At 72.7% G+C, this 97,480-nt stretch carries 81 protein-coding genes and 1 riboswitch; of the genes, 47 read left to right on the top strand and 34 right to left on the bottom strand.

Features of this window, described 5'->3' with window-relative positions; translation table 11 throughout:
* Positions 1 to 470, bottom strand: a 470-nt coding sequence (locus tag ACLQ2R_RS27775; protein ID WP_425963640.1) for an endo-1,4-beta-xylanase, incomplete at its 3' end; no start/stop codon positions are given.
* A gap of 868 nt (positions 471 to 1,338) precedes the next feature.
* Here ACLQ2R_RS27775 and ACLQ2R_RS27770 point away from each other — a divergent pair.
* From ACLQ2R_RS27770 to ACLQ2R_RS27725, 10 genes are all read left to right on the top strand, one after another.
* Positions 1,339 to 2,478 (top strand): lectin, encoded by a 1,140-nt coding sequence (locus ACLQ2R_RS27770; protein WP_425963638.1) that lies wholly within the window; start codon positions 1,339 to 1,341, stop codon positions 2,476 to 2,478.
* A 173-nt stretch (positions 2,479 to 2,651) separates the two neighbouring features.
* Positions 2,652 to 5,603 carry a PQQ-dependent sugar dehydrogenase gene (locus ACLQ2R_RS27765; protein WP_425963637.1) on the top strand — a complete coding sequence of 984 codons (2,952 nt, stop codon included), beginning with the start codon at positions 2,652 to 2,654 and terminating at the stop codon, positions 5,601 to 5,603.
* A 130-nt stretch (positions 5,604 to 5,733) separates the two neighbouring features.
* A complete protein-coding gene (locus ACLQ2R_RS27760) occupies positions 5,734 to 7,572 on the top strand; it encodes a ThuA domain-containing protein (protein ID WP_425963635.1) in 1,839 nt (612 codons plus the stop codon).
* 634 nt (positions 7,573 to 8,206) lie between these two features.
* Positions 8,207 to 9,631: a sugar ABC transporter ATP-binding protein gene (locus tag ACLQ2R_RS27755; protein ID WP_425963649.1), complete on the top strand. Its 1,425-nt coding sequence runs from the start codon at positions 8,207 to 8,209 to the stop codon at positions 9,629 to 9,631.
* Positions 9,628 to 10,629, top strand: coding sequence for an ABC transporter permease (locus tag ACLQ2R_RS27750; protein ID WP_425963633.1), 1,002 nt, complete (start codon positions 9,628 to 9,630; stop codon positions 10,627 to 10,629). Before ACLQ2R_RS27755 ends, ACLQ2R_RS27750 begins: the two co-directional genes overlap by 4 nt.
* Complete coding sequence (locus ACLQ2R_RS27745; RefSeq protein ID WP_425963631.1) at positions 10,626 to 11,558, top strand: ABC transporter permease; 933 nt, start codon at positions 10,626 to 10,628, stop codon at positions 11,556 to 11,558. The genes ACLQ2R_RS27750 and ACLQ2R_RS27745 overlap by 4 nt, the downstream gene beginning before the upstream one ends.
* A 10-nt stretch (positions 11,559 to 11,568) precedes the next feature.
* Positions 11,569 to 12,789, top strand: coding sequence for a substrate-binding domain-containing protein (locus ACLQ2R_RS27740; RefSeq protein ID WP_425963630.1), 1,221 nt, complete (start codon positions 11,569 to 11,571; stop codon positions 12,787 to 12,789).
* On the top strand, positions 12,786 to 13,619 hold the full coding sequence (locus tag ACLQ2R_RS27735; RefSeq protein WP_425963629.1) for a sugar phosphate isomerase/epimerase family protein: 834 nt from the start codon (positions 12,786 to 12,788) through the stop codon (positions 13,617 to 13,619). The genes ACLQ2R_RS27740 and ACLQ2R_RS27735 overlap by 4 nt, the downstream gene beginning before the upstream one ends.
* Before the next feature lie 28 nt (positions 13,620 to 13,647).
* Positions 13,648 to 17,169, top strand: a complete 3,522-nt coding sequence (locus ACLQ2R_RS27730) for a ThuA domain-containing protein (protein WP_425963627.1) — start codon at positions 13,648 to 13,650, stop codon at positions 17,167 to 17,169.
* A gap of 367 nt (positions 17,170 to 17,536) precedes the next feature.
* Positions 17,537 to 18,718: a TerC family protein gene (locus ACLQ2R_RS27725; protein ID WP_425963626.1), complete on the top strand. Its 1,182-nt coding sequence runs from the start codon at positions 17,537 to 17,539 to the stop codon at positions 18,716 to 18,718.
* A gap of 9 nt (positions 18,719 to 18,727) precedes the next feature.
* On the opposite strand, the gene ACLQ2R_RS27720 is transcribed toward ACLQ2R_RS27725, so the two are convergent.
* The 9 genes from ACLQ2R_RS27720 to ACLQ2R_RS27680 all read right to left on the bottom strand — a co-directional run bounded on the left by ACLQ2R_RS27720 (position 18,728) and on the right by ACLQ2R_RS27680 (position 27,857).
* Positions 18,728 to 19,243, bottom strand: coding sequence for an SRPBCC family protein (locus ACLQ2R_RS27720; RefSeq protein WP_425963625.1), 516 nt, complete (start codon positions 19,241 to 19,243; stop codon positions 18,728 to 18,730).
* 154 nt (positions 19,244 to 19,397) lie between these two features.
* Positions 19,398 to 20,666 (bottom strand): mannosyltransferase family protein, encoded by a 1,269-nt coding sequence (locus ACLQ2R_RS27715; protein ID WP_425963623.1) that lies wholly within the window; start codon positions 20,664 to 20,666, stop codon positions 19,398 to 19,400.
* A gap of 143 nt (positions 20,667 to 20,809) precedes the next feature.
* Positions 20,810 to 22,042, bottom strand: coding sequence for an MFS transporter (locus tag ACLQ2R_RS27710; protein ID WP_425963621.1), 1,233 nt, complete (start codon positions 22,040 to 22,042; stop codon positions 20,810 to 20,812).
* Positions 22,039 to 22,434 carry a DUF2237 family protein gene (locus ACLQ2R_RS27705; protein ID WP_425963620.1) on the bottom strand — a complete coding sequence of 132 codons (396 nt, stop codon included), beginning with the start codon at positions 22,432 to 22,434 and terminating at the stop codon, positions 22,039 to 22,041. Before ACLQ2R_RS27705 ends, ACLQ2R_RS27710 begins: the two co-directional genes overlap by 4 nt.
* A complete protein-coding gene (locus ACLQ2R_RS27700; protein ID WP_425963619.1) occupies positions 22,431 to 24,023 on the bottom strand; it encodes an amidase family protein in 1,593 nt (530 codons plus the stop codon). The genes ACLQ2R_RS27705 and ACLQ2R_RS27700 overlap by 4 nt, the downstream gene beginning before the upstream one ends.
* Complete coding sequence (locus ACLQ2R_RS27695) at positions 24,020 to 25,303, bottom strand: DUF1116 domain-containing protein (protein WP_425963618.1); 1,284 nt, start codon at positions 25,301 to 25,303, stop codon at positions 24,020 to 24,022. Before ACLQ2R_RS27695 ends, ACLQ2R_RS27700 begins: the two co-directional genes overlap by 4 nt.
* A gap of 186 nt (positions 25,304 to 25,489) precedes the next feature.
* Entirely contained in the window at positions 25,490 to 26,185 is a 696-nt protein-coding gene (locus ACLQ2R_RS27690) for a GntR family transcriptional regulator (RefSeq protein WP_425963617.1), read from the bottom strand.
* Complete coding sequence (locus ACLQ2R_RS27685) at positions 26,182 to 27,129, bottom strand: polysaccharide deacetylase family protein (RefSeq protein ID WP_425963616.1); 948 nt, start codon at positions 27,127 to 27,129, stop codon at positions 26,182 to 26,184. Before ACLQ2R_RS27685 ends, ACLQ2R_RS27690 begins: the two co-directional genes overlap by 4 nt.
* A gap of 8 nt (positions 27,130 to 27,137) precedes the next feature.
* Entirely contained in the window at positions 27,138 to 27,857 is a 720-nt protein-coding gene (locus ACLQ2R_RS27680; RefSeq protein WP_425963615.1) for a maleate cis-trans isomerase family protein, read from the bottom strand.
* Between the two features lie 316 nt (positions 27,858 to 28,173).
* Here ACLQ2R_RS27680 and ACLQ2R_RS27675 point away from each other — a divergent pair, with 316 nt between their 5' ends.
* The 6 genes from ACLQ2R_RS27675 to ACLQ2R_RS27650 all read left to right on the top strand — a co-directional run bounded on the left by ACLQ2R_RS27675 (position 28,174) and on the right by ACLQ2R_RS27650 (position 33,742).
* On the top strand, positions 28,174 to 29,655 hold the full coding sequence (locus ACLQ2R_RS27675) for a nucleobase:cation symporter-2 family protein (RefSeq protein WP_425963614.1): 1,482 nt from the start codon (positions 28,174 to 28,176) through the stop codon (positions 29,653 to 29,655).
* Positions 29,656 to 29,716: 61 nt separating this feature from the next.
* Positions 29,717 to 30,934 (top strand): aromatic ring-hydroxylating oxygenase subunit alpha, encoded by a 1,218-nt coding sequence (locus tag ACLQ2R_RS27670; protein WP_425963613.1) that lies wholly within the window; start codon positions 29,717 to 29,719, stop codon positions 30,932 to 30,934.
* A 32-nt stretch (positions 30,935 to 30,966) separates the two neighbouring features.
* Positions 30,967 to 31,161 (top strand): ferredoxin, encoded by a 195-nt coding sequence (locus ACLQ2R_RS27665; protein WP_425963612.1) that lies wholly within the window; start codon positions 30,967 to 30,969, stop codon positions 31,159 to 31,161.
* Positions 31,162 to 31,167: 6 nt separating this feature from the next.
* Positions 31,168 to 32,415, top strand: coding sequence for an NAD(P)/FAD-dependent oxidoreductase (locus ACLQ2R_RS27660; RefSeq protein WP_425963610.1), 1,248 nt, complete (start codon positions 31,168 to 31,170; stop codon positions 32,413 to 32,415).
* Positions 32,412 to 32,945 (top strand): hypothetical protein, encoded by a 534-nt coding sequence (locus ACLQ2R_RS27655; RefSeq protein ID WP_425963609.1) that lies wholly within the window; start codon positions 32,412 to 32,414, stop codon positions 32,943 to 32,945. The genes ACLQ2R_RS27660 and ACLQ2R_RS27655 overlap by 4 nt, the downstream gene beginning before the upstream one ends.
* A 38-nt stretch (positions 32,946 to 32,983) precedes the next feature.
* The gene (locus tag ACLQ2R_RS27650) at positions 32,984 to 33,742 is read left to right on the top strand and encodes an enoyl-CoA hydratase-related protein (RefSeq protein ID WP_425963608.1); all 759 of its coding nucleotides are present in this window, start codon (positions 32,984 to 32,986) and stop codon (positions 33,740 to 33,742) included.
* Between the two features lie 28 nt (positions 33,743 to 33,770).
* Here the strand turns inward: ACLQ2R_RS27650 and ACLQ2R_RS27645 are convergent, their stop codons facing one another.
* On the bottom strand, positions 33,771 to 34,745 hold the full coding sequence (locus ACLQ2R_RS27645) for a helix-turn-helix domain-containing protein (protein ID WP_425963606.1): 975 nt from the start codon (positions 34,743 to 34,745) through the stop codon (positions 33,771 to 33,773).
* Positions 34,746 to 34,933: 188 nt separating this feature from the next.
* Here ACLQ2R_RS27645 and ACLQ2R_RS27640 point away from each other — a divergent pair, with 188 nt between their 5' ends.
* Both ACLQ2R_RS27640 and ACLQ2R_RS27635 read left to right on the top strand, forming a co-directional pair.
* Complete coding sequence (locus ACLQ2R_RS27640; protein ID WP_425963605.1) at positions 34,934 to 36,121, top strand: MFS transporter; 1,188 nt, start codon at positions 34,934 to 34,936, stop codon at positions 36,119 to 36,121.
* A 201-nt stretch (positions 36,122 to 36,322) separates the two neighbouring features.
* Positions 36,323 to 37,180 carry an SAM-dependent methyltransferase gene (locus tag ACLQ2R_RS27635; protein ID WP_425963603.1) on the top strand — a complete coding sequence of 286 codons (858 nt, stop codon included), beginning with the start codon at positions 36,323 to 36,325 and terminating at the stop codon, positions 37,178 to 37,180.
* A 153-nt stretch (positions 37,181 to 37,333) separates the two neighbouring features.
* Here ACLQ2R_RS27635 and ACLQ2R_RS27630 read toward each other — a convergent pair whose 3' ends face one another.
* Entirely contained in the window at positions 37,334 to 38,170 is an 837-nt protein-coding gene (locus ACLQ2R_RS27630; RefSeq protein ID WP_425963601.1) for an MBL fold metallo-hydrolase, read from the bottom strand.
* Between the two features lie 142 nt (positions 38,171 to 38,312).
* Here ACLQ2R_RS27630 and ACLQ2R_RS27625 point away from each other — a divergent pair, with 142 nt between their 5' ends.
* Positions 38,313 to 39,143: a PhzF family phenazine biosynthesis protein gene (locus ACLQ2R_RS27625; RefSeq protein ID WP_425963599.1), complete on the top strand. Its 831-nt coding sequence runs from the start codon at positions 38,313 to 38,315 to the stop codon at positions 39,141 to 39,143.
* A 100-nt stretch (positions 39,144 to 39,243) separates the two neighbouring features.
* On the opposite strand, the gene ACLQ2R_RS27620 is transcribed toward ACLQ2R_RS27625, so the two are convergent.
* The 3 genes from ACLQ2R_RS27620 to ACLQ2R_RS27610 all read right to left on the bottom strand — a co-directional run bounded on the left by ACLQ2R_RS27620 (position 39,244) and on the right by ACLQ2R_RS27610 (position 41,906).
* Entirely contained in the window at positions 39,244 to 39,726 is a 483-nt protein-coding gene (locus ACLQ2R_RS27620) for a metallophosphoesterase family protein (RefSeq protein WP_425963598.1), read from the bottom strand.
* Entirely contained in the window at positions 39,723 to 40,235 is a 513-nt protein-coding gene (locus ACLQ2R_RS27615) for an NUDIX domain-containing protein (protein WP_425963596.1), read from the bottom strand. The genes ACLQ2R_RS27620 and ACLQ2R_RS27615 overlap by 4 nt, the downstream gene beginning before the upstream one ends.
* A gap of 240 nt (positions 40,236 to 40,475) precedes the next feature.
* Positions 40,476 to 41,906, bottom strand: coding sequence for a serine hydrolase domain-containing protein (locus tag ACLQ2R_RS27610; RefSeq protein ID WP_425963595.1), 1,431 nt, complete (start codon positions 41,904 to 41,906; stop codon positions 40,476 to 40,478).
* 156 nt (positions 41,907 to 42,062) lie between these two features.
* Here ACLQ2R_RS27610 and ACLQ2R_RS27605 point away from each other — a divergent pair, with 156 nt between their 5' ends.
* Positions 42,063 to 42,548 carry a carbohydrate ABC transporter permease gene (locus ACLQ2R_RS27605; RefSeq protein ID WP_425963594.1) on the top strand — a complete coding sequence of 162 codons (486 nt, stop codon included), beginning with the start codon at positions 42,063 to 42,065 and terminating at the stop codon, positions 42,546 to 42,548.
* Positions 42,549 to 42,704: 156 nt separating this feature from the next.
* On the opposite strand, the gene ACLQ2R_RS27600 is transcribed toward ACLQ2R_RS27605, so the two are convergent.
* The gene (locus ACLQ2R_RS27600; RefSeq protein ID WP_425963593.1) at positions 42,705 to 43,718 is read right to left on the bottom strand and encodes a zinc-dependent alcohol dehydrogenase; all 1,014 of its coding nucleotides are present in this window, start codon (positions 43,716 to 43,718) and stop codon (positions 42,705 to 42,707) included.
* 172 nt (positions 43,719 to 43,890) lie between these two features.
* A complete protein-coding gene (locus ACLQ2R_RS27595) occupies positions 43,891 to 44,871 on the bottom strand; it encodes an ArsR family transcriptional regulator (RefSeq protein WP_425963592.1) in 981 nt (326 codons plus the stop codon).
* A gap of 59 nt (positions 44,872 to 44,930) precedes the next feature.
* On the opposite strand from ACLQ2R_RS27595, the gene ACLQ2R_RS27590 reads away from it, so the two are divergent.
* The 4 genes from ACLQ2R_RS27590 (at position 44,931) to rhaI (ending at position 48,717) form a co-directional block, all read left to right on the top strand.
* Positions 44,931 to 46,133: an MFS transporter gene (locus tag ACLQ2R_RS27590; protein ID WP_425963591.1), complete on the top strand. Its 1,203-nt coding sequence runs from the start codon at positions 44,931 to 44,933 to the stop codon at positions 46,131 to 46,133.
* 349 nt (positions 46,134 to 46,482) lie between these two features.
* Positions 46,483 to 47,106, top strand: a complete 624-nt coding sequence (locus ACLQ2R_RS27585) for a substrate-binding domain-containing protein (protein WP_425963590.1) — start codon at positions 46,483 to 46,485, stop codon at positions 47,104 to 47,106.
* A gap of 132 nt (positions 47,107 to 47,238) precedes the next feature.
* Complete coding sequence (locus ACLQ2R_RS27580) at positions 47,239 to 47,556, top strand: L-rhamnose mutarotase (RefSeq protein WP_425963648.1); 318 nt, start codon at positions 47,239 to 47,241, stop codon at positions 47,554 to 47,556.
* Positions 47,557 to 47,571: 15 nt separating this feature from the next.
* Entirely contained in the window at positions 47,572 to 48,717 is a 1,146-nt protein-coding gene (gene rhaI / locus ACLQ2R_RS27575; protein WP_425963589.1) for an L-rhamnose isomerase, read from the top strand.
* A gap of 52 nt (positions 48,718 to 48,769) precedes the next feature.
* Here rhaI and ACLQ2R_RS27570 read toward each other — a convergent pair whose 3' ends face one another.
* Entirely contained in the window at positions 48,770 to 49,438 is a 669-nt protein-coding gene (locus ACLQ2R_RS27570) for a TetR/AcrR family transcriptional regulator (RefSeq protein ID WP_425963588.1), read from the bottom strand.
* 109 nt (positions 49,439 to 49,547) lie between these two features.
* Entirely contained in the window at positions 49,548 to 50,114 is a 567-nt protein-coding gene (locus ACLQ2R_RS27565; protein WP_386236799.1) for a VOC family protein, read from the bottom strand.
* 184 nt (positions 50,115 to 50,298) lie between these two features.
* Between ACLQ2R_RS27565 and ACLQ2R_RS27560 the strand changes: the two genes are divergently transcribed.
* The 10 genes from ACLQ2R_RS27560 (at position 50,299) to ACLQ2R_RS27515 (ending at position 61,975) form a co-directional block, all read left to right on the top strand.
* Positions 50,299 to 50,658: a PRC-barrel domain containing protein gene (locus ACLQ2R_RS27560; protein WP_362809268.1), complete on the top strand. Its 360-nt coding sequence runs from the start codon at positions 50,299 to 50,301 to the stop codon at positions 50,656 to 50,658.
* Positions 50,659 to 50,988: 330 nt separating this feature from the next.
* Positions 50,989 to 52,209 carry a Tm-1-like ATP-binding domain-containing protein gene (locus tag ACLQ2R_RS27555; RefSeq protein ID WP_425963586.1) on the top strand — a complete coding sequence of 407 codons (1,221 nt, stop codon included), beginning with the start codon at positions 50,989 to 50,991 and terminating at the stop codon, positions 52,207 to 52,209.
* A 5-nt stretch (positions 52,210 to 52,214) separates the two neighbouring features.
* Positions 52,215 to 53,051, top strand: coding sequence for a phosphoenolpyruvate hydrolase family protein (locus tag ACLQ2R_RS27550; RefSeq protein WP_425963647.1), 837 nt, complete (start codon positions 52,215 to 52,217; stop codon positions 53,049 to 53,051).
* 163 nt (positions 53,052 to 53,214) lie between these two features.
* Positions 53,215 to 54,543 carry an aminotransferase class I/II-fold pyridoxal phosphate-dependent enzyme gene (locus ACLQ2R_RS27545; protein ID WP_425963585.1) on the top strand — a complete coding sequence of 443 codons (1,329 nt, stop codon included), beginning with the start codon at positions 53,215 to 53,217 and terminating at the stop codon, positions 54,541 to 54,543.
* Between the two features lie 108 nt (positions 54,544 to 54,651).
* Complete coding sequence (locus tag ACLQ2R_RS27540) at positions 54,652 to 55,848, top strand: cytochrome P450 (RefSeq protein WP_425963584.1); 1,197 nt, start codon at positions 54,652 to 54,654, stop codon at positions 55,846 to 55,848.
* Positions 55,849 to 55,862: 14 nt separating this feature from the next.
* On the top strand, positions 55,863 to 56,069 hold the full coding sequence (locus ACLQ2R_RS27535; RefSeq protein ID WP_425963583.1) for a ferredoxin: 207 nt from the start codon (positions 55,863 to 55,865) through the stop codon (positions 56,067 to 56,069).
* Between the two features lie 27 nt (positions 56,070 to 56,096).
* The gene (locus ACLQ2R_RS27530) at positions 56,097 to 56,786 is read left to right on the top strand and encodes a TetR/AcrR family transcriptional regulator (RefSeq protein WP_425963582.1); all 690 of its coding nucleotides are present in this window, start codon (positions 56,097 to 56,099) and stop codon (positions 56,784 to 56,786) included.
* Positions 56,787 to 57,234: 448 nt separating this feature from the next.
* Entirely contained in the window at positions 57,235 to 60,021 is a 2,787-nt protein-coding gene (locus tag ACLQ2R_RS27525) for an AAA family ATPase (RefSeq protein ID WP_425963581.1), read from the top strand.
* A 257-nt stretch (positions 60,022 to 60,278) separates the two neighbouring features.
* Complete coding sequence (locus ACLQ2R_RS27520; RefSeq protein WP_386236780.1) at positions 60,279 to 60,416, top strand: hypothetical protein; 138 nt, start codon at positions 60,279 to 60,281, stop codon at positions 60,414 to 60,416.
* A 149-nt stretch (positions 60,417 to 60,565) separates the two neighbouring features.
* Positions 60,566 to 61,975, top strand: a complete 1,410-nt coding sequence (locus ACLQ2R_RS27515; protein WP_425963580.1) for a hypothetical protein — start codon at positions 60,566 to 60,568, stop codon at positions 61,973 to 61,975.
* Positions 61,976 to 62,022: 47 nt separating this feature from the next.
* On the opposite strand, the gene ACLQ2R_RS27510 is transcribed toward ACLQ2R_RS27515, so the two are convergent.
* The 3 genes from ACLQ2R_RS27510 to ACLQ2R_RS27500 all read right to left on the bottom strand — a co-directional run bounded on the left by ACLQ2R_RS27510 (position 62,023) and on the right by ACLQ2R_RS27500 (position 64,862).
* On the bottom strand, positions 62,023 to 62,835 hold the full coding sequence (locus ACLQ2R_RS27510) for a neutral zinc metallopeptidase (protein ID WP_425963578.1): 813 nt from the start codon (positions 62,833 to 62,835) through the stop codon (positions 62,023 to 62,025).
* Between the two features lie 360 nt (positions 62,836 to 63,195).
* Positions 63,196 to 63,843, bottom strand: coding sequence for a class I SAM-dependent methyltransferase (locus tag ACLQ2R_RS27505; protein WP_425963577.1), 648 nt, complete (start codon positions 63,841 to 63,843; stop codon positions 63,196 to 63,198).
* A 77-nt stretch (positions 63,844 to 63,920) separates the two neighbouring features.
* Positions 63,921 to 64,862, bottom strand: a complete 942-nt coding sequence (locus tag ACLQ2R_RS27500; RefSeq protein ID WP_425963575.1) for an SDR family oxidoreductase — start codon at positions 64,860 to 64,862, stop codon at positions 63,921 to 63,923.
* A 130-nt stretch (positions 64,863 to 64,992) separates the two neighbouring features.
* On the opposite strand from ACLQ2R_RS27500, the gene ACLQ2R_RS27495 reads away from it, so the two are divergent.
* The gene (locus tag ACLQ2R_RS27495; protein WP_425963573.1) at positions 64,993 to 65,589 is read left to right on the top strand and encodes a TetR family transcriptional regulator; all 597 of its coding nucleotides are present in this window, start codon (positions 64,993 to 64,995) and stop codon (positions 65,587 to 65,589) included.
* A gap of 24 nt (positions 65,590 to 65,613) precedes the next feature.
* Here ACLQ2R_RS27495 and ACLQ2R_RS27490 read toward each other — a convergent pair whose 3' ends face one another.
* The 3 genes from ACLQ2R_RS27490 to ACLQ2R_RS27480 form a co-directional block, all read right to left on the bottom strand.
* Positions 65,614 to 66,636, bottom strand: a complete 1,023-nt coding sequence (locus ACLQ2R_RS27490) for a LacI family DNA-binding transcriptional regulator (protein WP_425963572.1) — start codon at positions 66,634 to 66,636, stop codon at positions 65,614 to 65,616.
* Between the two features lie 174 nt (positions 66,637 to 66,810).
* Entirely contained in the window at positions 66,811 to 67,560 is a 750-nt protein-coding gene (locus ACLQ2R_RS27485; RefSeq protein ID WP_425963570.1) for a DUF4097 family beta strand repeat-containing protein, read from the bottom strand.
* Between the two features lie 63 nt (positions 67,561 to 67,623).
* Positions 67,624 to 68,751: a YihY/virulence factor BrkB family protein gene (locus tag ACLQ2R_RS27480; protein ID WP_425963569.1), complete on the bottom strand. Its 1,128-nt coding sequence runs from the start codon at positions 68,749 to 68,751 to the stop codon at positions 67,624 to 67,626.
* Between the two features lie 102 nt (positions 68,752 to 68,853).
* On the opposite strand from ACLQ2R_RS27480, the gene ACLQ2R_RS27475 reads away from it, so the two are divergent.
* Positions 68,854 to 69,405, top strand: a complete 552-nt coding sequence (locus ACLQ2R_RS27475; RefSeq protein ID WP_425963567.1) for a ferritin-like domain-containing protein — start codon at positions 68,854 to 68,856, stop codon at positions 69,403 to 69,405.
* An 87-nt stretch (positions 69,406 to 69,492) separates the two neighbouring features.
* On the opposite strand, the gene ACLQ2R_RS27470 is transcribed toward ACLQ2R_RS27475, so the two are convergent.
* Positions 69,493 to 70,620 (bottom strand): cellulose binding domain-containing protein, encoded by a 1,128-nt coding sequence (locus ACLQ2R_RS27470; protein ID WP_425963565.1) that lies wholly within the window; start codon positions 70,618 to 70,620, stop codon positions 69,493 to 69,495.
* A 193-nt stretch (positions 70,621 to 70,813) separates the two neighbouring features.
* Here ACLQ2R_RS27470 and ACLQ2R_RS27465 point away from each other — a divergent pair, with 193 nt between their 5' ends.
* Complete coding sequence (locus tag ACLQ2R_RS27465) at positions 70,814 to 72,139, top strand: serine hydrolase domain-containing protein (protein ID WP_425963563.1); 1,326 nt, start codon at positions 70,814 to 70,816, stop codon at positions 72,137 to 72,139.
* Positions 72,140 to 72,203: 64 nt separating this feature from the next.
* Here the strand turns inward: ACLQ2R_RS27465 and menC are convergent, their stop codons facing one another.
* From menC to ACLQ2R_RS27450, 3 genes are read right to left on the bottom strand one after another with little or no spacing between them, the layout of a single operon-like run.
* Positions 72,204 to 73,304, bottom strand: a complete 1,101-nt coding sequence (gene menC, locus ACLQ2R_RS27460) for an o-succinylbenzoate synthase (RefSeq protein ID WP_425963562.1) — start codon at positions 73,302 to 73,304, stop codon at positions 72,204 to 72,206.
* Positions 73,301 to 74,266, bottom strand: coding sequence for a GNAT family N-acetyltransferase (locus ACLQ2R_RS27455; protein ID WP_425963561.1), 966 nt, complete (start codon positions 74,264 to 74,266; stop codon positions 73,301 to 73,303). The genes menC and ACLQ2R_RS27455 overlap by 4 nt, the downstream gene beginning before the upstream one ends.
* A complete protein-coding gene (locus tag ACLQ2R_RS27450) occupies positions 74,263 to 75,705 on the bottom strand; it encodes a M20 family metallopeptidase (protein ID WP_425963560.1) in 1,443 nt (480 codons plus the stop codon). The genes ACLQ2R_RS27455 and ACLQ2R_RS27450 overlap by 4 nt, the downstream gene beginning before the upstream one ends.
* Before the next feature lie 227 nt (positions 75,706 to 75,932).
* On the opposite strand from ACLQ2R_RS27450, the gene ACLQ2R_RS27445 reads away from it, so the two are divergent.
* The 7 genes from ACLQ2R_RS27445 (at position 75,933) to murQ (ending at position 84,406) form a co-directional block, all read left to right on the top strand.
* Positions 75,933 to 77,771, top strand: a complete 1,839-nt coding sequence (locus tag ACLQ2R_RS27445; RefSeq protein ID WP_425963559.1) for an ABC transporter substrate-binding protein — start codon at positions 75,933 to 75,935, stop codon at positions 77,769 to 77,771.
* 6 nt (positions 77,772 to 77,777) lie between these two features.
* A complete protein-coding gene (locus ACLQ2R_RS27440; protein WP_425963558.1) occupies positions 77,778 to 78,788 on the top strand; it encodes an ABC transporter permease in 1,011 nt (336 codons plus the stop codon).
* Positions 78,785 to 79,753: an ABC transporter permease gene (locus ACLQ2R_RS27435; protein ID WP_425963557.1), complete on the top strand. Its 969-nt coding sequence runs from the start codon at positions 78,785 to 78,787 to the stop codon at positions 79,751 to 79,753. Before ACLQ2R_RS27440 ends, ACLQ2R_RS27435 begins: the two co-directional genes overlap by 4 nt.
* A 3-nt stretch (positions 79,754 to 79,756) precedes the next feature.
* Positions 79,757 to 81,055, top strand: a complete 1,299-nt coding sequence (locus ACLQ2R_RS27430; RefSeq protein ID WP_425963555.1) for an ABC transporter ATP-binding protein — start codon at positions 79,757 to 79,759, stop codon at positions 81,053 to 81,055.
* The gene (locus tag ACLQ2R_RS27425; protein WP_425963554.1) at positions 81,052 to 82,062 is read left to right on the top strand and encodes an ABC transporter ATP-binding protein; all 1,011 of its coding nucleotides are present in this window, start codon (positions 81,052 to 81,054) and stop codon (positions 82,060 to 82,062) included. The genes ACLQ2R_RS27430 and ACLQ2R_RS27425 overlap by 4 nt, the downstream gene beginning before the upstream one ends.
* Positions 82,059 to 83,198: a GNAT family N-acetyltransferase gene (locus tag ACLQ2R_RS27420; RefSeq protein ID WP_425963553.1), complete on the top strand. Its 1,140-nt coding sequence runs from the start codon at positions 82,059 to 82,061 to the stop codon at positions 83,196 to 83,198. Before ACLQ2R_RS27425 ends, ACLQ2R_RS27420 begins: the two co-directional genes overlap by 4 nt.
* 314 nt (positions 83,199 to 83,512) lie before the next feature.
* Positions 83,513 to 84,406 carry an N-acetylmuramic acid 6-phosphate etherase gene (gene murQ, locus ACLQ2R_RS27415; RefSeq protein ID WP_425963645.1) on the top strand — a complete coding sequence of 298 codons (894 nt, stop codon included), beginning with the start codon at positions 83,513 to 83,515 and terminating at the stop codon, positions 84,404 to 84,406.
* A 135-nt stretch (positions 84,407 to 84,541) separates the two neighbouring features.
* On the opposite strand, the gene metH is transcribed toward murQ, so the two are convergent.
* From metH to ACLQ2R_RS27390, 5 genes are all read right to left on the bottom strand, one after another.
* A complete protein-coding gene (metH, locus tag ACLQ2R_RS27410) occupies positions 84,542 to 88,237 on the bottom strand; it encodes a methionine synthase (RefSeq protein WP_425963552.1) in 3,696 nt (1,231 codons plus the stop codon).
* A gap of 16 nt (positions 88,238 to 88,253) precedes the next feature.
* Positions 88,254 to 88,329: riboswitch (S-adenosyl-L-homocysteine riboswitch) on the bottom strand.
* A gap of 136 nt (positions 88,330 to 88,465) precedes the next feature.
* On the bottom strand, positions 88,466 to 90,100 hold the full coding sequence (locus ACLQ2R_RS27405) for an ABC-F family ATP-binding cassette domain-containing protein (protein ID WP_425963551.1): 1,635 nt from the start codon (positions 90,098 to 90,100) through the stop codon (positions 88,466 to 88,468).
* Positions 90,101 to 90,576: 476 nt separating this feature from the next.
* Positions 90,577 to 91,476, bottom strand: coding sequence for a MurR/RpiR family transcriptional regulator (locus tag ACLQ2R_RS27400; protein ID WP_425963550.1), 900 nt, complete (start codon positions 91,474 to 91,476; stop codon positions 90,577 to 90,579).
* A gap of 26 nt (positions 91,477 to 91,502) precedes the next feature.
* Positions 91,503 to 93,362: a glycoside hydrolase family 3 protein gene (locus tag ACLQ2R_RS27395; protein WP_425963549.1), complete on the bottom strand. Its 1,860-nt coding sequence runs from the start codon at positions 93,360 to 93,362 to the stop codon at positions 91,503 to 91,505.
* 188 nt (positions 93,363 to 93,550) lie between these two features.
* A complete protein-coding gene (locus ACLQ2R_RS27390) occupies positions 93,551 to 94,609 on the bottom strand; it encodes a LacI family DNA-binding transcriptional regulator (RefSeq protein WP_425963547.1) in 1,059 nt (352 codons plus the stop codon).
* A gap of 540 nt (positions 94,610 to 95,149) precedes the next feature.
* On the opposite strand from ACLQ2R_RS27390, the gene ACLQ2R_RS27385 reads away from it, so the two are divergent.
* From ACLQ2R_RS27385 to ACLQ2R_RS27375, 3 genes are all read left to right on the top strand, one after another.
* Positions 95,150 to 95,713, top strand: a complete 564-nt coding sequence (locus ACLQ2R_RS27385; protein ID WP_425963546.1) for an NADPH-dependent FMN reductase — start codon at positions 95,150 to 95,152, stop codon at positions 95,711 to 95,713.
* A 159-nt stretch (positions 95,714 to 95,872) separates the two neighbouring features.
* The gene (locus ACLQ2R_RS27380; protein ID WP_425963544.1) at positions 95,873 to 96,439 is read left to right on the top strand and encodes a hypothetical protein; all 567 of its coding nucleotides are present in this window, start codon (positions 95,873 to 95,875) and stop codon (positions 96,437 to 96,439) included.
* Positions 96,440 to 96,450: 11 nt separating this feature from the next.
* Positions 96,451 to 97,326, top strand: a complete 876-nt coding sequence (locus tag ACLQ2R_RS27375; protein WP_425963543.1) for a diacylglycerol/lipid kinase family protein — start codon at positions 96,451 to 96,453, stop codon at positions 97,324 to 97,326.
* The last annotated feature ends 154 nt before the right edge of the window (positions 97,327 to 97,480 follow it).

Here is a 97,480-nt window from a genome sequence, read left to right as displayed (position 1 = left end):
ATGGCCTGGCGCAGCGGGGCGCCCTCCATCGGGCGCATCCAGTTCGGCTGCTGGTTGTGCCAGGCCAGGGTGTGGCCGCGGACCCGTTTGCCGTTCTGCACGGCCCAGTTGTAGACCCGGTCGCCGCCGCTGAAGTTGAACTGGTTCTGGTTCGGCTCGGTGGCGTCGATCTTCATCTCGTTCTCGGCCGTGATCATGTCGAACTCACGGGCGGCGATCGCGCTGTATGCCGGGTCGCCGAGCCTGCCCGACGAGATCGCGGTGCCGAAGTAGCGTCCGCTCTGCTGGGCCGCCGCACCGAGCGTGCTCGCCGCGGCGGCGGACGCGGAGGAAGCGGTGGCGGAGACCGTGCCGGTCACCGCCGTGAGCGTACCGAGCACGAGGGTGCCGAGCGCGCCGGCGATCAGGGCCCGGCGAAGACCGCCGGGGGGTCGCCTGCTACCAGGCGGGGGTACGGCTTTCGAGCCCATGACTGAGCCTCCATAACTGCATCACGGAAACGCGGAAGCGGATGATCGCGAGGGGAGATCCGCGGTGTCGACGCCGCGTTCCGTCATCGAGGAACACGCACCACCGGGGCGTCGTGGCAGACGGCCCCTGCCCGCTCACCACCGAACCTGGCATGGGGCCGTCTCGGGGACTCAGTCTGGAAACTATTGCAAAATGTGTCAAGCTCATCTGAAAAGCTTCTGGGCGACTGCGTGCCACTCATGTCGTGGACGATGTCGTGGACGCGTGCCGACCTCCCCGGGGCCGGGGAAGCCGTGCGGTTCCGCCGTCCTCGCCGAGAGGCCCGATGTGAAATTTTCATCGCACCGGCATGTCCGAGCAGGTGGGCCGGTCCCTGAGCACCAGATGAGCGGTGCCCGCCTGTCCCTCCTTCATGTACGGAATGTTTCGTACTCTTGACAGCTTCTCCTCACCTCGTGTTTGCTCCGCTCCACCACCACAATCGTTCGACGAAGAAGGAGTCACGATCGGCAAGCGAGATGTTAGCGCTCACATCTCGCGGCACCCCCCAGAAGACATGCTTGGCGACCACGAATCCCGGACGGCACCACCTCCGCGGATTCCCGCGCCTCTCACGGCCGCCGATCTCTTGACAGGAGAGTCACCCGCACGGCGAAAGCTCGGATCAGCCTGACACGTCAGGCCTCGCGGCCATCAGGTGACCGGGGACACCTGTGACGCGCTCGAGCCACCGCGCCCGACCGCCAAGCCCGACCGCCACGACCGCCGGCACCCGACATCCGCCGGCGAGTGATCCGAATACAGACCGTCAGCGCTACGCGAGCTGTCCGGCGGTAACCGCCCTCAGCCGCCGGAAAGAGGTTGAGCATGCGTGGGTGGAAACGGTGGCTCGGCACGGTGCTCCTTACCGTGACCATGGTCGCCCTGGGCGCGGTGACGCAGACGAGCGTCGCCGGCGCGGAGTCCAACGGCGGGGTGCGAGTCATGCCACTGGGCGACTCGATCACCGAGGGCACCCAGGTGCCGGGCGGATACCGCATCGGCCTGTGGCAGCGCCTGGCCGCCGGGCGGTACACGGTGGACTTCGTCGGGTCCCAGTTCAACGGGCCGGGCAACCTGGGCGACCACGACCACCAGGGGCACCCCGGCTGGCGCATCGACCAGATCGACGCGAACATCACCGGCTGGGCGCGGACCCAGAACCCGCGCACGGTGCTGCTGCACATCGGCACCAACGACATCCTGCAGAACTACAACGTGGCCGGCGCGCCTCAGCGGCTGTCCACCCTGATCGACCGCATCACGTCGACCGTGCCGGACGCGGACGTGTTCGTCGCCACCATCATCCCGCTGGCCAACGCCGGCCAGGAGAACGCCGCCCGCGCCTTCAACGCGGCCATCCCCGGCATCGTGCAGGGCAAGGTCAACAGCGGCAGGCGCGTCCACCTGGTCGACATGCACTCCAAGCTGACCACCTCCGACCTGATCGACGGCATCCACCCCACCGCCGGCGGCTACGACAAGATGGCCGCCGCCTGGTACGCGGCACTCCAGTCGGTCTCCGGCAGCATCGGCCAGCCCGGCACCGGCCCGACGCCGACGCCGACCCCGACGCCCTCGACCGCGAGCACGATCCGCGGTGTGGCCTCGGGCAGGTGCCTGGACGTCGCCAACGTCTCGCAGGCCAACGGCGCGGCGGTGCAGATCTGGGACTGCAACGGCCAGAACAACCAGCGGTGGACGCCGACCGGCGCCGGTGAGCTCCGGGTGTACGGCAACAAGTGCCTGGACGTGGCCAACATGAGCACCGCCGACGGCGCACTGGTGAACATCTGGGACTGCAACGGTCAGAACAACCAGAAATGGCGTCTCAACAGCGACGGCAGCATCACCGCCGTCGGCGCGAACAAGTGCCTGGACGCACCCAACTACTCCACCGCCAACGGCGTCAAGCTCCAGATATGGGCCTGCAACGGCGCCTCCAACCAGCGCTGGACCCGCGTCTGACGCGGGTGAGGAACACGGGGCGGTCTCGGGCGCCGGCAGGCGGGGGCAGACCTCGTAGCCGGATCCGCGCGGCCGACCGCCGTCGTACAGCTTCTCGGACGGGCGACGCCCTTCTCCCGTGAGGGCGTCGCCCGTCCGGGGAGTGACCACCCCCTACACCCGAAGGAACCACAGTGCAACCATTCTCGCCCGCCGGGGCGCTCAGACCGGTCCTGACCGGTGTCGCCGCCGCGGCGGTGGCCGCGGCGATCACCCTTGTCTCCCCGGTCGCCTCCAGCCTCGCGGCCACCCCCGCCACGCACGCGTCGTCATCCGGTGCAGGCGGGGCGGTTGCGCCGAACAAGGCGCTCGCGCTGAACATCCCGGCCTCGGACTACCAGCAGGTGCCGCTCGCGTCGGGCGGCAACGAACTGGGTGAGGCGATGTCGCTGGCCGTGCTGCCGAACCGGTCGGTCCTGCACACGGCCCGCGACGGCACGCTGCGCGTCACCGACGTCAACGGCAGCACGAAGGTGGCCGCCAGGCTCAACGTCTACACCCACGACGAGGAGGGCCTCCAGGGGGTGGCGGTCGATCCGGGCTTCGCCACGAACCGGCACGTCTGGCTGTACTACTCACCCCGGCTGAGCACGCCGACCGGCGACGCCCCGGCCACCGGCACCCAGGCGCAGTTCGACCAGTGGAAGGGCGAGTTCTACCTGTCGCGCTTCACCCTGAAGTCGGACGAGACGCTCGACACGTCCAGCGAGAAGGTGGTCCTGCGGGTCGCCAACGACCGCGGGCAGTGCTGTCACGCCGGCGGCGACCTCGACTTCGACGCCTCCGGCAACCTGTACCTGACCACCGGTGACGACACCAACCCCTTCGAGTCGGCCGGCTACTCCCCGCTGGACGAGCGGACCAACCGCAACCCGCAGTACGACGCCCAGCGCTCGGCCGGCAACACCAACGACCTGCGCGGCAAGCTCCTGCGGATCAAGCCGCAGGCCGACGGCACGTACACGATCCCCAGCGGCAACCTGTTCGCGCCGGGCACGGCGAAGACGCGGCCGGAGATCTACGCGATGGGTCTGCGCAACCCGTTCCGGATGACCGTGGACAAGGCGACCGGCGTCGTCTACCTCGGCGACTACGGGCCGGACGCGGGGTCGACCAACTCCAGCCGGGGACCCAGCGGGCAGGTGGAGTTCAACCGCATCACCGCCGCGGGCAACTACGGCTGGCCGTACTGCACGGGGAGCAACACCTCCACCGAGACCTACAACGAGTGGAACTTCTCCTCCAACAGCACCGGCTCGAAGTACAACTGCGGGGGAGGCCCGACCAACAACTCCTTCCGCAACACCGGCCTGACCACGCTGCCCCCCGCCAAGCCGGCGTGGATCAAGTACGCCGGTGACTCCGGCTCGCCGCCGGAGTTCGGCAGCGGCTCGGAGTCGCCGATGGGCGGCCCGGTCTACCGCTACGACGCCAACCTGAACTCCTCCGTCAAGTTCCCCCAGGCGCTCGACGGGCGCTTCTTCGCCGGCGAGTACGGCCGCCGCTGGATCAAGGCCATCGAGGTGAGGAGCGACGGCGGCTACGGGGAGATCTCCGCGTTCCCCTGGTCGGGCACGCAGGTGATGGACCTGGGCTTCGGCCCCGACGGGGCGCTGTACGTGCTCGACTACGGCACCGGCAGCAACAACCAGGCGCTCTACCGGATCGAGTACATCGGCAAGGCCAACCGCAACCCGATCGCCAAGGCCTCGGCCGACAAGACCTCGGGACCGGCCCCGCTGACGGTGAACTTCTCCTCGGCCGGCAGTTCCGACCCCGAGAGCGGCGCGCTGACGTACTCGTGGAACTTCGGCGACGGCACCACCTCCACCGCCGCCAACCCGAGCAAGACCTACAGCGCCAACGGCGCGTACACCGCCACGCTCACCGTCCGTGACCCGCAGGGGCTGACCGGAAGCGCGAGCGTGAGCGTGTCCGTCGGCAACACCGCCCCGAGCGTCACGCTCACCACCCCCGGCGACGGCCAGCTGTTCTCCTTCGGCGACACGGTGCCGTTCCAGGTCACCGTCAGCGACCCCGAGGACGGCACGATCGACTGCTCGAAGGTGACGGTCACCTACTCGCTCGGTCATGACAGCCACGCCCACCAGATCACCTCCAAGACCGGCTGCAGCGGCTCCATCGCGGTGCCGGTCGACGGCGAGCACGACGCCGCGGCGAACATCTACGGCGTCTTCGTGGCCTCCTACACCGACGGCGGCGGCCTGACCTCCACCAGCGGCCGGACGCTGCAGCCGCGGCACCGCCAGGGCGAGCACTTCGGCGCCCAGCAGGGCGTGCAGACGGCCGACCACACCACCGCCGAGGGCGGCAAGACCGTGGGCTTCGTCGACGACGGCGACTGGGTCTCCTTCCAGCCGTACAACCTGGGCAACGCCACGAGCGTCACCGCGCGGGTGTCCTCGGCGGGCGTGGGAGGCCGGATCGAGGTCCGGGCGGGTTCCGCCACGGGCACCCTGCTGGGGACGGTCAACGTCACGAGCACCGGTAGCTGGGAGACCTTCGCCGACGTCTCGGCGAACCTCTCCGGCGCGCCGTCCGGCGTCACGACGCTGTACCTCGTCTTCCGCGGCGCGACCGGCCAGGGCTACCTGTTCGACCTGGACGCCTTCACCTTCGGCACCGGCGCGACGCCGACGCCGACGCCGACCCCGACGCCGACCCCGACGCCTTCGGGGACCACGAGCGCGTTGCGGGGTGTGGGCTCGAACCGGTGCCTGGACGTCTCGGGCGCCTCGCAGGCCAACGGCGCCGCGGTGACCATCTGGGACTGCAACAGCGGCGCCAACCAGAAGTGGACCTCCAACTCCGCGCAGGAGCTGCGGGTCTACGGCAACAAGTGCCTGGACGTGACCGGCTCCGGAACCGCCGACGGCACCGCGGTGCAGATCTGGGACTGCAACGGCCAGAACAACCAGAAGTGGCGCCTGAACGCCGACGGCACGATCACCGCCGTCGGCGCGAACAAGTGCCTGGACGTGTCCGGCTTCGGCACGGCCAACGGCACCAAGGTGCACATCTGGACCTGCGCCGGCGGCACCAACCAGAGGTGGAACCGCGTCTGAGGTCTCCCCAGGACGCCGGCCCCATCAGGCGACCTCGACCGCACGACGAGTACTCAATCGATGTGGCGCCCGGCACGGCCCGGCTCATCGCCGGAAGGACCGCGCCGGGCGCCACGATGGAAGGACATCCATGCTTCGACACCTGACCCCCGCGGCGCTCGGGCGCATCGCGGGCGGCGGCGGGAGGGCCTCCGTGCCCCGACGCCTGTCGGTGGCCGCGGTGGCGCTCGCCGCCGCCGCCGCCACGACCATGATCCCCGCCGTCTCCGCCCAGGCCGCCGTTCCCGCCCAGGCCGCGGTCTCCGCCCAGGCCGCCGCCTTCAAGGTGCTGGTCTTCTCCAAGACGGCCGGGTTCCGGCACGACGCGATCCCCGTCGGGATCCAGACCATCCGCAACCTGGGCGCCGCGAACGACTTCACCGTGGACGCCACCGAGGACGCCGCCGCCTTCACCGCGTCCAACCTCGCCCAGTACCGGGCGGTGGTGTTCCTCAGCACCACCGGTGACGTGCTGAACGACTCCCAGCAGAGCGCCTTCCAGTCGTACGTGGACGGCGGGGGCGGCTACGTGGGGGTGCACGCGGCCTCCGACACCGAGTACAACTGGCCCTACTACGGGCAGCTGGTGGGCGCCTGGTTCAGCAGCCACCCGGCGATCCAGCAGGCCACGGTGCGCAACGAGGACCGGGCGCACGCCGCGACCTCCCATCTGGCGCCGACCTGGTCGCGGACGGACGAGTGGTACAGCTTCCGGAGCAACCCCCGCCCGAACGTGCGGGTCCTGCAGAGCCTGGACGAGAGCACCTACAGCGGCGGCGGCATGGGTGACCACCCGATCACCTGGTGCCGTCCCCAGGCCTCGGGCCGCTCGTTCTACACCGGCCTGGGGCACACCCAGGAGTCGTACGCGGACACGAACTTCCGCACCCTGCTGCTGGGCGGGATCCGGTACGCGGCCAAGGTCACCAACGCCGACTGCCGTCCGGAGACCGGGTACACACCGTTGTACAACGGGTCGACGACGGGCTGGTCGCAGGCCGGGCCCGGGTCGTTCACGAACAGCTCGGGCACGCTGACCTCCCAGGGCGGCATGGGCATGTTCTGGTACAACGCCAAGGAGTTCGGGTCGTACTCGCTCAAGCTCGACTGGAGGGTGAACGGCGACTCCAACTCGGGGGTGATCGTCGGGTTCCCGGCCACCACCGACCCGAACACCGCGCTCAACACCGGGCACGAGGTGCAGATCGACGCGACCGACAGCGCGGACAAGACGACCGGGGCGGTCTACGGGTTCAAGGCGGCGGACATCGCCGCACGGGACGCGGCGCTGAACCCGCCGGGTCAGTGGAACACCTACGAGCTGCTGGTGGAGGGTGAGCGGCTGCAGGTGTTCCTGAACGGTTCGAAGATCAACGACTTCACCAACACCGACCCGGCGCGCTCGCTGCAGCAGGGCCACATCGCGGTCCAGAACCACGGGTCCCCCGACGTGGCGGCGTTCCGCAACATCCGCATCAAGGAGCTGGGCGGCGTGACCCCGACGCCCACCCCGACGCCGACCCCGACCCCGACGCCCTCGGGCAACACGAGCGCGTTGCGGGGTGTGGGCTCGAACCGGTGCCTGGACGTCTCGGGCGCCTCGCAGGCCAACGGCGCCGCGGTGACCATCTGGGACTGCAACGGCCAGAACAACCAGAAGTGGACCTCCAACTCCGCGCAGGAGCTGCGGGTCTACGGCAACAAGTGCCTGGACGTGAGCGGCTCCGGAACCGCCAACGGCGCGGCGGTGCAGATCTGGGACTGCAACGGCCAGAACAACCAGAAGTGGCGCCTGAACGCCGACGGCACGATCACCGCCGTCGGCGCGAACAAGTGCCTGGACGTGTCCGGCTTCGGGACGGCCAACGGCAGCAAGGTGCACATCTGGACCTGCGCCGGCGGCACCAACCAGAGGTGGAACCGCGTCTGAGGTCTCCCCAGGGCGACGGTCGCACGTTCACGTCGTCCGCGTGACACGGTGTCCGGCGCGGGCCTGATCGCCCGCGCCGGACCCGGCCGTGCGGACCCGCCGGGTCGAGCGTGCCGGAAAAGTTTCATACTCATTCTGGTCGTGGGTTTCGGGGTCGCGATGCCCCGCCCACCCGCGTGGGCCGGTTCGCCGGTGCCCCGTATTTCCTGAACAGCGGTGATTCACGGGTCGCCGGTCTCGCGGTGGAACGCTCGCCGTCCCCTCTGCGTCATGTCGTCAAATGGCCGAAATAAGAACACTTGACACCGGTGTTAAGTAGGCTTATTTTCCTACGGAATCGGTTTGATGATCGCCATATGGCCGGTCCCGGTGTTCCTCACGTCACACGCCGCTCACCGGGGAGACGCGCGGTTCGGTCCTCGCGAGCCGGACGCCCGGCCGGCGGCCCGGGTGCCCGTCACGGTGAACGGCCGGTGAGGCGCGCCGGCTCAGCATGACCCCCTCATCGCCGCCAGGAGGCCCCCGTGCACGACTTCCCCCGCCGAACGGCGACGAGACCGGCCTCGGCCGGTCCCGCCGGCGCGACACCGCCCGGCGCGGCCGTCCCGTCCGACGGGCCGGCCCCGTGCTGAGAATGACCGGCATCGGCAAGAGCTTCCTGGGCGTGCGGGTCCTCGGCGGCGTCGACCTGGAGACGGCCGCCGGCGAGGTCCACGCCGTGGTGGGGGAGAACGGCGCCGGCAAGTCGACGCTCATGAAGATCCTCGCCGGCGTGCACGCCCCGGACGAGGGGACGATCGAGATCGACGGCCGCAACGTGGCGTTCGGGCACCCGGTCGAGGCGCAGCGGGCCGGGGTGGCGATCATCTACCAGGAGCTCACCCTGCTGCCGGAACGGACGGTGGCCGAGAACGTCTTCCTCGGCCGCGAGCCCGTCCGGCGCGGCCTGGTCGACCGGGGCGCGATGGAGTCGGCGACGGCCGAACTGCTGACCTCACTGGGCGAGGAGTCGTTCGGGCCGCGCGATCTCGTCCGGCGGCTCTCGGTCGCGCAGCAGCAGGTCGTCGAGATCGTGAAGGCGCTGTCGCTGAACGCCCGGATCGTGGTCATGGACGAACCCACCGCCGCCCTGGCCGACCACGAGGTGGAACTGCTCTACGCGCTGGTGCGGCGCCTGGCCGGGCGCGGCATCGCGGTCCTGTACATCTCCCACCGGCTTCGCGAGATCTTCGAGCTCGCCGACCGGATCACCGTGCTCAAGGACGGCGCCCGGGTCACCACGGCACGGGCCGCCGACCTGGACATCGCGACCGTGGTCCGCCTGATGGTCGGCCGGGAGCTCGCGTCCTACTACCCGCCCCGGGCGGCCGACCCGCCCGGGCAGGTCATGCTGAGCGTGCGCGGCGGCGCCAACACCGCCCTGCGCGACGTCGACCTCGACCTGCGGGCGGGGGAGATCACGGGGGTGGCCGGGCTGCAGGGCTCGGGCCGCAGCGAGCTGGTCAAGGCGCTGTTCGGCGCCGAGCCCTTCACCCGCGGTGAGATGACCCCCTGCCGTCCCCGGTCGGTGCGCGAGGCCATCAACGCGGGGATCGGCCTGGTCACCGAGGACCGGAAGGCGGAGGGACTGCTGCCGCGCCAGCGGGTGCGCGACAACGTCCTGCTTGTCGCCCGCGCCGTCCGGGGACGCCGCTCCGGGACCGAGCGGCTGCTGGAGCGCGTACGGCTCGATCCCTCGCACCTGACCCGGGAGGTGCGGCTGCTGTCCGGCGGCAACCAGCAGAAGGTCGTGCTGGCCAGGTGGATGACGGTCGCGCCGCGCGTCCTGCTGCTCGACGAACCCACCCGCGGCGTCGACGTCGGCGCCAAGGCCGCCATCCACGAGCTGATCCGCGAACTCGCCCGTGACGGCACGGCCATCCTCATGATCTCCTCCGAGCTGCCCGAGCTCATCGGCATGAGCGACCGCATCGTGGTGCTGCGGGAGGGCCGCGTCGCCGGGGAACTGCCCGCCGGCTCCAGCGAGGAGGCCGTGATGGCCGTGGCGGCCGCCTCATGACCCGGCAACTGGAACTGCGGCGCGTCGCGGCCCCGGGTTCGCTCCTGCGGCGGATGTCGGCCGACCGCCCCGCCCGCCCCGTCTACGTCGCGCTGGTCCTGCTCGTCGGGCTGGGCTGGCTGCTGTTCGCCCTGGACGGCGGATCGTTCCTCGGCCTGGAGAACGTCGTCGGCATCCAGCAGCGCTCGGCCGCGCTCGGCATCGTCGCGGTCGGGCAGACCCTGGTGATCCTGGCCGGGAGCCTGGACCTCTCGGTGGCGTACCTGATCAGCCTGACCTCGCTGGTCGCGGCCGAGGTCATGGCGGGCGCCGGCGCGAACGTGCCGGCCGCGATCGCCGCGGTGCTGGCGGTCAGCGCGCTGGCCGGGCTGGCCAACGGCCTGATCGTCACCCGGCTCCGGGTGCACGCCTTCATCGCCACGCTCGGGGTCGCGCTGATCCTCAAGGGCGTGCTGGACCATCGCTACGACGGGCCGGCCGGCAGCGTGCCGGAGTCCTTCCGGCATCTGGGCTACGACCGCATCGGACCGGTGCCGGTGTCGGCGCTGCTGTGGGCCGCGGTGGCGGTCTGCGCGTGGCTGCTGCTCAGCCGCACCCGGCTGGGATACCGGATCCACGCGGTGGGCGGGGACGCCGAGGTCGCGCGGTTGTCGGGGATCCGCACCGGACGGGTCGTGATCGCCGCCCACGTGCTCTGCTCGCTCTGCGCCGGGATCGCCGGGCTGCTGCTGGCCTCCCGGCTCGGGGCCGGCGCGCCGACGGTCGGCACCGACGGCGGCTACGACCTGGAGTCGATCGCCGCGGTGGTCCTCGGCGGGACCGCCCTCGCCGGCGGCCGCGGCGGGGTCGCCGGGACCGTGGGCGGCGTCCTGCTCCTGGCCGTCCTCGACAGCCTCTTCAACCAGCTGGAGATCGACTCCTTCGCCAAGGACGTCGTGCGCGGCGTGGTCCTGATCGCCGCCCTGGCGATCTACGCCCGAAGGAGGCGGACCGCATGAGGCGCGCCCTGCCCATCCTCGTGGTGCTGGCCGGCCTGCTGGTGGCGATCGCGGCCGTCAACCCCCTCTTCCTGGAGCCGCCCACCTTCCTGGCCTTCGTCAAACGGGCCGCGCCGCTGGTGATCCTCGCGGCCGGGCAGTACTTCGTCATCGTGTCCGGCGAGTTCGACCTGTCGGTCGGCTCGCTCGTCACCGCCGAGGTGGTGATCGCCGCCCGGCTCATCGACGGCTCGCCGGAGGCCACCTGGCCCGTGCTGGCCCTGCTGATCGTCATCGGGCCGCTCGTCGGGCTGGTCAACGGGGTCGTCACCACCCTGCTGCGCGTCCCGTCCTTCATCACCACGCTCGGCATGCTGCTGATCCTGGCGGGCGCGGTCTTCCTGTGGACCGGCGGCGCGCCCCGCGGAGCCCTGTCCGAGCAGTTCCGCGAGCTGGGACGGGGGAGCGCGGGACCGGTGCCCTGGTCGGTCCTGATCCTCCTCGCGCTCGCGGGCCTCGCCGTCGCCGTCATGCGCTCCGGGTTCGGCCACACGCTCGTCGCGACCGGTGACAACGACCGGGCCGCGGCCCTGTCCGGGGTCCGCGTCGCCCGGACGCGCACCGTGGCGTTCATGATCTCCGGGCTGTCGGCGGCGGTCGCCGCCGTCCTGCTCGGCGGCTTCGCCGGCGTCTCCGCCCAGGTCGGCCAAGGCCTGGAGTTCCAGGCCATCACCGCGGTCGTGCTCGGCGGAGTGGCCCTCGGGGGCGGCCGCGGTTCCGTGGTCGCCGCGATGGCCGGCGCCCTCACCCTGGAGGCCCTGTTCACCCTTCTCAACCTGCACGGCGTCTCGGGGGCCCTGGAGCCCGCCGTGCAGGGCGTGATCATCATAGGCGCGGTGGCGCTCGGAGCCGTCAGGCTCCCGCGCAGGACGACCGCGTCAGCCACCTGAAAGGACCACAATGCGCACACCCTCGCGGCGACTCCTCGCCGTCGCCGCGCTCATCGCGCTGACGCTTCCGGCGGCCGCGTGCACCAGCGACACGCCGGTGCCCGCCGTCACCGCCGCCACGTCCTCCTCCTCCTCCGGCGCCGCCGCGCCGGACAAGGGCACCGGGGCGCAGTCGAAGTTCTTCGTCCAGGCCGACCACGACGCCCAGATGGCGATGCGCAAGGCGCAGCCGACCGGCCCGGCGGACAAGCCCTGGGAGCAGAGCATCGCCCCCGAGCTCGCCGACACCGCCGCGTACAAGAAGGCGGGCCCGTACCACCTGTGCTTCTCCAACGCCGCGGTCAACAACCCCTGGCGGCAGGTGGGCTGGAAGACCATGCAGGCCGAGGTCGCGCTGCACAAGGAGATCGAGCGCTTCACCGCCCTGGACGCCGAGGGCAAGGACGACAAGCAGATCTCCGACATCGCCGAGTTGCAGGGCAAGGGGTGCGACGCGCTGATCGTCTCGCCCAACACCACGGCCACGCTGACCCCCGCGGTGTCCGGGGCCTGCCCCACGGTGCCGGTCATCGTGTTCGACCGCGGGGTCCAGACCGACTGCCCGGTCACCTTCATCAAGCCGATCGGCGGGTACGCCTTCGGCGCCGAGGCGGCCGAGTTCCTCGTCGGCAAGGTGCCCTCCGGCGGGAAGATCCTGGCGCTGCGCATCCTGCCCGGCGTGGACGTGCTGGAGACCCGGTGGTCGGCCGCGAAGGTCGCCTTCGACAAGAGCGACCTGCAGGTCGTCGGCGTCGAGTTCACCGACGGCGACGCCGCCAAGACCAAGAGCATCGTCAGCGACTACATCCAGCGCCACGGCAAGATCGACGGTGTCTGGATGGACGCGGGCGCCACCGCCGTCGCGGCCGTCGAGGCCTTCGAGGACGCCGGCCAGCCCGTGCCGCCGATCAACGGCGAGGACCAGCAGGACTTCCTGAAGAAGTGGAGCGACGCCAAGCTCACCGCGATCGCCCCGACCTACCCGACCTACCAGTGGCGCACCCCCGTGATCGCGGCGCTCAAGATCCTCAAGGGCGAGCAGGTGCCGAAGGTGTGGAACCTCCCCCAGCCGACGATCACCCAGGAGGACCTCGCCTCCCGTCTCAAGCCCGGCATGCCGCCGCTGCACTACGCCCTGTGCGGGTGCGAGGACCTGCCCGGCTACCCGGAGAAGTGGGGCGGCACGTCGTGATCGGCGTCAACACCTGGGTCTGGGTCTCGCCGCTCACCGACGAGGCGCTGGCCGCCCTCGCGCCGCGGATCGCGCGATGGGGGTTCGACGTCGTCGAGCTGCCGGTCGAGCACCCGGGCGACTGGGACCCGGGCAAGGCCGCGGCCCTGCTGGGTGAGCTGGGACTGCGGGCGTCGGTCGTGCTCACGATGCCGCCCGGACGTGAGCTCGTCGCCGCCTCGCCGGAGACGATCCGGGACACCCAGGACTACCTGCGCCACTGCGTGGACGTCGCGGTGACCGTCGGCGCGCCCGCGGTCTGCGGGCCCGCCTACGCCTCCGTCGGCAGGACGTGGCCGATGAGCCCGCAGGAGCGGCGCGCGCTGTACGCCGAACTGCGGGAGAACCTGAGACCGGTCCTCGACCACGCGGCCGGACGCGGCGTCCGGATCGGCGTCGAACCGCTCAACCGGTACGAGACCAGCCTCATCAACACCGTCGAGCAGGCGCTGGAGGCCCTCCCCGAGGACTGCGGGATCGCCCTGGACACCTACCACATGAACATCGAGGAGAAGGACCCCCTCCGGGCCGTCCGGCTCGCGGGCGCGAGGATCGCGCACGTGCAGGCGTGCGGAACCGATCGCGGCGCCCCCGGCGGCGACCGCTTCGACTGGCCCGGCTTCGTGACCGTCCTGCGCGGCGTGGGCTACGGCGGCCCGCTGGTGATCGAGTCCTTCACCGCCGGCAACGCCGTCATCGCCACCGCCGCGTCCATCTGGCGTCCCCTGGCCCCCAGCCAGGACGCCCTCGCCACAGAAGGGCTGGCCTTCCTGCGCACTCTCACCGCCTGACCGCACCCCCTCTTCCAGGAGACCCCCCATGCGAAGATCACACCTGCTCCCGGCCCTGGCCTCGGCCCTGCTGGGACTGTTCCTGTTCGTGGTGCCACCGGTGGCGAACGCCGCCGCGCCCCAGTTCAAGGTCCTGCTGTTCTCCGAGACCGCCAGCGGCGCCTACCGGCACGACGCCATCCCGGCCGGCATCGCGATGTTCCAGCAACTGGCGGCCGACAACAACTTCCAGGTCGACCTCAGCGAGAACTCGTCCGTCTTCACGTCGGCGACGTTCAACACCTACGACGCGGTCGTCATGTTCCAGACCAGCGGCATGATCTGGGACAACGACGCCCAGCGTCAGGCGTTCCAGTCCTACGTGCGCAGCGGGCGCGGCGTCGTGGCGATCCACAACGCCACCGACATGAACATCGAGGCGCAGTTCCCCTGGTGGGACCAGGTCGTGATGGCCGGGGCGCACATGACCGCGCACTCGGCGACCGTGCAGGGCACCGCCAAGGTGGCCGACAAGGTGCACCCCTCCACCGTGGGACTGCCCGACCGGTGGACGCGCACCGAGGAGTGGTACAACTTCGACAAGAACATGCGCGGCTCGGTGCACGTGCTCGTCACGGCCGACGAGACCACCTACGACGCCGGGCCGAACAAGATGGGTGCCGACCACCCGATCTCCTGGTGCCACAACCCCGAGGGCGGCCGGGTGTGGGCCACCGCCATGGGCCACCAGGCGTCCTCCTACTCCGAGGCCTCCTTCAAGCAGCACCTGCTGGGCGGGGTGAAGTGGGCGGCGGGCGCGGCGCCGGGCGACTGCGGCGGCACGGTCGCGGCCCGGTTCCAGAAGGTCACCCTCGACGGCGCGCCCGACCAGCCGATGGAGCTGGACGTGGCCGCCGACGGCAGGGTCTTCTACATCTCCCGCTCGGGCAAGGTCAACCTGATCCCCGCCGGCGGCGGCGGCACGCGCGTCATCGGAACCCTGCCGGTGTACGACGGCGGTGAGGACGGCGGCGTCGGCCTGGCCCTGGACCCGAACTTCGCGGCCAACGGCTGGATCTACCTCAACTACTCGCCCTCGGGCGGCGGCGAGGTGAACCGCGTGTCGCGCTTCACCTTCAACGGCACCAGCCTCGACATGTCCAGCGAGAAGAAGCTCATCGAGGTTCCGGCCTACCGGAACGTGGACGAGCCCGGCCACACCGGTGGCTACCTGGCCTTCGGCCCGAACGGCAACCTGTACATCGGCCCCGGTGACGACACCAACCCCAACGGGTCCAGCGGTTACGCGCCGATCGACGAGCGTCAGGGCCGGGAGCACTTCGACGCCCAGCGGTCCTCGGCCAACACCAACGACCTGCGCGGCAAGATCCTGCGCATCCACCCCGAGGCCGACGGGACCTACACCGTTCCCTCCGGCAACCTGTTCGCGCCGGGTACCGCCAAGACGCGGCCGGAGATCTACGCGATGGGCTTCCGCAACCCGTTCCGGTTCTCGGTCGACAAGAACACCGGCTGGATCTCGGTGGGCGACTACGGCCCGGACGCGGGCAGCGCCAACGCCAACCGGGGCCCCGAGGGCACGGTCGAGTGGAACCTGATCAAGCAGCCCGGCAACTACGGCTGGCCGTACTGCGTCGGCAACAACATCCCGTTCAACGACTTCAACTTCGCCACCAACACCTCGGGGGCGAAGTTCAACTGCTCGGCGCCGGTCAACAACTCGCCCAACAACACCGGCCTGACCACCCTGCCCCCGGCCCAGCCCGCGAACGTCTGGTACAACTACCACGTCTCGGCCCAGTTCCCCGAGATCAAGTGCTGCGGCGGCGCCGCAGCGATGGGCGGCCCGTTCTACCGCTACAACGCGGCCAGCACCTCCGACCGCAAGTTCCCCCAGTACTTCGACGGCACGCCGTTCTTCTACGACTGGAGCCGCAACTTCGTCAACGAGTTTCGCCTGGACGCCTCCGGCGGCCTCCTGAAGATCAACCCCTTCGTGGCGCAGATCACGCCGCGCGCGCCGATCGACATGAAGTTCGGCCCGGACGGCGCCCTCTACATGGCCGACTGGGGCAACGGCTTCGGCCACGCCAACACCGACGACTCCATCTACCGGATCGACTACGTGGTCGGCAACCGCGCCCCCGTGGCCAAGATCATCGCCAACCCCGACTCGGGCGCGGCACCGCTCACGGTGGCGTTCTCCTCCGCCGGCTCGGCCGACCCCGACGGTGAGGCGATCACCTACGCCTGGGACTTCGGCGACGGCGGGACCTCCACCGCGGCCAACCCGTCCCACACCTACACCGCCAACGGCACCTACACCGCCAGGCTGACGGTCCGGGACTCGAGCGGGAAGACGGCGAGCGTCACGGCGACCGTCGTCGTCGGCAACACCCGTCCCCAGGTCGTCTTCTCCGCCCCGCCCGACGGCGGGTTCATCGCCTTCGGCGACCGGGTCGCCTACACGGTGAACGTCACCGACCCCGAGGACGGCACCGTCGACTGCACCAAGGTCAACGTGATCACCGCGCTGGGCCACGACCAGCACGCCCACGACACCGGTCAGTACACCGGGTGTTCCGGGACGGTCACGACCACCGCCTCCGGCCACGACGAGGCGTCCAACGTCTACTACGTGCTGGCCGCCGACTACACCGACTCGACGGGCCTGAAGGGCAACGCGGGGATCACCCTGAACCCCAAGCACAAGCAGGCCGAGCACTTCTCCGGCTCCTCCGGGGTCCGGGCCGTCGACGAGGCGGGAGCCGAGGGCGGCAGGCGCATCGGCGACGTCTCCAACAACGACTGGGTCTCCTTCACGCCGGTCAACCTGTCCGGGATCGACTCGGTGTCGTTCCGGGTCTCGGCGCCGTCCAGCACGGGAGGGTCCATCGAGCTGCGCGCGGGCTCGCCGACCGGGACGCTCGTCGCCTCCGCCGCCGTGACGGCGACCGGGGGATGGAACACCTACGCGTCCCTGCCCGCGGCGCGGGTCACCGACCCCGGTGGCACGCGCGTCCTCTACGTGGTGTTCAAGGCGCCGACGGCCAACGCGTTCGACGTCGACTCCATCACCTTCAACGGCAGGGGCGTCGCGCAGGGAGGCGGTGACCCGACGCCCACGCCCACCCCGACGCCCACCCCGACGCCCACCCCGACGCCTTCGGGGAACGCGCTGAAGGGAGTGGCCTCGGGCCGGTGCCTGGACGTCAACGGCGCCTCCCAGACCAACGGCGCCGCCGTGAACATCTGGGACTGCAACGGCCGGGTCAACCAGCAGTGGACCTCCACCTCCGCGCAGGAGCTGCGGGTCTACGGCAACAAGTGCCTGGACGTGACCGGCGCCGGCACGGCCGACGGCACCGCCGTGGTCATCTGGGACTGCAACGGCGGCAACAACCAGAAGTGGCGCCTGAACACCGACGGCAGCGTCACCGCCGTCGGCGCGAACAAGTGCCTGGACGTCACCAGCGCCGGTACCGCCAACGGCACCAGGGTGAACATCTGGACCTGCAACGGCGGCAACAACCAGAAGTGGACCCGGTGATGACCGTGATGTGACGCGCCCCCGGAGCCGGTCCGCCTACCGGCGACCGGCTCCGGGGGACGTTCCCGCCGACGGGAACGGCCGGCGCGACGAGCGCCGGTCGTAGGGAGACATCGGAAGACATCGGAAGACATCGGAAGACACAGAAAGACGCCGGGACGGTCGCCGCCTTCTTTGCCATATGGCGACGCTCGTCCCGGCGTCGTCGTGTGACCAGGGGGGATGACATCCTGCGGACCGGCCGGAAGCGGTTCGGGCCGAGCGGCCGTGCCGCCGGTCGGCCGGCCGGCCCCGGGCACGGGTGCGCGGCGGATCCGCCGTCGCGGCGTGCGCCGCCCCGACCGTCGCCTGGAACCGGAGTCCGCCGATGGAGGTATCCGCCGTCGTCTGGTGGTTCACGATCGCCGGCATCGCCGGCCTGCTGCTGTTCGACTTCGTCTTCCACGTGCGCAAGGCGCACGTGCCCACCCTGGCCGAGGCCGCCCGCTGGTCGGCCGCCTACGTCGGTGTCGCGCTCCTCTTCGGCGTCGGCGCGTGGGTCTTCGGCGGGACCGCGATGGGCGTCGAGTACTTCGCCGGGTACGTGACGGAGAAGGCGCTGTCGGTCGACAACCTGTTCGTGTTCCTCATCATCATGGCCAGCTTCAAGGTGCCGCGCGCCGACCAGCAGAAGGTCCTGCTCTTCGGCATCGTCTTCTCCCTGATCGCCCGGGCCGGCTTCATCTTCCTGGGGGCCGCGCTGATCAACTCGTTCGCCTGGGTGTTCTACCTGTTCGGCCTCATCCTGCTGATCACCGCGGGCAACCTGCTCAGGCCGGAGGGGGAGGACGGCCACTCCGCCGACAACGTCGTGATCCGCCTGGCCAGGAAGGTCTTCCACACCTCCGACACCTACGACGGCGACAGGTTGTTCACCGTCCAGGACGGCAGGCGCGTCATGACGCCCATGCTGCTCGTCATGGTCGCCATCGGCGGCACCGACATCCTGTTCGCGCTGGACTCCATCCCGGCCATCTTCGGGCTGACCGAGAACGTGTACGTGGTGTTCACGGCCACGGCGTTCTCGCTGCTCGGCCTGCGCCAGCTCTACTTCCTCATCGACGGGCTGCTGGACCGCCTCATCTACCTCAGCTACGGTCTCGCCGTGATCCTGGGCTTCATCGGCGTGAAGCTCATGCTGCACGCGCTCCACGAGAACAACGTGCCCTTCGTCAACGACGGCAGGCCGGTCCCGGTGGTGGAGATCGGCACGGGCCTGTCGCTGAGCGTGATCATCGGGGTCCTCGTCGTCACCGTGCTCGTCTCGCTGTTCAGCCCCAGGGGACGGGCGCAGAACGCCGTCTCGGCGGCGCGGCGCCACGCCACGGAGTACCTGGAGGTCGAGAACGACCCCGCGCGCCGCGAGGAGATCTTCGCCGCGCTGGTCCACGAGATCGAGGTGATCAAGAAGCTTCCCGAGAAGTACCGGGCGAGGATCCGCGAGGAGGACAGGCTGATGACGCTCCTCACCAGGGCGCGGGAGGCGCACGACGCCTCCCCGCCCCCCTGACCGGCCGGTTCACCCCGCCCGCGGGTGCGCCGCCGGCCGCCGGGCCAGTTCCGCCGCCAGGGCGTTCAGGTAGCGCTCGTGGCCCGCGCGGAGTCTGTCGACGCCGAAGAGCAGGGAGACGAACGGGCCCGCGAGGCTCTCCCGCATCGTCACCCTGGTGCGGCCGCCGGGAAGCGCCTGGAGCACCTGCTGGTCGACGGCCTTGTACCCGAAGACCACGCCGCTCCAGGTGAGCTCGCGTCCGGGGGCGACGACGGCGAACCTCGACGTGATCCTCACCGAGCCGAGCCGCCAGCGGAAGGCGGCGCCGGGTGTCACCTCGCCGAGTTCCAGCACCTCGTACCCGGGTGCCCACGACGGCCAGTTCCCGAGGTCGGACATCACCTCCCAGACCTGGGCGGGGGTCGCGTCGACGACGACGCCGGACTCGGAGGTGACGGGGGCCTCGGTGTCGATCCGGCCGCAGGCGGCGTAGTCGGCGTGCAGGGTCGCGAGGGAGGGGCCGCGGTAGAGCAGCTTGCGCATGATCACTCCTAAGATTCGAGAGCAATGCTCTCTATTCTGAGCAGTGATGTCAAGAGCAGTGCTCTCTGTTCGGCTTTACGCTCTCCTTCCGGTTGCCGCGACCCGGGGACGAGGCCGGGATCGGCCGGCCGGCGCGCACGCCTCGCGGGCGGTGTCAGCCGATCCACGCGCCGGTGGTGAAGTTCCCGGTGTTGATCGCCATGACCGGGATCATGACGGCCATGCTCGCCAGCCACACCCAGGGCCTTCGCACCCCCGCGACGCCGATGGCGATCCACAGGGGGAACCAGGTCAGCGACCCCCGGCCGACCGACATGTAGAACGACGACAGGGTGAGGAAGGACAGCACCTGGGGGGTGATGTACGCGAGCTCCGGCCACTTGCGCCGTACCGCGAGGCAGCCGGCCAGCACCAGCAGCACCGCGGCCGAGATGATCTCCTCGTGGTAGGACGTGGTGAGCGTGGCGACGTCGTCGGACATGTTCCAGGTGTTGGCGAGCGCCTCCCACGGCCAGACGGCGTGCCGGCCCCAGAACCGGTCCTGCACCGAGTTGTAGGCCAGCCAGTCGCCGGTGCGGGCCCACTGGTAGACGCTGTACATCACGAGCGGCACACCGGGGAGCGCGAGCCAGGGCAGCAGGCGCCACCCACCCGGGCTTTTGCGGCCGTTCTCCGCCACCAGGAACATGACGAGCAGCCCGAAGGCCAGGAACAGGCCGGAGATGCGCACCGTGGCGGCTCCGGTGGCGCACAGCGCGGCGTCCTCCCAGCGGCCGTTCCTGGCGAGCAGCCACGCCGAGACGGCCAGGGCGAGGAACAGCGCCTCCGAGTAGCCGGAGTACAGGAACACGGCGAACGGGCTGAGGAACAGCGCCGCCACCGTGTACCGGCCGCTGCCCGCCGCGTACGTCTCGGAGAGCCGCGACAGCGCCACCGCGAGCACCGCGCTGGCCACCAGCGAGATGATCATCGTGGCCAGCCGGCCGTCCTCGACGACCGGCCGCATCACCTTGATCAGTATCGCCATGCCGGGGAAGAACGCCGGCAGCTTCTCGGCGTCCTGCATGCCCGGGGGGCCGTCGTAGCCGAACTGGGCGATGGCGATGAAGTTCTCGGCGTCCCAGCGGGTGAACCGGTTGAGGAAGGGGTCGGTGGTCCGGCCGGGACCGGCCAGGTAGGCGTAGATCAGCACACCGACGTGCGACAGCGCCCAGAGGAGCAGGGCCAGCCGGTCGCCGGGGTCGGTCAGGAACCTGGGCACCCACCGCCGCCCGGCCACCTCGCCGGTCGTCTCACCGGTCGTCTCGCCGGAAGTCTCGGCGGTCGTCTCGCTGGAAGTCTCGCTGGGACGTAAGGCGGGTTCCGCGTCGGCCGGTTCCGGCTCCGTGGTCTCCACCGGTCCGGCGGTTGCGTGATCAGTCACGCGAGAATCCTTATATAGCCGCAAAATCCGGGCAACCGATTGCCCACGGCGTGATCTTTTCGTGCTGTCCCGTTCCCGCCCGTCTCCTGCGAAGACCACCTCCGCCCGGTGGCGGGACGCCCCGCCCCGCCGTGAAACTTCCACTAACCGGGACGCAGCGCTGCCAGGTTGCGCCGGCCGAGGGTACTCGCCGTGGCGCCGGCGCCGGCCGCGGCGAGCGCGATCAGGAAGGCGGCGAGCGGGCCGTGGCGTTCGGCGAGGAGGCCCGCCAGCAGCGCGCCGACGGCGTAGCCGACGACGACGGAGGAGGTGAGCATGGTCATGACCCACGAGATCCTCTCCACCGGGACCGTCATCTCCCCCTGGGTGTAGGCGGTGACGAGGATCGGCGCGATGGTGACACCGGGCAGCACGATCAGCAGGCCCAGCGGCCAGAGACCGCCGACGTTCAGCCCGCCGACGATCGCCAGGGGCAGGGTGAGGACCGCCAGCAGGACGAAGCCCGTCTGGAGCCGGCGGGCCAGGGTGAAGGACGCGGGCAGCATCGGGACGAGCACGCCGGCCAGGGCGCTGCTCAGCCCGAGGATCGCGTAGATCAGTCCGGCCGCCCCCTCGGCGCCGGCGTCGACCGCGCGCCAGGTGATGCCGGCCTGCACCGCGCCGAAGTAGCAGCCGAGGCCGGTCAGCCCGGCGGCGAGCAGGAACACGGGGCGGCGCAGCACCGGGGCCGCGGTGCCCGCGTCCCGGCGCTCGCCCCCGGTGGCCGCGGCGGCCGTGGGATGCAGGGCGAACGCCACGCACACCGTGGCGGTGAGCGCGGCCGCCACGAGCACCGCCGTGGAGGGCGAGGTCGCCGCCGCGATGACGCCGACCAGCGCGGGCCCGAGGACGAACGCGAACTCGTCGCCCGTTCCCTCGAAGCTCATCGCCGTGGGGAAGCGGTTCGCCGGCAACCGTCCCCGGTGGGCCAGCGCGGTCCAGCGGGCCCGGGACAGCGGGCCGACCTGCGGCACCGAGAAGCCCGCGACCACCGACGACACCAGCACCGCCCACGTGGGCAGGCCCCGCACGACGCACACCACCAGCAGGACGAGGGCCGCGGTGTGCAGCAGCGCCGCGACCAGCCCGGCCGGCCGGTGCCCGTACCGGTCCGCCGTCCGCCCGACGAGCGGCCCGCCGGTCGCCTGCCCCACGGCGAAGGCGGAGGCCGTGGCGCCGCCGAGCGCGAGGGAGCCCGTGGCCCCGCTGACCAGCAGCAGCGACCCCAGCTGCCCCATGGTCGCGGGGATACGGCCGACCAGGGTGACCACCAGGAACCAGGATCCGGTGGTGGCGGGCAGGGCCGTGTAGGCGCGCAGCGCGTTCCACCGGCTCACGGCGAGGTGTCCCGGCGGTCGTCCGGGGCCGTGCCGTACTCCAGCAGCGCCGCACGCGGGATCACCTCCAGCGCCCGGACGTTGGTCGCCGCGAGGTTCACCGGGCAGGCGCAACCGGCCAGGTACGCCTCGTACCACTTCGACGCGATGACGCACCAGTGGTCGCCCGGCTTCAGCCCGGGGAAGGCGAGCTCGGGCAGGGGAGTCGCGATGTCGTTGCCGACCGTGGTCTGGAAGGCGATGAAGCGTTCGTCGACGATCGCGCAGACGGTGTGCCCCTTCGGGTTGTCGGGGCCGGTGTGGCAGTAACCGTCGCGGCGGTATCCGGTGATCGGGTCGAAGCCGCAGGACTCCAGGGGCTCGCCGAAGAAGTTCAGTGCCTGCTCGGTCATCGTCCGCTCCTCGCGGTGGGAAGGTCCGCGTCCGGGTCGTGACGCGGAGGAAGGTCCGCGCCCGGGGCGTGACGCGGGGGTGGGGGGCAGCGGAAGACGCGCTCCTCGAACTCGGCCGCGACGCGGACCAGTCGCGCGTCCGTGCCGGGCCGCCCGACGAGGAGCATGCCGACCGGCAGTCCGTCCACGAACCCGCACGGGACACTGAGCGCCGGGTGCCCGGTGAGGTTGAACACGCAGTTGTTGTCGTGCATCTCGAAGGCGAGGTCGGTGCCGATCGCCGCCTCGCGCGGATCGGCCGGGAGCGGGTGGGGCGGCATCGGGACGCTGGGCAGGACGAGCAGGTCCACCTCGCGCAGCGCGCGGTCGACCTGCTCGCGCAGCCGCACCCGCAGCTGCTGCGCGTACGCCATGACCTTGCCGTGGGTGGCGTCGCGCAGCAGCGTGGCGCCGACGAGCGCCAGCACCCCTCCGACCGGGATGTCCTCGGGACGGCGGGCGATCGCCTCGCCGAAGATCTCCCCGAAGTTCGGGTGGTAGGGCCCGAAGTGGTTGTTGCCCTGGAGACGGGTCTCGAAGACGGTGGTGAGGCCACCCTCGATCGAGATGGGCAGGTGGATGTCCCTGCCGTGCCGGTGCAGCGGCACCGACACCTCCGACACGGTCAGCCCCAGCCGTTCCAGCGCCCGGGCGGACTCGCGGACCCGCTCGTCGAGACGCGGGTCGGAGCGGCCGGGCCAGCCGAATCCCTCGGTGAGGATTCCGGCGCGCAGCCCGGTGATCTCGCGGGCGTACCGATCGCCGTGTGACCCCTGCTCCTCGCCCGGGGGCGGTGGCGCGGCCGCCTCCAGGAAGGCGAGCAGGTCGGCGGCGCTCCGGGTGAGCACGCCGATGTGGTCCAGCGTGCGCTCGGTCGGCATCGCGCCGTCGTACTCGACGATCCCGTACGTCGGTTTGAGGCCGAAGACGCCGCACCAGGCGGCGGGGTTGCGGATCGATCCGCCGTGGTCGGTGCCGATGCCGTAGTCGGCCTGCCCGGTCGCCACCAGGACCGCGGCGCCGCTGGAGGAGCCGCCGGCCGAGCGGCGCGGGTCCCAGGGGTTGCCGACGGGGCCGTGCGCGCTGGTGAAGCTCGACCCGGAGTAGCACAGGTCCTCGCAGACCGACGTGCCGACGACGACCCCTCCGGCGTCCCGCACCCGGCCGACGACCGCCGCGTCGGACCCGGGGACGAAGCCGGCCATGAGGCGGCCGCCCAGGGTCATCGGCACCCCGCGGACCGCGATCGACTCCTTGACGGTCACCGTCCGCCCGGCGAGCGGCCCGTCGCCCGGCCGCCCGGGGTCGTCGATCCGGTAGAGCCAGGCGCCGTACGGATCGTCCGGGCCGCGCGGGACCCGGGTGACCGCGACGGGCGGCGGCTCGGGGAGACGGCCCTCGGCGGCCAGTTCCCGCACGCGGCCGTAGGTGTCGCGCATCCGGTCGATCGCGGGGCCGAGCCGGTCCACCAGGCCGGGGTCGAGACCCCATCGGCCGGCGACGGCGGCGAGGTCGGCGGGGGTGAAGGCGGGAACGCCCGGATCGCTCACGCCCGGTACCCCGTCTCGTCCCGCGCGCCGGCCCGTTCCGGGGCGGTCCGCTCCAGTGCCCGGCTCGCCGCGGCGAACGGCTCCACCGGGATCGGGGTGATCCCCGCGCCGACCCGGCCACGTCCCGGCTCCCGGTGCGCGAAGCCGTTGTTGATGACGGGCTCCGTGCCGGTGGCGCGCACCCTGTGCACGTCGATGCCGAGCGGTGTTCCCCGGAAGTCCTCGGCCGGGATGAGGAAACGCCCGCTGGTCCCGGCGCACACCTCCCGCATGCTCCGGGTGATCTCCTGGGCCCTGGCCGTGTCGCCGCCGACGAAGGACATGATCGCCGGTGCCGCGGTCATCGCGAAGGCGCCGAAGCCGGCGGTCTCGGCGATCATCGAGTCGCCCATGGTCGGGGTGACGTCGTCGAGGGTCGCCCCCTCCAGCAGGACCGGGTCGCCGATCGGGGCGGGGACGGTGAACCAGCGGTCGCCGAGCCCGCTGACGCGGATGCCGAACTCCCGTCCGTTGCTCGCCATGGCCGTCACGATCGGGCTGCCGGGGATCCCGCCGGCGGCCAGCGTGACCGCCTTGGCGGCGGAGATCGCGAAGGGCAGCGCGAAGTGCCCGTTGCCGGCGATGAACGCGACCACCTTCGCGACGTCCTCGCGGTCGACGGGGGAGCGCAGCAGGCCCGGGGTGAGCGTCACCAGCAGGGCCGCGCCGGTCGCGACCAGCCGGTTGTGGCAGTCGTCGCCGCGCCGTAGTCCCTCGGACACCAGGGCGAGCAGGTCGAGGGGGTCGGAGTGCCGCAGGGCCGCGTCGAGGGCCGGGGCGAGCACGTCGCCGAGCCACCGCAGCCGGGTCACGGTCGCCTCGTCGTAGGACCCGTAGCGCATGGCCCCGCCGACGCCCTCGTTCAGGGGGGAGAACGTCCTGATGCCGTCCGTGGTCCCGGCCACCACGACGGGGGTGTTCGGTGTGATGATCCCGGCCATCGCCCCGACGGCGTTCGCGTCGTGACAGGGGGCGATGTCCACCTCGCCGCGGTCGACGATCGCCTCGGCCTCGGCGATCGACCCGGCCTCCCGTTCCAGCAGCAGGCCGGCGATGATCGCGCCCCGCATGGGCCCGGGCACGTCGGCGAGTTCGATCGGCGGCCCGGCGTGCAGGAACCGCCGCGGCCCGACCTGGTCGGTGGCGTCGCGTGCCCGGCAGACGTGACGTAGCAGGACGTCGGTGCCGTTCAGGGCGTCGAGGGTCGCCCGCGTCGGATCGGACCGCGTGGGATCGGGCATGGCGCTGCTCCTGGTCGGTGGGAGGCGAAAGTCAACGGGAGACGAAAGTCGGTGGGAGGCGAAAGCCGGTGGGAAGGCGAAAAGGCATCACGTCGTCGCGGGGCGACGCGTGGGGTGGGGCGCGACGGGGACGCGCGGTACGTGGCGGGGCTCGGGTGGCGCTCGCCGGAGCGCCGCGGGGGCTTTCTAGGCCGGCGGAGCCTGGTGCTGCCGCTCGGCCAGGAGCGTCCGGACGATCTCGCGGTTCAGCCGGGCGTGCCTGCGCGCGTGCTCGGCGGCGAGGTCGGCCGAGCCCGAGGCGATCGCCTCGAACCACGCGGAGTGCTCCTCGAACAGGTCGTGCGGGTCGCCGGTCTGCCGCAGCAGCCAGTGCAGGCGTCCCTGCAGGGGCTCCAGCACGGTCTGGAGCAGGCTGTTGTGCGACAGTTTCAGGATCTCGTCGTGAAACGCCTCGTTGGCCGTGCCGAGCGCGACGCGGTCCCCGGTGTCGAGCGCCTTGCGGCCGCGCGCGAGTATGCCCCGCACGCGCCGCAGCTCGGCCTTGGTGGCCTGGGTCGCGGCCTGCCGGCTGGCCAGGACCTCCAGTGCCTCGCGCACGTCGAACAGCTCCTCGACGTCCTGCGCCGACAGCTCCACGACGACCGCGCCGCGGCGGGGGACGGTCCTGACGAACCCCTCGCTCTCCAGCGACCGGATCGCCTCGCGCACCGGCAGGCGGGAGACCCCGAGCTGGGCCGCGATCTCGGTCTCGACGAGCCGCGTGCCGGCCGGGTACACGTCGTCGATGATGCGCTGGCGCAGCTCGTCGCGGACGCGGTCCCTGAGCGGCTTGTAGCCGGCGTCGATGTCGAACGAGCCCGACGCGTCCGACTGCCTGCTCACAGGGCCGTCCCTCCGGTCTTCCGTCTCGGTCCCGGGCCGTCGCCGACCGGTGCCGGCCGCTCGGTGCCCCCGAAAGGATAGCGCCGCCGGAAGTCGTCGGCCGCCGCGTCGAAGGTGGTGAACTCGACCCCGGGCAGGTCGAGCCAGCTCTCGAGGAGCCGTTCCAGCATCAGCAGCACCTGGGGCCGCCCGGACACGTCGGGGTGCAGCGTCACGGGGAACACCCCGTAGTCGAACTCGCGGTAGACCCAGTCGAACTGGTCGCGCCACAGCTGCTCGACGTCGCGGGGGCTGACGAAGCCGTGGCTGTTGGGGGACTTCTTGACGAACATCATCGGCGGCAGGTCGTCGACGTACCAGTTGCCGCAGAACTCCACGAGGTCCACCTCGGTGCCGTGCTGGAGGGGCTTCATCCAGTCCTCCGCCCGGCGGTTGTAGTCGATCTTCGTCCATTCGTCGCCCACCCGGGCGTAGAAGGGGTGGAAGTCGTTGTAGTTCTGCGAGTGACCGTAGGAGAAGCCGTACTCCTTCAACAGGGCCGGGGTCTCGCGGCTCATCTCCCACCAGGGGGCGACGTAGCCGCGCGGGGGGCGTCCCCACAGGCGCCGGATCAGCTCGACGCACCGGCCGAGCACGTCCCGTTCCTGTTCGGGGGACATGTCGATGGGGTTCTCGTGGGAGTAGCCGTGCGCCCCGATCTCGTGCCCCGCCTCGGCGACGGCCGCCATCTCGGAGGGGAAGGTCTCGATGGAGTGGCCCGGGATGAACCAGGTGGTCCGCAGGTCGTACCGCTCGAAGAGCTGGAGCAGGCGCGGGGTGCCGACCTCGCCGGCGAACACCCCGCGCTGGATGTCGTTCGGCGAGTCCTCGCCGCCGTAGGAGCCGAGCCAGCCGGCGACGGCGTCGACGTCGACCCCGATGAGGATCTTGATTTCCTTGGCCATGGCGTTTCTCATCTCTGTCTGGAGGCCGCGGGCGGGCCGGCGAGCAGCCGGCCGTACCCGGTGATCGGTGTCGTGTCCCCGGCCAGTCCGAGGGTCTGCCACAGCGTCGCCGCGACGCTGTCGACCACCAGGACGCCGGTCCGCCTCTCCCAGGCCGCGGCGAGGTGGACGGCGCGCAGGTTGGTGCACACCACCGCGACGGCGTCGCAGCCCGCGGCGGCGAGTTCGCCGAAGGCCGCGTCCAGTTCCGCGTCCGTGGTCAGTGCGAAGTCGTAGTTGGTGGTACGGCCGAAGTGGCGGGCCGCGCGCACGGGGAAGCCGTGGCCGGCGTAGTTCGCCGCGACGGCGTCGCCGACGTCCCGCGTGTACGGCGTGAGCAGGCCCACGCGCCGGGCCCCGAAGGCCCGCAGCGCCTCCAGGACGGCCAGCGTCGAGGTCGTCGCGGGGGTGTCCGTGACCTGCTCCATGGCACGGCACAGGCGTTCGTCCCGGCCGGGACCGAGCCACGAGCCCGAGGTGCCGTTCCAGGCGAGGACGTCGACGCGGGCGTCGGCGAGGAGGCGTGAGGCGTCGACGAAGGAGTCCTGGCCGAACTGGCCGGTGTCGGCGGGATCGAGGCTGATGCTCGTCACCCGCAGCCGCGTGAAGTGGACCGAGACGTCGCGCCGCGAGGCCAGCAGTTCTCCGGTCACCGGCTCCACGACGGTGTTGGAAGACGGAGTGATCATGCCTATCCGCCGGGCGGTCGGCTGCACTGTGCCTCCGGTCAAAGGATCAAATCGGGGATACGGTATACAGGATCCTAAGAAGACATCCGCAGGAAAACAAGTCGTTGACAGTGATATGGGTCGCCCTTAATCTCCATATACCGCACTACCGGATCCCACTGAACCGGCTCTTCGACGAGTGACCTCGATCGTCGGAGCAGCAACGATTCCTGCTCACGCAGGTATTGCACACGCCTGCCCATAACTCCGGATCTTGGCCATCTCGACGCCGCCGGAGGGACCAGGGCTCGTTCCACTCAGTGCCCAGGAGACCGCCGTGTCACCTACCGTCCGCGCACCCCGGCCACCGGCTTCGAATCGCCACCCGGTCGACGAAGTCCTGCCCGTCCCCCAACTGTTCTTCTTCGGCCTGCAACACATGTTGATCATGTACGCGGGCTGCGTGGCCGTTCCGCTCGTGCTCGGCGCGGTGCTGAAACTCGACACGCACACCATCGCGTTGATCGTCAACGCCGACCTGCTGGTGGCCGGAATCGCGACCGTCATCCAGAGCGTCGGCCTGACCCGCTTCTTCGGCATCCGGATGCCGGTGGTCGCGGGCGCCTCCTTCACCTTCCTCACCCCGATGATCCTGATCGGCTCCGAGTACGGCCTGCCGACCATGTACGGCTCGATGATCGTGGCCGGCGTCTTCGGGATCCTGATCGCCCGGCCGTTCTCCATGGTGCTGAGGTTCTTCCCGAGCCTGGTCACCGGCTGTGTGATCACCATCATCGGACTCTCACTGATCAAGGTCAGCGCCGATCTGATCATCGGCTCCGACCCGGCCGCGGCGGACTACGCGAGCGTGCGGAACATCCTGCTGGCCTTCGCCGTCGTGGTGATCATCGTGCTGGTGAACCGCCTGTTCAAGGGGTTCGCCCGCAACGTCGCGGTGCTCTTCGGCCTCGTCATCGGGGCGGTGATCGCCTGGTTCATGGGCCTCGGCGACTTCTCGTCCGTGGCCGGAGCCGGGTGGTTCGGCCTCTCCCCGCCGCTGCTCTTCGGCGCGCCGGAATTCCGGCTCGTCCCGATCATCGCGATGTGCGTGGCCATGCTCGTGGTCTTCAGCGAGATGACCGCGTGCGTTCTCGCCATCGGCGACGCCGTCGGCAAGAAGGTCACCGACAAGGACATGGCCCGGGGCCTGGCCACCGACGGACTCTCCGCCGTGCTCGCCGGGTTCATGAACTCCGTGCCGGACTCCACGTTCGGGCAGAACGTCGGGCTGATCAGCCTGACCAAGGTCAAGAGCCGTTACGTCATCACGGTCACCGGCATCCTGCTGGTGATCATGGGAGCCATTCCCAAGATCGGCGAGATCGTCGCCAGCCTGCCCGGGCCCGTGATCGGCGGCGCCGGCCTGGTGATGTTCGCGATGACCGCGGCGGTGGGCATCCAGATGCTGCAGAAGGTCGACTTCGAGGACAACCAGAACCTGCTCATCGTCGCCGTCGCCCTCGGCGTCGGCATGCTGCCGGTCGTGGTGCCCGCCGTCTACCAGAACTTCCAGCGGGACGCGCAGTTCATCCTCGGCAGCGCGATCACGGCCACCGTGCTGGTGGCGCTGCTGCTCAACCTGCTCTTCAACCACCTCATGGTCCGCAAGGACACACCGGTCCCCGACACCCCCGGTGCCACCGACACCCCCGGTGCCACCGGCACCGCCGGCGTCGCCGGCACGGTGGCCGAGATCCCGGCGACCACCGACGCCCCGGAAAGCCCCGACGCCCCGGAGAGCACCAAGAACACGGTGTGACCCCCGCCCCCCGGGCGTCGTCCCACACGTACAGCAAGAAGCCCTAAGGAGCACCGTCATCATGGGTCAGGCGCCCGTCTCAACGCACCTTCGGCAGATCCTCAAGGTCATCGAAGATGGCTCCCACGACATGGCCACCGGATGGAACCTTCCCCGCGAGTGCTATGTCGATCCGGAGTTCTACGCCTTCGAGCAGGAGGCCATCTTCATGCGGCAGTGGCTGTGCCTCGGCCGCGTCGACGAGATCCCGAAGCCCGGCGACTTCGTGCGGGTCGACATGGGCGACGAACCCCTGATGATGGTCCGCGGAAGGGACATGGAGATCCGGGTGCTCAGCCCGATCTGCGCGCACCGGGCCCACCTGGTGTGCGAGGGGTCGGGCAACACCGGCAAGCTCTTCCGCTGTCCCTTCCACGCCTGGACCTACGGGCTGGACGGCAACCTCATCGCGGCGCCGTCCATGAACGACACCGTCGGCCTCAAGAACCTGAAGGGAGAGGCCTACCTGCCCTCGCACCGGGTCGAGATCTGGAACGGCTTCGTCTTCACCAATCTCGACCCGGACGCGAAACCGCTCGCGCCCACCCTCACCAAGCTGACCGCCGAGCTGGAGAACTACCACGTCGACGAGATGGTGAGCATGCCCGTGGCCGAGCTGCGCGGCAACAACTGGAACTGGAAGTCCCAGCTGGAGAACGGCATCGAGCCCTACCACAGCGCCTACCTCCACGGCATGCTGCACGACTTCGCGCACGTCAGGCTGACCAGCTTCGTCGACATCGGCCCCGACGAGGGCGCGATCTACCACCCGACCGGCTTCTACCACCCCGACGCCGGCTTCAACCCGACCACCAAGGCCCTGCTCCCGGTGATCCCCACCCTCACCGACAAGGAACGCAACCAGGTCCTCTTCGCCTCGATCCCGCCGAACCTGGGCTTCGGGGCGGTGCCGGAGGGACTGTTCTACTACCTCGTCCTGCCGGACGGGCCCGAGCACATGAACCTGCGCATCGGCCACCTGTACCCGGAGGAGTCCACCAGGCACCCCCGCTTCGAGCAGCTCTACAAGATCGCCCAGGACGGCCTGGTCCTCTTCCACCTGCAGGACGCCAGCTCGGACGCCTCCCTGCAGAAGGGCATGCGCTCCCGCTTCCGCCGTCCCGGCCGCTACTCCTACCAGGAGGAGTCGCTCCTGCAGTTCAACCAGTGGCTGCTCAAGCGCTACCAGGACTACGTGGACCTGGCCGACGGCGCCCTCGAACCCTCGGCCGCCCTCTGAACGGCGAGACCACCCCTGTGTGAGGACACGACATGAAACTCACCGTCGACCGCACCCTGTGCGACGGCAACGGCGTGTGCATGGGCATCGCCCCCGAGGTCTTCGACATCGACGACGACCTGACGCTGCACATCGCGGACGAGATCCCCGACGACCCGGCCGTCCGCGTCCGGGTCCGGCAGTCGGTCACCTCCTGCCCGGTCCTCGCCCTGACCCTGGAGGAGTGAGCGACCGTGGCAGGCGACACCTCGAAGACCATCGTGGTGGCCGGCGGCTCTCTCGCCGGCCACACCGTGGTCACCGAACTCAACCGGCGCGGCTTCACCGGCGACGTCGTCTGGGTACGCGGCCCCGAGGGCACGGCGCCGTACTCCAGGCCCGCGCTGTCCAAGGAACTCATCCAGGGCAAGGTCACCCCCGACGGGATCCGCCTGCCGGACCCGGGGGAGTACGGCCTGCGGCTGCGGATCATGGACCGCGCGGTGTGCGCGCGGCTCGACCCGGACGCGGACCGGGTGCTGGTCACCCGCGGGACCGGGGCGGGGGAGGAGCCGTCCGACGGCGAATGGATCCCCTTCGACGCCCTGTTCGTCTGCACCGGGATGCGCGCCCGCGTACCGAGGGGGTTCGCCGGGCTGCCGGGGGTCCACTGCCTGCGGACCCTCGCCGACGCCGAGCGGATCAGGGAGCGCCTGGCCGGGCGGCCACGCACGGTGGTCGTCGGCGCGGGCCTGATCGGCAGTGAGATGGCCGCGTCGCTGCGGTCCTGCGGGCTGCCGGTGGAACTGGTCGCGCAGGGGCGGCTGCCGATGGAGCCCGTGTTCGACGCCGAGCTGGGACGCTTCTGCCTGGATCGGCACCACGCCCACGGCGTCACGACCCGGCTGATGACGACCGTCACCGGCCTGTCGGCGGCGGGGCCGGACGGCCCGGTCGTCCTGACCTTCGACGACGGCGGGGAGACCACGGCCGATCTGGTCGTCCTCGGGCTCGGCGCGACGACCGCCTGCGACTGGCTGGAGGGCGGCGGGCTCGACCTCTCCGACGGCCTCGGCTGTGACGAGGCCCTGCGCACCGCGCGGCCGAACATCTTCGCGGCCGGGGACGTCGCCAACTGGAGGCACCCCCTGTTCGGGCGGCGGATGCGGGTCGAGCACTGGAGCAACGCCTCGGCCCAGGCCAGGCACGCCGTCGAGAGCTGGCAGGCCGTGCGGGAGGGCCGGGAACCTCCGGCGTTCGCGGACGTGCCGTACTTCTGGTCCGACCAGTACGGGCTCAAGTACCAGATGGCCGGCCACACGCGCGGCCACGACGAGGTCCGGGTCGAGACGGCCGGGGCGGCCGGGTACCCGTTCGTGACCTACTTTCGGGAGGGCCGGCTCGTCGCCGCGGCCGGGGTCAACGCACCGCGCGCGGTGATGCGGATGAAGGCGCGTATCCAGTCCGAGGGAATGACGATCCAGGGAGCGTACGCACCATGAACGGCGACTCCGCCGGAGACGGCACGACGCACGCGCACGACGGAGGACGGGCCGGGGACAGCGCGCTGTCCGGGGTGATCCGGGACCACATGTGGTCGCTGCTGAGCGACCGCTACCGCACCAACCGCCGCACCTCGCACCCGCCGACCGAGGACGAGTACCTCCACGACCGGTCCTTCTGGCCCGCGTTCACCTTCGAAGGGGTGACCCGCGCGACGGAGGAGGGCAGGGAGCGGCTCCTGGTGACCTTCCACGACACCGACGTCCCCGGCACCACGCTGGGCTTCCGGATCGACCTGGAGACGGCCATGGCCGAGTGGGCCCGGCGGGTCGGCGGGCGGGTCCCGCGCGAGCACCCGGAGATGTTCGCGGCGGAACTGATCTGGTTCATGATCTGCTTCATCGGCGTCACCGACTTCGACGACGCGACCGGCACGCCCGGGTCGCCGCACTGGATCAACGACGGCTCCGAGATCTTCGGGAAGCTCAGGAACAACCCGAACATGGACACCTTCGAGTCCCACCACTGACATCCCCCGTCCGTGACCGGACCGGCAGAAAGGCCCCCATGGCAGTCGTCGAGATCGAGAAGCCCCGCGACGGTGTCGCGATCATCCGGCTCAACCGGCCGGAGGTGCGCAACGCGCTCAACACCGAGGTGCGCGAGCTGCTCGCCGCCGCCGTCGACACCCTCAACGAGGACGACGACATCGGCGCGATCGTCCTGACCGGCGGCGACACCGTCTTCGCCGTCGGCGCCGACCTGAACGAACAGGCCGGCCGCGACGTGGTGGGCGCGATCCGCGCCTACACCCACCAGGCGTTCTGGTACAGCGGCAAACCCGTGATCGCCGCCGTGAACGGGGACGCCTTCGGGGGTGGCAACGAGTTCATCCTGCAGTGCGACTTCGTCATCGCGGCGGAGAACGCGCGCTTCGCGCAGACCGAGATCACCATCGGCCTGGTCCCCGGCGGCGGCGCGACCCAGCGCCTCCCCCGCGTCATCGGACGGCAGAACGCGATGTACGCCCTGCTCACCGGAGCCCCCCTGAGCGCGGCCGACGCGCACCGGCTCGGCTACGTCTCCGAGGTGGTGGAGGGAAACGCCGTCGACCGTGCCGTGGAACTGGCCGCGCTGATCGCCTCCCGCCCGCGCCTGGCCGTGCGGCAGATCAAGGAGGTCGTACGCCTGGGCCTGGACGCCTCCTTCGAGGCAGGCATCGCCCTGGAACGCCGGGGCTACCAGCTGATGTTCGGCACCCGGGACCTGCGCGAGGGTTTCGCCTCGGTCCAGGAAGGACGCCGGCCCACCTTCACCGGGGACTGACTCCGCGAGCCGGCCGTACGGGCGTCCGTCAGGGGGCCGCGGGCCGGTGGGGCGGGGTGGCGAGCTCCTCGCCCAGGGGGCTGCGCCGGTACAGGACGTGCCGTCCGTCGCGGGCCCGGGTGACCAGACCGGTGGCGTACAGCACGCGCAGGTGCTGGGAGACGGCGCTGGGGGTCACCCCCAGGCGGCGGGCGAGTTCCACCGTCGGCAGTGGTTCCGCCAGAAGGCCGAGCAGCGCCGCGCGGGGCGCGCCGAGCAACGAGGTCAGGGCCGTCGCGTCCGGGGCCGGTGCCGGGCTCCACAGGGTGGCCACCGCGCGGCCGGGGTAGGTCAGCAGGGGCGGCTCCTCGGGGCTGACCGGCGGCGCGGGCTTGTGGGCGAACACCGAGGGCATCAGCAGCAGTCCCCGCCCGGACGCGGCCACCCGGTGCCGGCCGATCATCTTGTCGATGTGCAGCACCCCCTCGTGCCAGCGCAGGTTCGGGTGCATGTCGGCGAACAGCAGGCGGGCGCCGCCCACGGCCAGTTGCCGCGCCCGGTAGGTCATGTCGGCCTCCAGCAGCAGCCGCATGCGCGGCCACACCGGTTCGACGGCCAGCTCCCAGTAGCGTCGCAGCAGGTCACAGGTGTCGTCGCGGAACCTGGCGGCGGAGGCGTCGCCGGCGGGGATCGGCCCCTCGATCAGCGCACCCTCCAGATCCCGGCGGACGATCCGCGGGGGTGTGCCCCGTACCAGCGACATCGCCTCCCGCAGGGAGGTGGCGAAGGCCGTCGGCCGGGGCGTCAGGAAGTCCGGGAGGGCGAGTCTCCTTCCCACCAGGGCGGCCAGCGGGCCGGCGTCACGCGGGTCGAGGCGGGCCAGGACGGAGGCGCGCCAGGGCAGGTGCAGCGCGTGCAGGCCGGGATCGCGCAGCACCCGCAGGCTGTACACCGTCTCGTGCAGGGGGGAGAGGGCGAACCGCGTGTCCGCGAGGTCCTCGACGCCGAGCTCGAAACTGATCATTAAGCCCTACGCTACATCGATTGGCGGCCGGGCTCCATGGGCGTGGACTGCTCCGTATGGAACACGACTCCCGAACGGCGCACGGCGATCGTCACACGAGCGGCGTCAGGTCACGAGGTCTCGCGCGGATCGCCTTCCCCTCTCGCGGCCGGGTCCCTCCTGCCGCCGGCGGGCAGGGAGGCGGAACCGTGCCGGTGATCTTCCTGCTGGCCCTCACCTGCGGGGTGGCGGTCGGCAACGTCTACTTCCCCCAGGCGGTCGTCCCCTCCCTGGCCGCCGGTCTGGACGTCACCGCCCAGGCCGCGGCGCCGGTGGTGACCGCGACGCAGTTCGGGTACGCCGCGGGCATCTTCCTGCTGGTGCCGCTCGGCGACCGGCTCCCGTACCGCCGGTTGATCGTCACCCTGCTGGTCCTGACCGGGGCGGGCCTCCTGGCCGCGGGTGCGGCGCCCACGCTGGGGGCGCTTCTGGTGGCGAGCGTGCCGGTCGGTCTCACGACCGTCGTCGCGCCGATCATCGGCCCGATGGCGGCCGGGCTGGTGGGCGCGGACCGGCGCGGGAGGGTGGCGGGCACGCTGCTGAGCGGATCGATCGGCGGCATGCTGCTTTCGCGCGCGCTCGGCGGGGTCCTGGGGGAGTGGCTGGGGTGGCGCGCGCCGTACCTGGTGTCCGCGGGCCTGGTCCTGGGCGTCGCGTTCCTGCTGGCACGGGTACTGCCGGAGACGGTGGCGCCGTCGGCGCAGCGGTATCCGGCGCTGGTGACCGAGTCGCTGCGCCTGCTGCGCGCCGAGCCGGAGCTGCGCCGCTCCTGCCTGTACCAGAGCGCGGTCTTCGCCGCGTTCTCGGCGGTCTGGACGGCGGTCGCGCTGCTGCTGAGCGGTCCGGTGTACGGCCTGGGCGCGTCGGCGGTCGGGGCGCTCGCCCTGGTCAACGCGGGCACGATGGTGTGCACGCCGATCGCCGGACGCCAGGTGGACCGCCGGGGACCCGACGCCGTCAACCTCGTCTGCCTCGCGGGGGCGGTCGTCTCGGCGCTCGTGCTGGTGGCCGGTGGCCTCGGCGGGGCGGCGGGCCTGGCCGGGCTCGTGCTGGGGACCCTGCTGCTGGACGTCGCCATGCAGTCCGGGATGGTGGCCAACCAGGTCCGCGTCTACGGCCTGCGTCCCGAGGCGCGCGGCAGGCTCAACACCGCGTACATGACGTGCTCCTACGCCGGGGGCGCCGCGGGGTCGTGGCTGGGGGCGGGTGCCTACGGGCGCGCCGGCTGGCCGGGGGTGTGCGCGCTGGCGGCCCTGCTCGCGGGCCTGGCCCTGGCCCGGCACCTGAGGTTCCTGCGCGGGCCGGAACCGGCGCTCCCGCGGAAGGCGGACGCCTGAACGGGCGGCGCGGGACCCGCGACAGGTATGGGGAAAACCGCCCTGTTGAGCGATTTGCGGTTTTAGAATGATAACCGCATCTTGACTTAAGTGCTTATGCGCAAAATAAGTACTACACATCCGCTCTTAGCGGGATTCATGGTTATTATTTGCCCAGTTCCCCGCGATCAAGCGGGACCCGACCGGAACGAGGGTGGCGAGGTGTCCGAGCGCGGCGAGGACGGGAACGAGACGATGCGGGACAGAGGCCGGCTTCCCGCGGGGATCGACACGACGAAGCCCAGCATCGCGAGGGTCTACGACTGGTTCCTGGGCGGGAAGGACAACTTCGCCGTCGACCGGCAGGTCGCCGAGGCGGCCCTGAAGGTCTCCCCGGGCGCCCAGGAGGCCGGGCGGCAGAACCGGGCCTTCCTGCAGCGGGTCGTGCACCACATGGCGGCCGAGGCGGGGGTCAGGCAGTTCATCGACATCGGGTCGGGCCTGCCCAGCCAGGGCAACGTGCACCAGGTGGCGCAGGAGATCGACCCGGCGGCCAAGGTGGTCTACGTCGACAACGACCCCATGGTGCTGGTCCACGGGCGGGCGCTGCTCGCCCCCGGCGACACCACGACGGTCATCCAGGCGGACGCGCGCGACCCGCGGTCGATCCTGGAGGACGAGCGGGTCAAGGACTTCATCGACTTCGACGAGCCCGTGGGGCTGCTGATGCTGAGCATCCTGCACCACCTGCACGACGACGAGGATCCCGCCGGAGTGGCGGCCACGCTGCGCGCCCCGCTGACGTCCGGCAGCTTCGTGGCCGTCTCGCACTTCTGTAACCCCGGTGACGCGCACCCGGTGGCGTCCCAGCAGGCCACGACGGCCGAGAAGCTCTTCAACGACAACCTCGGCACCGGCCGCTGGCGCACCATGGACGAGATCACGGGGTACTTCGGCGACTTCGAGCCGGTCGAACCGGGTCTCGTCCCGCTCCCGGAGTGGCGTGCCGAGCCGAGCATCTCCGTCAAGAACGCCCTCCTCTACCACACCTACTACGGCGGGCTGGCCCGCAAGCCCTAAGGTCAGTACACCTAGGGTGCGCCGTCGAGGTGTCGTCGTCACGTCGGTGGACGTGACCGGCGCCGCCGGCGCGACCGCGGCCCGGCGGGGCCCGGCGGTCCCGCCGTGGCGGGACCACCGGCCTCGCGGGCGAACACCCGCGCGCGCCGATCGCTAGACGGGCGTCCCGTCGCGCTCGTCCCTGCGGGCGAGGCGCCGGGCCTGCCCGTCGTGCACGTCGCTCACCCACTCCCAGCCGGGCCTGGCCGACGGGCCGATCCTCGGGTCGTCGGGAACACGGCCCTCACGCAGGGCGAGCACGTACGCCCGATCCCGCCCGATCCTGGCGCGTGCCTCATCGGCCCCGCCGACCGACCCGTGGCCGGGGACGACGACGTCGACGTCGTCCGCCACGCCCTCCAGCAGCCGCAGCGCCGCGAGGTAGTCCTCGATCGGGTCGGCGGTGCCGTCCAGGTCGAGCATCGGGACCAGGACGTCGGAGAGCATGTCGCCGGCGACGAGAACCCCGCGTTCCTCGATGAACAGCGCCGCGTGGCCCGGTGCGTGCGCCTGGTGCTCGATGACCCGGACCCGGGGGCCGTCCCACGGGATCCGCGCCGTCCCGGCGGGCAGGGCGGTGACGAGGCCGAACAGGTCGAGCGAGACCTGCCCGGCGATCTCCGTCTCGAGCAGGTGGTCGGCGATGTCGGCCTTCGCGTCCGGGGCGGACAGCTGCTCCTGGGCGGCGGACGCGCAGCGGGCCGTGCCGTAACGAGGAGCCGTGCCGAACCGGGCGTGCCAGAGCAGGTGATCCCAGTCCGGATGCGTCGAGAAGCCCGCCACGACGGTCCGGCCCGCATCGGACAGGTCGTCCGCGAGGCAGTCCAGCTCCTGGTCCCGCACCCCGGGATCGACGAGCAGCACGCCGTCCCGGCCGTCCACGACGACGGCGTTGCTCTGGCAGAACTCGCTCTCGTGGACCAGCACACCCTCCGCGACCTGTCTCAGCACGGGTGACTCCTTCCGCTTGTGGTTTGCAACCGCTTGCCGAGACCGTAGTGTCTAGTGGTGGTAAATTGCAAGCACTATGGGCGCGGCGCTCGAACCCCGGCCGGGGTGCGGGCGGCGTGGAGGAGTCGGCATACTTGATCTCATGCGACGCCGCTTCCAGCAGGTCGATGTCTTCACCGCCACCCCCTACCGGGGCAACCCCGTCGCCGTCGTGCTCGACGCGGAGGGCCTGAGCGCCGAGGAGATGCTCCGGTTCGCGCGCTGGACGAACCTGTCGGAGACCACCTTCGTCCTGCCGCCGGACGCGCCCGGCGCGGACTACCGGGTACGGATCTTCACCCCGGCCCAGGAGCTGCCCTTCGCCGGGCACCCGACGCTGGGCACCTGCCACGCCTGGCTGTCGTCGGGCGGGACGCCCGCAAGGTCCGACGTGATCGTCCAGGAGTGCGGGCTCGGCCTGGTCCCGATCCGCCCGACCGCGGACGGCCCCGCCTTCGCCGCGCCGCCGCTGCTGCGTTCCGGGCCGGTCGAGGAGGAGGTGGTCGAGCGCGTCGCGCGCTCGCTCGGCATCGGCCGCGCCGCCGTCCTGGACGCCGAGTGGGCCGACAACGGGCCCGGCTGGGTGGCCGTCCTGCTGGCGAGCGCGGAGGAGGTGCTCGCGCTGCGGCCCGGGGTCGTCGACCTCGACGTGGGGGTGGTGGGCCCCTACCCGCCCGGATCCCCCGAGGCGTTCGAGGTGCGGGCGTTCTTCCCCAAGGACGGCGCCACGGCCGAGGACCCGGTGACCGGCAGCCTGAACGCCTCGCTCGCGCAGTGGCTGCTGCGCACCGGCCGGGCCGAGGCGCCGTACGTGGCGAGCCAGGGGACCGTGCTCGGGCGCGCCGGGCGCGCCCACGTCTCCCGCGACCCCGACGGGACGATCTGGGTGGCCGGCGGCACGGTCACCTGCGTCACGGGCGAGGTCGAGCTCTAGTTCCCCGGCCCCGGAGCCCCCGGGGACGCCGGGCCTCCGGGGTCCCCGGCCTCGGAGGCCGGACCTCGGAGGCCGGGGCGTCGTGGGGGCGCCGGAAGGCTCAGGTGACCGGGACGATCCTCGCCTCGACCAGGCGGCCGTCCTCGACGCGCAGCGTGCCCAGGGTGCCGTGCGGCTGACGGCGGCGGTCGGTGGGCGACCCGGGATTGAAGATCCGCACACCCTCCCCGGCCTGGTCCATGGGAATGTGGGAGTGCCCGAACACCACCAGATCGGCCGAGGGGAACCGGCGGCGCATCCGGGCGAGCCGCCCCTGCGCCGTCCCGCTGTCGTGGATCATCGCCACCCGCAGGCCCCCGAGGTCCAGCTCCAGGGTCTTCGGGGCCACCACGTCCGGCCCGTCGTTGTTGCCCTTGACCACGTGGACCGGGGCGTAGGCGGCGAGCTCGTCGATCACCCCGGCGACGCAGACGTCCCCCGCGTGCAGGATCACGTCCGCGCCCCGCAGGTGTCCGGCCACGGCGGGCGGGCACGATTTCCACCGCCGGGGCGCGTGGGTGTCGGAGAGCACGACCACGTTCATGCGCCCATGCTCCCACCGGCCCGTTCCCGGTCGAAGTACGTCTCCACGACGCGCGTGTGCAGCGGGAACGCCAGCTGCCGGGGCCCGTCGACCACCAGCCACTCCGAGGTCTCCGACGTGGCCACGACCGCGGGGAGGGAGGCCGCGTCGGTGCGCGGGCCCTGGGCGAAGACCAGCACGGTGCCGTCGGGGGCGCTGAGCACGTCGAGGAGCCGCACCTCCTCCACGTCGACGTCGATCCCGGTCTCCTCGCGCAGCTCCCGCACGGCCGCCTGCTGCCAGGACTCGCCCAGGTCGACGAAGCCGCCGGGCAGGGCCAGCCCGCCCCGGTGCGGTTCGATGGCGCGCCGGATCACCAGCAGGCCGTCGTCCACCGGCAGAACCATCACCGCCACCGGCAGCGGGTTGATGTAGGAGGTGTTGCCGCAACCGGAGCAGGTACGCGGCCACGCCTGACCGGCGGCGAACGCGGCGCCGCAGAAGGAACAGTGGGAGTTCTTGGTCGTCATCCCGGTGACACTAGACCAGGATCGCGGGCCGGTCGCGGCCGTCGCGTACCGGACGGGTGACACCGCGGCGAAACGGGCGTTCCCGGACGGCGACGGGTGGCGACGGGGGGACGTCCTGACCGCGACGGCGATGAGCGGCGACGGGCGGCGACGGCCTGACCGCGACGGCGGTCATCCGCGGGCCCCGCCCCCGGACCGGCACCCGCCCCCGGACCGGCACCCGCGCCCGGACGGCCCCGCCTACGCGACGTCGGGCCGTGTCATCAGCGGCGAGCGCAGATGCAGCACCAGGTCGGGGCCGGTCAGCGGCACGGTGTTCCACGTCGCTACCGCCGTCCCGGCGCCGGCGTCGACCACCAGCCGGACCCGGTGTGCGGTGGTGATGACGTAGAGGTCGGCGACGAACGTGTCGCCCTGCCAGGCGCCGGTCGCGACGACGGGGCGGCCGAGCGGTGAGCTCTCCCTCCATTCGCCGTGGCCAGCCTCGACGTCGAGGGACGTCCCGAGCCGCAGGAGCCACCCGCCGTCCACCGGATCGACGATGACGGTGGTCCCACCGGGCAGCGCGGAATCCCCGGCGGAGGCGTCGAGTCTCGCCTCGGCCGACCGCTCCGGGGCGGCCGAACCCGGCATCGGCGCGAGCGACAGCCGCCGCAGCCGCTCGGCGAGGATCTCGTCGTCCCGGGTGCTTCCCGCCTGGTCCATGCCGGGCAGCAGGCACTCCCACAGGGGGTCGAGGATCGCCTCACCGTGCGGGACGGCGCCGGTCACGGCGACCACGAGATCGTGCGACGGGACGACCAGGCACATCTGGCCGAAGGCGCCCTCGCCGCGGTAGCCGTGACGCGACATCCAGAACTGGTAGCCGTACCCGCACAGCGCGTCGGGATTCTCCGACCAGCCCTCGACCTGCGGGGTCTCGACGTGCCGCCGGGTCGCGAGCCGCACCCATTCGCGCGGGACGAGCCGGCGGCCGCCCCACAGGCCCTCGCGCAGCAGCAGCTCGCCGAAGGCGGCGACGGCCTCGGTCGTGAGGTGCAGCCCGTGGAACCCGAAGGCGGCACCGCTCGCCACCCGGTCCCATTCGGCGTGCTCGATCCCCATCGGCGTGAAGAGGCGCTCGTCGAGCAGCTCGGGCAGGTCCCGGCCGGTGACCCGTTCCACCATCCGGGCCAGGACGAAGGTGGTCGCGTTGTCGTAGGCGTGCAGGGTTCCCTCGGCCTCGGGAAACGGGACGCGCAGGAAGCCCCTCACCAGGTCGCCCGGTTCCAGCTCCCAGGCCTCGGCGAGGCTGTCGGCGCGGTGCCCGGTCGTCATGGACAGCAGGTGGTGAACGGTGAGGCGGCGTCCCCGCTCCGAGACGTCGGCCGGAACGTGGCCGGGCAGCACGTCCACCACCCGGTCCTCCAGCGAGAGCAGCCCGTCGGCGATCGCGAGCCCTGCCGCGACCGAGGTGAACGACTTGGTCAGCGAGTACAGAAGGCGCGGGCGTCCGGCCGAGTACGGCGCCCACCAGCCCTCGGCGACGACGTGACCGTGGCGCACGACCATGAGGGAGTGGCACTCGACGGACCGCGCCTCGAACCGGTCCAGCAACGCGGCGATCGCACGGGACGACACCCCCGAGGCGGCGGGTGCCGACCGTGGGAGCAGGGCGCGCTGAGAAGGCATCCGGGCACACTAACAAAGCCGTCCCGTCGGCCCCATCGATTTACCGGCCGCCGGCCGGCCGCGTCTGGACGGCGCGGGCGACGGCGATCGTCGATCCGCTGCGCTGCCCGGCCTCGTAGAACATGTACTCCACGCCGCCGTCGGTGCCGAAGGAGGGTGCGGCGCCGCGACAACCTGGCCGGCTACCTGCTCATCGCCCCGCAACTGCTCGGCAGCGTGCTGTTCGTGCTCCTGCCGCTCGGGCTGGTGCTCTGGTACAGCCTGCACGAGTGGAACGTGCTGGCCGGGACGTTCGAGTTCGTGGGCGGGAAGAACTACGACAGGCTGCTGGCCGACGCGAACCTGCGCGAGGTGCTGGGCGGCACCGCCCTGTTCTCCGCCGGCCTGGTGGTGCTCAACCTCGCCCTCGCCCTCGTCCTGGCGATCCTGCTCAACCAGCGCCTGGCCGGGACCACGTTCTTCACCCAGGGCGGCCCCGGCATGTCCACGACCGTCCTCGTCTACTACCTGTACCGGCAGGCCTTCCAGTTCCATCACTTCGGATACGGCGCGACGCTGTCGGTCCTGCTCTTCGCGATCGTGGCACTGCTCACCGTCGTGCAGTGGCGCATGCGCAGGAAGTGGGTCTTCAATGAGACATGAGCCATCGGTTCATCGAGGGCCTGGCCCACACCGGCCTCAAGGGCTGACCGGCCTTGGGGCCGACGGCGCCCGTCACGCCGGCGCGCACGGGTGCGGTGCGGGCACGGTGGGAGCGCGGTGGGAGCGGTCCTTGTGCCGTACGCCGGGCGGGGACGGTCAGGCGCGCGGGTCGACGTGGAACTTGGGGCCGGGACCGCAGGCGGCGGGACGGGAACCGGCGAGGATCTCGCCCACCTCCTCCAGGCCCACCACCGCCGCCACCAGCGGGCGCGGGTCCACCGCGCCCGAGGCGTAGTGCTCGATCGCCCCGGCCAGGCCGGGGGAGGCGCTGAGGATCCCGACGGCGGTGACGTCCTTGAGCACCAGCGTCCGGGTGTCCACCGCGCTGGGGGTCGACGACAGGCCGATGTAGACCACCCGCCTGCCCGGCTCCACCAGGCCGGCCGCCAGGGCGGGCAGGCCGGGGGCGGTGGAGGCGTCGACGACGGCGTCGAACGGCAGGTCCGGGAGCCGGTCGGCGGTCCAGGCGCCGTGCACGCCGAGCGTGCGGGCGAACTCCAGCGACGCCCCGGGCAGGCCCAGCACGTGCACCTCGGCCCCCTGTGCCAGGGCGAACGCGGCGGTGAGCAGGCCGATCGTCCCGGGCCCCATCACCAGCAGCCGCTCACCCGGCGCCAGGGCCGCGGCCCGGACGGCCCGCAGCGCGTTGCCACCCGGCTCGACCATGGCCCCGGCGGCCGCGTCGACCGCGTCCGGCAGCCGGTGCAGCGCGGTGACCGGCACCGGGAGCCGTTCGGCCAGCGCGCCCGGCCACCCGCCGCGGATGCCGATCTCGAAGCGGTCCTCGCACACGTGGTGCGTCCCGGCCAGGCAGCGCCGGCACCGGCCGCAGCCGAGCATGGTGTCGCCGGTGACGCGGGCGCCGGCCCAGGAGTCCTCGACGCCCTCGCCGGCCGAGGAGACCGTCCCGCACCACTCGTGGCCGAGCCGCACGGGGTAGCGGGCGTGACCGTCGTGGAGGTAGCTCATCTCGCCGCCGAAGATCTCCATGTCGGTGCCGCACACCCCGGCCCGCTCCACGTCCACGACGACCTGCCCGGGGCCCGGGACCGGCGGATCGACCTCCAGCACCTCGAAACGGCGCGGACCGGTCACGACGAACGCTCTCACGGGGGCAACCTTACGGATGCCGGCCGCGTGAGGGCTCACCCGGTCTCAGGGGGCCGACTTTACCGGGACTCACCAGGCCTCACGGCGGCGACCTCACGGACGCCGGTCGCGTGGGAGGTCACGCGGTCTCGTCCCGTCCCACCGATCTCACGGACGCCGGCTCCGGGAGAGGTCATCCGGCCGGTGCCGACGCCCTCACCAGGGTCTCGCCCGCGGACGTGCGCTGGTAGAGCACCGAGCGGCCCGCGCGCCGCCGCCGGACCAGTCCGGCGTCGAGCAGGATCCTCAGGTGGCGGCCGACCGACCCCAGTCCCTGGCCGGTCAGCGCCACGAGCTGCGAGGTGCTCATGGGCGTGCCGAGCAGGACGAGCACCCCGGCCCGTGCCGGGCCGAGCAGCCTGCCCAGCGCCTCGGGGGCCGTCAGGTCCGGCTCGGCCAGCGCGCCCGAGCACGGGTAGACCAGGGCGTAACGCGGCACCGGCGTGCCCGCGCTCCAGGCGACCCAGCCGTGGCCGCGGGTGACCGGGACGAACATCAGCCGGACACCGGCCAGCTCCTGCGGCGGGCGGTCCTGCGTGTTGATCTGCAGCCGGTTCCCGCCCAGCCAGCGCGTCCCCGGGCGCATGCCGCCCAGCACGGCGGCCCAGCCGCCCTGGGTCAGCCGGTCCGTCCGCGCCAGGATGTCGGCCTCCAGGACACGGCGCCGCCGGGGCCAGTACGGCAGCACCGTCTCCTCCCACACCCACTCCAGCAGGCGGGCGGCACGTTCGGGCAGGTCGGACCGGTGCAGCGCGGCCGGGACCGGTCCCTGCAGCGTCATCTCCAGGTCCGCCCGCGCGGTCTCGGGCTGCGTCCGCCGTACCCGCTCCAGCTCCTCCTCGAAGCCGGGGGAGCCCTCTCCGGACGGGGCGAGGGTGAGGAAGTCGGCGATCCAGCTCCGCCCCAGCGCGGCCCGGACGAGCAGCGCCGTCACCGGGTCGGCGGCCAGGCGCGCCCGGTAACCGGCCAGGTGGTCGTCGAGCCACCTGCGCTCACCCGGATGCGCGGCCCTCGCCCGTTCCAGGGCGATCAGGCAGGTGGTGGTCTCTGCCAGGGGGGAGACCACGAACCGGCTCCCCGCGAGGGTGTCGGCGTTGACCTCCCACCAGCCCATCGTTTCGCCTCCCCGCGAAACTCTAACGACCGCGCGGCGCGGGCGTCGAGACTCCCGGGATGCGTACCTACAAGGAACTCTTCGGGACGCCCGAGTTCACGCCCCTGTTCGCGACCGGCGCGGTGCAGGTCGCCGCCTCGACGGTGAGCGGGCTGGCGCTGGGCACGCTCGTGTACGCGGCCACCCGGTCGCCGCTGCTGTCGGCGCTGAGCATGTTCGGCTCCTCCTTCGCACAGCTGCTCGGGGCGATGGTGCTGCTGTCGGCGGCGGACCGGCTGCCGCCCCGCGCCGCGCTGACCGGGCTGGCGCTGGTCTTCTGCGCGAGCATCGCCGTCCTCGCGGTGCCGGACCTGCCGCTGTGGGCGGTCTTCGTCCTGATCCTCGGCCAGGGGATGGCCGCCTCCCTGGGCGGCGGGGTCCGGATCGGGTTGCTGAACGAGATCCTCCCCCGGGAGGGGTACCTGCTCGGCCGCTCGGTGCTCAGCATGTCCGTCGGCGTGCAGCAGATCTGCGGGTTCGCCGCCGGAGGGGTGCTTGTCGCCGTCCTGTCCCCGCGCGTCACCCTGCTCGTCGGCGCGGGCCTCTACCTGGTCGCCGCGGCCGTCGCGCGGCTGGGACTCGGCGACCGGCCGCCGCGCGTCGCCGGGCGCCCGTCGGTCGCCCAGACCTGGCGGACCAACCGGCTGCTGCTGAGTTCCCGGGCGCGCCGCCGGGTCTACCTCGCCATGTGGGTGCCGAACGGGCTGATCGTCGGCTGCGAGTCGCTCTACGTCTCCCACGACGCCCGGCACGCCGGGCTGCTCTTCGCGTTCGCCGCCCTGGGGATGCTCGCCGGGGACACCGTGATGGGCAGGTTCGTCCCCCCGCGATGGCGGGAGCGGTCGGCCACGCCGCTGCGGCTGCTGCTGGCCGTGCCCTACCTGGTCTTCCTGCTCGCCCCGCCGCTGCCCGTCGCGGCGGCCGCGGTCGCGCTGGCCTCGGCCGGGTTCTCGGCGGGCCTGATGCTCCAGCAGCGCCTGATGGAGATCACGCCGGAGGAGATGGGCGGGCAGGCGTTCGGGCTGCAGTCCTCCGGCATGCTCGCCATGCAGGGGGTCGCGGCCTCGGTCGCGGGCACCGTCGCCGAGCTCACCTCGCCCCCGGTCGCGATGGCGGTGATGGCGGCGGCCTCGATCGCGGTCACGCTGGCCCTGGCGCCGGGCCTGCGACGGGAACGGGAGGGACACGCCGTGACCGGACCGCGCGTCCCGTCTCCGGGATGAGGGGTACGGGGTGAAGGCCAGGGGATGGGGGGCATCGGGGGGCGGGCATCGGGGGCAGGCATGGAGGGCGGGACATGGAGGGCGGGGGCGGGGCGCTGAGGACAGAGAGGGCAGGGAGGACACCGAGGGTTAAAACGTGGCAACGGATCGGGCTCCCGGCGGCCGGCGCCCGGTCCGGGATGCGGCGCGCGGCGCCGGGATGCCGGGCGGCACGGATGGTGTAACGCTACGGAAACGGCACCTTCATGCCGCATTGACACCCGTGAGGCTTGGTTCTACTGTCCAGCTCAGATCGTTAAATCGTTTTTGATTTGGAGTCCGCCACCCCCCAGCCGTTGAGGAAGTGCTCATGTTCGGTTTCATCAACCAGGCCGACTCCGAGGAGGTCGGGCGCAGCCAGGTCAGGCTCCTGTCGGAGCTGATCGGCGGCAGGGGGGAGGTGGCGATCCTGTCGGCGACGGCGAACGCGACCAACCAGAACACCTGGATCGAGTTCATGAAGGACGAGCTCGGCAAGCCCGAGCACAAGGACATGAGGCTGGTCAAGGTTGCATACGGCGACGACGACGACCAGAAGTCCTTCCAGGAGACCCAGGGCCTGCTGCAGGCGTACCCGGACCTGAAGGGGATCATCTCGCCCACCACGGTGGGCGTCTCGGCGGCGGCGCGCTACATCTCGGGGTCGAAGTACAGGGGAAAGGTCGTGCTGACCGGCCTGGGCACCCCCAACCAGATGCGCCAGTTCGTCAAGGACGGGACGGTGGAGAAGTTCGCGCTGTGGAACCCCAAGGACCTGGGATACCTGGCCTCCTACGCGGCGGCGGCGCTGGCCTCGGGTCAGATCACCGGGGCCGAGGGCGAGGTGCTCAAGGCCGGCAGGCTCGGCGAGCGGACCGTCGGCAAGGACGGGGAGATCATCCTCGGCCCGCCGTTCACCTTCGACGCCTCCAACGTGGACCAGTTCGACTTCTGACCCCGCCGCCCCCGGCCCACCGATCCCGGCCCCACCGTTACAGGTGCCGTGACCACCGTCACCGGTGACGGCACCGCGACCGCCCGCGTCCGGCACCTCCGGGCGCGGGCCTCATCGAGGAGGGACAACGTCGTGCAGCGCGTCTGCTTCCTGCTGAAGGTACGACCCGAGCGCCTGGAGGAGTACCGCGAGCGCCACCGGGCCGTCTGGCCGGAGATGCTGGCCGCGCTCAGCGCCACCGGCTGGCGCAACTACTCCCTCTTCCTGCGCGAGGACGGGCTGCTGGTCGGCTACCTGGAGACCGAGGACTTCGAGGCGGCCCGCGCGGCCATGGCCGAGACCGACGTCAACGCCCGGTGGCAGGCCGAGATGGCACCGTTCTTCGAAAGCCTCGACGGCCGCCCCGACGAGGGCATGGTCTCGCTCGAGGAAGTCTTCCACCTCAACTGATTCGGGGACCGACCAATGATCAAGGATTCGCTGCGGGCTCAGGTCATCGAGACCCCGTCGTGGGCGTACGGCAACTCCGGTACGCGGTTCAAGGTGTTCGCCCAGCGCGGCGTGCCCAGGGACCCGTTCGAGAAGCTGGCCGACGCCGCCCGGGTGCACGCCTTCACCGGGGTGGCGCCCCGGGTCGCGCTGCACATCCCGTGGGACCGGGTCGACGACTACGCCGCGCTGGCCGCGCACGCCTCCGGCCTGGGGGTGAGGATCGGCGCGATCAACTCCAACGTGTTCCAGGACGACGACTACATGCTGGGCAGCGTGACGAACGCCGACCCGCGCGTGCGGGCCAAGGCGCTGGCGCACCTGCTGGACTGCGTGGACATCATGGACGCCACCGGGTCCGACACGCTGAAGCTCTGGTTCTCCGACGGGACCAACTACCCCGGCCAGGACGACCTGCGCGCCCGGCAGGACCGGCTGGCCGAGGCGCTGGAGCGGGTCTACGAGCGGCTGGGGGAGGGGCAGCGTTTCCTGCTGGAGTACAAGCTGTTCGAGCCCGCGTTCTACGCCACCGACGTGCCCGACTGGGGCACGGCGTACGCGCACTGCCTGAGGCTGGGCCCCAAGGCCCAGGTGGTGGTGGACACCGGCCACCACGCGCCGGGCACCAACATCGAGTTCATCGTGGCGTTCCTGCTGCGCGAGGGCAAGCTGGGCGGGTTCGACTTCAACTCCCGCTTCTACGCCGACGACGACCTGATGGCCGGGGCCGCCGACCCGTTCCAGCTGTTCCGCATCATGTTCGAGGTCATCGGCGGGGGCGGCTTCACCGAGGACGTGGCGTTCATGCTGGACCAGTGCCACAACATCGAGCCGAAGATCGCCGGGCAGATCCGGTCGGTGATGAACGTGCAGGAGGCCACCGCCAAGGCGCTGCTGGTGGACCGGGAGGCGCTGGCGGCGGCGCAGGCGGCCGGGGACGTGCTCGGGGCCAACGCGGTCGTGATGGACGCCTACAACACCGACGTACGGCCGCTGCTGGCCGAGATCCGCACCGAGGCGGGCCTGGACCCCGACCCGATGGCGGCCTACGCCCGCTCGGGCTACTTCGAGAAGATCGCCGAGGAGCGCGTCGGCGGGGCGCAGGCCGGCTGGGGCGCCTGAGACGGCGCCGCCCCCCGGGAGAACCGTTCCCGCGGCCCCCGGCGCTCGGCCCTCAGGCTCCGGCGCGGGGTCTGCGGGCGGTCTTCCGAGGCGGGGTCCCGTCGCCGGACGGGGGGCGGGGGCCGCGCAGCGGGTCCAGGCGGCGGATCAGCTCGATCGCCGCCTCGGTGATCCGCCCGGCCTCCTCCCCGGAGTCGCAGGTGGCCACCTCGCGGCCGGCCTCGCCGATGACCGACGTCAGGACGGCGACGGTGAGCCGGTCCAGCGGGGTGCTGCCCGCGCCGAGCAGGACGGCGTTCTGCCGTACCCACTCGCGGCCCCGGGTGCGGCGCAGCAGCTCGAACCCGGGCGGGCCGTCCCCGTCCATGAACAGCCGGGCCAGGTCCCTGCGCTCCCAGGAGCCCTCCAGGAAGGCGCGGGCACCGGCGACGAACAGCTCCAGCGGATCGCGGACGCCCGAGCGGCGCGCCTCCGCCACCGCCGAGGCGGCGTTCTCCTCGTGCTCGGCCTGGTGCCTCTCCCACAGCGCGAGGAACAGCTCGGTCTTGCCGCCGAAGTGGTGGTAGAGGCTGCCCACGCTCAGCCCGGCCCGTTCGACGACGTCGGCGACCCCGGCGTCGGCGAAACCGTGCTCGGTGAAGACCTCCCGGGCCGCCGCGAGCATGCTCGTCCGGGTCTGCGCGGTCCGGCTCCACTCCCAGGCTCCGGGCTTGCGTGTCATGTGTCCCCTTCTCACCCTCCGTCGTACACCGTCCGTCCGGGGGACGGAAGGCAGATCGCGGACCCTTCGCGGACCCCGCCCCCGGGGGGCCGGTCGTTCCCGATGCCGCTCAGGAGGGGCTGGGGATCCCGTTGCCGTTCCACCCGCGCCCGGCCAGCACGTCCTCCAGGCGCAGGGCGGGCTCGGCGTCGTCGCGCGGCCCGGCCTGGGCGAGCTGGATCAGCACGCCGTGGGCCTCCTTGGGGTGCAGGAACACCTCGCGCCACCTCGGGTCACCCTGGTTCAGGCCGTGCAGCCGGTAGCCGCGCTCGGTGAGCAGGGAGACCGCCAGGTCCAGGTCGCGCACGTGGAAGTTGAGATGGTGGACGCCGCCCCGCCCCCGGGTGAGCCCGAAGAAGCTGTCGAAGAACGAGGAGCCCTCCAGCGGTTCCATCAGCTCGACCTTGCCGCCGCCCGGGTAGGCGAGCTGCATCACCCGGTACCCGCCGGGGTGGTCGCCGCCGCCCAGGAACGTCCCGCCGAGCAGGTCCTGGTAGATCGGCAGGAGGTCCCTGACCCGGGGCGCCGCGACGGCGGTGTGGTCGAAGACCACGCCGAGCTCCCGGAGTGCCGCGAGTTCCGGTGCCGCCGGGGGTTCCGGCGACGGGACTGCAGGGGGTTCCGGTGAGACGTGCACGTGGGCTCCTCGCGGTCGGGGGCCGGGAGGCCGGCCAATCCTAGAATGACATTCTATTAGCATCCGGGACGCCCTGTCGTGCCGGTCGCCCTCCGGCCGCCCGACCTGGAGAAGGGCCGTTTACCCTCGCCACCGCGGGTAGGCGGAAGATCCCTGACACCCGGCCGATGAGGAGAGCCCCCGCATGACGATCGAAGGACTGTGGAACTACCGCGAGGGCGTGTACGGTCCCGACGAGACGCTGAGCGTCATCGGCTTCGACGTGGAGGCCGTCGACGGCAAGGTCGGCCTGGTGGAGGAGGAGAGCAACGTGACCGACGACAGCTACGTCGTCGCGGACGTCGGCTCCTGGCTGTCGGGCAGGAAGGTCGTGCTGCCGGCCAGTACGGTGACCCGGATCGACCGCGAGGAGCGCAAGGTCCACATCGCGCGCACCAAGCAGGAGATCCAGGACGCGCCCGAGTACGACGCGGCCACCTACCGCCAGAGCGTCTACCGCCAGGAACTGGGCGGCTACTACGGCAGGTTCTCCCCCTCGCTCTGAACGACCCGCGACGGCTCGCGACGACCCGCGACGACCCGCGACGACCCGCGACGACCCGCGACGACCCGCGACGACCCGCGACGGCTCGCGACGGCTCGCGACGAAGCGCGACGGCTCGGCGCGCCCGCGGCGTCCGCCCCGCCCGCCCGCGCGTCCTCCCCGGGCCCGGCCCCGTGCCCGGGGAGGATGCGTCCCGGCCGCCTCACGGATCGGCGCCGGAGGGTGCGATCCGCAGCTCACGGGGCATGTGAAGGCAGGGTTCGATATGGGCCTCCGGCCGCGGGATCGATGCGGCGAGGAGAGGTCCTGAGCGGAGAGGTGTGGCGCGAGATGCCGACGATAGGCCTGGTGGGAACGTTCGACACGAAGGGGCTGGAGTACGCCTGGCTCCATGACAGGCTGCGCGCCCTGGGCTGCGAGGTCGTCCTGATCGACGCGGGGGTGGGGGAGACGCGGCTGCCCGCCGACGTCGCCAACGACCGGGTCGCGCTGGCGGCCGGAGCCGATCTGGCGGCGCTGCGCGCGGCGGGCGACCGCGGGGCGGCCGTCACGAGGATGGGGGAGGGCGCCGCCGCGGTCCTCGCGGAGCTCTACGCGCAGGGACGCCTCGACGGCGTGCTCGCCGTGGGCGGGAGCGGTGGCTCCTCGATCGCGGCGCGGGCCGTCAGGGACCTGCCGATCGGGCTGCCCAAGCTCATCGTCTCGACCATGGCCTCCGGGGACGTCTCCCCCTACGTGGGCGCCAAGGACGTCACGATCATGTACAGCGTGGTCGACGTCGCGGGCGTCAACCGGGTCTCCGCGCGCATCCTCGGCAACGCCGCGGCGGCGATCGCCGGCATGGCGAGCGTTCCCGCCCCGGTCGTCGAGGGTGACCGCCCGCTGGTGGCCGCGTCGATGTTCGGCGTGACCACGCCCGCGGTCGACGCCGCCCGGCAGCGGCTGGACGAGCTCGGCTACGAGGTGCTGGTCTTCCACGCCACCGGCTCCGGCGGGCAGGCCCTGGAGACGCTGGCCGGCAGCGGCCTGATCGCGGGCGTGCTCGACCTCACCACCACCGAGCTCGCCGACGACCTGGTCGGCGGGGTGCTGTCGGCCGGGCCGGCCAGGCTGACGGCCGCCGGTGAGCGCGGACTGCCCCAGGTGGTCGCCCCCGGCGCCCTGGACATGGTCAACTTCGGCCCCCGGGAGACGGTTCCCGAACGCTTCGCCGACCGGCTGTTCTACGTCCACAACCCGACCGTGACGCTGATGCGCACCACGGCCGAGGAGATGGCCGAGCTCGGCCGCAGGGTGGCCGCCAAGCTGCGGGCGGCCACCGGCCCGGTCGCGCTGTTCGTCCCGCACGGCGGCGTCTCCGCCCTCGACGCGCCCGGCGCGCCCTTCCACGACCCCAAGGCCGACCAGGCGTGCTTCGACGCCCTGACCGAGGGGGTCCGGGACTCGGCCGTCCAGGTCGAGCAGACGGACCTGCACGTCAACGACCCCGCCTTCGGCCGGGCCATGGCCGACCGGCTGCACGCGATGATCACCCAGGGAGGCACCGCGTGACCCGGGTGGGGAGCGCTCCGCCGAACCGCGAGGAGATTCTCGCCCGGCTGCGCCGTACCGTCGCCGAGGGCCGGCCCGTCATCGGCGCGGGCGCCGGAACGGGGCTCTCGGCCAAGTGCGCCGAGGCCGGGGGCGTCGATCTGATCATCATCTACAACTCGGGCCGCTACCGGATGGCGGGCCGCGGCTCGCTGGCCGGCCTGCTGCCGTACGGCGACGCCAACCAGATCGTGGTGGAGATGGCGGCCGAGGTGCTCCCGGTCGTCGCCGGCACCCCGGTGCTGGCCGGGGTGTGCGGCACCGACCCGTTCCGGCTGATGCCCAGGTTCCTCGACCAGCTCGCGGCCATGGGCTTCGCCGGGGTGCAGAACTTCCCGACCGTCGGCCTGTACGACGGGGTCTTCCGGCAGAACCTGGAGGAGACCGGGATGGGCTACGACCTGGAGGTCGAGATGGTCAGGCTGGCGCGCGAGCGCGACCTGGTCACCGCCCCCTACGTCTTCGACCCCGACCAGGCGCGGGCCATGACCGAGGCGGGCGCCGACGTGCTCGTCCCGCACGTCGGGCTGACCACCAAGGGCAGCATCGGCGCCGGCACCGCCCTGACCCTGGACGAGGCCGTCGAACGGGTCCAGGCGATGCGCGACGCCGCGGTCGCCGTACGCCCCGACGTGCTGGTGCTCTGCCACGGCGGGCCGATCGCCGAACCGGCGGACGCGAGCCACGTGCTGGCCCGCACCGAGGGCGTGGTGGGCTTCTTCGGCGCCTCCTCGGTCGAACGCCTGCCGACCGAGCGCGCCATCACCGAGCAGGTACGCGCCTTCAAGGAGATCGCCTTCTAGCCCGGCCCGCCGGACGGTCGTGACGCCGGTCAGGAGGAGGCCGATGTCCGGGAGTCCGGCGCCGCCGGCCTGGGGTGAGGAGGGGCGGGCTGAACCGGGCCGGGGCGGAGTGCGTAGCTGGGGGTGTCACAGACGCGAACGCCCGTCACGAAGGAGACCCCTGTTGGCCGGTTCCATCGACCGCGGCCGGATGCACGCCGCCGCGCACAGCCCGTCGGTCCTCTCGCTGCTGCGGGCCGCGCCGGAGCAGGGCGCCGACCTGGTCGACTTCCGCGCCCCGGGCAACCCGTACTTCCCGACCCCCGAGATCTTCGGCATCCTGGAACGCGACCTCGCCGCGATCCTGAGGTGCCGTCCCAGCGACGCCGACACGATCACCGCCGAGCTGTGCGGGGTGCTGGGCCTGAACCCGCAGACCGTCGTCATGGGCAACGGGGCGACCGAGCTGGTCACCTGGATCGACCACCTGCTGGTCGGGGAGAGCCTGGCCGTCCCGATCCCCACCTCCGGCCGCTGGACCGACCAGCCGCTGGGGACGGGAAAGCGGGTGGACATGTACCCCCTGCAGGAGAGCCAGGGCTTCGCGCTGGACGTGGACGCCTTCGTCGCCTTCGTCCGGCACCGGGGCTCCCGGGTGGCGGTCGTCTGCAACCCCGGCAACCCCGGCGGCGGCTACCTGCGCCGCCACGAGGTCATCTCCCTCCTGGACCGGCTCGTCGACCTCGACCTGGTCGTGGTGGACGAGTCGTTCATCGACTTCGCCGACGCCGAGCCGTACCCGAGCGTCGCGAACGAGGCCGCCATCCGGCCGAACGTGGTCGTGCTGAAGAGCCTGGGCGAGAACTTCGGGCTGCACGGCGTCCGCTTCGGCTACCTGGTGGCCAACCCCGCGCTGGCCGCCCGGGTGCGCGGGGCGCTGCCCCGGTGGAACCTGAACTCCTTCGCCGAGACCCTGGTCTTCATGATCCGCCGCTACCTCCCCGAGTACCTGGAGAGCCTGCGGCTGCTCGCCCTGGACCGCGAGTCGATGCACTACCAGCTGACCCGCGTCCCCGGCCTGGCGGTCTTCCCCTCCCAGGGCAACTTCCTGCTGGTACGGCTTCCCGCCGGCAGGGACGGCGTCGCCCTGCGCGACCGGCTGCTCGACGAGCACGGCCTCCTCGTCCGCGCGTGCGGCGACAGACTCGGCATGACCGGCCAGTTCGTGCGCCTGGCCGTCCGGCCCGAGGGCGAGGTGCGGCGCCTGGTCAGCGGGCTGTACGCGGTGCTCTACGAGAGCGGGGACAGGACGCCGAGCCCCGTGCCCACGCCGCAGCCGATCCCGACCCCGCTCTACGACCCGCTGCCGGGAACCGCCTCGACGCCGCTCTACGACCCGTCGCCGATCCTGTCGCCGATCTTGCCATCGGCGCCGCCGGGCGTGCCCGTTCCCCTGTACGAGGGCGACCGCCGCTTCGACATGCTCTCGGCGACCCTGCCGCCCCTCGCCTGATCGGAGTCCGTCGTCCCGGGAGATCGTTCTTGGAAGTGATAGACAACTTTCGCTTCGGTGATAGCGTCGAAGACGTCCAGCCGATCCGGTACGAGGGAGGGCCGAGCGATGACCGAGACGCCCGTGATGCCCCTGCACATGCGGCGGGACCGGTTCGATCCGGTCGAGGAGCTCGCCCGGGCGCGGGACCGCGAGGGGGTCACCCGCTTCACGACGATCTTCGGGACCACCGCCTACCTGGTGAGCCGGTACGAGGACGTCCGCGAGGTGCTCTCGGACGCGACCCGCTTCAGCAACGCCGGGCCGCAGCCGCTGCTGCGGCCCGGCAACATGACCGAGGAGGAGCTCGCCCGCCTGCAGGCCGGGCAGATGCTCGCCTACGACCCGCCCGAGCACACCCGGCTGCGCCGGATGCTCACGCCCGAGTTCACCGTGCGCCGCATGCGCAGGCTGGAGCCGCGCATCGTCGAGATCGTCGACGCGGCCCTGGACGACCTCGAACGGGCCGGGAAGCCCGCCGACCTGGTCTCGCTCTTCGCGCTGCCGGTGCCCTCGCTGGTGATCTGCGAGCTGCTGGGCGTCCCCTACTCCGACCGCGAGGAGTTCCAGCGGCGCACCGGCCGGCTGCTCGACGTGTCGCTGCCCCTCGAACAGCGCACGGCCGCGCAGCTCGAGAACCGCGCGTACATGAGCGTCCTGGTCGAGCGCGCCCGGGTGGAGCCGGGTGAGGACATGCTGGGCATGCTGATACGGGAGCACGGCGACGACCTGACCGACCCCGAGCTCACCGGCATCGCCTCGCTGCTGCTGCTCGCCGGGCACGAGACGACCGCGAACATGCTCGGCCTCGGCACCCTGGCCCTGCTGCGCCACCCCGACCAGCTCGCCCTGGTCCGCGACGACCCGGCCCAGGTCGAACCCGCCGTGGAGGAGCTGCTGCGGTGGCTGTCCATCGTCCACTCGGGCGTGCCGCGCACCACCACGACCGAGGTGGAGATCGCCGGGCACACCATCCCCGAGGGGGCCCAGCTTGTCCTGGCGCTCCCGGCGGCCAACCGCGACCCGGCGCTCGTCGACGACCCCGAGCGGTTCGACGTCAGGCGGGGGGCACCCGGCCACGTCGCGTTCGGGCACGGCGTTCACCATTGCCTCGGCGCCCCGCTGGCCAGGATGGAGATGCGGATCGCCTTTCCCGCGCTGCTGCGCCGCTTCCCGGACCTGGCGCTCGCCGTGCCGTACGAGGAGATCGAGTTCAGGGCCTTCCACGTCGTGTACGGGCTGCACAGGCTCCCCGTCACCTGGTGAGAGAGGGGATCGCGATGAGAGCCGACGCCGAGCGGGACATCTGCATCGGGGCCGGGATGTGCGTGCTGACCGCACCCTCGGTCTTCGACCAGGACGACGACGGCATCGTCGTCGTGCTGTCCGAGGAGATCCCTCCCGGGGACGAGGCCGCCGTGCGCCGGGCGGTCACGCTCTGCCCGTCCGGGGCGATACGCCCGCCGCGGGACGAGGCCGGGCGGTGAGCCGGGCATGGCCGCCGACGCGGGCCGATGACGGAGAAGCGGGAGCCGGAGGAGCCGCGGGAGCCTGAGGATCCGCAGGAGCCGGCGAGGTCGCGGGGAGCGCGGGGGCGGGGCCTGCGGGCCGACGCCGCGCGTAACCACGAGCGGATCGTCGTCGCGGCCGGGCGCGCCTTCGAGGAGGCCGGGCCGGAGGTGACGCTGGAGGAGGTCGCGCGCCGCGCCGGTGTCGGCGTCGCCACGGTCTACCGGCACTTCCGCTCGCGCGACCGGCTCGTGCGGGCCGTCTTCGCCCACCTGCTCACCACGGAGATCGAACCGGCCGTCACGGTGGAGACCGGCGACCCGTGGCGGGACCTCGTCGGCTCTTTGGAGGCCACCGTCGGTGTCCTCTCCGGACGCCGGGTCGTCCTCGCGCTCGCCCGCGAGACGGACGTGGTCGACGTCGAGAGCGTGCACCGCTGCGTCCACTCGATGGAGGGGCTGCTGCGCCGCGCCGCCGCCGCCGGTCTCGTACGGCCCGAGCTCCAGGTCCGGGACCTGGCCGCCGTCGTCGTGATGGCCCTGGCCACCGCGCACCCCGGTGATCCGCGGGGAGCGGGGCCCAGGCGCTACCTCGCACTGCTCGTCGACGGGCTCCGCCCGGCCCCGGCACCCCTGCCACCCGCCCCGGCACCCCCGCCGCCCGGAGCGGGGATCCGATCACCGGGAGTGACGTGAACATCTCACCGGAGGAGCCGGAAGGGCCGGAGGAGCCGGAAGGGCCGGCCGCTCATCCGCGCGCCGGTCACGCCGCCTCGTACGAGCCGCCCGGGCGCCGGGAACCGCACGACGCGCCGCCACGCGAACCCCTCGGAAAGGTCCCCGGACGCCGCCCCGGGAGCGGGCTCGAACCCTGATCGGCCCGCATTCGAAAGGGAACGGGGAACACACCCGGTCACCGCGATCGTACCGGGCGCGAGAAAGGACCGTTCCCTTCCCGGGAACGAATCAGAAGCGCGATGAGCGATTCACGGTCGGTCGTATTCGTGAATTCCCGTATCCGCCGGAAGAAATCCCGCATGATTCGCTTCGCCGGGGCCTCCACCGGGAATCGATGCGGGCGGGTCCGTCCCTGACCCATAATCACCACCAGGAACACGCGAAACGTGAAAAAGGGAGTGCTGCGTTGCACGGCAGAACCTCTCCGCTGTTCGTCGGCAGAAAACGGGAGCTGGAGCTCCTCGGAGAGGCGTGGGAGGCGGCGAGGCGTCGTGACGCGCGCGTCGTGGGCGTCCGGGGCGTGCCGGGAATCGGCAAGACCGAGCTGGTCGAGCGTTTCCTGCGGACGCTCCCCGGCGTGCCGGCCGTCCGTGCCTTCGGCGACGAGGAGGCGCTCGCCCACCCGTGGGGGGTCCTGGACCAGATCGCCGAGCAACTGCCGGTCCCGGCGCTCGCCCGGACGCTGGCGGGCCAGGCCGAGGCCGCCTTCGTCGGCCAGGCCCTCGCGGCGGAGCTCGCCGCGGCGGGCGAGCTGATCGTGGTCGTCGACGACGCCCACTGCGGCGACCGGCAGTCGATGACCGCGCTCCGCCTGGCGGCCAGGCGCCTGCGCAACGCCCAGGTGCTGCTGCTGATCGTCCACCAGGCCGCCGCCCGCCCGGCGGGAGCGGAACCGGACGCGCCCCCGCTGGAGCTGCACGAGGGCTGGGCGCGCCTGTTCGGCTCGGCGCAGGGAGGGCTGGTCCAGGTCGGCGGGCTCACCCCCGACGACCTGGTGCGCCTCGCCGTCGCCACCGGCCACGACGGCCTGACCCCGTCGGGGGCCAGGAGGCTGCACGAGCACACCGACGGCAACGTCCTGCACGCGATCCTCCTGCTGGACCAGGTGGAGATGCACTCGATCAACTTCGGCAACGGCCCGCTGCCCGCCCCGCGCGGTATGACGCAGGCGGTCGTGACGCGGCTCGCGGCGTGCCGGCGCCGTACCCGCGAGGTGGTCTGCGCGGCGGCGGTGCTCGGCCGCCGGTTCGGGCTGGCCGACCTGCGCGCGCTCGCCGGTGTCGCCGGTGTCGCCGGTGTCGTCGGTGTCGCCGACGTCACCGAGGCCGTCGCCGAGGCCGTGGACGCGGGCCTGATCAGGGAGATCCCGGGGACGGCCGGGCAGGAGTTCACGTTCACCACCCTGCTCGTCTGGGACCGCATCTACTACGACTCCGGCGTCGAACGGCGCCGCGCACTGCACCGCGACGCCGCCCGGCTCGGCGGCCCCGGCGCCCTCTGGCACGGGATCGCCGCGTCCGGGGGCGGCACGGACGGCGAGCTCGCCGCGCTGGCCGAACACGAGGCGCGGGCGCAGCTCTCGCGGGGCAGGCTCCCCATGGCCGCGGTCTACGCCCGCCACGCCGCCGAGCTCACCCCGCCGGGACCTGACCGGGTGGCGCGCCTGCTGACGGCCACCGAGACCCTCCTGGTCTCGGGGGACGCCACCGTCGCCCGCCGCTACGAGAGCGAGATCCTCGCCGCGCCCCCCGGCCCCTGGCGCGACTACGTCGCCGGCTACCAGGCGCTGATCTCGGGGCGGGTCGCCGAGGCCAGGGGACTGTTCGTCCGGGCGCTGGACGCGTCCGGCGACGGCGGGGCGGAGAGCCCGCGCGCGCCCGCCGACCTGCGGGCGCGCATCGCGGCCCAGCTCGCGATCATCGCCGTGGTCGAGGTCTCCTACCCGGAGATGGTCGAGTACGGCACCGCGGCCGTCGCCGCCGGCGGCCGCGAACCCTGGGTGGGGGCGTTCGCGTGGTTCGCCCGGTCGCTGGGCTGGGCCCTGGCCGGTCGCGCCGAGGAGGCCCTCGCCTCGCTGGCCGACGCCGACCTGCCCGGCTCGGAGGCGGGACTGGACGGCCTGGTGGCCCGCGGGATGATCCGGCTGTGGACCGACGACCTCGACGGCGCCTGCGCCGACCTGCGGGAGAGCGTCTCCCGGGCCACCCGGGGCGAGGCGCTGCGGGTCGGCCAGGCGCTCGGCTTCCTGGGCGAGGCCGAGTACCGGCGCGGAAGGCTGGACGACGCCGTCCGGTTCACCCGGCTGGCCGTCGGCGACGCCGAGGAGAACGAGCGCGTCTGGGACTACGCGATCCTGCACTCCCTGGCCTGCTACCCGCGCGCGGCCCGGGGGGAGTGGGAGCCGGCCCGCGAGCACGCCCGGCAGGCCGCCGAGTGGGCGCCGATCGTGGAGAGCAGGGCCGGCATCCTCTACGCGGCCGGCGCGCGGGCGACGATCGCCCAGGCGCGGGACGACGTCCGGCGGCTGCTCGCCGCGGCCGAGACCATCGAGTCGCACTACGACTCCCTGGAGCCCGGCACCCACCTGTTGGGGCCGGTGCGCGCCGACGCCCTGTCCCGGCTCGGCCGGGCCGGCGAGGCGGAGGAGTCGCTGGCCGCCTTCGCCGGCCGGGTCGCGCCGGGCGGGCGCCGTTCCGCGCTGATGTCCATCGCCAGGGTGCGGGCCCAGATCGCCGCCGCCCGCGGCGACCACGCGCGCGCCGCGGGCGACTGCGAGGAGGCCCGCGACCTGGCCCGCCAGGTGGGACTGCCGATCGAGGCGGGCAGGATCGACCTGGTGGCCACGCGCTCCCTGCACGCCCGGGGCCGGCACGCCGAGGCCGAACGGCTGCTGCGGCGGGCGCTGGTCGTCTTCAACCGCACCGGCGCCGCCGCCTACGCCGACCTCGCCCTGAGGACGGCCGGGGAGCTCAGGCTGTCGGTGGACGGCCCCAACGCCGCCTTCGGCACCCTCACCGGGGCCGAGCGCGAGGTGGTGGCGATGGTCTGCGAGGGACTGACCACGCGCCGGATCGCGGAACGGCGCTCGGTGTCCATCAGCACCGTGGAGACCCAGCTCAACCGCGTCTACGCGAAGCTGAACGTCACCAGCCGGGTCGAGCTGCGCGCCGTGCTGTCGGAGCCCGGCGGCTGAGCCGGGCCGGTCGCGGACGGCGCCGGGTCGCGGGCGGTCCCGGGTCACGGACGACGGACCGCGGAGGCCGGTCGCGGACGCCGGGTCGCGGGCGGCGTCGCGGGCTGTGCCGGGCCGCGAACGGTGCCGGGTCGCGGGCGGCGTCGGGGTTCGGCCGGTGATCCGTAGGGGTTCTCCCCGGACGCGTCAGGGGAGCGTGGCCGTTACCGTGGGCGCCTGCCGGAGCGCCGGGAGAGGACGCCCGACAGGAGGCCGCGATGCGCTTGACCGTAGACGTCCACAGGACCGCCGGCGGTCACATCGCCGGGACGGTGGAACCCGAGGCGGGACCACCGGTGCCCTTCCACGGCGTCATCGAGCTGGTCACCCTCCTGGAGATCCACCTGGAGGGGTGAGCGCCCACGGGCCGTCATCCGGTCCGCGCCGGCCCGCCGGGCGGCCCGGCCGCGCACCCGCCGGCGCCGGAGAGCGCCGTTCACGGAACGCCACGACGAGGGGGAGAACATCGGATGGGCATCATGTCCCGCCCCGGGAGGGCGGCCCGGTGAACGCCACCCTGACGATCTTCGTGCCGCCGACCGAGGGCGGCCACGACCTGCTGGACAACTGGGTGCGGCCGATCTGCGCGAGGCTGGGCGTCCGCCTGCTGGCCGCCCTCCCCGGTGCCGGCGCGGCGGCCGTCCTCGCGGCCCGCAGGGCCTCGGCGTTCGTGGTGTGGGACTGCTCGGTGGAGGGCCCCGAGGACGTCTACGCGGCCTTCGACGCCCGCGCCAGGCTCGACCCCGCCACCGTCGTGCTGAGCCGCACCCCGCTGCCCCGCAACGTGCTGACCCGCGCGGGTCACGCCCCCCTGCACGGGGAGACGATGGAGAACGCGGCGCTGGGGGAGTGGCTGGAGCGGCGGCTGCGCCGGGCACTGGGCATGCCCCCCGCCCCGGGCCCCTCCCGGCCGGACGGGCACTACTGGATGTTCGACCGCCCGGCGGACTACTTCCTCAGCTCCCACCCCGCCAGGAGGCGGGAGGCGGAGGAGTGGCGGGCCGCGTTCGAGAGGAACCACTCGGTCAGCGTGCGGACGGTGCCGCCCGGCGAGTACTCCTACCCGGGCGAGGTCGTCACCCGCCAGCAGATGTGGGAGGGCGTGGCGCGGCTGATGTACGAGATCAGCGCGACCGGCCGGGTCATCGTCCGCCCCGGGCCGGACTACTTCGCGTCCTTCTGGTCGGTGAGCGAGCTGCTCACCACGCTGTGGCTGCTGCCGCGCGGCTCCACACCACCGATGATCACCTCGGCGCACGTCGTCCACGACCCCGGGGCCATGCGGCGGTTCGAGCACCCGACCGTCCCCTCCGTGCTGGGCGTCCCCCGCCTGAGCGACGCCCACGCCGACCGTTTCGCCCGGCTCGTCAACGCCTCCGACCCGATCACCGCCCTGCCGCGGACCGGGCGTCTCGCGGAGGGGGCGGGAGGGGGCGTCACCGGCACGGTGAAACACCTCGGGCACCACGACCCGGAACTGGACGACCCCCGCTTCTGGGACGAGCCGCGGGTACCCTGCCCGGTCTGCGCGCCCACCGGCAGGGACGCGGCCGCGGTGGACTGGGGGCGGCACATGGACCTGGTGTGGCGGCAGCGCGGGGTGGACCACTACGGCCACTTCACCGTCGGGCGCCGGGAACTCGGCGCGGCGGGGGTTCGCTGCCCCGGGTGCCGCACCCACCTGAGGCTCGTCAACGACCTCGGTGTCCGCACGCTCTGGACGCCGCTGTCGGAGGACGAGCCCGACCGGGACAGGCCGCTCATCCGGCGCGATCCGATCTGGCAGGTGCTGCCGGACGACCGGCGGGTCACCGAGCCGCTCTCCGGCGGGAGGACCGCCGGCCTCCTCGGCGAGTGCCGGAGCAGGAGGCGGGCGGCCGAGGCGAGGTGGATCCCGGCGCACAGCTCCGCCTGACGGCGGGACCGCCCCGCGGCGATCCCCGTTCGAGGGCCGGGCGTTCGTCAGGTGAAGCAGCCCCCGACTCCCCGGAGGGCGCCCCGCTTGAAGGCGCTCAGGCGCTGCGCGGCGGTGCCGTGGTCGTTCACGTCCGTCCAGGGGGTGTCGTCGGCGTGCTGACGCAGGGCGGCCGCGAGCTCCGCGGTGTCACCGTCCTCGAAGTGGAGCATGCCGTCCTCACCGGCCCCCCACAGCGTCGCCCCGGCCAGGCAGTCGGCCTGCAGCTCGATCTGCCGCGACACCAGCCTCTCCGGGATGCGGGCCTGGACGGCGTGACCCCACTCGTGCGCGACGATCAGGTAGATCCAGGCGTCCCCCTGCCGGTACCCCATCCGCATGAGATCGACGTCCCAGGCCACGAAGTCGTAGGGCGGCCAGCAGTACAGGGCGTTGTCGTCGGGGAGCGGGTACCCGTGGCATGTGGGCAGGCTGCCCCATCCGCCGCCGTGGTCCGCGCCGTCGCCCTGGTCCGCGTCGTCGTGGCCCCCGCTGCCGTACATGCCGTCGTAGCCCCCGCCGTAGGCGCCGTACGCCCCGGCGTAGGCGCCGTCGTAGGTGCCGAGAACGCGCGGGGGAGAATACTCCCCGGGAAAGAACTCCGGCCAGTGCCTCGCCCAGAAACGGTCGATGACATATTCGGCGCTACGGATGTCCTCATACATGTCTTCCAGGTCGCCGAGAGGCTTCGCGACGGAAACGGGCGCCGCTTTTCCTCCGTTCTCCCGGGCCGCCGCGGCGTCCGCGGGAATCACCACCAGCAGGGTCAGGAACAGCGCGACACACGCCAGGCGGGCGGCTCCCCGTTGCGAAACGACCATGGTCTCCCCCTGTCACCGGCGACCACCAGGAGAACGCGCGGTGCCTCGATCGGTGCGGAGCCTCAACGGCATGGTCATCGTATGACAAAGAAGTGCGAACGTGAAAGCCGTCCGTGGAGCGAATTCAATTCCGGTGATGTCGATCCGATATGCGAAAGGAATCGCCGGGTCCGGTGCCCGGAATCGGCGCGGCCGACGCTTTTCCCACCCGGTGCCGGGGATGCCGTGGAGACCTCGCCCCGGCCCCCGCCGGCCGTGCACGACCGGCGGGGGCCGGGCGCCGCCGGGCTGCCGGACCCTGCCGGCGTGGCCGGGCTTTCTGCGTGAAGGCCCGGCCGTCCCGGCGGTGGCCGCCGGGCGCTACCGGGTCTCGCCCGCCTGATCGGGTTTCCTGGCCGCGAGCCGTTCGATGACGCCGAGCGTGAAGCGCTCGTGGCGCTCGACGGTGAATCCCATCGCGCGTACCTCGCGTATCGGCCGGCGGCGGTAGTGCTCCCCGGCCGTCGGCACGCTGACCGCGTCCAGCAGCGCCTGCAGCACCCGGACCGGCCAGGACGACGACGCCACGTGGTCGGCCAGCAGCAGCGTCCCGCCGGGCCGCAGGACCCGCGCCATCTCGGCGAGCGCCATCCGCTCGTCGGGGATGCCGCACAGCGCGAACGTGCACACGACCGTGTCGAAGCGCCCGTCGCCGAAGGGCAGCGCCCGCGCGTCGCCCTGCCGGAGATCGGCGGCCAGCCCGAGATCACCGGCGCGGCGCCTGGCCACCGCCAGCATCGGGGCACTCCACTCCACGCCGGTGAGCCGCACGTCACCGGGATAGTGCGCGAGGTTCAGGCCGGTGCCGACGGCCACCTCCAGCGTCTCGCCGGCCGCCTGCCCGCACAGCCAGGGACGGGTGCCGGCGAGGAAACGGCGCTCGACGGATGCCAGCCGCCGGTCGTAGGAGCCGGCCTGCCGGTCCCAGTACCGGCGCAGCCGCCTGTCGCGCGGCGAGATCTCGGACACCGGATCACCCTAACCCGCCCCGGGGGCGGGCGGTCACGATCTCGCCCAGGCGGCCGGACGGCCGGACGGTCGGACGGCTACGGCCGCACGGGCCGGTCGGCGTGGAAGTAGTGGCCCTTCTCCAGGTCCTCGACCAGGCCCGGCCCGGTCGGGTGCCACCCCAGCAGCGCGCGGGTCCTTTCGCTGGAGGCGGGGTTGTCGGTCGAGAGGACCCCCGCCAGCCAGCCGAAGTGCTCGTCCGCGTCGCCGGCGGGGACGGAACGGACCGGCAGGTCGAGGTGGCGGCCGACGATCTCGGCGATCGAGCGGATCGGCACGCCCTGGTCGGCGGCCGCGTGCAGGAGCGATCCGGCCGGCGCGTCCTCCAGGGCGAGCCGGAAGAGGTGCGCGGCGTCGGCCCGGTGCACGGCCGGCCAGCGCTGGGAGCCGTCGCCGACGTGGCCGGAGACGCCCCTGTCGCGGGCGACGCCGACCAGGGCCGCCACGAACCCGTGGTCCCCCTCGCCGTGCACGGTCGGCGGGAGCCGTACGACGGAGGAGCGGACGCCGCGACCGGCGAGGCCGAGGGCCAGGCGTGCGGTGCCCATACGGGTCTCCGCGCCGGTCAGGTGCGTGGGGGACGGGACGGACGTACGCCCGTCCTCCTCGGTGCTCATCCGGCCCGGGGTGATCCCGAGCAACCCGGAGGCGAGCACGAAGGGCCGGCCGGAGCCGGCGAGCGCCTCCCCGAACGTCTCGACGGCGCGGCGGTCGGCGTCGGCGGCGATCTGGAAGCCTCCCTGGAAGGCGATGTCGTGGTTGAACGCGAGGTGGACCACGCCGTCCGACGCGGCGGCCGCCTCGCGCAGGACGTCCAGGTCGTCGATCGTGCCGCGGACCACCTCGGCCCCGGCCCGGATGAGGGCGGCGGCCGAGGCGTCGGAGCGGGCGAGCCCGACGACCCGGTGGCCCGCGCCGATGAGTTCGGGCGTGATGGCGGAGCCGATCCATCCGGATGCCCCGGTGACGAAAACGCGCATGAGTTGGGTCTCCCGTTGAGGGTCGGTCGTCCCGCGCCGATGACGCGCGCCGGACGATCAGGTGATGTCAGTGACTGTCATTGCACAGTAGCACTGATGTCAGTGACTGTCATCGGGTACGATGCCGGACATGGGTCGATGGAAGCCGGACGGGCGCGGCCGGCTCGAACAGGCGGCATTGGAGCTCTACCTCGAGCGCGGCTTCGAACGGACCTCGGTGGCGGAGATCGCCGAACGGGCGGGACTGACGGAACGGACGTTCTTCCGGCACTACGCGGACAAGCGTGAGGTGCTGTTCGCGGGCGCGGACGAGCTGCGGGAGCTTCTCGCGGACGCGGTCGCCCGCGCCCCCGGGTCCGCCCCCCCGATGGAGATCGCCGCGGCCGCCCTCCGGGCCGCGGCGGTCCCGATGCAGGAACGCCGCGAGCAGGCCCGCCGGCGCCAGGCCGTCATCGCCGCCACCCCCGAGCTGCAGGAGCGCGAGCTGATCAAACTCGCCTCGCTGTCGGCGGCCCTCGCCGAGGCGCTGCGGCGGCGCGGGGTGGACGACGCCTCCGCGGGCCTCGCCGCCGAGGTGGGCATCGCCGTCTTCAAGGTCGCGTTCCTGCGCTGGATCGAGCAGGCGGAACAGGCGGGGGAGCAGGCGGGGGAGTCCGGGGAGAGGGATCTGGCGCGGTTCATCGACGAGTCGTTCGCGGGGCTCACGACGGTGATCGCGGGCACCTGACCGGCGGCGGGCGCCTTCGGGCGGTCAGCCGGACCGGTGCGCCGGGGCGGCGGAGCTCTCGCGGACGACGAGGTCGGTGGAGAGCTCGACCCGGCGGGGCTCGGGGGTCTCGCCGCGGGAGATGCCCAGGGCCATGCGGGTGGCGAGGGAGGCCATCTCCTCCAGGGGCTGGCGCACCGTGGTCAGCGGCGGCCAGGCCGACCGGGACAGGGGCAGGTCGTCGAAGCCGACGACGCTCAGGTCGTCGGGGACGCGCAGCCCGCGCTGCCTGGCGACCTCGAACACCCCGAACGCCTGCAGGTCGCTCCCGGCGAAGACGGCGGTGGGACGGTCGGACAGCGAGAGCAGGGCGTGGCCGTGTTCGTGACCGGAGCCGACGAGGAAGTCGCCGTGCAGGATCAGCGCGGGGTCGACCTCGACCCCGGCGGTCTCCAGCGCGGCCCGGTAGCCGTCGATGCGGGCACGGCTGCACAGGACGTCGGGCGGGCCGCCGATCATGCCGATCCGCCGGTGGCCGAGCTCCAGGAGGTGCCGGGTGGCCGCCAGGCCGCCGTGCCAGTTGGTCGCGCCCACCGACGCCACCCCGGCGGCGGGCTCCCCTTCGGGGTCGACGACCACGAAGGGGATGGAGCGGGCGTTGAGCTGGCCGTACTGCTGGGCCGAGAGCCGGGAGCCGACGATGATCACACCGTCGGTGCGGCGGGCGGCCAGCCGGTCGACCCAGTCGCGGCCCGGCCCCGCGTGGGTGTGCAGGACGGAGATGACGATGCTGGCCTCGGCCTCGGCGGCGGCGCTCTCGGCGCCGCGGATGAGCTCCATCGCCCAGGGGCTCTCCAGCTCGGCGAAGATCAGGTCGACCAGGCCGGACGGGCCGTCGGCGCCGCCCGTGCGGCGGATGTAGCCGTGCTCGTGCAGGAGCCGCTCGACCCGCCTGCGGGTCTCCGGCGCGACCTCGGGCCTGCCGTTGATCACCTTGGAGACGGTCGGGGCCGACACACCCGCCTCCTCGGCGATACGGGCTATCGTCACACGGGGCTTCCCTGCCATGCCCGGCAGCATATCCGAAATCTTTCGGAGTGTCGTTCGGGGCTCCGGAGGCGCCGGTCGCCATGCGCCGAAGCCTTCGCCGACCGTCCCCACCGCGTCTCGCCACGCCTCCTCAGGTCTCGTACGAGGAAATTTTTTGCCCCCGGCAGAAACGTTCAGGGGCGGTCGTGCCGCTCAGCCGGCGTGGCGGACGCGGACGTTGCCGTCCCTGGAACGGGCGACGAGGGAGCGCGCCGCGTCCCGGCTCCTCGGGACCCGCGCCGTCGCCCGCCCGCTCCCGCTGGAGACGCTGACCCGGTAGGCGTCGGCGGTCCTCGGCACCACCACGCTCACGGTCCCGCTCCCGGAGACCGCCTCGACCTCGGTGGGAGGCGCGGCGAAGCCCAGGTTGACCCTCCCGTCGGTGGAACGGGCGGTGACCTTCGGCGAGCGGAGCGCCTCCAGGTCGACGCCCCCTCCGGTCGTGACGACGTCCAGCGGCCCGGACAGGGCGCGGGTGTGCACGTCCCCGTCCCGGGCCCTGATCTTCACCGGCTGGCCGAGGCGGACCGCGCTGACGTCCCGGTCGCTGTCGACCTCGATCGTCACGCCCGGCGGGACCATGACCGTGTGCCGGGACTCGCAGTTGTCGAGCACGATGCCGGAGCAGGTGACGCCGACCTGCAGCCTGCCGTCCCTCATCGACCAGGAGGCGTTCCCCTCCTCGGCGGGCGTGCCCTTCAGGGATCGCCTCACCTCGACCGTCCCGGCGGTGCCGGGCTCCAGGCGCACGCGCGTTCCCCTGGCCTCGATGACGAGGGCGGCCGCGGTGTGCGGGAAGAGACGGGTCTCGTTCCGTACGTCCGAGGAGGAACGGAGGGCGCAACCGGTGGTGGTCACGGCGAGCAGGCCGGCGGCGAGCAGGAAGGGGGTTCTACGCGTCATGCGTCGAGGATCGCCGGGCGGGGCGGGGACGCGTATCCGCCGTTCGGCCGATCACCGGCGCGGTCAGGGCTCGTGCCTCGGCCTTTCGGCCGGTTTCCGCGCCCGGTCCCCGCCGGGGACCGGCTCCCGTGCGTTCTTTCGCCGGAGCCCGCGCAGCGACGTCACGAGCGTTCTGGTGACGGCGACGGCCGCGGCGCCCACCGCTCCGACGAGGGGTTCCCTCTCCTCCTCGGCGGTGGGGCCGGGATCGGGCTCGACGGGGTCGGACCGGCCGGCGCGGACCGCCTCCAGCTGCGCCGCGAACGCCAGCCCCAGGAAGAGGGCCATCGAGCTGAGGAACGCCCACAGCAGCAGGGCCATCACGGCGGTGAGCGGGCCGTAGGTCGCGCCGAAGGTGCCGCTGCTCTCGGTGTAGAGGGCCAGCAGCATGGTGAAGACCGTCCACAGCGCGAGCGAGACCAGGGCGCCGAACGCGAGCCAGGTGTGGCCCGGCTGCCTGCGGCGCGGCGCGGCGCGGAACAGCACCGAGCTGGACATCAGCGCGAGCAGGAAACCCAGCGGCCAGCGCACCAGGTTGAACGCGTCGGTGGCCCCCTCACCCCAGTCGTAGACCTGCGCCAGGGCCCTGCTGATGGCGCCGCCGCCGACCATCACCACGAAACCGACGGTCATGAGGGAGCCCGCCGTCAGCGCCATCAGCAGGGCCCTGGCGTACTTGCGCAGGAAGGGACGGTCCCGCTCGACGCCGTAGATGCGGTTCGCCCCCCGCTCCACCTGGGCCATGGAGCTGGTCAGCGAGACCAGGGCGGTGCCGAGACCGAGCCAGAGCGCGAGGGCGCCCCCGGTGCGGCCCGCCTGCCGGTGGCTGTCGGAGAGCACGTCCTGAACGGCCTCCACCCCGGCGCCCGGGGCGATCCTGCTCAGGATCAGCTCCAGCACCTTGCCCAGCTCCTCCTGGTTGATCACCGAGCTGAGCCCGACCAGCGCGATGGCGCCGGGGATGATCGACAGGCAGATCTGGAAGGCGAGCGCCCGGGAGTTGGTCAGGCCCTCGCCGTACCTGAACCTGGCGAAGGAGTCGCGGACCAGGTGCCAGCGGCCGTACTGGCGCAGGGCACTCCAGGCGTCGTCGGCGGAGAGTTCCTCGCCGTTCATGGTCCGCGTCTGCGGGACCTTCGTCGCTGTTCCCATGTCGAACGGCTCGTTACCCGGAATGTGACGTCATGAACGGGTCTGGCTCTGCGTGTGGCCAAGAACACTTGATAAAACCCTGATTCTGGGTAGGGCAGACCCATGGCTGAATTTCTCACCGACATCAAGGAGATCCGGGCGCGTGCGCGCCAGGAGATCGACAAGGGTCCTATCACCTCCGCCTACGGCGCCGACCTGGAGCGGGTCATCCAGGTCTGCAACGAGGCGCTGGCGACCGAACTGGTCTGCGTCCTGCGCTACAAGCGGCACTACTACACCGCCTCGGGCCTGCACGCCGGCCTCGTGGCGGCCGAGTTCCTCGAGCACGCCACCGAGGAGCAGGAGCACGCCGACCGGCTCGCCCAGCGCATCGTCCAGCTCGGCGGGGAGCCGGACTTCAACCCCGACACGCTGACCACGCGCTCGCACGCCGAGTACGACGAGAGCCTCGACCTGATCGAGATGGTCAAGGAGGACCTGGTCGCCGAACGGATCGCGATCGCCTCCTACACCGAGATCGTCAACTGGCTCGGCAACGACGACGTGACCACCAGGCGCGTCTTCGAGGACCTGCTGGCGCAGGAGGAGGAGCACGCCGACGACCTGAAGAGCCTGCTGGAGCGCCTTCCCGGCGCCCTGACCCCCGAGGCCTGAGGTCACGGTCTCCGCAGGCCGGGCCGCGCCGCCGCCGCCGTACGACCGGCCGCGTCGCGTGACCCGGCCGTACGGCGGCCCGGTCCGTCAGCCGGTCGCGCAGGAGACCTGGGGCGCCGATCCGGGCGTCCCCGAGGCGAGGAAACCGAAGGTCGCGGTGCCGCCCGCGGCCAGGGAGCCGTTCCAGGCGACGTTCTTCGCCGAGACGGCGTCCCCTGAGCGGGTCACGGTGGCGTTCCACGCCTGGCTGATCTGCCGTCCGGGGAACGCCCAGCTCGCGGTCCAGCCGGTGATCGCCACCGGACCGCCGTTGGTGACGGTCACCTCACCCTGGAAGCCGCCCTGCCACTGGCCGATCGTGCGGTAGACGGCCGCGCACCCGCCGGGCGGGGGCGTGACGGTCGGCGTGGGCGTGGGCGTGGGGGTCGGCGTAGGTGTGGGGGTCGGGGTCACGGTGGGCGTGACGGTCGGGGTCGGGGTCGGGCCGGAACCCAGCGCCGCCGTCAGGGCGGGGAACCACCGGTCGGCCATCTTCTGGTCACCGGCCGCGTTGGGGTGCACCCCGTCGTAGGTGTCGGAGGCCGTGTTGAACCCCGTCCACTGGTCGACCACCGTCACCGGGGAGCGCGCGGTGGTCTTGGACGCCGCCCAGCCCGGGATCGCCGCGTTGAGCGCGGTGACCCGCTGCGCGCACTCGCCGCACGTGCTCGGCGTCATCGGGATGATCTGAGCGACCAGCACCTTCATGTCGGGATTGTCGGCCCGCATCTGGTCGACCAGCTTGCCGTAGGCCGCCAGGATGGTGGCGGTCGGACGGTTGCTCCAGACGTCGTTGGTGCCGAAGTGCATCAGCACGATGTCCGGGTGGGTCGCCGCCAGCCAGCCGGGGAGCTGGTTCTGGTCGGCGACGGCGGTGACCAGTGCCCCGCCGTGTCCCTCGTTCTCCCCGTCGTGCGCGACACCGCAGCCCTGGGAGGGCAGCGTGCCGACGAAGTCGAGGCCGGTGTGACCGGCGCTCACCAGCTTGTTCCACAGTGTGGCCCGCCAGCAGCCGGGCGAGCCGGTGATGGAGTCCCCGAGTGCCATGATCCTGGTGGCCGCCGCGTTGGCCGGCGTCGCGGTGCCCGCCAGGACCAGGCCCAGGGCCGCCACCGCCGTCACCACGGCCGTGGTGACCGCCAGGACCGTGTTCCTTCCGTGTGTCGTTCTTCGCATTTCCCGCTCCCGCCTTGATGGGGGGCCGATGCTAGGCGGCCCCCGGTGGGGACCGGAAGCGGTCCGCCCGGCGGACCGGGCCGACCTGCGGCGCGTCACCGCCGGAGGTGTAAATTTCAGCGTCGCGGGCGGAACGTAGTCTTGATCGGAACCGCCCGCCCCCGCGGGCGGACCCCGAGGAAAGGACGCCCCCGTGACCCGAGCGGCGGACCCCGGCCGATGGCACACCCGGCTCGGCGAGCTGATCGCCGAGTACCGGGTCCCCGGCGCGAGCCTCGCCCTCCTGTACGAGGGGCAGGTCCACGAGTTCGCCGCGGGCGTGCTCAATGTGGCCACCGGCGTGGAGACGACCACCGACTCGCTCTTCCAGATCGGCTCGGTCACCAAGCTGTGGACCACCACCCAGATCATGCTCCTGGCCGAACACGGCGAGCTGACCCTGGACACCCCCGTCCGCGAGGTCCTGCCGGAGTTCCGGGTCGCCGACCCCGGGGCGACCGCGACGGTCACGATCCGGCAGTTGCTCTCGCACACCTCCGGCATCGACGGGGACCTGTTCCTCGACACCGGCCGCGGCGACGACTGCGTCGCGAGGTACGTCGCGGCCTGCGCCGACCTGGCGCAGAACCACCCGCCGGGCGCCACCCACTCCTACTGCAACTCCGGCTTCGTCGTCGCCGGGCGCGTCGTCGAGCACCTCACCGGCCGGGTGTGGGACGCCGCGCTGCGCGAGCAGGTCATCGAGCCGCTCGGCCTGACCCACACCTGGACCCTGCCCGAGGACGTGCTGCGCTTCCGCGGCGCCATGGGCCACCTGGACGGCGCGCCCGCCCCGATCTGGGGGCTGATGCGCTCCGGCGGGCCGGCCGGGCTGATCTGCGCCCGCCCCGCCGACGTGGTCGCGTTCGCCCGCGCCCACCTGGGCACCGAGCTGCTCGCCGACCCGCGGGCGATGTGGGAACCGCAGGTGGACGTCCCCAACCCGCACACGCTCGGCCCGCGGTGGGGGCTCGGCTGGGTGCTGGACGAGTGGCAGGGCCGCAGGGTCCTCTCCCACGGGGGCAACACCATCGGCCAGGGCGCCATGCTCTGGGTGATCCCCGAGGAGGGCGTCGTGGCGTGCGTGCTGGTCAACGGCGGCCACTCCGCCGCCTTCCGGCAGGCCCTGGCCGCGGAGCTCTTCGACGAGCTGCTCGGCCTGACGGTGCCGCCCGTGCTCGGGCCGCCGCCTGAGCCGTTCGAGACCGACGTCGAGCGCCACGCCGGCGTCTACGAGCGGACGGGCGTGCGGATGACGCTGACGGCCCGCGACGGCGCGCTCTCCCTGCGCTGGGAGACCACCGGAGCGCTCGGCGCCCTGAGCCCGCCCCTGGAGCTCGACCTGGTCCCGGTGGACGACACCACCTTCGTCGGCCGTCCCGAGGGCGACCCCCAGTGGGTGCCGGCCGTCTTCCACGAGCTCGCCGACGGCACCCCGTACGTCCACATGGGCGCGCGCGCCACGCCCAAGGTCGGCTGAGCACCCGCCGCCCCCGCCGCCCGCGCCCCGTCGACGGCGGAGGCGGCGGGGGCGGGGGCGGACGTCAGAGGGTGATCCACTCGGTGGAGACGGTGACCCGGTCGAGGACGTCCGGGATCGGCTCGACGCCGATGCCGGGCCCGGCGGGCACGTCCAGGTGGCCCTCGCGTAGCTCGAAGGGCGCGGTGAGGTCGGTGGTGAAGTAGCGGCGCGAGGCCGAGGTGTCGCCGGGCAGCGTGAAACCGGGCAGGGCCGCCAGGGCCACGTTGGCGGCCCTGCCGATGCCGGTCTCCAGCATGCCGCCGCACCAGACCGCGATCCCGTGGGCGCGGCACAGGTCGTGGATGCGCCGCGCCTCCAGGTAGCCGCCCACCCGGCCGGGCTTGATGTTGACCACCGAGCAGGCGTCCAGGGAGATCGCGGCGGCGGCGTGCGCGGCCGACTCGATGGACTCGTCCAGGCAGATCGCGGTGGTGAGCCTCCGGGCGAGCCGCGCGTGCTGGACGATGTCGTCGTCGGCCAGTGGCTGCTCGATGAGCAGCAGGCCGAACGCGTCCAGCCGGGCCAGGTGCGGGGCGTCGCCGAGGGTGTAGGCGGCGTTGGCGTCGACCTGCAGCAGCACCTCGTCGCCGAAGCGCTCCCGCACGGCGCGCACCGGGGCCACGTCCCAGCCGGGCTGGATCTTGAGCTTGATCCGCAGGTAGCCCTCCTCGAGGTAGCCGGCCACGGCGTCCAGGAGCTCGGGGATCGAGTCCATGATGCCGACCGACACCCCGGCCGGGACGCGGTCGGCGGTGGCGCCGAGGAAGGAGGCCATGGACCGGCCCGCGGCGCGCAGCTCGGCGTCGAGCACGGCGCTCTCCAGGGCGGCCTTGGCCATCCGGTGCCCCTTGAAGGGCTCCAGCGCGTGGCCCACGCCCTGGGCGTCGACACGGGAGGGCAGCGCCGGGATGAGGAAGCGGCGCAGCACGTCGGCGGCGGCGTCGACGTACTCGGGGGAGTAGAGCGGGCCGGACATGGCCACGCACTCGCCCCAGCCCTCCGCCTCCGGTGTCACCACCCGCAGCAGCAGCACGTCGCGTTCGGTCTCGGTGCCGAACGAGGTGCGGAACGGCGCGACCAGCGGCATCGCGACCCGCCTGAGCTCGATTCCAGTGATCTTCATGGTGTGCGGCCCGCGCCGCGTCTCCCCTCGATGTCGTCGCCGTCCGGGCGACACGATACGACGTAGCAGGACCTGTCGTGGAAGCCGGTTACGCGGGCGCCCTCGCCCAGCAGGCCGCCGAGCACCTCGCGCACGGCACGGCGCCAGGACGCGGCGGCACCGGGGTCGCGGCGGCGCAGCGCCTCCACGTCCTCGGGCACCGTGACCAGCACCGTCGCGGCGTCGGTCCGGCCCGCGACCGGGAGGCCGTCCCTCTCGCCCAGCCCGACGACGGCGTCCGGCGGGACCATCGGCCGGCACGGCGCCCCGCCGACGGCGGCCAGGACGTGCGGCTCGGTGAGCCGCCAGACCGCGAGGACCCGGTCGGACTCGTCCCCGGCGTTGATCGCGTCGTCCATGACGCCGTAGAAGGACGGCAGGTACTCCTCGGGACGGGCGCCGAGCTTGACCAGGTTGAAGTGGGCGTTGCGGCGCACCAGCGGGTCGTAGGTCCAGGTGATCCGGTCCAGGCCGCGCTCCAGCGCCCAGGCGCGCTGGTGCAGCTTGAGGGCGAGGCCGATCCCGCGGCCGGCGGAGGCGCCGGTGACGTGGGAGTGCAGCACCTGCCCCGCCGGGGCCGCGAGGAAGCCGACCGACGCGCCGGCCAGGCGGCCGCCGGTGTAGGCCCCGGCCACGTAGTTGCCCGCGTGCGACAGCGCCCGCATCATCTCCACGCTGACGGGGGCGGCGCCGGGGTCGGGCCGCCAGATGGTGTCGAACAGCCGGAAGGCGTCCTCGAACTCCTCGATCGAACGAAGCTCGCGCAACGTCAGACCGTCGGGGGTGCCGGAGCCGCCGGGGTGTCGGTCATGTCGGCCGGAGCCGTCGGTGCCGCGGGAGCCGCCGGGATCACCGGAGGCGTCGGGGGCCTCGGGGGTGCCGAGGTTGCCGGGGGTGCCGGGGGGGCCGGGGGCGTCGTTCACCGGAGCACCGCCTCGACCAGCCCGGCCAGCAGCGCCGCCCGTACGGGCATCTCGGCCACGACCACGTGCTCGTCGTCGGCGTGGGCGCCGCCGCCGACCGCGCCCAGCCCGTCGAGGGTGGGGCAGCCCGCCCCGGCGGTGAAGTTGCCGTCGGAGGCCCCGCCCACGCCGACGCCGGAGAGCGGGGCGAGCCCGGCCTCGGCGGCGACCCGCCGGGCGAGGTCGAACAGCCCGGCCGAGGAGGCGGGCTCCATCGGCGGGCGGTTCGGGCCCCCGAGGACCTCCAGCCGGGTACCGGGGGTGTGCGGTCGGAGCGCCCTCATCAGCTCGTCCACCCGTCGTTGCGCGTCCAGGGTCGGGACGCGGGCGTCCACCGCGAGCCGTGCCAGCGCGGGCACGGTGTTGGTCGTGGTCCCGCCCGACAGCAGGGTGGGCGTCACGGTCACCGGCCCCGGTCCGTCCGCCGCTCCCCGGCCGATCGCCGGTCCCACGGTGGTCTCCGATCCCACGGCGGTCTCCGGCCTCACGACGGGCTCCGATCCCTCAAGGGTCTCCGTCTCCTGGCCGGTCGTCGTCCCAGGCCCCGGGCCGGTCGCCGTTCCCGGCGGGGTGTCGTCCACCCGGGCGGCGATCCCGGCGACGGCGAGGATCTGGTGGGCGAGCTCGACGCCCGCGTTCGCGCCCTTTTCGGGGTCGAGCCCGGCGTGCGCGCCCCGGCCGTGCACCACGACCTCGTACATGGACGTGCCCTTGCGCGCGATCTTGAGCGCGCCGCCGTCGGCGCTCCCCTCCAGCACGAACGTGGCCGCGCAGGCGCGCGCCGACTCCTCGACCAGCGCGCGCGAGGACGGCGACCCGACCTCCTCGTCCCCGGTCACCAGCACGCACACCCCGTCCAGGGACGGCAGCAGGGCCAGCGCGTGGAACATCTGCACCAGCCCGGCCTTCATGTCGAAGACCCCCGGCCCCCGGGCGATCCCGCCGGCGACCGACCAGGGATGGGTCCGCAGGGTGCCGACCGGCCAGACGGTGTCGTGGTGGCCCAGCAGCAGCACCCTGGGCGTGCCGAACGTCCACCGCAGGTGGGTGACCCCGTCGATCACGATCGTCTCGGGCCGGGCGCCGAGACGGTCGTGCCCCTGGCGGGCGACCACCCCGGCACTGGTGGCCACCGCCGCGTGGTCGGCGGAGAAGGACTCGCACAGCACGAGCTCCCGCAGGTCCTCCAGCATGGCGTCCAGATCCGGGAGGGTCTCCGGGGTCTCCGGGATCTCCGGGGACATTGGCGTCGCCGGGGTCGCCGGCGTCACCGGTGGGACGACCGCGTCGGCGTGGGGGAGACGGTGGGGGCGGGGCGGGTGAGGCTCAACGGACACGTGCCAGTCCTCCGGTTCGGCGGTCACCACGACCGTACGGCAGAGCGGGGTGAGAAATTTCATCCGATCCCCTCACGAGGGGGCCGGGCCGTCGATCCGCCCGCAGGCCCGCACCGGCAGGGATCGGGGGAGGCCGGACACCGGCGGGCGATTATGAAGGAAAGTTACAAGCTTTGCCGACGAGATGGAGATAATTGACGCGGCCGCCCGGTCGAACGTATGGTCCGGACAACACCCCCCACCTCCCCGTCCAGGCCTCTGACCTCGAAGAAGACCCCACGGAGCGGTTCATGAAGCGAACAGCAGCGGCAGCGGTCTCCCTCTGTCTCGCCGCCGTGACCGCCGCATGCGGTGGCGGTACCGATGGCGCCCCGGGAACCACGGGAGCCGCGGGACAGCCCGCCGGTGCGGTCTTCACCACGATCGACGCACTCAAGCCCGGCATCGACGCGAACGCGCCGATCAACCCGTACAACCCCAAGGGCAACGCCTTCCGGGGGTTCAACGCCGAATGGCTCGGGTGGACCAAGAACCACCTGACCGATCCGAACCTGTTCTACCCGGGCGTCGCGCGGAGCTGGCAGATCGCCCCCGACCAGTCCTCGATCACGCTGCGGCTGCAGCCGCAGGGCCGGTGGTCCGACGGCAGGCCGATCACCGCCGAGGACGTGAAGTTCTCCATCGGGGTGGCCTACACCCAGGGCGGCACCGCCTACGCCCTCGACCCCTCCGCGGCCGGCACCGCCTCCGACATCACGATCCTGGACGAGCGGACGATCAAAATCACCCAGGCGGCCGCGAACCCGAGCTCCACCTTCGTCCGCAGCGTGATGGAGACCGTCATCGTCCCCAGGCACGTCTGGAACTCCGTGCTGCCCGCCGACTTCTGGCAGCGGCTCAAGGTCGCCCAGAGCGACGCCCCCGGGGCCGGGGCCGCACGGGCCGGGATCACCGCCCTCGCCGAGAAGGTCATCACCTTCGCCCCGGCGAAGGACGTCTCGGCCGGGCCGTTCGTCCTCAAGCGCGTCAACCCGGGCGAGGCCCTGCTCGTCAAGAACACCTACTTCCACAACGCCGCCGCCGTCGCCGCCGACCAGGTGCGCATCCTCAACTACACCGGCAACGAGCAGGTCTGGAACTACCTCGTCGCCGGAAGGCTGGACAGCGCGCCCTTCACCGCCGTTCCCGCAGGGGTGATGCGCAGGATCGCCCGCACGCCCGGGAACGTCGTGGTCAGGGGCTTCTCGCCGGTCAGCGAGGGACTGGCGTTCAACCAGTCCAGGAAGCCCTACGACAACGTGCACGTCCGCCGCGCCCTGGCCCACCTGATCGACCGCGCCCAGGTCACCAAGGTCGCCTCGCCCGAGGGCGGCACCGCCTCGGTCACCACCTCCGGCCTGCACCAGCGGGCCGCCCAGGCGTGGCTGGGCGGCGGCGCCGGCGGCGTCGGCGCCCTGGAGCCGTACCGGCACGACCCGGCCAGGGCCGAGGCCGAACTGCGGGCCGCGGGCATGCGCAAGACCGAGGGCAGGTGGACGCTGCCCGACGGCTCCCCGTGGAAGATGACCATCAACGTGCCCGCGTCCTTCTCCGACTGGCTGGCCGGGGCCAAGGCCGTCACCAGCCAGCTCAACGACGCCGGCATCGAGGCCGAGGTCGTCACCACCGCCGACTACCCCCTCTACCTGGAGGAGATGGCGGCCGGGAAGTACGACGTGGGGTTCTGGCTGGTGGCGCTCGGGCCCGCGCCGTACAACATCTTCCAGCGCCTGTACGGCGCCCAGAACGGCTGGAAGCTCTTCGGCGGCAGACTCAGGCACGTCCCCGCAGGCACCGAGGGCAACTGGATGGGCGGCGCCGAGACCGTCGAGGTCGCCGGCGAGGGCCGGATCGACCCCGGCGCGCTGGCCGTCAGGCTGAACTCCGCGCCCGAGGCCGAGCAGCGGAGGATCGTCTCGATCCTGGCCAGGGCCGCCAACCAGGACCTGCCGGTGATCCAGCTGTGGGACTACGTCAACACGCAGGTGGTCAACACCACGCGCTTCGACGGCTTCCCCGGCGACGAGAGCGACGCGCTGCGCCTCACCTCGGGGGTCTGGCTCCAACTCGGCATGATCAAGAGGAAGTAGCCGCACATGACGGTCTTCGCACGCCGCCTCGCGGGCCACCTCGTCCGCGGGCTCGCCATGATCCTGGTGGTCGCCACGATCAGCTTCGTGATCATCAGGAGCATCCCCGGCGACCCCATGCGGGCCCGCTACGAGAAACTCGTCGAGCAGGGAATGTCGCCCGAGCAGGCCGAGCGCGCCACCGCGGTGATGTACGGCTTCATGCCCCGGGGCACGATGTGGGAGCAGTACACCGACTACATGAGGGGACTGCTCCACCTCGACCTCGGCCGGTCGCTGAGCGTCCCCGGCGCCGAGGTCACCTCCCTGCTCGCCTCGGCCGCCGCCTGGACGATCCTGCCGGTGCTGGTCGGCACGCTGCTCAGCTTCACGGTCGGGATCATCTTGGGCGTCTACGCGGCGATCAAGCGCTCCAGCAGGCTCGGCGACGCGCTGGCCGTCTCCGGCTCGCTCCTGCACGGCCTGCCGCAGTACGTGCTGGCGCTGCTGCTCAGCGCGGCCTTCACCACCCTGCTGCCGATCTTCCCCGCGAGCGGCACGGCCGACGTCACGCTGGAGCCGGGACTCAACGCCGCCTACGTCGGCTCGCTGATCCAGTACGCCACGCTGCCGGTGCTGACCTACGCGCTGGCCGGGTACGGCGGCTGGATCCTGGCGATGAAGTCGAGCGTGGTCACCGTGCTGGGCGACGACTTCATCCTCGCCGCAGAGCTGCGCGGCATGCGGCGCGGCGTCGTCTTCCGCTACGTGGCGCGCAACGCCATCCTGCCGCTCTTCACGATCCTGGCGCTCTCGCTGGGCCTGCTCTTCGGCGGCGCCATCTTCATCGAACGGATCTTCACCTATCCGGGGCTGGGCCTGCTGCTGCTCAACAGCGTCACCGACCGCGACTACGCGCTGATGGGCGGGGCCTTCCTGCTGATCACCGTGGCGATCGTCATCGCCAACATCGTGGCGGACATGCTCTACACCGCGATCGACCCGCGCGTCCGCTCGGGACAGGAGGCGGCGTCATGACGGCACCGACCGTGATCCCCGGGGCGTCCGGCACGCCCGAGGCGCGGGGTACCGCCGAGGTCCCGGGCCCCGGCACCCCCGGCGTTCCCGGCGCCCGCGCCACGCAGCGGCGCAACTTCCGGCGCGGCGTCCTGCGGGTGCTGCGGCGCAAGCCCAGCCGCGTCGTGGGCGTGGCCATCCTGGCCGTGTTCGCGTTCATGGGGATCTTCGGGCCGCTGCTGTACCCCGCGCGGCTGCCGCGCGACGACAACGCCCTCTACGCCGCGCCGAGCTGGGCGCACCCCTTCGGCACCGACTTCGAGGGCACCGACGTGCTCGCGCTGGTGGTCACCGGCTCCCGGTACGTCCTGCTGACCGCCCTGGTCACCGCGGTCATCACCGTCGCCCTGGGCACCTCGGTCGGATTGTTCGCCGGGTTCAGGCGCGGGCGCTGGGACAGCGTGCTGATGCGGATCACCGACATGAAGCTGACCATCCCCGCGCTGCCGCTGCTGCTGGTGCTCTCGACCGTCTGGAAGTTCACCGGCCCGCTCCAGATGGGACTGGTGCTGGGCCTCCTCGGCTGGGGCGGGGTGGCGCGCGCCGTACGGGCGCAGACCCTGTCGCTGCGTGAGCGCGGCTTCATCGAGGCCGCCCGCGGGCTCGGGCTGTCCACCCGGCACATCGTCGGCAGGGAACTGCTGCCCAGCATGGCCCCCTTCATCGCGATGAACATGCTCATCGCGGTGACCGGCGCGGTCTACGCGCAGGTGGGCCTGTTCTTCCTGGGCGTCCTGCCGTTCGACGCCAACAACTGGGGCGTCATGCTCAACCTCGCCGTGTTCGGCGGCGGCGCGCTGACGACGACCGCCGCGCTGCCCTACATGCTGGCGCCGCTATTGGCGATCCTGCTGCTCACCCTGGGCATCGTCCTCGTCGTCGACGCCATGGACGAGATCTTCAACCCCCGCCTGCGGGAGGAGTGACAGATGTTTGCACGTTCGAGGAAGGTGCCCGCGACGCCGGACGCGCGGCCGTCCCCCGCCGCCGGCGGCCACGGGCCTCCCGGGGTACGCGTCGGCGGCCTGTCCGTCGTCTACCGCACGGGCGGGGGTGAGCTTCCCGCCGTCTCCGGCGTCGACCTGGAACTGCTCCCCGGCACGATCACCGGTGTGGTCGGCGAGTCCGGCTCGGGCAAGTCCACCCTGGCGCTCTCGCTGCTCAACGCGGTCCAGCCGCCCGGCAGGATCAGCGCGGGCAACGTGGAGATCGACGGGCTCGGCGACGTCACCGCGCTGCGCGGCGACGCCCTGCGCAGCGCCAGGGGCCGCCACATCGGGTACGTCTTCCAGGCCGCGCAGAACTCCCTCAACCCGCTCAAGACCGTCGGCAAGCAGCTCCTCGACCTGGGCCGCTCGCACGGGATCGAGGACCTGCGCGCGCTCGTCGCGGACGCCAGGGACCTGCTCGGCCGGATGGGCATGGACGGCGCGCGCGTGCTCGACTCCCACCAGCACGAGCTGTCGGGCGGTATGCGCCAGCGGGTCGGCATCATGCTCGCGCTGGTCCTCAACGCCCACCTCGTCGTGCTCGACGAGCCCACGACCGCCCTCGACATGATCACCCAGGCCACGATCCTGCGGATCGTCCGGGAGGTGCACCAGGAGCGCGGGCTCACCACGCTCGTCATCACCCACGACCTGGGCGTGGTCGCCGAGGTCGCCGACCGGCTGGCCGTCATGTACGGCGGGCGGGTGGTGGAGCAGGGGCCGACCACCGAGGTGCTCGGCGCCCCCCGCCACCCCTACACCCAGGGCCTGATCCGGGCCATCCCGCGCCTGGTCGGCGACATCGGGGAGGCCAGGGCGCTGCCCGGCCGCCCGCCGACGCTCGGGACCGTCCCGGCCGAGGGGTGCGTCTTCAGGGAGCGGTGCGAGTGGCGCATGGACGTCTGCGAGACCGAGGAGCCGCCCGCGGTCGTCCGCGGCGCGTCGGTCGTGGCCTGCCACGCCGTGGCCGCCCGCGACGCCGAGGCGGACACGGCGCGTGAGGCGGACGCGGCGCGGGAGGCGCGAGGGGACACGAGCGCGGGCGCGGGAACCGGTCTCCTCGTCGGGCGGGACGGCGGCAGGAGCGCCGCGCGGATCGCGGAGGGAAGCGGATGCCGCAGCGCCGTGCTCGACGTGGACGAGAACGCCGGCGGAGCCGTCCCGGCGGGAGCCGGACGGGCCGGTGGAGCTCGCGGGACGTACGGGTACGGATACGGGGAGCGGGAGGAGAGGACGTGATCACCGGACAGGGCGTCACGAAGACCTTCAGGCAGAAGGGGAGCATGCTCGCCGGGCGGGAGGTGCGGGCGCTGCGCGGCGTCGACTTCGCCATCCCCAAGGGCGGCGCCGCCTCCTTCATCGGCGAGTCCGGCTGCGGCAAGACGACGCTCGGGCGGATCATCGCCGGGCTGGAGAGCCACGACTCCGGCGAGATCACCATCGACGGCACCCCGATGTCGTCGCTGCGCCCCCGGCAGCGGCAGCCGTACTTCCGCCGCATCCAGCTCATCCACCAGGACCCCTACTCCGCGCTCAACCCGACCAGGACGGTGCACCAGACGCTGGACGCGCCGCTGTCGCTGCGGGCCGGGCAGACCGGCCGCTCGCGGGCGTGGGCAGACGGGCGGGCGAGGGAGCTGCTGGAGCTGGTCGGCCTCGACCCCGGCTACGTGCTGTCGCGCTACCCCCACCAGCTCTCCGGGGGCATGCGCCAGCGGGTGGTCATCGCCCGCGCCCTCACCGTCGACCCCGAGATGCTCGTCGCCGACGAGGCCGTCTCCATGATCGACGTGTCGTTGCGGCTGGGCATCCTCGCGCTCCTGAAGGACCTGCGCGAACGCCTGGGGGTGAGCGTGCTCTTCATCACCCACGACGTGGCCACCGCCCGCTACATCGGCGACGACGGTGAGCTCTACGTCATCTACCGGGGGCAGGTCGTCGAGCGCGGCCACGTGGAGACGATCATCTCCGGGCCGGTGCACCCGTACACCCAGTCGCTGCTGTCGGCCATCCCGGTGCTGCACGGCCTGGAGCGGCCCGGTGAGGAGGCGGTGACGCCGACCGGGGCGCACGACGAGAGCCGCGCCGACACCGGGTGCCTGTTCGCCGGACGCTGCCCGTTCCGCACCGGCCGCTGCGACGAGGAACGCCCGGTGCTGGGGCACGGCGGCGGCACCCCCCAGGAGCACGCCTGCTTCCACCCGGCCGCCCGCGACGTCGTCGCCGTCCCGGCGGGCCGGTCGTGATCCCGGCCGGGAACGCCCCGGAGGCGACCGCCGTCCACGAGGTCCTCGCCGGCAGCACGGGCGGCGCTGGCAGCACGGGCGGCACCGACGGCACCGACGGCGCCGGCGGCGCCGGCGGCGCGGTAGGCGCGGGCAGCGTGGGCAGCGCTGCCGGTGTGGCGGCGCTCGCCGGGATCGTCCGGGCCGCGCTCGTCCACGACGCCGCCGAGGCGGCGGACCTGGTCGCCCGGCTCGCCGACCCGCCCGCGGACCGGCGCTGGACGGCGCTGGTGACGCGCGACCTGAACGGCGTGGTGTTCGCCTCCGTGTCGGGGCGCGACCCGCGCGTCGGTCACGTCGACCTGCTGGCCGTGCACCCGGCCGCCCAGGGGGCCGGGCTGGGACGGGCGCTGCTCGTCGCGGCCGAGGAGTGGCTGAGCGACCGGGGGGCGACCGAGGTCCGGCTGGCCGGCAACCCGCCCTGCTACGCCTGGCCCGGCATCGACGTGCGCTACACCCCGGCCGTCTGCCTGGCCGAGAGCCTCGGCTACCGGCGGTACCACGTCGCGGTCAACATGACCGCCGACCTCGCCGGCAGCCTCACCGGCGACCGCCCCACCGATCTCGCCACCGACCCCGCCACCGGCCTCGCCGCGGACCTGTCCGCCGACGCCGGTCTCGCGCGGCTGGAGGAGCGCGGCATCACCGTGCACGCCGCCGCCCCCGGTGACCGCGCCGCCGTCCGCGCCTTCGTCACCGAGCAGTGGCACGCCGGCTGGGCGTGGGAGGCCGAGCGGGCCACCGGCTGTCACTACGCCCTCAGGGAGGGGGAGATCCTCGGTTTCGCCTCCTGGGGGGCGCGGCCCGCCTGGTTCGGCCCGATGGGCACCGCATCGGCCGCGCGCGGCCTGGGCGTGGGCGGGGTGCTCATGCGCCGCTGCCTGGCCGAGCAACGGGCCGCGGGCCTGACCAGCGTCCAGATCGGCTGGGCCGGGCCGCTGCGCTTCTACTCCCGCGCGCTCGGCGCGTACGCCGAGCGGGTCTTCTGGCTGTACCGCAGGGACCTGCCGCGAGAGGCGCCGGCCGGGGGAACGGACCCGGCGACGAACTCGACGAAGGACCCGCTGACGGGGCTCAGACGGGGCAGGCGGCCGTGACGCGGCCGACGAGGGAAGACCGGCCGCGTGATCGCGGCGAGACAGGAGAACCAGCCACATGGGACATCATGACTGATCCACCGGCCACCTCTTCCGGCCCTCCGGCCCCTGCGATCCCCCCGGCCTCGGCGTCTTCGGCGTCCGTCCCCGTCCAGGGGACGTCGGCCGAATCGGAGCCCGGCACGTCTTCGGAAACCCCCGCATCGGGACCCGGCACGTCTTCGGGAACCCCGGGCCTCCCGGGGGGAGGCACGTCTTCGGGGCGCACGGGCGCCTCGGGAAACGGCACCTCTTCGGGAAGCACGGTCCCTCCGCTGCCGCCGACCGAGCAGAGCGACCCCCGCTACAGCGGCATCGACCGGCTCCCGACCGAGCAGGTGGCCCGGCTGATGAACGCCGCCGACGCCGCCGTGCCCGCGGCGGTGGCCGAGGCGGTCCCGGCGATCTCGGCCGCGATCGACGCGATCGTGGAGCGGATGCGGGCGGGAGGCCGCCTGTTCTACGTGGGCGCCGGGACGTCGGGCCGGCTGGCCGTGCTGGACGCCTCCGAGTGCCCGCCGACCTTCGGCACCGACCCCGAGCTCGTCCAGGGCGTCATCGCGGGCGGCCCGCCGGCGCTGACCCGTTCGGTCGAGGGGGCCGAGGACGACCACGCCGGGGGCGCAGCCGCCCTCGCCGAGCGGGGGGTGGGCGCGCTCGACACGGTGGTGGGCGTCTCCGCCGGAGGGCGGGCGCCCTTCGTGCTCGGCGCGCTCGCCGAGGCGGGCCGCCGCGGCGCCCTGACCGTCGCGCTCTCCTGCAACCACGCGACCGCCCTGTCGGCGGCGGCGCTGCACCCCATCGAGGTGATCGTCGGCCCGGAGGTGGTGACGGGCTCCACCCGGCTCAAGGCGGGGACCGCGCAGAAGCTGGTCCTCAACATGATCTCGACGATCACGATGGTCCGGCTCGGCCGGACCCACGGCAACACCATGATCGAGGTGTCCGCGATGAACTCCAAGCTGGCCGACCGGGCCGCCCGGATGGTCGGCGATCTCACCGGCGCCGCCTCCTCCGTGGCACGCTCCACCCTGGAGGCCGCCGGGTGGCAGGTGAAGGCCGCGGTGCTCATGATCGAGCACGGTCTCGACGCGCCCGCCGCCCGGCTGCTGCTGGAACGGCACGGCGACCGGCTGGAGGCGGCGATGGCGGCGGCGGAGACCCGGTAGACGACCGGCCGGCCCGGCGGCCAAGGGCGCGGGCCCGGGTCCGGGTCAAGGCCACGGGGTCCAGGTCCGGGATCGCGAAGACCGGAACCGCGAACGCGGGTGCCCCGGGCGGAGGCCCGGGGCACCCGCCCGTGACTACGTGGGCTCGTACGCGAGGTTGGGGCGCAGCCAGCGCTCGACCTCGGAGAGCGCCATGTTCCGCCGCGACGCGTAGTCCTCGACCTGGTCCCTGCCGACGCGCCCCACGGTGAAGTACCGCGACGCCTGGTGGGCGAACAGCAGCCCGCTGACGCTGGCCGCCGGGGTCATCGCGAACGACTCGGTCAGTCCCATGCCGAGCTTCTCGGCCTCCAGCAGGTCGAACAGGTCCTGCTTCTGGCTGTGGTCCGGGCTCGCCGGGTAACCGAGGGCGGGACGGATGCCGCGGAACCGCTCGGCGTGCAGGTCCTCGATCCTGGGGTCGGCGTCCGGCTCGTACCAGGCGCGCCGCGCCTCCAGGTGGATGTACTCGGCGAACGCCTCGGCCAGCCGGTCGGCCAGGGCCTTCACCATGATCGCCCGGTAGTCGTCCTGCTGGGCCTCGTAGACGGCCGCGAGCTCCTCGGCGCCGTGCACGGCCACGGCGAACCCGCCGAGGTGGTCCCCGGACGGGGCCACGTAGTCGGCCAGGGACCGGTTGGGCCGGCCCTCGGGCTTGGCCGTCTGCTGGCGCAGCATCGGCAGCCGGAGGACCTCCCCGCCCTCCCCGGGATCGCCGACCACGATGTCGTCGCCCTCGGAGTGGGCGGGCCAGTACCCGTAGGCGCCCCGTGCCTGGAAGCTCCCCTTGGCGATGATCTGGTCGAGCATGGTGTTGGCGTCGTCGAAGAGCTCGCGCGCCACCGGCTGGTCCAGGATCGCCGGGTACTTGCCCTTCAGCTCCCAGGCCAGGAAGAGGAACTGCCAGTCGATCATCGCGCGGAGGTCGTTCAGGTCCGGCTCCACGACGCGCACGCCGGTGAACTCGGGGACGGGCAGGTCCTCGAAGGAGACCCGCTCGCGGTTCGCGCGGGCCTGCTCGACGGTCAGCAGGGCGGTGCGCTGCTTGTTGGCGTACTGCTCGCGCAGCCGGTCCTGGTCGGTGCGGTTGCTCGCGTCCAGCTCCTGGGACCGGTCGCCGTCCATCAGGTCGGAGACCACGCCGACGACGCGGGAGGCGTCGAGCACGTGCACCGTGGTGTTGTCGTAGGCGGGGGCGATGCGGACCGCGGTGTGCTGGCGCGAGGTCGTGGCGCCGCCGACCAGCAGGGGCAGCTTCAGCCCGCGGCGCTGCATCTCCGCGGCGACGGTGACCATCTCGTCCAGCGACGGGGTGATCAGCCCGGACAGGCCGATGACGTCGGCGCCCTCGGCGATCGCGGTGTCCAGGATGACCGAGGCGGGCACCATCACCCCGAGGTCGACGACCTCGTAGTTGTTGCAGCCCAGGACGACGCCCACGATGTTCTTGCCGATGTCGTGCACGTCGCCCTTGACGGTCGCGAGCACCACCTTGCCCTGGCCGCGCGCGGTCTCGGCGCGCCCCTCCTGCCGCGCCAGCTCCTTCTCCGCCTCCATGTACGGCTCCAGGTAGGCGACCGAGCGCTTCATCACCCGCGCGCTCTTGACCACCTGCGGCAGGAACATCTTGCCCGACCCGAACAGGTCGCCCACGATCTTCATGCCGTCCATCAGCGGGCCCTCGATCACCTCCAGGGGACGCGCCCTGCTCTGGCGGGCCTCTTCGGTGTCGTCCTCGATGAAGTCGACGATGCCGTGCACGAGCGCGTACGACAGGCGCTCCTCCACCGGCGCGTCACGCCAGGCCAGGTCCACGACCCGGCGCGTGCCCGAGCCGCTCACGGTCTCGGCGAAGGAGACGAGCCGGTCGGTGGCGTCCTCGCGCCGGTCGAAGATCACGTCCTCGACGAGCTCCAGCAGGTCCGCGGGGATGTCCTGGTAGACCGCGAGCTGCCCGGCGTTGACGATGCCCATGTCCAGCCCGGCCCGCACGGCGTACAGCAGGAACGCCGAGTGCATGGCCTCGCGCACGACGTCGTTGCCGCGGAAGGAGAACGACAGGTTGGAGATGCCGCCGCTGGTCCGCGCCCCCGGGCAGCGCTCCTTGATCAGCGGCAGTGCCTCGATGAACGCCTTGGCGTACCCGTTGTGCTCGCTGATGCCGGTGGCGACCGCGAGCACGTTCGGGTCGAACACGATGTCCTCGGGCGGGAACCCGGCCTTCTGGGTCAGCAGGTCGTAGGCGCGGGCGCAGATCGACACCTTGCGCTCGACGGTGTCGGCCTGCCCCTCCTCGTCGAAGGCCATGACGACCACGCCGGCGCCGTAGTCCCGGATGATCCGCGCCTGCTCCAGGAACGGGCCCTCGCCCTCCTTGAGGCTGATCGAGTTGACGACGCCCTTGCCCTGGACGCACTTGAGCCCGGCCTCCAGCACGCTCCACCGCGAGCTGTCGATCATGATCGGGATGCGGGCGACCTCCGGCTCGGTCGCGATCAGGTTCAGGAAGGTCGTCATCGCCTGCACGCTGTCGAGCAGGTCGGCGTCCATGTTGACGTCGAGCAGGTTGGCGCCGCCGCGTACCTGCTCCAGCGCGACGTCGACGGCGCCCTGGTGGTCGTCGCCCTCGATCAGGCGGCGGAAGCGCGCCGAGCCGGTGACGTTGGTGCGCTCGCCGATCATGACGAACCCGGTGTCCGGGCCGATCTCGAAGGGCTCAAGGCCGCTGAAGCGGGTACGGGCCGGAGGCTCGGCGACCGGCCGGGGCGGCAGGCCGGACACCGCGTCCGCGATCTTCGCGATGTGGGCGGGGGAGGTGCCGCAGCACCCGCCGACGATGTTGACCATCCCCGAGGTGGCGAACTCGCCCACCAGCGCCGCGGTCTCCTCCGGCGTCTCGTCGTACCCGCCGAACGCGTTGGGCAGGCCCGCGTTGGGGTGGCTGGCCGTGTAGGTGTCGGCGAAGCGCGCCAGCTCGGCGACGTGCGGGCGCATCTCCGTGGCGCCCAGCGAGCAGTTCACGCCCACCACCAGCGGGTCGGCGTGCCGGATCGAGCTCCAGAACGCCTCGACGGTCTGCCCGGACAGCGTGCGCCCGCTCAGGTCGACGATCGTCACCGAGATCCACAGCGGCAGGTGCGGCGCGACCTCGCGGGCGGCGGCGACCGCGGCCTTGGCGTTGAGCGTGTCGAAGATCGTCTCGATCAGCAGCAGGTCGACCCCGCCCTCGGCCAGCGCCCGGATCTGCTCGGCGTAGGAGGCGCGGACCTCGTCGAAGGAGACCGCGCGGTAGGCCGGGTCGTCGACGCGGGGCGAGAGCGAGAGCGTGACGTTCAGCGGGCCGATCGAACCGGCCACGAAGCGCCCGCCCGCCTCGTCGGCGGCCTGGCGCGCGAGCTGGGCGGCGCGCAGGTTCATCTCCGGGACCAGCGCCTCCAGTCCGTAGTCGGCCTGGCCGATGGAGGTCGCGGTGAAGGTGTTCGTGGTGGTGATGTCCGCGCCCGCCGCCAGGTACTGGCGGTGGATGTCGAGGATGACGTCGGGACGCGTCAGGTTGAGCAGGTCCGGGTCGCCGGTCACGTCACGCGGATGATCGAGGAACCGGTCGCCGCGGTAGTCGGCCGGGGTGAGCGAGGCGCCCTGCAGCATCGTGCCCCAGGCGCCGTCGAGCACCGCGATCCGCCGGCCCAGCAGCTCCCGCAGGGCTCGTACGCGCTCGGTGGCCGTCGCGGTGCCGGTGTGATCGCCTTCGGCGAGGGCCTGCCCGCCGCCATGGTTCGAAGAATCGTTCATTGGACCACCTCCCAGGTATCGGGAGGCGCCCTTGGTGAACATGGAGGTCGAGCGTGGCGGGCCGTGGACCCGTCGCAGCGCCTCTCGACTTCGTCATTGAGGGTACCCAAAAGCCCATGACGGCGCCAGAAATCGGCTTCTCCGACCTGCTCCGTCCGCGCGGGAGGCCCGATCCCACCGCCCTTTCCGGGGTTTCGGGCCTCCCCGCCGTCCCTTCCGGGCCCCGTCTCAGGCGTCCGGGGCCCCCAGGTCGAGCAGGTGCCCCCCGGAGAGCCGCAACCGGCGGCCCACCCCGATCTCGGCGAGGAACCGCTCGTCGTGGCTGACCACCACGAAGGCCCCCCGGTACGAGCGCAGGGCGCCCTCGAGCTGGGCGACGCTGACCAGGTCGAGGTTGTTGGTCGGCTCGTCCAGCAGCAGGAGCTGGGGCGCGGGCTCGGCGTACAGGACGCAGGCCAGGGTGGCGCGCAGCCGCTCGCCGCCGGACAGGGCTTCCACGGGCAGATGGGCGCCGGCCCCCCGGAACAGGAAGCGCGCCAGCAGGTTCATCCGCTCCGCCTCGGGCATCGCGGGCGCGAACGCGGCCAGGTTCTCCGCCACGGTACGGCCCGGGTCCAGCAGGTCCAGCCGCTGGGACAGGTAGGCGATCCGGCCGTCGGCCCGCCTGATCCCGCCGCCCTCCGGCTCCAGGTCGCCGTTGACCACGCGCAGCAGGGTGGACTTGCCGGTGCCGTTGGGGCCGGTCAGCGCGATCCGCTCGGGCCCCCTGACCACCAGGTCGACCCCCTCCCCGGCGAACAGGGCCCGCCCGCCGCGGCTGACGCGGATCCGCTCGCCGAGGAAGACCGTACGCCCGGCCGGGACGGCGGTCCCGGGAAGCTCCAGCGTGATCCGCTGCTCGTCGCGCAGGGCGCGGCCCGCCTCGTCCAGGCGGGCCCTGGCGTCGCCGGCCCGCGCGGCGTGCGTCTCGTCCGACCGTGCCGCCGACTCCTGGGCGCGCCGCTTCAGCGTCCCGGCGTGGATCCTGGCCAGGCCGGCGCTGTTCAGGGTGCGGGCGGCGTTCCCCGCCCGGCGCGCGGCCCGCTCGCGGGCCTGCTGCATCTCCCGCCTCTCCCGCTTGACCTCCTGCTCGGCGGTACGGACGTTCTTCTCGGCGACCTCCCGCTCCGCGCGCACGGCCTCCTCGTAGAAGGTGAAGTTCCCGCCGTGGGAGCGGACCTCGCCCCGGTCGAGCTCGGCGATGCGCTCCATCCGGTCGAGCAGGGCCCGGTCGTGGCTGACCAGCAGCAGGCAGCCGTTCCACTCCTCCAGCACGCCGTGGAGCCTGCGGCGCGCCTCCAGGTCGAGGTTGTTGGTCGGCTCGTCGAGCAGCAGGACGTCGGGCCGCCTCAGCAGCTGCGCGGCCAGGCCGAGGGAGACGACCTGGCCGCCGCTGAGGGTGTCCAGGCGCCGGGTGAGGGCGACGTCCCCGAGACCGAGCCGGTCGAGCTGGGCGCGGGTACGTTCCTCGATGTCCCAGTCGTTGCCGATCGTGGTGAAGTGCTCCTCGCTCGTGTCCCCGGCCTCGATGGCGTCCAGCGCCTCGATCACCGGGGCGATCTCCAGGACCTCGGCCACGGTCAGGTCGCCGGACAGCGGGAGCGTCTGGGGGAGGTAGCCCGTCACCCCCCGCACGGTGACCGAGCCCGCGGCCGGGCGGAGCTCGCCCGCGATCAGCCTGAGCAGCGTGCTCTTGCCGGCGCCGTTGGGCGCCACCAGGCCGGTGCGCCCGGCCGGGACGGTGAACGAGAGATCCTCGAAGACCGGGGTGTCGTCGGGCCAGGAGAAGGACAGGTGGGATACGACGATCGGGGCGTCGGACATCGGACCGCTTTCGCGTTCGGCCGGAACGGTCGGGCCGCCCGGCGGGACGGTCAGGAACGGGGAACACGCGCTGACACGCGGGGCCCCTGGAACCTGGGAGGACATGCGAGGACATGCGAGGACATCGCCGTACGGCGATCACCCCTGGGGTGCCTCACCGACGGCCGTGGGATCCGGGATCACCCGGAGATGTCGTCGTCGCCTGCCATGTCGTGCTCCGTTCCGCCGGCCTGTCGCATCGCCGGCCCGTCACGTCACCGGCCGGTCGGGGTGTCGCCCGTTCCGCCGGTATCGGCCGATCATGCTACCAACCGACGCCGCGCCCGCGCACCCCCGGCATCCATGTCTCCCCGGGGCTCCGGTTCGGCAGGGAGCGCCGGGCTGTCCGCGCGTCCCCGGTCCCCGGCATCGGCCTCCCGAAGGGCGGCGCCGAGGAGAGGTGGCGCGGATTCCGGACGACGTCCCGCCGCGTGGGTTCAGGTGGGCCTGCTCCTGCGGCGCGGGTCGGCCCTGAAGCCCTCGATGGCCTCCCTGGTGGCCCGCAGCGCCGCGTCCGAGGTCTCGAACGTCCGCTGGGCGATGCCGACGAAGATGCAGTCGACGATCAGGAGCTGGCTGATCCTGCTGGCCAGGGCCCCCGGACGGAAGGCGGTCTCCCGGCCCGCCGAGACCAGGACGTGGTCGGCGAGCTCGGCCAGCGTCGAGCGCGGGTTGTTGGTGATCGCCACCGTCGTCGCGCCCGCCGTACGCGCGACGCGCATGGGCGCCAGCACGTCGGGGGTCTCCCCGGTGCAGCTCATCGCCACCGCGACGTCGTCCGGCCGTGCCAGCGCCGCGCTGGTCAGCGCCAGGTGCGCGTCGGCGAAGGCGTGGGCCGGCAGGCCGATCCGCATCAGCTTCTGCGCCATGTCGGCCGCCACCAGCCCGGAGGCGCCGACCCCGTAGACGTCGACCCTGCGCGCGCCGGCCACGGCCTCCACCACGGCGCCCAGCCGGTCGGGGCTGAGCTGGGCCGCGGTGTCGGCCAGCGCCTCGGACTCGGCCCTGGCCACCTTCGCGATCACATCGGTCAGCGGGTCGTCGGGGCCCAGGTCGCCGGGGATCAGCCGCTCGGGCTCGTGCCTGGCCACGGCGGCGGCCAGCGCGAAGCGGAGCTGGGAGTAACCGGCGAAGCCCAGGGCCCTGGCGGTGCGCACGATCGTGGCCTCGCTGGTCCCGGAGGCCACGCTGAACTCGGTGATGGTGCTGCGCGCCACCATGCCGGGGTCGTCGAGAATGAGGCGGGCGATGGCCTGGGCGGCCGGGGTCAGCGAGGGCAGGACGGCCCTCACCGTGGCCACCAGGTTCACGGGCGTGGGACCGTCGGGGACGTTCATCGAGTGCCTCTCGTGTCGTGGTCAGCCTATTCGCCACCGGCCAGCCTGCGGGCGAGGACGCGGGCGGAGGCGCGCGAGACGCCGTTCGTGGTCGCGTACACGGCTCCGGCGGGCTCACCGGGCAGTCCCGTCTCGACGACCACGGCGTCCGGGCGGAGCGCCAGGGCCTGTGTCAGCACCTCCCCTGCCCAGGGGTGCAGCCGTACGTCGTGCACGATCAGCACCAGGGGCCGTTCCGGGCCGCCCAGGTCGGGCAGCGCGGGGGCCCGCGCGCTGACGGTGTGCTCCACGGTCCCGGGCAGTACGTCGGCGAGGGCGTCGGCGATTCCCCCGAGTCTCATCGATTCGGTGGGCTCGGCCGGTTCGAGCGGTTCGATGGGTTCGAGCGGCTTGGCCGGTTCAAGTGGTTCGGTCTGTTCGGGTGGTTCAGTGGGTTCGAGTGGTTCTGCGGGGACGGCGGAGGCCGTCCTGCCGGTGGGGCCGGCGGGGTTCACCGGTGGTGTGGCGTCCGCCCGGCTCCCGCGCAGGGCGATGGTGACGACCAGCGGGGGCCCGGAGAGCACCGGCCCGGACACCGGACGGGACCCCTTCGACGGAACGTCCCCGGTGATGACGCGCAGGGCCGCGTGGGCCGCCCTCAGGCCGATCTCCTCGCCGTCCGGGCCGTCCCCGCCCCGGCCGGTTCCGCTCCCCGCGCGCATCGCCGTCCCCGTGCCCATCCCCGCTTTCACCCCGGGGGCGGCTCTCGTGCCGGTCTGCGTCCCGGTCTGCGTCCCGGTCTGCGTCCTTGTCTCCGCCGTCCCTGTCTCCGTGCCCGTGCCGCTCTCCGTCCCGGCCCGTGCTCCGGTCCCGGCCGCCGCTCGGGCCCGCGCGGCGGTGTTCCCGGCGTACCAGCCGGACAGGGCGAGCACCCGCGCGGCCGCCTCGGCCAGCCGCTCCTCGGGCAGCCTGCCCTCCCGTACGGCGTCCACGATCGCGTCGCGCAGCGCGTACACGCTCGTGCCGTCCGGTGAGGAGACGCCGGCGCAGATCGCGTCCGCGCCGGCGATCAGGGCGCGGACCGCGATCTCGCCGGGCGGGTGGCGGGCGGCGACGGCGCGCATCTCGATGGCGTCGGTGACGATCATGCCGTCGAACCCGAGCTCCCCGCGGAGCAGTCCCGTCATGATCCGGCGGCTCGACGTCGCCGGATGGTCCGGATCGAGGGCGGGCACCAGCAGGTGCCCGCACATGATCGCCCGCACCCCGCTGGACATCGCGGCGCGGAAGGGGGGCAGGTCGCGCTCGGCCAGGAGTCGCGGGGAGGCGTGCACGGTCGGCAGGGCGCGGTGGGAGTCGACGACGGTGCCGCCGTGTCCGGGGAAGTGCTTGGCGCAGGCGGCCACCCCGGTCTCCTGGAGGCCGGAGACCCACGCCGAGGTGTGCCGGGAGACGAGCCCGGGGTCGGAGCCGAAGGAGCGCACCCCGATCACCGGATTGTGCGGGCCGCCGTCGACGTCCGCCACCGGCGCGTAGTCCAGGGTGATCCCGGCCGCGCCGAGGAGGCGGCCGATCTCCCGGGCGACCAGCCGGGTCAGCCCGGGGTCGTCTCCCACGCCCAGCGCCCGGTTGCCGGGCCAGGAACTGCCCGTCGTCGCCTGCAGCCGGGTGACCGCCCCGCCCTCCTCGTCCACCGCGACCACCACGGCGGGGTTCTCCGCGCGCAGCCGGGCCACCAGGTCCGCTGTCCGGCCGGGGTCGGGGAGGTTGCGGGCGAACAGCACGGTCCCGCCGAGGCCGTCCTCGGCGAGGGCGCGCCGCAGCCAGGGGGGAGGCTCGGTGCCCTCGAACCCCGGTTGCAGGACGGTCATGGCCGACCGGGCCAGGCTGGAGCCGTGATGGGGCATCCGGTCACCTTCTTCGTCGCGCGAGGCGCTCGGGCGCGATGTCCTTGGCCGGCGGTCCCGGCACCTCGTACGACGGGGCCGCCACGCGTCAATGGTATTTTCCTTCACGCCAAATGCCGGCCCGGTAGCTTTCCGCCGCCTTTGCCGTCACTGCCATCAGGCGGTCGTGGCCATCTTCGCGGCCGGCGTCAGGCGGACTGGCGTACCACCAGGGCGGGCTCGAAGATGACCGAGGTCGGCCGCCGGTCGGGCTCCTCGATGTGCGTCAGGAGCAGGCGGGCCATCTCCGCGGCCATCTCCTCCATCGGCTGGCGGACCGTGGTCAGCTGCGGGCGGCAGGCGAGGGCGACGCTGCTGTCGTCGAAACCGATCACGGCCACGTCCCCGGGGATGCGGCGCCCCCCGTCGCGCAGGGCCACGAGGGCGCCCTGCGCCATCAGGTCGTTGGCGACGAACACCCCGTCGACGTCCGGGTGCTCGGCCAGCAGCCGCTGCATCGACGCCTCGCCGCTGTCGTGGGTGAAGTTGCCCTCCACCATCGGGACGCAGGGGTGGCCGTGCCTGGCCATCGCCTCCTGGAACCCGGCCGCCCGGTCCTGGCCCGCGGGCAGGGCGAGGGGGCCGGTGATCGTCGCGACGCGGCGGCGGCCGAGGGAGACGAGGTGGTCGGCGGCCAGCGCCCCGCCCGTCCGGTGCGCGAGGTCGACGTAGCTGATCGGGACCGGCCTGGACGGCCCGGCGAACAGCACCGCGGGCGCTCCCGCGCCGACCAGCAGTCCCGGCATCGGGTCGGCGGCGTGGGTGGAGACCAGCAGGGCCCCGTCGGCGTTGCCCTGGCGCAGGTAGGAGATCACCTGGTCGCGCGCCTCGGCGGTCTCGGCGAGCATCAGGACCGGGTGCATGCCCCTGGGGCGCAGGAAGCCCAGCACCCCGCTCGCCACCCGGCCGAAGAACGGGTCGCCGAAGACCCGGCTGGGAAAGGGGTCCTCCGCCCCGCCCTCGCCCCCCGCCCCGGAGACCACCAGGGCGATCGACCCGGTCCTGCGGGTGACGAGCGAGCGAGCCGCCCTGTTGGGCGCGTACCCGGTGGCCGCGACGGCCTGCCGTACCTTCTCCTGGATCTCGGGGTCGACGTTGCGGATTCCGTTGATCACGCGGGAGACGGTCGCGCGGGAGACCCCCGCCACCCGGGCCACGTCCTCCAGGGTTGGCGAGACCGGGGCCGGCTGGGGATCTTCGCTGCTCATGAGAGTTTTTATAGCACGGCTGGAGAGCGCTCTCCCCCGGGGTCTTCGCCGCCCGGGGACGGCGGGCGTCCCGATGGGGAACCGGCGGCCGGGCCCGGTCCGGGAGGCGGGGCCGGGGGATCGCCCGGCACGGAGGCCGGACCCCCGATGCGGGACCCGCCCTGCGTCTGTCAGGTGAACATGCCGTGTTTGGGGGACGAATGACTATTTTTTCGTGAACGATGTGCCCGATCATGTTCGTCCCCTCTCGCTGGGGGCAGGGCACGAATGTGATGGAATGCGAGGTTCGTCGGCACCGCTCGCGCGGCACCGATCCGGAAGGGCATGGTCGCCGTTCCGAGATCCCCGGTCACCGCGCTCTCCCGGGCGCTGCCGGTGGACCCGCGCCATCACGGCACGGTGGCGGTGTGTAGCGGTTTTCGAAGAGTTCGGAGGGGTTCCCGGACCGGCGGCCGCGGGCCTGTGGCCGTGCGGCGTACGGCCGCGGGCGGGTCCCCTCGCTCATGACGTCGCGACGGCGCGACAGAGATGGGGCCGGATATGAGGATCGTCGGGATCGCGGGAAGCCTCCTCCCGGGGGCCTACGTGTGGAGGCTTCTGGAGGCGGCGTCGCGGGAGCTGCCCGCGACGGTGGACTTCGAGATCTGGTCCGGGATGGACCGGGTGCCCCCGTTCGAGGACGGTGAGCTCCCACGGCCGGTGAGCGACCTGTGGCACCGTCTCTCCGCCGCGGACGGCGTGCTGATCGCCGCCCCGGCGCACAGCACCCTTCCGGTCGAGCTGGGACACACCCTCGACTGGCTGACGTCCGCGCGGGGCGGCGCGGTGCTGGTGGGCAAGCCCGCCGGCGTGGTGACCGCCTGCCCGCGCGCCCACGAGGCCATGTGGACGCAGATCCAGCTCGGTCGCGCCCTCGGCGCGGCCGGAGCCGTGGTGTACGGCGCGGAGCTGCTGGTCTCCCCGTCGGTCCCGGCGCCCCACCGTTTCGACGCCGAGGGCAGACTCGTCGACACCGGCCATCGCGAGCGGATCCGCCGGATGCTCGACGAGGTCTGCTCGCACGCCCGCGCCGGGGGTCGTTCCCTCAGCGGGTCCCCGGGGTGAGACCCGCCCCGGCCACCCGCCGGGACCCGCGGGTCCCGGTCTCCCACGGGTCGCCGCCCGGCCGGTGAGAGTCCGGCCGGGCCCCGCGGCGGGCAGCCCGTCCCCCCCGGCAACCGCCGCGTCACGCGTTACGAAGTGGACGAGGGAGGGGAGGCGGCCGTGGGGATATCCGGCCAGGAGATGGCGCTGCGAGCCCTTGGCGCGGCACTCGACCTGCACGCGCCGATGGCGAGGCACGGTGTCAGGGCGTTTCCCGAGGGCACCCCGTTCGTCTGGCTGACCGTCCCGGGTCTGGGAGGTGCCACCGTCTTCCTCGACGGCCGCCGCTGGATCTGCCTGGGCGAGCCGGAAAGAGGCGGCGCGACCGTCCAGCTCGTCGCCGGCACGGTCGACGACGACCCCGAGATCGTGGTGGGCCGCCTGCTGGGCGTCCTGGTGCCGCCACCCCGCCGGCTGGGCGGCCTGTCGCTCGCCGCCAGGGCCGGAGGGCTCGGCCTCCTGGCGGGGACGGGCGCGGCACTGCTGGCCGCGCTGCTCATGGCGATCCTCGTCGCGGGCAACGGCTACACCTCGGAGACGAGCGTCGGGGTCGTCTACTCCATCGCCGCGCTGATCGGCGTCACGTGCGGCTCCTGGGTGGCCCTGCGCCGGTGGCGCCTGGAGCGCAACCCGCGTGATCGGGACCCGCGTGGGCAGGACCGTAGCGACGATCACGCAGAGGAGTGACGAGGAGCGACATGGCCCAGGTGCTGGCGATCTACAACAAGAGTGCGGGAAGCGCCGGCGACGACGCCAGGAACGCGGCGCTCGACACGCTCCGCGGCGGGGGCGCCGACGTCGTCGAGGTGCCCGCGGGGGAGAAGGACCTCGACGAGATCCTCGACGCCTCCCCGGGCACGGACGTCGTCGTCCTGGGCGGCGACGGCACGCTGCACGTGGTGGCCGCGGCCCTGCACCGCAGGGGCGAGCTGGGGGACCGCACGGTCGGGCTGGTCCCGCTGGGCACCGGCAACGACTTCGCCCGCGGCACGGGGATCTCGCTCGACCCGCGGGAGGCCGCCCGCGTCGTGCTCGCCGGCCGGGCCCGTCCGCTCGACCTGATGGTGGACGACGAGGGCGGGGTCGTCGTCAACGTGGTCCACCTGGGCATCGGCGCCGAGGCCTCGGAGCAGGCCACGCCGCTCAAACCGGTGCTGGGACGGATCGCGTACGCGGTGGGCGCGCTGCTGGCGGGAGTGCGCAGCTCCGGCTGGCGGTTGCGTGTCACCGTGGACGGCAGGCGTCTGGACGGCGGGCGCAAGGTGCTCATGGTCGGTCTCGGTAACGGCATCACCATCGGCGGGGGCACCCCGCTGGCCCCCCGGGCCAGGCCGGACGACGGCATGGCCGACGTCGTGGTGTCGCTGACGACCGGGCCGCTGAGCAGGCTCGTCTACGCCCTGCGGCTGCGCCGCGGGACCCATCCGACGCTGCGCGACGTGGTGACCGTCCGCGGCAGGGAGATCACCGTGGAGGGCGAGCCCGTCCCGGTGAACGCCGACGGGGAGCTGACCGGCCATGTCGGCCGGCGCCGCTGGACGGTCATGCCCGCGGCCTGGCGCATGTTCGCCTGAGAGCCGCCCGAGCCTGGGAGCCGCCCGAGCCTGGGAGCCGCCCGGGCCGGGGACCCGCCCGGGCGGCGGCGCGGGGCGCCCACCGCGGGCGCGGACCCGTGGCGGGCCTCCGGCTGGCCCCCGGGCCCGGGCGCGGGGCCCGGGAACGACACCG

The sequence above is a fragment of the Streptosporangium sp. DT93 genome, from assembly GCF_049844535.1.
Taxonomy (GTDB): Bacteria; Actinomycetota; Actinomycetes; order Streptosporangiales; family Streptosporangiaceae; genus Streptosporangium.
Note: the sequence above shows the minus strand (reverse complement) of the source record. Positions and strands in the feature narration are given on the sequence as shown.

Excerpts from the sequence above, each read along its gene's own strand:
- ACLQ2R_RS27490 (WP_425963572.1), bottom strand. The coding sequence starts at position 66,636 with ATGGCAGGGAAGCCCCGTGTGACGATAGCCCGTATCGCCGAGGAGGCG.
- rhaI (WP_425963589.1), top strand. The coding sequence starts at position 47,572 with ATGATCAAGGATTCGCTGCGGGCTCAGGTCATCGAGACCCCGTCGTGG.
- ACLQ2R_RS27680 (WP_425963615.1), bottom strand. The coding sequence starts at position 27,857 with ATGATCACTCCGTCTTCCAACACCGTCGTGGAGCCGGTGACCGGAGAA.
- ACLQ2R_RS27655 (WP_425963609.1), top strand. The coding sequence starts at position 32,412 with ATGAACGGCGACTCCGCCGGAGACGGCACGACGCACGCGCACGACGGA.
- ACLQ2R_RS27590 (WP_425963591.1), top strand. The coding sequence starts at position 44,931 with ATGCGTACCTACAAGGAACTCTTCGGGACGCCCGAGTTCACGCCCCTG.
- ACLQ2R_RS27770 (WP_425963638.1), top strand. The coding sequence starts at position 1,339 with ATGCGTGGGTGGAAACGGTGGCTCGGCACGGTGCTCCTTACCGTGACC.
- ACLQ2R_RS27405 (WP_425963551.1), bottom strand. The coding sequence starts at position 90,100 with ATGTCCGACGCCCCGATCGTCGTATCCCACCTGTCCTTCTCCTGGCCC.
- ACLQ2R_RS27615 (WP_425963596.1), bottom strand. The coding sequence starts at position 40,235 with ATGACGACCAAGAACTCCCACTGTTCCTTCTGCGGCGCCGCGTTCGCC.
- ACLQ2R_RS27730 (WP_425963627.1), top strand. The coding sequence starts at position 13,648 with ATGCGAAGATCACACCTGCTCCCGGCCCTGGCCTCGGCCCTGCTGGGA.
- ACLQ2R_RS27495 (WP_425963573.1), top strand. The coding sequence starts at position 64,993 with ATGGGTCGATGGAAGCCGGACGGGCGCGGCCGGCTCGAACAGGCGGCA.
- ACLQ2R_RS27750 (WP_425963633.1), top strand. The coding sequence starts at position 9,628 with ATGACCCGGCAACTGGAACTGCGGCGCGTCGCGGCCCCGGGTTCGCTC.
- ACLQ2R_RS27670 (WP_425963613.1), top strand. The coding sequence starts at position 29,717 with ATGGGTCAGGCGCCCGTCTCAACGCACCTTCGGCAGATCCTCAAGGTC.
- ACLQ2R_RS27760 (WP_425963635.1), top strand. The coding sequence starts at position 5,734 with ATGCTTCGACACCTGACCCCCGCGGCGCTCGGGCGCATCGCGGGCGGC.
- ACLQ2R_RS27705 (WP_425963620.1), bottom strand. The coding sequence starts at position 22,434 with ATGACCGAGCAGGCACTGAACTTCTTCGGCGAGCCCCTGGAGTCCTGC.
- ACLQ2R_RS27610 (WP_425963595.1), bottom strand. The coding sequence starts at position 41,906 with ATGCCTTCTCAGCGCGCCCTGCTCCCACGGTCGGCACCCGCCGCCTCG.
- ACLQ2R_RS27725 (WP_425963626.1), top strand. The coding sequence starts at position 17,537 with ATGGAGGTATCCGCCGTCGTCTGGTGGTTCACGATCGCCGGCATCGCC.
- ACLQ2R_RS27570 (WP_425963588.1), bottom strand. The coding sequence starts at position 49,438 with ATGACACGCAAGCCCGGAGCCTGGGAGTGGAGCCGGACCGCGCAGACC.
- ACLQ2R_RS27595 (WP_425963592.1), bottom strand. The coding sequence starts at position 44,871 with ATGGGCTGGTGGGAGGTCAACGCCGACACCCTCGCGGGGAGCCGGTTC.
- ACLQ2R_RS27755 (WP_425963649.1), top strand. The coding sequence starts at position 8,207 with ATGACCGGCATCGGCAAGAGCTTCCTGGGCGTGCGGGTCCTCGGCGGC.
- ACLQ2R_RS27430 (WP_425963555.1), top strand. The coding sequence starts at position 79,757 with ATGTTTGCACGTTCGAGGAAGGTGCCCGCGACGCCGGACGCGCGGCCG.
- ACLQ2R_RS27500 (WP_425963575.1), bottom strand. The coding sequence starts at position 64,862 with ATGCGCGTTTTCGTCACCGGGGCATCCGGATGGATCGGCTCCGCCATC.
- ACLQ2R_RS27650 (WP_425963608.1), top strand. The coding sequence starts at position 32,984 with ATGGCAGTCGTCGAGATCGAGAAGCCCCGCGACGGTGTCGCGATCATC.
- ACLQ2R_RS27740 (WP_425963630.1), top strand. The coding sequence starts at position 11,569 with ATGCGCACACCCTCGCGGCGACTCCTCGCCGTCGCCGCGCTCATCGCG.
- ACLQ2R_RS27470 (WP_425963565.1), bottom strand. The coding sequence starts at position 70,620 with ATGCGAAGAACGACACACGGAAGGAACACGGTCCTGGCGGTCACCACG.
- ACLQ2R_RS27385 (WP_425963546.1), top strand. The coding sequence starts at position 95,150 with ATGAGGATCGTCGGGATCGCGGGAAGCCTCCTCCCGGGGGCCTACGTG.
- ACLQ2R_RS27390 (WP_425963547.1), bottom strand. The coding sequence starts at position 94,609 with ATGAGCAGCGAAGATCCCCAGCCGGCCCCGGTCTCGCCAACCCTGGAG.
- ACLQ2R_RS27665 (WP_425963612.1), top strand. The coding sequence starts at position 30,967 with ATGAAACTCACCGTCGACCGCACCCTGTGCGACGGCAACGGCGTGTGC.
- ACLQ2R_RS27475 (WP_425963567.1), top strand. The coding sequence starts at position 68,854 with ATGGCTGAATTTCTCACCGACATCAAGGAGATCCGGGCGCGTGCGCGC.
- ACLQ2R_RS27440 (WP_425963558.1), top strand. The coding sequence starts at position 77,778 with ATGACGGTCTTCGCACGCCGCCTCGCGGGCCACCTCGTCCGCGGGCTC.
- ACLQ2R_RS27400 (WP_425963550.1), bottom strand. The coding sequence starts at position 91,476 with ATGAACGTCCCCGACGGTCCCACGCCCGTGAACCTGGTGGCCACGGTG.
- ACLQ2R_RS27530 (WP_425963582.1), top strand. The coding sequence starts at position 56,097 with ATGACGGAGAAGCGGGAGCCGGAGGAGCCGCGGGAGCCTGAGGATCCG.
- ACLQ2R_RS27745 (WP_425963631.1), top strand. The coding sequence starts at position 10,626 with ATGAGGCGCGCCCTGCCCATCCTCGTGGTGCTGGCCGGCCTGCTGGTG.
- ACLQ2R_RS27720 (WP_425963625.1), bottom strand. The coding sequence starts at position 19,243 with ATGCGCAAGCTGCTCTACCGCGGCCCCTCCCTCGCGACCCTGCACGCC.
- ACLQ2R_RS27445 (WP_425963559.1), top strand. The coding sequence starts at position 75,933 with ATGAAGCGAACAGCAGCGGCAGCGGTCTCCCTCTGTCTCGCCGCCGTG.
- ACLQ2R_RS27555 (WP_425963586.1), top strand. The coding sequence starts at position 50,989 with ATGCCGACGATAGGCCTGGTGGGAACGTTCGACACGAAGGGGCTGGAG.
- menC (WP_425963562.1), bottom strand. The coding sequence starts at position 73,304 with ATGAAGATCACTGGAATCGAGCTCAGGCGGGTCGCGATGCCGCTGGTC.
- ACLQ2R_RS27695 (WP_425963618.1), bottom strand. The coding sequence starts at position 25,303 with ATGCCCGATCCCACGCGGTCCGATCCGACGCGGGCGACCCTCGACGCC.
- ACLQ2R_RS27435 (WP_425963557.1), top strand. The coding sequence starts at position 78,785 with ATGACGGCACCGACCGTGATCCCCGGGGCGTCCGGCACGCCCGAGGCG.
- ACLQ2R_RS27685 (WP_425963616.1), bottom strand. The coding sequence starts at position 27,129 with ATGGCCAAGGAAATCAAGATCCTCATCGGGGTCGACGTCGACGCCGTC.
- ACLQ2R_RS27510 (WP_425963578.1), bottom strand. The coding sequence starts at position 62,835 with ATGGTCGTTTCGCAACGGGGAGCCGCCCGCCTGGCGTGTGTCGCGCTG.
- ACLQ2R_RS27450 (WP_425963560.1), bottom strand. The coding sequence starts at position 75,705 with ATGAAATTTCTCACCCCGCTCTGCCGTACGGTCGTGGTGACCGCCGAA.
- metH (WP_425963552.1), bottom strand. The coding sequence starts at position 88,237 with ATGAACGATTCTTCGAACCATGGCGGCGGGCAGGCCCTCGCCGAAGGC.
- ACLQ2R_RS27480 (WP_425963569.1), bottom strand. The coding sequence starts at position 68,751 with ATGGGAACAGCGACGAAGGTCCCGCAGACGCGGACCATGAACGGCGAG.
- ACLQ2R_RS27520 (WP_386236780.1), top strand. The coding sequence starts at position 60,279 with ATGCGCTTGACCGTAGACGTCCACAGGACCGCCGGCGGTCACATCGCC.
- ACLQ2R_RS27535 (WP_425963583.1), top strand. The coding sequence starts at position 55,863 with ATGAGAGCCGACGCCGAGCGGGACATCTGCATCGGGGCCGGGATGTGC.
- ACLQ2R_RS27540 (WP_425963584.1), top strand. The coding sequence starts at position 54,652 with ATGACCGAGACGCCCGTGATGCCCCTGCACATGCGGCGGGACCGGTTC.
- ACLQ2R_RS27585 (WP_425963590.1), top strand. The coding sequence starts at position 46,483 with ATGTTCGGTTTCATCAACCAGGCCGACTCCGAGGAGGTCGGGCGCAGC.
- ACLQ2R_RS27395 (WP_425963549.1), bottom strand. The coding sequence starts at position 93,362 with ATGCCCCATCACGGCTCCAGCCTGGCCCGGTCGGCCATGACCGTCCTG.
- ACLQ2R_RS27625 (WP_425963599.1), top strand. The coding sequence starts at position 38,313 with ATGCGACGCCGCTTCCAGCAGGTCGATGTCTTCACCGCCACCCCCTAC.
- ACLQ2R_RS27620 (WP_425963598.1), bottom strand. The coding sequence starts at position 39,726 with ATGAACGTGGTCGTGCTCTCCGACACCCACGCGCCCCGGCGGTGGAAA.
- ACLQ2R_RS27560 (WP_362809268.1), top strand. The coding sequence starts at position 50,299 with ATGACGATCGAAGGACTGTGGAACTACCGCGAGGGCGTGTACGGTCCC.
- ACLQ2R_RS27645 (WP_425963606.1), bottom strand. The coding sequence starts at position 34,745 with ATGATCAGTTTCGAGCTCGGCGTCGAGGACCTCGCGGACACGCGGTTC.
- ACLQ2R_RS27485 (WP_425963570.1), bottom strand. The coding sequence starts at position 67,560 with ATGACGCGTAGAACCCCCTTCCTGCTCGCCGCCGGCCTGCTCGCCGTG.
- ACLQ2R_RS27375 (WP_425963543.1), top strand. The coding sequence starts at position 96,451 with ATGGCCCAGGTGCTGGCGATCTACAACAAGAGTGCGGGAAGCGCCGGC.